Here is a 114433-nt window from a genome sequence, read left to right as displayed (position 1 = left end):
CGTCGCCGCGCAACTGGCCGCCGAGGGGAACTCCGAGGAGCTGAGGGCGCTGGTGGAGGGGCTCGCCGCGCAGCACAGCGGGTTCTTCGCGGCGGCCTGGCGGGTGGATCATCCGGCCGCGGCGGATGTGCTGGAGGCGATGGGGCGGCTGCATCCGGACAAGAAGGTGGCGAAGGAAGCGCGGAAGGCTGCCTTTAAGGCGCGGTCGCAGCAGGGGGGTTGATGTCTGTTGGCGGTGCGGGTTGAGTGTGGCTGGTCGCGCCCACGCGGCGGAGCCGCAGATGGGCAGAGTCCCGCGCCGCTTAGGGAGCTGTTCAACCGGCGTTCAGGCGTGCGCGGGACTGTTGCGCCGTCTCGAAGTCCGCCACCCTCCACGGCACGCCCTCTGTCACAGGAGACACAATGTCGCTCACCCGCAGGGACTTCGCCAGAACATCCGCGGTCACCGGTGTGGCACTGGCAGGCAGCGCCGGCGTCCTCGCCACCGCACCGAACGCGCTCGCGTCCACCGAGTCCGATGTCGCGAGCGAGGGCTCCGCGGACGCCCACGGTGGCGGTGTCGGCTACGGACCGCTCCTCCCGGACCCCAAGGGGCTCCTCGCGCTGCCCGCCGGATTCAAGTACCGCGTCATCACCTACAGCGGCCGGACCAAGCTGGAGTCGGGCGAGTTCACCCCCTCCAACCACGACGGCACCGCCGCCTTCGACGGCCCGCGCGGCACCACCCTGCTCGTCAACAACCACGAGCTCGGCGGCCCCCGCGCCCAGTGGCCGCACCCGGTCCCGCTGACCGAGGGCCTCGTCTACGACCCGGCCGCCTCCGGCGGCTGCACCGTCGTCGAGGTGCGCCCCGACGGCCGGGTCGCCGAATGGGTCGGCATCGCCGGCACCGCCACCAACTGCGCGGGCGGCAGCACCCCTTGGGACACCTGGCTCACCTGCGAGGAGACCGAGGACAAGGCCGGCGCCAACGGCATGACCAAGGACCACGGCTACGTCTTCGAGGTCGACCCCGCCGACCACCGGGCCAACAAGAACCCCCAGCCCATCAAGGCGTTCGGCCGCTACGCCCACGAGGCCGTCGTCATCGACCCCAAGCGCGGACACGCCTACCTCACCGAGGACGCCTCCAACCCCAACGGCCTGCTCTACCGCTGGACCCCGCCCGAGCACTTCCACCTCGGCCGCGGCAAGCTGCGCACCCTCGCCGACGACGCGGGCAAGCTGCACGCCTTCAAGTGCTTCGACTCCGGCGGCAAGTTCGTCGACGACCTCTCCCGCGCCACCAAGATCGGCACGGTGTACGGCGTCGACTGGATCGAGGTGCCCGACCGCGACGCGAAGACGACGTCCGTGCGCAAGCAGTTCGCCGCCGGCCAGGTCACCCGCGCCCGCAAGCTCGAAGGCATGTGGTGGGGTGACGGCGGCACGTACATCGTCTCCTCCTTCGCCCGCGCGGAGAGTCCCGGCCAGCCGCACGACGGCTCGGTCTGGTTCTACGACCCCAAGCGCCGCACCCTCACCCTGAAGGTCCTGATCGGCGTCAACGCCGACCCGTCCAAGGACGGCGCCTTCGACGGCCCCGACAACATCACCGTCTCCCCGTACGGCGGCCTCGTCATCGCCGAGGACGGCGAGGGCATCCAGCACCTGTTCGGCGCCACCGACAGCGGCCGCACCTACCCCATCGCCCGCAACGAGCTGAACATCGGCACCGCGGAGGAGCCGGAATACAGCGAGTTCACCGGCGTCACCTTCTCCTGCGACGGCCGGACCCTCTACGCCAACATCCAGACGCCCGGCATCATGCTCGCCATCACCGGGCCCTGGAAGCGGCAGCGGCGGTAATACGCCGACACCGGCCATTAATTCGTTCGCTTGGCCGGAGCTGCGCCTCCTACAGTGAGATCACAACGTCACGCACCTCCCGGTGCGATGGCAGCGGCTACTTCTTTGCAAGAGAATCCCGTGCCGCAGCCGACTTGATCTCGGGAGGCGCAGCTCATGGTGGGTGCCCGGTGCGCAGGCAACGGTTACTTCATTGGATCTGGCGGTTGCGGGTTCGAATCCCGTCATCGACTTCGGGTCGGTGTAGCTCAATTCGGTAGAGCACCAGGCTAAAGTCCGTCGCCGACTCCTGATCTCGGGCACCCATCTTTTGCTGCGCCTTCCTCCGAAACACGAATGAATTCGGGGGAATTCACCATGGCGCGATTCAACACGCGTGCCGCCAGGGCGCGTCCGACCTCGCGGGTCACCTCGACGGGGCGGGTGCTGCGCACCTACGAGGGCGGCCGCGGCCGTGAGCGCGACGCGCGCTCCGAGCTCTTCCTGCTGTCGGTCTCCAACTTCGTCTCGCAGCAGACCTTCTACGAGACCGGTCCCGACCGCGACGACCGGTTCGCACGGCTCGTGCGCGAGCTCGCAGTCACCGACCCCGAGTGGACGGCCGGCCTGCTCGGCTGGCTGCGCGGCGAGGGCAACCTCCGTACGGCCTCGATCGTGGGCGCCGCCGAGTACGTGCGGGCACGCCTGGCGGCCCAGGCCACCGACGGCCCGTCGAACCGGCAGGTCATCGCCTCCGTGCTCCAGCGGCCGGACGAGCCCGGCGAGCTGCTCGCGTACTGGACGGCGCTGTACGGCCGTAACGTCCCGAAGCCCGTCAAGCGCGGAGTCGCCGACGCCGTACGGCGTCTGTACAACGGCAAGTCGCTGCTGAAGTACGACACCGCGTCCAAGGGCTACCGCTTCGGCGACATCCTCAACCTGGTGCACGCGGCCCCGGACCCGGACAAGCCGTGGCAGGGCGAGCTGTTCCGGTACGCCCTCGACCGCCGGCACAACCCGGACACCGCACTGCCGCCCGCCTCGAACCGCACCCTGGCCGCACACCGCGAGCTGATGGCGCTGCCCGTCGGGGAGCGGCGTGCGGTGGTCACGTCGGACGGCGGTGCCGAGCGGCTCGCCGCGGCCGGGATGACCTGGGAGGCGCTGGCGGGCTGGCTCCAGGGGCCGATGGACAAGGAGGCCTGGGAGGCTGTGATTCCGTCGATGGGCGCCATGGCGCTCGTACGGAATCTGCGGAACTTCGACGAGGCCGGTGTCTGCGACGAGGTGGCGGCCCGGGTCGCCGCGCGGATCAGCGACCCGGCACAGGTCGTACGGTCGCGGCAGTTCCCCTTCCGGTACCTCGCCGCGTACCAGCACGCGCCCTCGCTGCGCTGGGCGTACCCGCTGGAGCAGGCGCTCGGCCACTCGCTGGCCAATGTGCCGAGGCTGCCGGGCCGCACGCTGGTGCTCGTCGACCGCTCGGGCTCGATGTTCTGGTCGCGGCTGTCCGACCGCTCGGAGCTCAACCGGGCCGACGCGGCGGCGATCTTCGGCACGGCGCTCGCGCTGCGGGCGGCGGACGCGGATCTCGTCCAGTTCGGCAGCGACAGCAACGCGATCGCCTTCCGCAAGGGCGAGTCGGTGCTGAAGGTGCTGGAGCGCTTCGGCGACCTCGGCGGCACGAACACCACCGAGGCGGTGCGCCGGCACTACCGGAAGCACGACCGGGTGCTGATCGTCACCGACGAGCAGTACGCGCCCAGCCGTCACGGCGACCCGACCGAGCAGGTTCCGGCCGATGTGCCGGTCTACACCTGGAACCTCGCCGGGTACCGGGCGGGCCACGGCCCGTCGGGCACGGGCCACCGGCACACCTTCGGCGGCCTGTCCGACGCGGCTTTCCGGATGGTGCCGCTGCTGGAGGGCGCGCGGGACGCCGACTGGCCCTGGGCTGCCTGAGGCGGAATCCGCCTCGGACGAGAGTGGCCCGCACCGCGTGGGGAGTGCGGGCCACTCTCTTGTCCGTTGCTGGACTGACATCTAACATTTCAGTTCATGGAGGCGATACGACCCGTGGGCCGGACCCTGCTCAGGGACCAGGCCTACACAGCGATCCGGGACGCCATCGTGGCCGGGGAGATAGAGCCCGGCGCGGTGGTACGCGACGCCGATCTCGCCGAGCGCCTGGGGCTGTCCCGGGCGCCGGTGCGTGAGGCGTTCTCGCGGCTCGTGGACGAGGGGCTGCTGGAGAGCAAGCCGCAGAGCTATACGCGGGTGACCCCGGTCGTGGCCGCCGACGTACGGGACGCGGCCGCCGTGGTCGGCGCCATGCACGAGCTGGTGACACGGGTCGCCGTGCCCCGGCTGACGGCCGCGGACCTGGAGATCATGTGCGCCGCCAACGAGCGCTTCGCGCGTGCCGTCGCCGCCGGCCAGGTCGACCTCGCCCTGCGGGCCGACGACGAACTGCACGACGTCCTGGTCAGGATGAGCGGCAATCGCGCGGCCGCCGCCACCGTCGCCCGCTACACCCCGCTCATCCGCCGCCTGGAGCGCCGGCGCTTCGGCGAGGGCGGGACCTGCCGTTCGGCCGGGCTGCACGAGCGGTTGATCGAGACGTGTGCCGCCGGGGACGTGGACGCGGCGGTCCGCGTCACGGCGGAGATCTGGCGCACGCTCGCCGACCTGGCCGACTCCGACCCCGACTGAGGCCGGTCGACCCCGAAAGCCCTGCTCTGGAGGCGCCCCATGTCCCTTCCCTCGCCCCTCTCCTCGTACGAGCGCTACCCCCTCCTCTTCGGCCCGTCACCGGTCCACCCCCTGGAACGCCTGACCGCCCACCTCGGCGGCGCCTCCCTGTGGGCCAAGCGCGAGGACTGCAACTCCGGTGTCGCCTACGGCGGCAACAAGACCCGCAAACTGGAGTACCTGGTCGCCGACGCGCTCGCGAAGGGCTGCGACACGCTCGTCTCGATCGGCGGTGTGCAGTCCAACCACACCCGCCAGGTCGCGGCGGTGGCCGCCCGGGCCGGTCTCAAGTGCGTGCTGATCCAGGAGAGTTGGGTGGACTGGCCCGACTCCGTCTACGACAAGGTCGGCAACATCCTCCTCAGCCGCCTCGCCGGAGCCGATGTGCGCCTGGTGCGGGCCGGGTTCGGGATCGGCTTCAAGGAGAGCTGGGAGCAGGCGCTGCGGGACGTGGAGGAGTCGGGCGGCAAGCCGTACGCCATCCCGGCCGGCGCCTCAGACCATCCGCTCGGCGGACTCGGCTTCGCCCGTTGGGCGTACGAAGTCGCCGAGCAGGAGCGCAAGTCGGGGGTCTTCTTCGACACCGTGATCGTCTGCTCGGTGACCGGCTCCACCCAGGCGGGCATGGTCGCCGGCTTCGCCGCCCTGGAGGAGACGGGCGCGGGCCCCCGCCGCGTCCTCGGCATCGACGCCTCGGCCGAGCCCGCCCGCACCCGTGAGCAGGTCGCCCGCATCGCCCACCGCACCGGCCAACTCATCGGCGTCAAACGCGAATTGACCGAGTCCGACATCGAGCTCGACGAGCGCTACCACGCGGGCACGTACGGCATCCCGGGCGAGACGACCCTGGACGCGATGCGGCTGGCCGCACGGACCGAGGGGATGGTCACCGATCCGGTGTACGAGGGCAAGTCGATGGCCGGGATGATCGACCTGGTCCGGCGTGGGGAGATCGGGCGCGAGTCGACCGTGCTCTATGCCCACCTCGGCGGACAGCCGGCGCTGAACGCCTACAGCGCGCTGTTCTAGGAGGTCGGACGGCGCCTGCACCGGTGGGCCCGGGGCCCTTCGCGTTCCGGGCCCTGCCCTGCCGTCCATCTGGCCGGATACAGTGCTCAGCGTGTTGGCGGACGAAGAGCAGCGGGAGCCGAGTCTCGGCCGTACCGACGGCCCCCGCCGCCGGGCCACGATCCACGACGTGGCCAAACTGGCCGGAGTGTCGCGTCAGACGGTCTCCCGTGCGGTGAACGACAAAGGTGAGATCGACCCGGGCACCAAGGAGCGTGTCCTGGAGGCGGCCCGCCTGCTGGACTACCGGCCCAGCCGGTTCGCGCGCGGGCTCGTGCGGAAGGGGACCGTCACGACTGGGCTGGTGATCCCGGACCTGATGAACCCCTTCTTCCCCGAGGTGGCCGCCGGGGTGCTGGAGGCCGCCGAGCAGCGCGGCTGGCAGGTGGTCGTATGGGACTCGCGGACCGACGAGGCGCGTGAGCGGGAGGCGCTCGACGTGCTCTCCCACCAGGCGGACGCGGTCGTGGGCTACTTCAAGAACCCGGACGACGTGCTCGCCCGGCACCTCGGTGGCGTGCCGCTGGTCCTGCTGGAACGCGGCCCGGAGCGGACGCGGTTCGCGGCCGTGGGCATCGACGCCGCGGCCGGCATCGAACGGGGCATGGCGCACCTGGTCCGTGCCGGGCACCGCCGTATCGGCATGCTGGACGGCGTGCACGGTCCCGCCCCCAGGAGGCACGCCTTCCTGGCGCAGGCCCGGCGGCACGGTCTGCCCGTCGACGAGGGCTGGGTCGCCATGTGTCCCGAGCACAGTGTGGCGGGCGGCGAGAAGGGCATGGAGCGGCTGCTGGACGGGCGGCCCGAGATCACCGCGGTGTTCGGCTTCAACGACCTGATCGCGGTCGGCGCGATGCGCGCGGCCGGGCGCCGTGGCCGGACGGTGCCGGGCGATCTGGCCGTACTGGGCTTCGACGGGCTGTCCCTGGGGGAGTTGGTCCAGCCGGCCCTCACCACCCTGCACATCGACAAGCGGAAACTGGGGCGGCTGGCCGTGGAGCAGGTGGCGCGGTTGCGGGCGGGCGAGGAGCCGATCGGCGGCGCCGACGCCTGGGTGGTGCCCGAGCTGGTGGTGCGGGGCTCCGCCTGACGTGCCGCGGCCGTCGTGGCGGTCACCGCGAGCGGTCAACACAAGCGGTCAACACAGGGGAAGCGCACGCCCCTTGACACTGGTTTTCGGCTGCCTCGATACTCGTCGGCAACGTTCACGTGAACGCTCACGGACCTCGAATCTCCCCTACTGGCCGGTGGTGATGGCCTCCGGCACCACCGAGGACATCTACAGCTACCCGCCCATACTCGTGCCGGGCCCGCATCTGCTGGACAACATGGCGAAGGTGCTCGACACCGTCGACTTCTTCGGCTCGCTGTGGAACACCATCGTCGTCGCCGTGGCCGGTACCACGCTGGTGCTGTTCTTCGACTCGCTGGCGGTATTCGCCTTCGCCAAATACGAGTTCCCGGGGAAGAAGTTCCTCTTCGGCATGCTCCTGGTGACGTACATGATCCCCGCGCAGCTGTCGCTGGTGCCGCAGTTCGTCACCATGGCCGAGTTCGGGTGGGCCGGTTCGCTGAAGGCATTGATCATTCCCAGTGCGGCCAACGCCTTCGGGATCTTCTGGATGCGTCAGTACGCCCAGAACTCACTGCCGGACGAGCTGCTGGACGCGGGGCGCATCGACGGCGCCGGGTTCTTCCGGCTGTACTGGACGGTCGCCCTGCCCCTGTTCCGCCCGGCCCTCGCCTTCCTCGGCATCTTCACCTTCATCGGCCTCTGGAACGACTACATCTGGCCGCTGGTCGTCATGATCAACCCGGACAAGGTCACCCTCCAGGTCGCCCTGGCGAACCTCAACGTCCTGTACAACGCGGACTACGCGCTCGTGATGGCCGGGGCGTTGATGAGCGTCGTGCCGCTGATCATCGTGTTCCTGCTCGGGGCGCGGCACTTTCTGCGGGATCTGGCGGCGGGGGCGACGAAGATGTGACCGAAACCCACGCCCACGGAAGGTGCCGGGTCGGTGCGGTGGTCAGGCCGTCCAGAGTCTGGGTGTGATCAGGGCGCGGACTTCGTCGGCTTCCGCCCTCCCTGTCTCCTCGAAGAGGCTGAGAGCGTCACGCCAGCAAGCCGTGGCCCGGTCCACCTGCCCCAACTCGCTGAGCGCCTTCCCGAGGACCGTCAGCACGTTGCCCCGCATGGGGTCGCCGCCGATGCAGCCCAGGGCGAGGGCCTGTTCGGCGTGCTGGGCGGCCTGCGCCGGGCGGTGGGCGGCCAGATGGGTTTCGGCGATCCGGAAGTGTGTCGTTCCCTCCCAGAGCCGCTGTCGGTGGTCGACGAAGATGGACAGGGCCTCGACGAACTGCTCCAGGGCCTCGCCATACCGCTCGGCCTTGGTGAGGGCGATGCCCACGACATAGTGGCTGGTGGCGAGACGTACCGTGCGGCCGAATTCGGCCTGCGCCGCGAGGCTGCGGCCGGCGATCTCGACCGCGTTGGCGATGTCGTCCATGCCCAGATGGGCTTGCGAGAGGTTGCCCAGGACGGCTGCTTCGAAGGGACGGTTGCCGAGTGCGCGGAACCCCTCGATCGCCTGGATGAAGAACGCCTTGGCGTCCGCGTGCCGGCCCTGGCGCAGACGGATGAGGCCCCGGTTGTTGGCCACCCAGCTGACGGCCGTGGCGTCCTGCCCCAAGCTGACGAGTACGGCGGCGAGTCGTGCCTGTTCCTCCGCCCGCTCGATGTGGCCGGCATCGAGCAGGACATCGGCCAGGATCGTGCGTGCCCTGCCTTCGGCCCTGACATCACCGGCAGCGCCGGCAGCCTCGCATATCGCCCTCGCGGTCCTTTCGAACTGATGGGAGTTGGCCCCGGACTCACTGAGGTCTTTCGCCGCCCACAGCAGGTCGACCGCGGGCCGTATCCGGTCCGTGCCGACCGCCTGTTGTACGCAGGTCAGCAGGCAGTCGGCCTCGGAGTACAACCAGTCCAGGGCCGCGGACTCGGTGGCGAACCTCAACCCCGGGCGCGCGGTGGGCCCCAGGTCGTTCACCAGCCGGTCTCCGGGCCGCTCGATCGCGTAGACCTCCGCTGCGGTGGCCAGATAGAAGTCGAGCAGCCGGGACAGGGCGGCATCCCGAGCGCTCGGCGGCTGCTCGTCCCGCTCGGCACAGGCGCGGGCGTAGAGCCGTGTGAGGTCGTGAAAGCGGTAGCGGCCGGGCGCCGCGGACTCGAGCAGGGAGGTGTCGGCGAGGTCTTCCAGCAGGTCCTCGGTGTCCTCCGCGGGCAGGTCCAGCATTGCCGCTGCGGCCGCCAGCGAGATGTCGGGGCCGTCGGCCAGACCCAGCAGGCGAAAGGCACGGGCGTGCGAGGTGGCCAACGCCCCGTATCCGAGTTCGAACGTCGCCTTCACCGCGAGATCGCCGGCCTGGAGTTCGTCCAGGCGACGGCGTCCGTCCGCGAGCTTGGCCGCCAGCACCGACACCGTCCAGGTGCGGCGGGCCGCCAGCCGGGACGCCGCGATGCGGATCGCCAGAGGCAGGAAGCCGCACGCCGCGACCACGTCCAGCGCGGCCTCCCGCTCGGGTGCCACTCGCCCCTCGCCCACGATCCTTGCGAACAGGGACAGTGCCTCGTCCGGGGACATCACGTCCAGGTCCACGAGATGAGCACCTGCCAGGTCGACCATGCGCGCCCGGGACGTCACCAGCGCCGCACAGCCGTCCGTGCCCGGCAGCAGCGGGCGTACCTGGGTGGCGTCCTTGGCGTTGTCCAGCAGGACCAGGACCCGGCGGCCGTCCAGGATCGAACGGTAGAGCGCCGCCCGCTCCTGAAGCGAGTCGGGGATCGCCGAGTCCGCCGTCCCGAGAGCGCGCAGGAACGAGCCGAGGACCGTCTCCGGATCGGCCGCCCTCGCGCCCGAGCCTTGCAGGTCGACGTACAGTTGCCCGTCCGGGAAGGCGGCCCTCGTCCGGTGTGCAACGTGCACCGCGAGCGTCGTCTTGCCTACCCCGCCGATGCCGGCCAGCGCCGACACGGCCATCACCCGGCCCTGGGTGCCGGAGGTGGACTCCAGCAACTCGCTCAGCTCGCGCACAAAGGCCGAACGTCCCGTGAAGTCAGGTACGTCGGCCGGAAGTTGGGCCGGGCGCACCGGAACGGCCGCTGCCTCGGCCGCCGGCGCCGATGGTTCGGCGAGGCCGGGGTCCGCCTGCAGGATCCGCTGTTGCAGCTCCCGCAGATCCGGGCGCGGGTCCACGCCCAGCTCCTCGTACAGCATCCGCCTGGTGTCGGCGTACACAGCCAGTGCCTCCGCCTGGCGGCCGCTGCGGTACAGCGCCAGCATCAGGAGCTCGCGCAGCCGCTCACGCAGCGGGTGTGCCGCCGTCAGCGCGGTCAGCTCCGAGACCGCCTCCGCGTGACAGCCCTGCTCCAGGTCCATGTCCAGGCGGAATTCCAGGAGTTGCAGGCGCCACTCCTCCAATCGCGTCCGCTGTGTCTCCGCGTAGGGGCCCGATACGCCCGCCAGCGCCTCTCCTTCCCACAGGGCCAGAGCCGTGTTCAGCGCCTGCCGTGCGTGGACCAGATCCCCGGTCGCCGCAGCCCGCTCCGCCTGCGTCGCCAGGTCCTGCGCCACCGCCAGGTCCAACGCGCCCTCGGCCAGGCCCTGTACCGCGTAGCCGCCCGACTCGCTGACCAGGACCTCGGTGCCCAGCACCTTGCGCAGCCGGGAGGCATACGTCCGTACTGCCGCCAGCGCCTGCGAGGGCGGATCCTCGCCCCACAGGGCGTCGATCAGCTCCGCCGCGGTGGCGGTGCGGCCCTCGCGCAGCAACAGGGCCGCGAGCAAGGCGCGTTGCTGGGGGGAACCGGTGGCCAGCTGTGTCTCGCCGCGCCAGGCACGCATTGGACCGAGCACCCCGAAGCGCAAGGACGCGGACTGCGCCTCGTCCCGCCTCCCTACCGCTGATTCGCGGCCCCGAGCTTCCGGCACCCTCGGGCTCGAATCCAGGGCCGATCGGCCCGGTGCCACTGCCGGGGGAGCCGGGGGAGGCTGTGGTGCGCGATTCCGCGCGGTGTCCTGCCGTCCGCTCTCGCCACGTCGGGCCGCGGCGACGACCATGGCCCGTGCTCCGTCGAGACGGTGCTCATCGCCCAGGGCTCGCGCCGCCTCGAACTCCGTCGTGGCGAGACTCACCAGAGAGGACCGCGACAGGGGGTGGCGGGGCCCGAGAGTGGCGGACGCCTTCTGGGCGGCGACCGCGAGCACGTCGGTGGCACGTTCCCATCGTTCACGGTCCTCGGCGGCCAGGGCCGAACCGAACTCGGCCCGGGCCAGGGTCACCAGCGCGGAGAGGGACTGCGGATGGTCACTGCCGAGCAGCCGCACCAGTTGCCGGACCACGTGCGCGAGGGCGTGGACCTGGTGGTCGGCTTCGGTGTGGCGGTCCTGCCTGCGGGCCGTCTCCGCCAGCACGGACCCGGCAAGCAACTGGATCTCCAGTTGCTCCCGGACGGAGCCGTCACCGGTACTGAGACGCAGCGCTTCCTCCGCGGCCTTCGCAGCGCCGGGCAGATCGCCCAGACGGAGCTTGATCGCCGCCAGGTTCGCCAGGCTTCGGGTGGCGGGCCCGCCTTGGTGGTTCTCCGTCTGGAAGGCGATGGCCGGGGACAGGACAGCGACCGCGGCGGGGAGGAGATCGCGGTCCGCGAGGACGACCGCCAACTCGTTGCGGATGTCCTGCGGCATGGTCAGGGAGCGGGGGTCCCGGTGCAGGCGCGAGACCACATGCTCCAGCAGCGCGCGTGCAGCGTCGTCCAGACCGAGTCCTTCGAGCAAGGACGTCAGGTAGGCAAGGTCCTTGCCGAGACCGGGGCGTCGGAACGGATCAGGGTCCTCGCGCAGTGCCGCTACGGCTGCCGGTGTGCTCACGAGGGCAGGTTCGTCACCGCGGAGAGCGCGTTCGGCGCCGGTGATGGCCCGCTGCCAGAGGTCGGTCATGTTTCATCACCACGCAGTTCGCGCTCCATGACCGTCTTGATCGCCGTGAAATTGAGTTCGGCGACCTGTGACGGATCGAGGATCCCTCGCTGTGCCCACTCCTGGATGCGACCCAACCAGGACTCCACCGAGCCGACGGACGAGTCGTCGTTCGACCCGGCACCGTGCTCAGGCTGTGGGGACGGCGAACTCGCCGGGTGGAGGACATCCAGAAGATGCTCCACGTCGAACTGGTCGAAGCGGCGCACGGCCTCGCCGATGGTGGCGGCGAAGAGGACGTTCGCGGCGCGGTCGGCGGTCGCACGATCTGGAGCCTGTTCCAGAAGGATGCCCACGATCTCGGGCTCGTGTTTCTCCGGAACGCCTTTGACCACCGGTCCGCCGGAATAGCCCGAGTAGTCCCCGAGGAGTTGGTGCGCCGTCAGCTGCAGGGCCTCTATGACCGCGCCGCCCTCGCACAGATAGTTCGCCATGCCGTTGTCCACCCGTCCTCTGAGGTGTACTTCGGACTTTTGAGGGCGGTACGGCGCGTGCCAGTCGTCCCCGCCGTGCGCCACACCGGCCCGGGGGATCGGCAGGCGCACCTCGTACGCCGCGGAGATCGTGATCAAGGCCAGGTCGGCGTCCTTGTCGCGACGGCAGACCTGCCCCTTGAGTCTGCTGCCGTCCGTCAGGACGACGTCCACGGACTCGTCCAGCCCGGTGACGCCCCGTAGACAGTGGAGTGCGGTCATCACATATCTACGTGTCAGGAGGAAGCCGCCTCCGAGGCGCTGCCCGGAGTGGAAGAGCTCCACCCAGTAGTCCGCGTTCGTCACGGTGTCTCCGGGACCCGCTCCACGGTGAGAGTGACCTCGAACGACGCTTCGGCCGACGCCTTGGACAGGATCACTCCTGCCTCTGCCGCCAGTGTCAGTCCGAAGGTGACCTCCATGCTCGCCACCTGCCAGCCGTCGCGGCGCGGCACCTGTGTCAGGGACTGCTGAGCGATTGCGGAAGCCTGCACGATGGCCTCTTCCAGCTCCGCGGCACGGTCGCCGAGGGCGGAAGTGGACCGCGAACGGCTGGAGATCTGGCGACTGCCCGCCGCGTCCAGAGCCACGGTCTCGACCCGAACTTCCGCCATGCGTCCCCCTGTTGGTGAGGATCGGGCCGTACTCACTCCCGACTGCCATGGGAAGCGTAGCCAGCGGTACGCCTGAACCGCGACCGGTTCGACGGGCAAGATCCGTGGGCGTGGGGTGGCCGGCGAAGTCGAGCCGAAGTCGATGGGTGCCGGTGCCCGTCCCGGGGATGGGTCGGACACCGGCACCCTCCGGTGGAGCGATCGGTCAGATACCGAACGGTGCCGCGTAGCGGATGGTGCCGCTGGGCAGCCGGTGGTCGGGGTCGAGGGAGAGGGCCATAAGAGCCTCGTCCGGGACATCGAAGGTGACGCCGATGCCGTGGGCGCAGGCGCGAGTGAAGCCGAACCGCGGGTAGTAGGCAGAGTGCCCGAGGACGGTGACGAAGCGTTCGCCCCGCACCCTGGCGGCCCCCAGCGCGGCATGGATGGCCGCAGAACCGGCGCCGGTCCTCTGGTACGCCGGAAGCACCGCGACGGGGCCAAGGCACAGGGCCGGAGTGTCATCGATATGACAGCGGGTCAGCAACGCGTGCCCGACGAGTCGACCCTCCTGGTCGGCGGTGACGATGGACAGGCCGTCGATCCAGGCGGCGTCTTTACGCAGGGCGTCGACGAGGTCGGCTTCCAGCGGGGTCTCGAAGGCTGCCAGCTCGATCTCGCGGACAGCGGGCAGGTCGGCTCCGGTCTCGGCGCGCGTGATCCAGTCGGTGTGCATGGTCATGGCGGGATAGGGATCCGTTCCATGGTGGTGTTCGTGTGGATGTTGTCGCCTCGCGAGCTCACGCCCCGCACGAGATGCGTCCGGGTGAGGTCAGCCCGTCGCCCGCGACGTGAGGATGATCCGGGCGCTGCACAGGGCAGTGGCCTTGAGCGCGGTCATCGACTCACCTCTTCGCAGTTCTCGACTCCGGTTGACACGAACACCGGAAATCTACCAGCCGAGCAGCGGCCACGGATCGGTTCGCCCGCCCGATCCGCCCCGTCCGCCTCATCGAGCAGCTCCGTGGCCACTGCCCGGCTGTATGCCTGCCTACAGCGCCTGCGCCGCCGGCTTCACCATCCCCCTCACCGTGCGGGACTTCACGAAGTCGCCCATGGCCGTCATCTCCCACTCGCCGGAGAACTGCTTGATCATCTTCGCCATCATCACGCCCGTCTGCGCCTCGGCGTTGGTCAGGTCGAAGCGGACGAGTTCCTCGCCGGTGGCCGCGTCGAGGAGGCGGCAGTAGGCCTTGGCGACCTCGGTGAACTTCTGGCCGGAGAAGGAGTTGACCGTGAAGACCAGGCCGGTGACCTCCTGGGGCAGCCGGCCGAGGTCGACGGTGATGACCTCGTCGTCGCCCCCGCCCTCACCGGTGAGGTTGTCGCCGGAGTGGCGGATGGCGCCCTGCACGATCTGGAGCTTGCCGAAGTAGCAGCTGTCGATGTGGTTGCGCTGCGGGCCGTAGGCGATGACCGAGGCGTCCAGGTCGATGTCCTTGCCGCGGTACGCCGGCTCCCAGCCGAGGCCCATCTTGACCTGCGAGAGCAGCGGGCGGCCGCCCTTCACCAGGGAGACGGTCTGGTTCTTCTGGAGGCTGACGCGGCCCTTGTCCAGGTTGATCTTTCCGGCGCCGGGGGCGGGGGCGGGAGGCGCGGGCGGGGCCGGGGGAGCGGCGGGGGTCTGGGGCGCGGGGGGCGTGGACAGGGGCGGGGCCGGCGGGGTGGCCGGGGGCTGCATGGTGGGCTGCGGCGGGGTCACGGGGGCGGCCGCGGCGGGTTCCTCGACCGTGACTCCGAAGTCGGTGGCGATACCGGCCAGGCCGTTGGAGTAGCCCTGGCCCACCGCGCGGGCCTTCCAGGCGCCGTTGCGCAGGTAGACCTCGACGATCACCAGTGCGGTCTCGGTGCCGAGCTGCGGGGGCGTGAAGGTGGCCAGGACGCTGTTGTCGTCGGCGTTGCGAATGGTGGCCGTCGGTTCGATGCCCTGGAAGCTCTGGCCGGCGGCGTCCGGGCTGGCGGTGACGACGATCTTCTCGATGCCGGGGGGCACGGCCGCGGTGTCGACCACGATCGCGTCGGGGGAGGTGCCGCCGCCCGAGCGGTACGTCACGCCCGGCCCTGTCGGCTGGTTGTAGAAGATGAAGTCGTCGTCCGAGCGCACCTTGCCGTCGGCGGTGAGCAGCAGGCCCGATACGTCGAGCCGCACCGGGGCGGCGACGTCCACCGTCACGCGCGCGGCGGAGAGAGGGATGTTCGAGCCGGGGGTCATAGCTGTCATGACCCGTGAACGAGCGAGGCCGTTTTACCGTTCCCTTACCCGGGGCCATTCGGCGGGAGATTGGATTTCGCCCCCCGCCGCAGACGCCGGACGGGCCGAAGACCCGGCCCCTCCGGCGGCGGGAGCGAGGATCTCTACGGCACGACCACGATCTTGCGGCCCACCCCGGACGCGAACTGCTCCAGCGCCTGCGGATACCGCTCCAGCGGGATCCGGTCGCTGATGAAGATCTCGGGGTCCAGGACACCGTTCGCGAACAGTTCCGCCGCGCGTTCGAAGCTGTGCAGGACGGCCATGGAGCCGGTGATCGTGATCTCCTGGTTGTAGATGCGGTACGGATCGATCGTCACCCGGGTCGCGTAGTCCGCCACCCCGAACTGCAGGAAGGTGCCCGCCTTGGCCACCCGGTCCAGGCCGTCCTGGATCGCCGCAGCGTTCCCCGTGGCGTCCACCACGAGGTCCCAGCCCTGCGGTCGGTCCAGCTCGTCCGGGTTCGCGGCGGAGGCCGAGACGCCGAGGTTGCGTGCGGTCTCCAGACGGGCCGGGTTCACGTCCACCACGTCCACACTGGCCGCGCCGGTCCGCTTCGCCAGCTCCAGCATCATCAGGCCCATCGTGCCGGAGCCGTAGATCAGGACATGGGCGCCTAGGCGGGACTGCAGGACGTCGTAGCCGCGCACCGCGCAGGACAGGGGCTCGACCAGTGCCGCGTCCTGGGTGCGGACGTGCTCGGGGAGCTTCACGCAGTTCGCCACGGGGGCCACCGCGTACTGCGCCGCGCCGCCGGCCGTGGTCACGCCGATCGCCGCCCAGCGTTCGCAGAGGTTGTTGTGGCCGGTGCGGCAGTAGCGGCACTCGTGGCAGTAGAGGGACGGGTCGACCGCGACCCGGTCGCCCACCGACACCTCGGTGACCTGGGTGCCGACCCCGACCACCGCGCCGGCGAACTCGTGCCCGGGCACGATCGGCAGCTTCGGCGCGAACTCGCCCTGGAGGATGTGCAGATCGGTGCCGCACAGCCCGCAGGCCGCCACTTCGACGACGACCTCGCGCGGCCCTGGCGTCGGGTCCGGGACCTCGGCGACGATGGCCTTGCCCACGGACTCGATGACGGCGGCCTTCATTTCACGGCTCCCAACGACAGGCCCTGGACCAGCTTGTCCTGGGCGGCGAACCCCGCGGCGAGCACCGGCAGGGAGATGACGAGCGACGCGGCGCACACCTTCGCCAGGAACAGGCCCTGGCTGGTGATGAAGCCGGTCAGGAAGACGGGGGCGGTCTCGGCGACCACCCCGGTCAGCACTCGGGCGAACAGCAGCTCGTTCCAGCTGAAGATGAAGCAGATCAGGGAGGTCGCTGCGATGCCGGGGAGCGCGATGGGGGCCACCACGCGGGTGAGGATCGTCGGCAGTTTCGCGCCGTCCACCCGTGCCGCCTCGATGATCGCGACCGGGATCTCGGCGAGGAAGGAGTGCATCATCCACACCGCGATCGGCAGGTTCATGGAGGTGTAGAGGATGACCAGCAGCCAGATGTTGTCGAGCATGTCCGTGTTCTTCGCGAACAGGTACAGCGGCAGCAGGCCCGCCACGACCGGCAGCATCTTCGTCGACAGGAAGAAGAACAGGACGTCGGTCCACTTCTTCACCGGCCGGATCGACAGGGCGTATGCCGCCGGGAGGGCGAGGACCAGGACGAACAGCGTCGAAGCCACCGACGCCACCGTCGAGTTGATCAGCGCCGGCCAGGGGCTCGCGCCGCCGGCCGCGCCGAAGAACTCGCGGTAGCCGTCCAGGGTCAGCGACGCCGCGAAGGACGGCGGGTTGGTCGCCGCGTCCGCCTCGGAGTGGAAGGACGTCAGGGCCATCCAGGCGATCGGCAGGAAGAACGCGATCCCGAGCAGCCAGGCCACCAGGCCCAGGCCCGCTCCCTTGCGTCGGCTGCGAAGTCGTACGGCCACGGCGCTCATGCGCGCGACACCTCCTCGCGGAACAGGGACGACACCACGCGCAGCGCGAAGGTCGCGATGATGATCGAGCCGATGACCACCAGGACGCCCGCGGCCGAGGCGAGGCCGTTCTCATGGGCCTGGTAGAAGCTCTGGTAGACGGTGTAGGGGAGGTTGGCCGTGCCCAGTCCGCCGGACGTGATCGTGAAGACCGCGTCGAAGTTCTGGACGATGTAGATCGAGCCCAGCAGGGCGCCGAGTTCGAGGTAGCGGCGCAGGTGCGGGAGCGTGAGGTGGCGGAAGATCTGCCAGTCGCTCGCGCCGTCGACGCGGGCCGCCTCGATCTGCTCGTGGTCGCGGCTCTGGAGTCCGGCCAGCAGGATCAGCATCATGAACGGCGTCCACTGCCACACGAGGGAGGCCTCCACCGCGAGCAGCGGTGTGTTGGAGATCCAGTCGGGCTGTGGGCCGCCCACATAGTGCAACAACCCATTGAGCAGGCCGTATTCAGGGTTGTAGAGCACATGTTTCCAGAGCAGTGCCGCTGCCACGGGCACCACGAGGAACGGGGCGATCAGGAGGGTGCGGACCACACCCCGGCCGCGGAACTTGCGGTCCAGGAGGAGGGCGAGCACCAGGCCGAGGACCAGGCTGGCCAGCACCACCGCGACCGTCAGCAGCACCGTCGTCCACACCGAGTGGCGCAGATCGGCGTCGGTGAGGACTTCTCGGTAGTTGTCGATGCCTGCGAACTGGCGGGCGTCCGGGTACAGGGCGTTCCAGTCGAAGAACGAGATCACCAGCGTCGCCACGAACGGCAGCTGAGTCACCACGATCATGAAGATCAGAGCGGGCAGCAGAGGGGCCCGGGTCGCCCAGGCGCGCAGCCGGGCGGAGGGTTGGCGTGTCGTACGCACGGGAGTCGTGGCCGCGGGGGCCGTGGTGGTCGCTGTCATCGCCCCTCGTACTCCTCGGAGATCTTCTCGGCGAGCTGCTGGGACTTGTTCAGGGCCGAGTCGACGGACTGGCGTCCGGCGATGGCCGCGCTGATCTCCTGGGAGACCTTGGTGCCGAGGTCGGTGAACTCGGGGATGCCGACGAACTGGATGCCGGGCGCGGGGCGCGGCTGTACGCCGGGGTCGTTCGGGCGGGCGCCCTCGATGGCCTCCTTCGTCATCTCCTGGAAGGCCGCCGCCTCCTCGCGGTACGCGGGGTTGGCATAGGTGGAGGCCCGCTTGCCGGCCGGGACGTTGGACCAGCCGATCTCGTCGCCGACCAGCTGCTCGTACTGCTTGCTCGACGCCCAGGAGACGAACTGCCAGGCCTTGTCGGGGTTGCGGGAGGCCTGCTGGATGCCCCAGGCCCAGGTGTAGAGCCAGCCGGAGGACTCCGTCTTGTCGACGGGCGCGGGGGCGTAGCCGATCTTGCCCTTGACCGGGCTGTTCGCCGCCTCCAGGGAACCGGCCGCGGAGGTGGCGTCGTACCACATGGCGACCTTGCCCTGGGTCATGTTGTTCAGGCACTCGGCGAAGCCGGACTGGGCCGCACCCGACTCACCGTGGTCGCGCACCAGGTCGACATAGAACTTCGTCGCCTTCTCCCACTCGGGGGAGTTCAGCCGTGCCTTCCAGTTCTTGTCGAACCAGGTGCCGCCGAAGGTGTTCACCACCGTGGTGAGCGGGGCCATCACCTCGCCCCAGCCCGGCAGGCCGCGCAGACAGATGCCCTTCATGCCCGACTCGGCGCCGTCCGCCTTCGCCGCGAGGTCCGCCACCTGCTGCCAGGTGGGGTGCTCGGGCATCGTCAGGCCGGCCTTCTCGAACACGTCCTTGCGGTACATCAGGAAGGACGACTCGCCGTAGAAGGGCTGGCCGTAGAGCTTGCCGTCGTCGCCGGTCAGGGACTGGCGCATCGGCCCCAGGACGTCCTGCTCGTCGTACGCCGGGTCCTTGGCGACGTAGGAGTTCATCTCCTTGAGCCAGCCGTTGCGGGCGTAGATCGGTATCTCGTAGTTGGAGAGGGTGGCGACGTCGTACTGGCCGGCCTGGTTGGCGAAGTCCTGGCTGATCTTGTCGCGGACGTCGTTCTCGGGCAGAACGGTGAAGTTGACCTTGATGCCGGTCTCTTCGGTGAAGCGGGGGGCGAGCTTCTGGAGTTCGGTCATCTGGGGGTTGTTGACCATGAGGACGTTGATCGAGTTTCCGCCCGACCCCGCCCCGCCGGCGCCGACCCAGCAGCCGGAGAGCAGCGGGGCGAGCAGCGTCCCTGCGGCGGCCATGGCGAGCGTGGCTCGCGGTGGCCGTCGTCGGCTCTGGGTTCGCATGGATCGCTCCTGGACGTTTGGGGAGATATGGGGCATGCGGAGGCTGACGCGTGCCCCAGGGGGAGTGGATTCGGTTGTCAGACGCGGATGACCTGTGGTCCCAGCAGCGAGTACCGGTGCGCCTCGGCGGCCGGAAGCAGCGTGCTGGTAACGATCGTCTCCAGTGCGCCGATGTCGGCGAACCGGCAGAAGCTGACCGCGCCGAACTTGGTGTGCACACCCGCGAACACCGTGCGGCGCGCGGCCCGGATGGCCTGCGCCTTGACCTCGCTGACGGCCGGGTCGGGGGTGGTCAGGCCGTGTTCGCGGGAGATGCCGTTGGCGCCGATGAACGCCAGGTCGATGACGAAGCCGGCCAGCATCTTCGTCGTCCAGTGGTCGACGGTGGCGAGGGTGCCGGGCCGTACCCGGCCGCCGAGCAGCAGCACGGAGACGTGCTCCGTCTCGGCGAGCGCGCCCGCGACCGGCAGGGACGCGGTGACCACGGTCAGCGGCCGGTCGGTGGGCAGGGCCTCGGCGATGAGCTGGGGGGTGAAGCCCTCGTCGACGAAGACCGTCTCGGCGTCCCCGAGCAACTCGGCCGCGGCACCCGCGATCCGGCGCTTCTCGGGGACGTGGCTGGTGGCGCGGAAGGCGAGCGTCGTCTCGAAGCCGGCGCTCTCCACCGGGTAGGCGCCGCCATGGGTACGGCGGAGCAGGCCATGGTCCTCCAGGAGGCGCAGATCCCGCCGTACGGTCTCCTTGGCCACGCCCAGCGCGGCGGCGAGCTCCGTGACGTCGACCGAGCCGTCACGCCGTGCGGCCAGCACGATCTCGCGTTGGCGTTCTTCCGCCGTGTTCGTGCTCATGACCGACACCTGCCCTTCCGCTTCGCTGCCCGTTCGGGCCCGGTGAGGCCCATGGGGGAAGTTCTACAGGGGGTGTCTGGCACTGACCAGCTCTGTTGCAGGTCCGATGCTGCCCGTGTGTGCCCGTTCACTGTGCGGGGTGCCCGTCTCGGACCTGCGTGGTTGTGGTGGGGCAGGTGAGATCGGGCGCGTGTGGTGCCCGAATGCGCGGGCGGCGGGCCCGTTCGATGCCCGCCCGCCTCCCGCGACGGCTCGTTTCAGTCAGCGCGCGGTATCAGTACGGCCAGATCGGCGGGTCGCTCACGAAGTGGCCGCCCAGGTAGGCGTGCGCGATGTTCTCCGGGTCGAGCTCGCCCTGCTCGGCGATGAGCTTCTCCGCGAACGGCTCGGAGTCGTCCTGGGGCTCGTAGCCGAGCGCGCGGGCGGTGCCGAGGTCCCACCACAGGCGGGTGTTCGCGGACGAGCCGTGGACGACGGTGTGCTCCACGTCCTCGGCGGTGAGGGCCGCGTGGAAGAGCCGGGCGCCGTCGGCGGGGCTCATCCACACCGAGAGCATGCGGACGCTGGTGGGCTCGGGGAAGCAGGAGCCGATGCGCACGGACACGGTCTCCATGCCGTGCTTGTCCCAGTAGAACTGCGCCAGGTCCTCGCCGAAGGACTTGGACAGACCGTAGAAGGTGTCCGGGCGGCGCGGGGTGCCGATGGGGATGAGGGGATCGTCGCCCTGGGGGCGGGGTGTGAAGCCGACCGCGTGGTTGGACGAGGCGAAGACGATCCGTTCGACGCCCTGCTCGCGAGCGGCCTCGTACAGGTGGTAGGTGCCCTCGATGTTCGCCTTGAGGATCTTCTCGAACGGGGCTTCCAGGGAGATGCCCGCGAGATGGATGATCGCGTCGACGCCCCGCACGGCCTCGCGCAGCGCCGCCCGGTCGGCGAGGTCGGCGACGATCGCGTCCGGCTCGCCCTCGATGGGGCGCAGATCGAGCAGCCGCAGCTCATAGCCGTAGGCCGGGAGCAGGTCCCGCATCAGGGTGCCGAGGCCGCCGGCGGCGCCGGTGAGCAGAACGGTGCGGGGTGCGGGCATCCTCGGGGCTCCTTGGCTCGGCTTGGATCGGCGCGACTCAGCGACTGTATTCGTGGACGATATTCATATGCATGGACAAGCTAAGGATCGTCCGCCGATCACGTCAAGTGTGCAGCGGAGTCGGTGAATCCGCTGCCGTGTTGCCCGTTCGCCCGCTTGACCGGCCTTAATGCGGCTCCATAGGGTGGCATTGTTCAAGAATATGGACGTGGATCAGAAACGTGAGCGCCTGTTCTAGGGAGAGCCCGTGACGCCAGCCCCTCTCGCCGCACGCCTGAGCATCCCCGGCGGGCCGCTGTTCTTCCCCGTCACCGCCTACGGCCCCGACGGCTCGGTCGACCTGGACACCTACCGCACCCATGTGCGCCGGGGCGTCGAGGCCGGGGCGGCCGCCGTGTTCGCCTGCTGCGGCACCGGGGAGTTCCACGCGCTCACACCCGAGGAGTACCAGGCGTGCGTGCGGGCGGCCGTCGAGGCGGCGGACGGACGTGTACCGGTCGTCGCGGGCGCCGGGTACGGCACCGCCCTCGCCGTGCGCTACGCGAGGCTCGCCGAGGCGGCCGGCGCGGACGGGCTGCTCGCCATGCCGCCGTATCTCGTCGTCGCCGGGCAGGAGGGGCTGCTGCGGCACTACAAGGAGATCGCGGCGGCGACCGCGTTGCCCGTCATCGTCTACCAGCGCGACAACGCCGTGTTCACCCCGGCCACCGTCGTCGAACTGGCCCGCACGGACGGCGTCATCGGTCTCAAGGACGGCCTCGGCGACCTGGACCTCATGCAGCGGATCGTCAGCGCCGTACGCACCGAGTACCCCGGTGAATTCCTGTACTTCAACGGCCTGCCGACCGCCGAACAGACCCAGCTCGCCTACCGCGCCATCGGCGTCACGCTCTACTCCTCCGCCGTCTTCTGCTTCGCCCCCGAGATCGCCCTCGCCTTCTACGGGGCGCTGGAGGCCGGTGACGAGGCGAGGGCCACCCGCCTCCTGGACGGCTTCTACCGCCCGTTCGTCGAACTGCGAGCCCAGGGCCGCGGATACGCCGTCGCCCTCGTCAAGGCCGGCGTACGGCTGCGCGGGCTGGACGTGGGGGAGGTGCGGCCGCCGCTGCACGAGCCCAGCGAGGACCATGTCAAGCAGCTCGCCCAGGTGATCGAGCGCGGCTACGCGCTGCTGGAGAAGGATCCGGAGGAGGCCAAGTGAAGGCGTCGGCATTCGTCTACCCCTGGGACGTCAACGGAGACCCGGAGGCACCCGGGAGGATCGCCGCCCTCGGCGTGCGCCAGGTGACACTCGCCGCCGCCTACCACTCCACCCGCGCCCTCACCCCGCGCCACCCGCGCCACCGCATCGTCACCGCCGAGCACGCGGCCGTGCTCTACCCGTCGGACGACCGCTGGAAGGGCCGGGAGCTGCGCCCGTACCCGGCCGGCGACTGGGCGCCCGGCGACGCCTTCGGCGAGGCGGCCGCCGCGCTCGCGGACGCCGGCCTGGAGGTGCACACCTGGGTCGTCCTCGCGCACAACTCCCGCCTGGGCGCAGAGCATCCGGCCACCTCGGTCGTCAACGCCTACGGCGACCGCTATCCCTGGGCCCCGTGCATCGCCCAGCCCGCCACGCGTGCGTACCTCGTCGACCTGGCCGCCGAGGCCGCCGTACGCCCAGGAGCACGCGGCACCGAACTGGAGTCCCTCGGCTGGTACGGCCTTCAGCACCTGCACGCCCACGACAAGACGGCCGGGGTCCCCCTCGGGGACGCCGGGCACTATCTCATGGCGCTCTGCTTCTGCCCGACCTGCACGGAGGGCTACGGCGCCCAGGGCCTGGATGCCGAGGAGCTGGCGGCCGCCGTACGTGCCGCCCTGGAGCCGCTGTGGCAGGGGGCGCCGGACGACGGGGGCTGGGCCGGCGTCGAGAAGCTGCTCGGCTCCCGGACGGCGAAGGCCACACGCGCGTGGCGCGACGAAACCGCCCGCACCCTCCAGGAGACGGCGGTCCGGGCGGTCCGCGCCGCCGCCCCCGACGGCTTCCAGATCCTGCTGCACGCCGACCCCGTGACCCACCACGTCGGCGCCAACCCGGGCGTCGACCCCGAGCACATCCTCTCCGTCGCGGACGGAGTCGTCGTGCCCTGCGCGGGCGGGCCCGGTCTGCTCACGCCCTTCGCCGAGCCGGGCCGCGACGGCGCGGTCGTCGCCGCCAACCTGGGTGTGGTCTCCGGGATGGGCGGCAGCCCCGGCACGCTGGCGTCGGACGCGGCACGCGCGCGTGCGTTCGGGGCCACGGAGATCCGGCTCTATCACGCGGGGTTGGCGTCGGACGGGGACCTGGCCGCGGTACGCGAGGGGCTCGCCGCGCTCTGAAGCAGCGGTACGGCGGTCAGCAGCCATACCGGGCCCAGTACGGCCAACAGCAGCCGTACGTCGAGCAGTTCGACCAGGGCTGCGCCCACCGCCAGCCCGATGACGTTCGGCGTGAAGACGAGCGTGTTGGCCGTGGCGGCCGTACGGCCGAGCAGCGCGTCCGGCGTCTCGCGCTGCACGGCCGTGAGCGCGGCGATCAGGACACAGGGCAGCCCCACGCCGCTCGCCGCGCTGCACACCAGGGCCACCGGGTCGGACGGGATCGCCCGCAGACCCGCGGCGACGGCCGTCAGGGCGATGCCGTACCCGGCGAAACGGCGTTCGCCGAGGCGGCGCAGTGCCGGGCCGGACAGCAGCCCGATCACCACCGAACCGGCGCCCTGGACGGCGTACAGCACACCGGCGTACGCGGGAGCGTGTCCGAGGCCGTCGATGACGGCGTAGATCATCGCGCCGCCGAACCCGGCGAACAGCATGGTGCTGCCGCCCGCCAGGACGAGCGGGCGCAGCCGGGGGTGCGCCCACAGATGGCGGGCGCCCTCGACGGTCTGCGCCCGCCAGCCCCCGGTCGGCGGCTCGGGCCTGCTCTCACGCACCCGCAGGCACGCGTACAGGCCGGTCGCGAGCACGAAGGTGACGGCGTCGAGCAGCGCGACGCTCGCGCCGCCGTACGTCGCGTAGACACCCGCGCCGGCCAGCGGGGCGAGGAGCTTCATGCCCTCGTTGGCCGTCATCCGCAGTCCGTTGAAGTCGCCGAGCAGGGAGGTGGGGACGGCGCTCGCGACCAGGGCGGACTCGGCGGCGTCATGGACGACGCCCGCGGCGCCATAGCCGAACAGCACGGCGAACACGAGCCACACCCGATCCGGTGAGTCGACCAGGAACAGGGCCGGCAGCAGCGCGGCCAGGAGCAGGTTCGTGCCGATCAGCAGGGGCTTGCGGCGGTTGCGGTCGGCGAGCGTGCCGAGAAGCGGGCCGGCCAGGGTGGGCGCCCACATGGCGAGCATGCAGAGCGCGGCCAGGCCGTCGGAGCCCGTGAGGTCCTTGACCCATACGCCGGACACCAGCCACAGCGCCGAGGTACCGAAGCCGGAGACCACTACTCCGGCGAGATAGAGACCGGCGTTGCGATCTCGCAGGACGCGGGGGAGGGCTCGGGGGGTGGTGGTCGTCATGCCTGGTCACTGTGCGGCTAAGGCGGGGGTGTGGGGATCGGGCAGTTGCCCTAGCCGGGGGCACCACCGGAGACCATTCGGCACCACCGGACATGGTGATCCTCCGAGAGGTCGGCGGGAATCCGTTGGAAGCTGTCGATTCGGCCACTGGGGTGGATGAGGCCCCGGTCCTAGCGTGGTGAGCGGTCCAAGTCACCGGTCGGAAAAGGCACTTCCCATGCAATACGTCGCGCCCATCGGCGTCGGTCTCCTCTACGCCCTTTTGATGTCCCTCATCCGGGAACCGCATCGTCGCCGCTTCAACGCGGTCATGGTCGCCGGAGCGGGCGCCGCCTATCTGAGCGGCGGCGGTCTGGGCGGCTGGGAATTCGCGTTCACCGCGGTGGCCACCTACGTCGCCTGTCGCGGCCTGGAGTCATGGACTTTCATCGGCGTCGCCTGGCTGCTGCACACCGCATGGGACATCGTCCACCACATCAAGGGCAACCCGATCATCCCGTTCGCCCACACCTCCTCACTGGGCTGCGCGATCTGCGACCCGGTGATCGCGCTGTGGTGCTTCGCGGGCGGGAGGACGCCGAGGGAGCTGGTGGAGTGGGTTCGGAGGGCCAGGGGGCGGAAGGAGAGCGTGGCGGCGGGGGAGAGGGCCCGAGTGGGGGAGGTGGAAGCCGGGGGGACCGTGGCGTAGGGCGCTTCACCGATGAGTTTCGTCCCCGCCGCCGGTCCACCTCTCAGGAACAGATCTGTGAGGAGCCAGCCCATGACCGACACGACCCTCGACCTCGGACCGCAGACCCGCGTCGTCGCCCGTCTCGCGGACGCCGTCACCGACGAGCAGCTCTCGGCGCCGACGCCGTGCCCTGACATGGCGGTGCGCAACATGCTGGGCCATCTGCTCGGCCTGACCGTCGCCTTTCGTGACGCCGGCCGCAAGGACCTGGGCCCCACGACCGACACCGATCCGGGATCCGCCCTCCCGGACATCGGCCCTGGTTGGCGCGAGGAGCTGCCCAAGGTGCTCGACGAGCTGGCCGACGTGTGGCGCGCCCCGGACGCCTGGACCGGCATGACCCGCGCGGGCGGCGTGGATCTGCCCGGTGCCGTGGCCGGCGCGGTGGCCGTGGACGAGCTGGTGATCCACGCCTGGGATCTGGCGGTGGCCACGGGGCAGCCGTACGCACCTGACCCGGCCGCCCTCCAGATGTCCCACGACTTCCTGCGCGCCGCGGCCGACGCCGGCGACCGCGGAGGCGGCATCTTCGGCCCGGTCGTCCCGGTACCGGACGAGGCGCCGCTGTTGCACCGGGCGGTGGGGTTGAGCGGGCGGGATCCGGGCTGGCGCCGGTGAACCAAGGGCAGTGAACCAGGGCCAATGAATCAGGTGGTCTCAGCCGGATCGTCCCGGCGTCCCGGGCTTCCTAGCCGATCTGGACCTCGACCCGATGGCGCAGATACTCGTCGGAGTGGCCCCGCGCGATGCGGACCGCCTCGGCCACCAGGTCGTGCAGGTCCGCCCGATGGCGCCGGGGGTCGAGCCAGAGTCCCGGCAGGAGACAGCGTCGTACGTCGAGCTCCTCGTTGGCCACGAACTCGCGCAGCGCGGCCTCCTGCCACTCGGCGTCCAGTTCGGCCGTCGCCTCCCACTCGGCCCGGCTTTCGGGGGTCGGCTCCGATGAGCCGGCGCGATACTGCGGCGGCACCTGCGTCCAGTACCAGGCTCGGGCGGCTCCGGCGCGCTCTTCGTTGCTTCCCGTGCGCAAAGACGAGATCAGTGCCGTTCGCACCCGGCGGCGGCCGAACGCCGTCACGGCGGGCTCGACGAACTGGCGGTTGAAACTGGGGTTCGGATCATGCACGGCCGCGCGGAGCAGTGGTGCGAAGAGCCGCTCCGGCAGCTCGCCCAGCCCGCTCAGCGCCTGCCGCGTCCGCTTGCGTGCGTGCCGTTCCCATTCGCGACCGTCCAGCCGCCCCTCGGCCGGGAGATCGGCGCCGGCCAGTCGGGCGAGTTCCGCCAGGTGCCGGTGGAACACGAGCCGTCGGTCCCGCGACGGGTCGGGGAGTGGTGCGAACAACTTCGGCCCGTCCTGGCCCTGTTCCGCATCCGCCATCGGTCGTCTCCCCCCTGAGGTGCCGTCGGCCCAGCCTATGCGGTGTGACACCAACTTCCTTTGTCAGAAGCGTTGACGAATCCTGCGCCCCCTCCTACCTTCATCGCGTCGTACTTCGTACGTCATATATGAGACGCGATACGTGAGATCCCATACGCGAGAGCCAATCCCGCGAAGATCCGAGAGGCGCGCATGACCTCTGTGCCCACGCCGATCCCCTCCCGCACGCAGTTCGTGCTGGAGGCGATCAAACGCCGCATCCTCACCGGGCAGTTGACGCCAGGTCAGGCCCTGGTCGAGACCGAGCTCGCCGCGCAGTTCGGGGTGTCGAAGACCCCGGTGCGCGAGGCGCTCAAGACGCTGGCCGGGACCGGGCTGGTCGTGATGAACCAGTACAAGGGCGTCACGGTGCGCATGGTGGACGCGGACATGGCGCGCGAGGTCTACGACGTGCGGCTACTCCTCGAACCCGAGGCGCTCAAGCGGGCCGTGCGGCGCGGCGCCTCCCTCGACGTCGCCCGAGACGCCCTGACCCGCGCCGACGCGGCCACCGACACGGCCGAACGGTCGCTCGCCAACCGGGAGTTCCACCGCGCCCTGTACCTGCCGTGCGGCAACCCGCTGCTCGGCCGGATGCTCGATGAAGTGCGGGATCAGGCGGCCCTCGTCTCGGCCGTCGCCTGGGCCGCCTCGCCCTCCTGGGAGCGGGAGGCCGGCGAGCACCGGGAGATTCTGCGGCTGGCGATCGAAGGGGACGGAGACGGCGCCGCGCGTGCCCTGCACGCCCACATCGCGTCGTTCGTGCGACGGGCCTTCCCGGACGCGGGAGTCGAGGCCCAGGGAGAGGACGGACCGGCATGACGACGACGTTCGAGCCCCAGCGGACGGCCCTGGCCGACGTGGTGGCGATCCCGGTGACCCCGTTCGCCGAGGACGGCAGCGTCGACCAGGATGCCCACCGGGCCCTGCTGCGTCGTCTGCTCGACGGCGGTGTCACCACCCTCACCCCCAACGGCAACACCGGCGAGTTCTACACCCTCACCCCCGAAGAACGCCGCCTCGTCACCGAGTTGACCATCGACGAGGCCGGCGGCCGCGCCGCGATCCTCGTCGGCGTCGGCCATGACGTGCCCACCGCCGTCGCCTCCGCCCGGTACGCCCGCGACCTCGACGCGCAGATGGTGATGGTCCATCAGCCGGTGCACCCGTATGTCTCGCAGAGCGGTTGGGTCGACTATCACCGCGCCATCGCCGCCGCCGTCCCCGACCTCGGCGTCGTGCCGTACATCCGCAACGCCCAGCTCAGTGGCGCGCGCCTCGCCGAACTCGCCGACGACTGCCCGAACGTCATCGGTGTGAAGTACGCCGTCCCGGACGCCGCCAAGTTCGCCGCGTTCGCCCGTGACGCCGGCCTGGAGCGCTTCGTGTGGGTCGCCGGGCTCGCCGAACCGTACGCCCCCTCGTACTTCTCGGCGGGTGCCACCGGCTTCACCTCCGGGCTGGTGAACGTCGCCCCGGCCGTCTCCATGAATATGATCGAAGCGCTTCGAGCCGGCGACTACCCCGCCGCGATGAAGGTCTGGGAGCAGATCCGCCGCTTCGAGGAACTGCGCGCCGCCAACGGCTCCGCCAACAACGTCACCGTCGTCAAGGAGGCCCTCGCCGCCCTCGGCCTGTGCCGCCGCGACGTCCGGCCGCCCAGCCGGGAACTGCCCGAGGACGAGCGCGCCGAGGTCGCCGCCATCGCCGCCGGGTGGTCGATATGACCGGCAGGAAGCGCCCCGAGGAACTCAGAAGCCATCAGTGGTACGGCACCGAGGGCCAGCTGCGCACCTGGTCGCACAACGCCCGCATGCGCCAGCTGGGATACGAGGCGGAGGAGTACCGGGGCCGTCCGGTGATCGCCGTCCTCAACACCTGGTCCGACATCAACCCCTGCCACGTCCATCTGCGCGAGCGGGCCGAGGCGGTCAAGCGGGGGGTGTGGCAGGCCGGGGGCTTCCCGCTCGAGTTCCCGGTCGCCACGCTCTCGGAGACGTATCAGAAGCCGACCCCGATGCTCTACCGCAACCTGCTCGCGATGGAGACCGAGGAGCTGCTGCGGTCGTATCCGATCGACGCGGCGGTGCTGCTCGGCGGCTGCGACAAGTCGACACCGGCGCTGCTCATGGGCGCTGCCTCGGCCGACGTACCGTCGATCTTCGTGCCCGCGGGGCCCATGCTGCCGGGGCACTGGCGGGGTGAGACCCTCGGGTCCGGCACCGACATGTGGAAGTACTGGGACGAGCACCGCGCGGGCAACCTCACGGACTGTGAACTGCGGGAGCTCCAGGGCGGTTTGGCGCGGTCGCCCGGTCACTGCATGACCATGGGGACCGCGTCCACGATGACCGCGGCCGCCGAAGCACTCGGCATGACGCTGCCGGGCGCCTCCTCGATTCCGGCCGTCGACTCCGGGCACGAGCGGATGGCCGCCGCCTCCGGGCGCCGCGCCGTGGAGCTCGCCTGGACCGGGCTCAAGCCGTCCGGGATCCTCACCCGCGAGGCCTTCGAGGACGCCGTCACCACGGTGCTCGGGCTCGGCGGCTCCACCAACGCGGTCATCCATCTGATCGCGATGGCCGGCCGCTGCCAAGTGCCCCTCACCCTCGATGACTTCGACCGCATCGCGCGTACCGTGCCGGTGCTCGCCAACGTACGTCCCGGCGGACGGACGTATCTGATGGAGGACTTCTACTTCGCCGGCGGCCTGCCCGCCTTCCTCTCCCGGATCACCGACCTGCTGCACCTGGACCGGCTGACGGTCAGCGGCACTCTGCGGGAGCAGCTCCAGGGCGCCGTCGTCCACAACGACGACGTCATCCGCACCCGCGAGAACCCGGTCGCCGGCGAGGGCGGCGTCGCCGTGCTGCGTGGAAACCTGTGCCCGGACGGCGCCGTCATCAAGCACATCTCGGCCGAGCGCCACCTGCTCAAGCACACCGGCTCCGCCGTCGTCTTCGACGACTACAAGACGATGCAGCGGACCATCAACGACCCGTCGCTGAACATCACCGCCGACAGCGTGCTGGTGCTGCGCAACGCCGGGCCCAAGGGCGGGCCGGGGATGCCCGAGTACGGCATGCTGCCGATCCCCGACCACCTGCTGAAGCAGGGCGTACGGGACATGGTGCGGATCTCCGACGCCCGGATGAGCGGGACGAGTTACGGCGCGTGCGTGCTGCACGTGGCGCCCGAGTCGTACATCGGCGGACCGCTCGCCCTCGTGCGCACAGGGGACGGCATCACCCTCGACGTCGAGAGCCGTCTCCTCCAACTCAACGTGGACGACGAGGAGTTGCAGCGCCGAAGGGCTGGGTGGACACCGCCGCCCGCCCGATACGAGCGTGGCTACGGCGCGCTCTACAACGAACAGATCACCCAGGCCGACACCGGCTGCGACTTCGAGTTCCTGGCGCGGGCCGGCAAGGTGCAGGACCCGTACGCGGGCTGAACCGCCCTCGACCCACTGTCTCGTTTGGTCGAGATCCCGAACGATGATCGGAAAGCGCTTCCCGAGAACGACTTCACCGAGAACGGCTTCACCGAGAAACGGCTTCACCGAGAACGGAGAACTGTCATGGCCCAAGCCGCAGCCGTGGCGAAACCGCCCGCGCCACCCCGGCGGCGCCGTACCTCCGCCACGCCGCGCAGGCTCCCGTATCTGCTGATCGCCCCGGCGGCCCTGCTCATGCTGGGCTTCATCGCCTACCCGGTCATCAGCGTCTTCTACTACAGCCTGCAGGAGTACAACCCGACCAAGCCATGGCGGAACGGCTTCACCGGCCTCGACAACTTCGTCCACGCCTTCACCGACGACCCGCTGTTCTGGGACACGCTGGTCTTCAGCGCCAAGTGGGTGGTCGTCGAGGTCGGGCTGCAGCTGCTGTTCGGGCTCGCGCTCGCGCTGATCGTCAACCAGACCTTCGCGGGCCGGGCGCTGGGCCGGGCGCTCGTCTTCTCGCCGTGGGCCGTCTCCGGCGTGCTGACCTCGGCGATCTGGGTGCTGCTCTACAACTCCCAGACGGGCATCACCCGTTACCTGGCGGACGTCGGCGTCGGTTCCTACGGCACCAGCTGGCTGTCGGACACCTCCACCGTGTTCCCGGCGGCGATCGTCGCCGATCTGTGGCGCGGTGTGCCGTTCTTCGCGATCCTCATCCTCGCCGACCTCCAGTCCGTCTCGAAGGACCTGTACGAGGCCGCCGAGGTCGACGGGGCCGGCCGGATCAAGCAGTTCCTGCACATCACGCTGCCCCATCTGAAGGACGCGATCGTGCTGTCCACGCTGCTGCGCGCGGTGTGGGAGTTCAACAACGTCGACCTGCTCTACACGCTGACCGGCGGCGGCCCGGCGGGAGTGACCACGACCCTGCCGCTCTACATCGCCAACACCAGCGTCGACGCGCACAACTTCGGCTACGCGTCCGCCCTGACCACGGTCGCGTTCGTGATCCTGCTCTTCTGCTCGATGGTCTATCTGCGGCTGAGCAAGTTCGGAGGTGAGGACAAATGAGCGTGAAGGAAGCCACCAAGGCCGCGCCCGCGCCCCTGCGCGCCGCACCCGAGCCGCCGCGTCCGACGAAGCGGAACCGTTCCTGGGACGAGGTCCCGCGCTGGCAGATCTACCTCCCGCTGTCGGTCTACCTGGTCTTCACCCTGATCCCCTTCTACTGGATCCTGCTGTTCTCCCTGCGCCCGGCCGGTTCGACCTCGCTCGTGCCCTGGCCGATGACCTTCGACCACTTCGAGAAGGTCTGGACGGAGCGGAGCTTCGGCACCTACTTCCAGAACAGCGTGCTCGTCGGCGTCGTCACCCTGCTGATGACGACCCTCGTCGCCCTGGCCGGCGGCTACGCGCTCGCGCGCTTCAACTTCAGGGTCAAGCGTGCCTTCATGCTCGCCCTGCTCTGCTCCCAGTTCGTGCCGGGCGCGCTGCTTCTGGTGCCGCTGTTCGAGATCTTCGCCGAGCTCCAGATGATCAACTCACTGGGCAGCGTCATCATCGCGGAGACGGTGTTCCAACTGCCGCTGTCGATGATCCTGATCAGCAACTTCATCAAGAACGTGCCGTACTCCCTGGAGGAGGCGGCCTGGGTCGACGGCTGCAACCGGATGACGGCGTTCAGGATCGTCGTCCTGCCGCTGCTGCGGCCCGGTCTGATCGCCGTCGGCTCCTTCGCCTTCGTGCACTCCTGGAACCACTTCCTGTTCGCCCTGATGTTCCTCAACAACCAGGAGAAACAGACCATCCCGGTCGGCCTCAACACCCTGATGGGCGCGGACAGTGTGGACCTGGGTGCGTTGGCCGCCGGCGGCATCATTGCGGCGGTGCCGGTGGTGATTGTGTTCGCCTTCATTCAGAAGTGGCTGATCACGGGCTTCAGTGCCGGGGCGGTGAAGGGATGAGGGCCCGTCACATGATTGTGGTGACAGCGCTGTTGGGGCTCCTCTGCGTCCCTGCTCACGCCGGCGCCGCTGGAAGTGCCGCGATCGGTGGTCGAGCGTCTGCTTCGCCGTCGTGGCTGGTCGCGCAGTTCCCCGCGCCCCTTGAGGGCGTTGCCCCTCTCGGCGATATCAGCCGCGAGACTCTTCCCCTCAACGACGGCTGGGCCGCGGCCGGCGGTGGTACCACGGGGGGTTCCACCGCCGACGACGCCCACGTCTTCACCGTACGCAACCGCGGTGAGCTCGTCCGTGCCCTCGATGGCGGCAGCTCCACCCCGAAGATCATCAGGATCGCCGGCACCATCGACGCCAACACCGACGACGACGGTGACCACCTGGACTGCGCCGACTACGCCACCGACGGCTACGGCACGGCCAAGTACCTGGCCGCCTACGACCCGCGCACCTGGGGCTCCGCCAAGCCCAGCGGCCCGCAGGAGGAGGCCCGGCAGGCCTCGGCGGCCAAGCAGGCCGAGCGGATCGAGCTGACCGTCGGTTCCCACACCACCATCGTCGGACTCGGCGACGACGCCGTTCTCGAGGGCGCGAGCCTCCAGGTCAAGGACGCGAGCAACGTCATCGTCCGCAACCTCGAACTGCGCGACGCCTACGACTGCTTCCCCGTGTGGCAGCCCAACACAGGCGGCCTCGGCGACTGGAAGACGGCGTACGACAACATATGGCTGCGCGGCGCCACCCATGTGTGGATCGACCATGTGACCCTCAGCGACAAGGGTCACCCGGACGAGCGGGAGCCCACGTACTTCGGCCGCAACTACCTCCGCCACGACGGGCTGCTGGACATCACCAACGCCTCCGACCTGGTCACCGTCTCCTGGAGCCGGTTCGCCGACCATGACAAGGCGATCCTCATCGGCAACGGCGACACGGCCACCGGCGACCGCGGCAGGCTCCGTGTCACCCTGCACCACAACGCGTTCGAGTCCGTCGTCCAGCGAGCGCCCCGCGTCCGCTTCGGGCAGGTGCACCTCTACAACAACCGGTACGTCGTCCCGGCCGACGCCCACGACTACCGCTACTCCGTCGGAGTGTCGACCGAGTCGGCGATCCACGCCGAGAACAACGCCTTCCACACGCCCGGCCACATCGAGGTCGCCGACCTGGTCAAGAGCTGGAACGGCAGTGCCCTCCACCAGTCCGGCACCCTCTTCAACGGCTACCCGGTCGACCTGCTCGCCATCTACAACGCCTACAACTCGGGCAGCGAGCGAGACCTCACGGCCGACCTCGGCTGGAAACCTACGCTGCACACAAAGATCGACAGCGCCGCGGCGGCCGACCGAGCGGTGGCACGCGGCGCGGGCGCAGGGAGGTTCCCATGAGCACCGCCGTATCCATCGTCCTCGCGGGCGCGCGCGGCCACGGCCGCTGGCACCTCGACAACATCCGCCGGCTCCAGGACAAGGGCATCGTGCGGCTGGCGGGGATCTGCGAACTGACCCCGCTGACGGCCGAAGAGATCCCTGAGGGCCTCGGGACGCCGGAACAGTCCGCGGACTTCGGCGCCCTCCTCGACGCCACCGGCGCCAGGATCGCGGTGATCTGCACACCGATCCCGACCCACACCGACCTGGCGCTGACGGCCGCGCGCAGGGGCGTGCACATCCTGCTGGAGAAGCCGCCCGCCCCGTCCTACGCCGAGTTCCGGCGCATGGCGGACGGGGTCGCCGAGGCCGGGGTCGTGTGTCAGATCGGCTTCCAGTCGCTGGGCTCGGGTGCCGTGCCCGCGATCCGGACGCTGCTGGCCGAGGGGGCGATCGGCGAGATCGCCGGCATCGGCGGTGCGGGTGCCTGGGCGCGTCCCGAGGCGTACTACCGGCGGGCGCCCTGGGCGGGCAAGCGCCGGCTGAACGGCGTCGACGTGATCGACGGGGTGCTCACCAACCCGCTCGCGCACGCGGTCGCCACCGCGCTCGCCCTGGGCGGCACCGTGCGCGCCGACGACGTCACCGCCATCGAGACCGAGCTGCTGCGGGCCAACGCCATCGAGTCCGACGACACCTCCTGCGTCCGCGTCACCACGACCGGCCCCCAGATCGTCGTCGCCGCCACCCTGTGCGCCGAGGACCCCGACGAGCCCTATGTCGTCGTCCACGGCGATCAAGGCCGGATCACCTTCTGGTACAAGCAGGACCGCGTCCTGCTCCAGCGCGCGAACCGTGGACCGGAGGAGTTCCGGTACGGCCGCACCGACCTGCTGGAAAACCTCGCCCGGCACCTGACCGACGGCACCGACCCGCTGGTCACACCCGACGCGACCGGCGCTTTCATGAGGGTCGTTGAAGCGATTCGACTGGCCCCCGACCCGACCCCGCTGCCCGCCGACGCCTGGCGTCTGCTCTCCGACGAGCACCGCCGGGTCGTGCCCGGCATCGACGGTCTGGTCGCGGCCGCCGCCGACTCCCTCGCCCTCTACTCCGAGCTGGGCGCTTCCTGGGCGCTCCCGGCACGAACGAAAGTGGTGAGCACCTGATGAACCCCCACGACACCCCGGGCTTGCGCGTCGCGGGCCGACCGGTCGGCCGCTACGTCACCCGGCCGGAACTCCCGCCCCGGCTCTCCCCGCGGCCGTATCTGCACCCCGTCACCACCCTGGCCGGCACGGCCGTCACCGAGCTGAGTCCAGCCGACCACACACACCACCTCGGCGTCGGTGTCGCCGTCCCCGACGTCGAGGGGGCCAACTTCTGGGGCGGGCGCACCTATGTCCGCGACCAGGGCCCGAGCGAACTCGACAACCACGGCGCCCAGCGGCACTCCTCCTTCCAGCTGCGCGACCCGGACGGCTTCGTCGAGGAACTGCGCTGGGTGGCGGCCGGCGCCGAGCTGCTGCGCGAGCGCCGCACGGTCGCGGCCACCGAACTGACCTCGACGGCCTGGGCGCTGGACTTCACCTTCTCCCTCACCAACGTCACCGCGCGCCCGCTGTCGATCGGCAGCCCGGCGACCAACGGACGGCCCGGCGCGGCCTACGGCGGCTTCTTCTGGCGGGCCCGCAAGGAGCAGCGGCCCCCGGAGGTCTTCACCGTCGACCGCGAGGGCGAGGCGGCCGTGCACGGCACCCGCGCCGACTGGGTCGCCCTCGCGGGGTGGGGGTCCGCAGCCCGCGAGGGCGAGGGCGAGGCCGAGAGCGGGGGAAGCTGGACGCTCGTCTTCGCCGGGGCCACCGAACGGACCCGGCAGGACCCGTGGTTCGTGCGCGCCGAGGAGTACCCGGGCGTCGGGTCCTCGCTGGCGTCCGAGGAGCGGCTGGCCGTCGCGCCGGGGGAGACCGCCGTCCGGCGGATCGTCACCGTCGTCGCCGACGGACGCCTTCCCCGGCTCGAGGCGGCGGCCCTGGTCCGCAAGGCGGTGAGCCAGTGACGTACACGAACCCCGTCCTGAACGCGGACTTCTCCGACCCGGACGTCGTCCGTGTCGGCGACGACTTCTACCTCACCGCCTCCAGCTTCGGCCGTGCCCCGGGCCTGCCCCTGCTGCATTCCCGGGACCTCGTCAACTGGACGCTGGTCGGCCACGCGCTGGAACGCCTGGAGCCGGAGGGGGAGTTCACCGCCCCGCGCCACGACTGCGGGGTCTGGGCCCCCTCCCTGCGGCACCACGACGACCGCTTCTGGATCTTCTGGGGCGACCCCGACCAGGGCATCCTCCAGGTCAACGCCCCCGAGATCCGCGGCCCCTGGACCCGCCCGCACCTGGTGAAGGCCGGCAAGGGCCTGATCGACCCCTGCCCCCTGTGGGACGACGACACCGGCGAGGCCTACCTCGTGCACGCCTGGGCCAAGTCCCGGTCGGGTGTGAAGAACCGCCTCACCGGCCACCGCATGCACCCCCACGGCACCGAACTCCTCGACGAGGGCAAGGTGATCGTCGACGGCGACCGGATCCCCGGCTGGTTCACCCTCGAAGGACCGAAGCTCCACCGGCACGACGGCTGGTTCTGGATCCTCGCGCCCGCCGGGGGAGTGGAGACCGGCTGGCAGGGCGCCTTCCGCTCGCGCGCCTTCTTCGGACCGTACGAGGAGCGGATCGTCCTCGAACAGAAGGACACCGACGTCAACGGACCGCACCAGGGCGGCTGGGTGCGCACCCCGACCGGTGAGGACTGGTTCCTGCACTTCCAGCAGCGCGGCGCGTACGGCAGGGTCGTCCACCTCCAGCCAATGCGCTGGGGCACGGACGGCTGGCCGGTGCTCGGGGCCGACGGCGCCCCCGTCGCCGTCCACCGGAAACCCGGGCTGCCCCCGCAGCCGCCGGCCGCGCCCGCCACCGACGACGACTTCCCCGGCGGACGCTTCGGACGGCAGTGGTCATGGACGGCCAACCCCCAGGACGGCTGGGCCACCCAGCACTCCGGCGACGGTCTGAGGCTGGCCTGCGTCCGCTCGGCCGACGCCCACGACCTGCGCAGACTGCCGCACGTCCTCACGCAGCGGCTGCCCGGCACGCCCTGCGCGGCGGAGGTCGAGCTGCGGCTGGACAGCGAGGAGCCGGGGGCACGGGCGGGGCTCGCGGTGCTCGGGGACGCGTTCGGCTGGATCGGGCTCCAGCGCGGCGCCGACGGCGAGGTGAGGGTCGTTCACCGGTTCGCGGAGGCCGTTGCCGAGAGGGAACGGGACGCCGATCACGCGCGGCTCGCACCCAAGGGCCGGGTACGGCTGCGGATCGAGGTCGGGGCCGGGGCGCGATGCCGGTTCTTCTACGACGTCGGGGACGGCCCGCGTGCCTCGGGGCCGGTGTTCGCCGCCACGCCCTGGCGCTGGGTCGGCGCCCTGCTTGGCCTGTTCGCTCTCGCCCCCGCCGGAACCGGACACGCCGGCGCGGCAACCTTCTCGAACTTCAGGATCGACCCTCTGTAACGCACCTGACCCGTAAGCCTGTTGGGAGCCGCAATGACGCAGCACCTAGATTGCAAGCGCTTGCCCAGACCGGGGCACGGCAAGGTCCTGGCCGCCGTGCTCGGCCTTGTCGCCGCGCTGTGCCTCGGCGCAACAGGGGAGGCGAAGGCCGCGAGTCCTACGGCGACCCCGGCTTCCGCCGATCGCTGGAGCGAGCGGCCGCACGGCTTCGCCTCCCTTGCCGGGGGCACCACCGGCGGGGCGGGCGGCAAGGTCGTGACGGTCACGGACCAGGCCTCGCTCGCCAAGTACGCGGCGGCCGAGGAGCCGTACATCATCCGTGTGTCGGGGGCGATCGACGTCGAGCCCTTCGGCTCCGACATCGTGGTGGGGTCGAACAAGACCCTCGTCGGCGTCGGCGACACCGGCGAGATCGTGCACGGCGAGCTGCACCTCGACCCCGGCACGAGCAACGTCATCATCTGCAATCTGACGATCCGCGACTCGTATGTCGAGGGCGACTGGGACGGCAAGACGACCGACTTCGACGCGATCCAGATGGACACCGTCGACCACGTCTGGATCGACCACAACCGCTTCACGCACATGGGCGACGGGCTGCTCGACATCCGCAAGGACAGCCAGTACATCACTGTCTCCTACAACCGGTTCACCCACCACAACAAGGCGTTCGGGATCGGCTGGACCACCAATGTCCAGACGCAGATCACCATCGACCACAACTGGTTCACGGGCACCAAGCAGCGCAATCCGTCCGCCGACAACTGCGCCTACGCGCACCTGTACAACAACTACCTCTCGGCCCAGGTGGCCGACGGCGACCCGACGTGGACGTACGGGAACTGGTCGCGCGGCAGGACGCGGATGGTCATCGAGAACAGTTACTACGACGGTGTCCAGCATCCCTATCAGGCCGATGCGACGGCCGAGTTGGTCGAGCGCGGCTCGATCCTGAAGAACGTCGGCGGGCGCCAGGACGAGTGGGGTGGCGCCTTCGATCCACGGGACTTCTACGACTACCGGCTGGACCCGGCGGCTGCCGTGCCGGCGCTGGTGATGCGGTTCTCCGGGCCGCAGAAGTGGATCGGGGCCGGCCTCGGATGAGTGAGGAGACGGCCGTACGCGCACCCACTGACCCCCCACAACTTCATATCTCCGTCTGATCCAGAAGAGAGAGCCGACCAATGAAGATCAGCAATCGCAGGAGCAGCACAGGCGGGCGCCGCACGTCGGCCGCCGTCGCCCTGAGTGCCGTGCTCGCCCTGACCGCCACCGCCTGCGGTGACGACGGGAGCAGTGCGGGCGGGGACAAGGGCGCCGAGGGCAGCGGCAAGGGGAAGATCGTCTTCTGGGACAACAACGGCGGTGTCCGCACCGACATCTGGAAGGAGATCATCGCCGACTTCGAGAAGGCGAACCCCGACATCAAGGTCGAGTACGTCGGGATCCCGTCCACCGACTACCAGTCCAAGGTGGACACCGCTCTCCAGGGCGGCGGCCTGCCGGACGTCGGCGGTGTCGGCGCGGCGATGCTCGCCGGGTTCGCCGCGCAGAACGCGCTGGAGCCGCTGGACGACCGGCTCGCCAAGTCCTCGCTCAACGGCAAGCTCAACGAGGACATGGTCACCTCGCTGAAGGCCGCCGGCGGCGGTGACGGCAAGCTGTACTCGGTGCCGACCTCCGCGAACAACGGTGTGCTGTACTACCGCACCGACCTGTTCAAGAAGGCGGGGCTGGACGAGCCGGCCACATGGGACAAGTTCTACGCCGCCGCCGAGAAGCTGACCGACTCCGGCAAGAACGAGTTCGGTTACACCATTCGTGGTGGGGCGGGCTCGATCGCGCAGGCGCTCGACGCCATGTACGGCCAGTCCGGCATCACTTCCTTCTGGGACGCCGGCGGAGAGAAGACGACCGTCAACGACCCGAAGAACGTGGCCGCGCTGGAGAAGTACGCCGCGCTGTTCAAGAAGGTCACGCCGGCCGCCGACCTCAACAACGACTTCACCAAGATGGTCGCCCAGTGGGATTCCGGCACGATCGGGATGCTGAACCATAATCTCGGGTCGTACCAGGACCATGTGAAGGCGCTGGGGACGGAGAAGTTCCGGGGGATTCCGCAGCCGGTCGGCTCCGCCGGCAAAAGGGTTCAGGTGTCCAACCCCGTTGACGGGATGGGGCTGTTCAAGAGCTCCAAGAACAAGGACGCCGCCTGGAAGTTCATCGAGTTCGCCACCTCGCACGCGGAGAACTCGAAGTTCAACAAGGCCGCGGGGCAGGTGCCGTCCAACAACGATGCCGCCAAGGACGCGTGGATTTCTGAGGCCGAGCCTACGAAGTTGGCTGCGGCCGCGTTGACCGACGGATCCACGACGATCGTGCAGCTGCCGTACTACCTGCCTGACTGGAACACGATCTCCAAGGCCGACAACGAGCCGAACTTCCAGAAGGTGCTCAACGGGGACATGAGCGCGAAGGAGTTTCTGGACACCATGGCCGGTCAGCTGAATGAGGCTCAGGCCGAGTGGAAGTCGCGTAACGGCTGAGAGTTCGGGGGTTCTGTGCGCGGCCGGCTGCGGGTTGTCTTGTGGCTGGTCGCGCAGTTCCCCGCGCCCCTGGGTAGGGAAAGCCATCCCCTGTTGAAAGGCACCCCTGTGTCGCTCACCCGTAGACAGGTCACCGTGGCGGCTGCCGCCGCCGTTCCCCTCGCCCTCTCGGGCATCGGTACCGCCGAAGCGAGTCAGAGCCACCGCACCCTCTTCATCGCCGGTGATTCCACCGCCGCCCAGAAATTTGCCGACGCCGCCCCCGAGACCGGGTGGGGAATGGCGCTCCCCTTCTTTCTGCACAAGCGGCTGTCCGTTTCCAATCACGCCGTGAACGGGCGCAGTTCGAAGAGCTTCGTCGACGAAGGGCGGCTGGATGTCGTTCTCGCGGCCATCCGCCCCGGTGACCTCCTGCTGATCCAGTTCGCGCACAACGACGAGAAGGACACCGACCCGACCCGGTACACCGAGCCCTGGTCGACGTATCAGGACCATCTGCGGCTGTACGTCGACGGCGCCCGTGCGCGCGGCGCTCGGCCCGTGTTCGCCACCGCCGTGGAGCGGCGGAGGTTCGACGCGGGCGGCAACGCCCTGCCGACCCACGGCGACTATCCGGCGGCGATGCGCGCGCTGGCCCGCGAGGAGCGCGTCGCGCTGCTCGACCTCCAGGCGCTGTCGCTCGCGCTGTGGCAGGAGCTCGGCGCCGAGGGCACGAAGACGTACTTCAACTGGACCGCCACCGAGCAGGACAACACGCATTTCAATCCGCCGGGCGCGATCGCCGTGGCGCGTCTTGCGGCCCGGGAGCTGCTGCGGACGCGGGTGCTGAACGCGCGGGACGTGTGCCGGCTGAACGAAGAGATCCCGGAGTCCTGGATCACCTGGCCGCAGGCCACCGCCACCGCATAACCCCCCGACCTCGGAAGAGAGAGCCGCACAATGAACGCACCGATATGGCATGGGCATGCCACAAACAGAGTCGCCGTTCTGGTCGGCTGCACCGCGCTGGTGCTCGGCCTCACCGGGACCGGGGCGGCGCGGGCCGGCGGCCGGGACCTCGGGCGTGAGGTCCTCGCCGCGGGTGACGGATGGGCCTCGGAGGGTGCGGGCACGACCGGCGGGACGGCCGCCGATGCCGCGCACGTCAACACCGTCACCACCTGGGCACAGTTCCGGCAGGCGCTCGCCGACGGCGGTGACGCGCCCAGGATCATCAAGGTCAAGGGCATGATCGACGCCGTCTCGGAGGGGTGTGACGCCTTCGCCGCCGAGGGCTACGACTTCCAGCGGTACCTCGCCGACTACGACCCCGCGGTGTGGGGGCACGACAACCCCGTCAGCGGTGCGCAGGAGGAACTGCGGGCGGCGTCCGCCGCCGACCAGGACAAGGCCATCAAGGCGAACGTCCCCGCCGACACCACCATCGTCGGGGTCGGCAAGGGCTCCGGCATCCTCGGCGGCAGCCTCCAGATCAAGGGCGTCGACAACGTCATCCTGCGCAACCTCACCATCGAGGCCCCGATCGACTGCTTCCCCCAGTGGGACCCGACCGACGACAACAAGACCGGCGCCTGGAACTCCGAGTACGACGGAGTGGTGGTGTACGGCTCCACCCATGTGTGGATCGACCACAACACACTCACCGACGGCCGCTACCCCGACAGCTCCCTGCCGTCGTACTTCGGCAAGGTCTACCAGCAGCACGACGGGCTCCTCGACGTGGTGCGCGGCGCCGACCGTGTGACGGTGTCCTGGAACGCGTTCTCCGATCACGACAAGACCATGCTGATCGGCAACAGCGACAGCGCGGGTTCGACCGACACCGGCAAGCTCAAGGTCACCCTGCACCACAACCGCTTCGAGGGGATCGTCGAGCGGGCGCCGCGCGTGCGGTTCGGGCAGGTCGACGCGTACAACAACCACTTCGTCGTCACCAAGGGCCAGAACTTCGCGTACGTCTTCGGCATCGGCGCCTCCTCCCGGCTGTATGCCACGCACAACGCCCTCTCGCTGGCCTCCGGGGTCGGCGTCGGCAAGGCGCTGAAGAAGTGGAACGAGGCACCGCTCACCGCCGAGAACAACTACGTCAACGGCAGGCTGACGGACCTCATCGCCGTCCACAACGCCGAGATCTCCGGCGAGAGGCTCCAGTCGGGGGCCGGGTGGACGCCGACCCTGCGGACGAAGGTCGACAACCCCAAGGCGGTGCCCGGGATCGTCGATCACCGCGCGGGCGCCGGCCGCTTGCGCTGACCGACCCCATGGGGGAGGGGCGCGCACAGTCGTCCCTTCCCGGCAGCCATCCCCGGACGAACCGTCCCGCGAAGGAGCACCCGCATGCCCTCGCCTCACCACCGCCAACTGCCCCTGTCCAGAAGGGGGTTCCTCGCCGCGAGCGCCGCAGCCGGAGCCCTCGCGCTCACGTCGGCCCCCGCCCGAGCCGCATCCGCCCGGCCCCGCCCCTTCGGCCGCCACGGCTCTCCCGGCGCCCGCCTGACCCCGAAGACCCTCTACGTCCACCCCTCCGGCGACGGCGACTTCACCTCCGTCCAGGCCGCCGTGATCGCAGGGAACGGCAGCGGGTGGACCCTGGTGATCGCGCCGGGGACATACCGCGAGACGGTCGCCGTCGACGTCACCCGCACCGAGATGACCTGGCTCGGCGCCGGCGACGACCCGCGTGACGTGGTCATCGTCCATGACAACGCCGCCGGCACCCCGAAGCCCGGCGGCGGCACCCACGGCACCACCGGCTCCGCCACGACCCTCGTCCAGGCCGACGGCTTCACCGCCCGTGGCATCACCTTCGCCAACGACTGGCTGCGCGCCGACCACCCCGGCGTCAGCGGCACCCAGGCCGTCGCCATCAAGGTGCAGGGCGATCGGTCCGCCTTCCACCACTGCCGGTTCCTCGGGCACCAGGACACCCTGTACGCCGACTCCATGGCCCTCGGCGTCTTCGCCCGTCAGTACTTCGCGCACTGCTATGCCGAGGGCGACGTCGATTTCGTCTTCGGACGGGCCACGGCCGTGTACGAGCACTGCCACTTCCGGACCCTGACCCGGACCGACCTGTCGTCGGCCCCCTACGGCTTCGTCTTCGCGCCCTCGACCGCGGGCGCCAACCCGCGCGGCCACCTGGTGACCCGGAGCCGTGTCAGCAGCGAGGCGCCGGACGCCCACTACAAGCTGGCCCGCCCCTGGGTACCCAGCTCCGACCCGACCGCCCGCCCGTCGCTCACCGTCCGCGACTCCCACCTCGGCCCCGGCATAGACGCCCTCGCGCCCTACACCAACATGTCGGACAACTTTCCGTGGCAGGACCAGCGCTTCGCCGAGTACCGCAACACCGGCCCAGGCGCGGTCGTCATCGTCCCCGCCAACCGGCCCCAACTCACCGCCGAGCAGGCCGGGTCGGCGACCCGCGAGGCGTACCTGGGGGACTGGACGCCGTGGAAGGAGTGCCGCTGACATGCGCAGACGCACTCTCCTCGCCGCCGGGATCGCCGGCGGACCGACCGTCGCAGGCACCACCCCTGTCCTCGCCGCCCGCGCTCGCCGGATGCTGCACGTCCGGCCCGGCGACTCCGTGCAGGCGGCCGTGGACGCGGTGGACGGCCCCGGCCGGACGATCGTCGTGCACCCGGGGACGTATCGCGAGGTGGTGAAAGTCCCGCAGGACAAGGCGGAGTTGACCCTGCGCGGCGCGACCGGGAACCCGTGGGACGCCGTCATCGTCTACGACAACGCAAACGGCACCCAGAAGCCCGACGGCTCGGGCACCCACGGCACCGCAGGCTCCGCCACCTTCACCTCGGCCGCGCCCGGACTGACCGTCCGCGATCTCACCCTCGCCAACGACTGGTTGCGCGCCGACCACCCCGACATCACCGGGACGCAGGCGGTGGCCGCGTACCTCACCGGCGACCGGTCGTCCTTCGAGAACGTCCGCCTCCTCGCCCACCAGGACACCCTCTTCGTCGACACGAGCGCGCTTGACGCCTTCGACCGCCAGTACTTCCACCGCTGTCACATCGAGGGCGACGTCGACTTCGTCTTCGGACGGGCCACGGCCGTCTTCGAGGACTGCCACTTCCGCACGCTCCGGCGGGACGTGGACTTCGTCCCCAAAGGCATGGTCTTCGCCCCGTCCACGGCCCGCGCCAACCCCCACGGCATCCTGGCCGTCCGCTCCCGCATCACCTCCGGTGCCGAGGACGGGGCGTACAAGCTGGCCCGGCCCTGGGTGCCGTCGTACGAGACGACGGCCTGGCCCTCGCTCGTCGTGCGGGACTCGTGGATCGGCCCGGGGATCGACCCGATCGCGCCGTACACCAACATGCGCGACGCCTATCCCTGGCAGACCATGCGCTTTGGGGAATACGCCAACTCCGGTCCAGGAGCCGTCATTTCGGTCCCGGAGAACCGGCCGCAACTGACGTCGGCGGAGGCCGGCGCGCACACCACGCGGGCCTACCTGGGCGACTGGCGGCCGTATGAACGCCCCTGACCAACCCCTTGCGAATTCCCGCACCCCACGACGAAAGGACCCGCATTCCATGTCTCGTCGTACTGCCCTCGCCGCCCTGGCGGCCCTGACCCTGGGCACCGGCCTGGCCGTGCTCCCCACCCAGGCCCAGGCCGCGACCGTGGTCGTCAGCAACTCGACCGACCTGTCCAACGCCCTCAAGAACGCCACCGCCGGCACCGTCATCCAGGTCCGCGGCGGCACCTACTACCCGACCGCCACCCTGCAGTCCACGGCCAACGGCACCTCGTCCTCGCCGGTCACGCTCACCGCGTACGGCTCGGAGACCGTGAAGATCGACGGCTCGAACCTCCCCGACGGCGACTGGATCTTCAAGCTGACCGCCGACTACTGGAACGTCTCGGGCCTCACCTTCCAGAATTCCCCGGACAGCGCGGTCGTCTGCCAGTCCTGCACCGGCACCAACTGGAACAACATCAAGACCATCAACGGCGGAGACTCCGGGTTCACGCTCACCGGCGACGGCACCGTCAACAACACGGTCCGCAACATCGACTCCTACGGCCACTACGACCCGGCCAACCACGGCGAGAACGCCGACGGCATCGCCGTGAAGTTCGGCTCCGGCACCGGAAATGTGATCACCGGGGCCCGCCTGTACAACAACTCCGACGACGGTCTGGACTTCTGGTCCTTCTCCTCGCCCGTCACCGTCGAACACACCTGGGCCTTCGGCAACGGCAGGAACCGCTGGTCCGACTCCGCGTTCGCGGGCGACGGCAACGGCTACAAGCTGGGCGGTGACGGCGAGGTCGTCGCGCATGTCGTCAACAACTCGGCCGCCTGGGACAACGCCGGCAACGGTTTCACCGAGAACTCCAACACCGGCGCCATCGTCATCAACCGCACGACGGCGTACGCGAATGGCAAGTGGGGCTACTACTTCGCCACGAGTTCGGCCCGGCTCGGCAAGAACCTGGCCGTGAGCAATGGCTCCGGCCAGGTCAGCAAGGGCTCCTCGGCCGTCTCGGCCGGCAACAACTGGGACTCCGGGATCTCGACGCCCGCCTTCCGGTCCACCGACGCCTCGACCACCTACAACGCCCGCCAGTCGGGCGGCTCGCTGCCCGTGACCACGTTCCTGACCACGGGCAGCACCACCATCGGGGCGACGATGGACTGATCCAGATCTAGCGCCGCACGGGCTCGATGCCCTCCAGCGTCGGCACCACCGGCTCGATCGTGCCGTCGGCAGCGAACTCCAGGCGGTCGATCGTCGTCTCCCGGTGCATGCCGTCACCGCCCGGCCGCCCGGGGCCGTTGAGGGCGAACCGGTGGTAGACGACGTACCAGTCGTCGGTGCCGGGGGTGTTCACCACCGAGTGGTGGCCCGTGCCGAGGATCCCGTACTCGGGGCGCTTGTGCAGGATCGTGCCCCGCTCGGTCCACGGGCCGAGCGGGGACGGTCCCGTGGCGTAGGCGACGTGGTAGTTCTCGCTGCGGGTGTCGTCCTCGGACCACATGAAGTAGTACGTGCCCTTCCGCTTGATCACGAAGGAGCCCTCACGGAAGTTGTCCGGGGTGATGTCCCGTACCTTCGACGCGTCGAACGACACCATGTCGTCGTTCAGCGGGACGGCATAACCGTGCCCGTTGCCCCAGTACAGATACGCCTGGCCGTCGTCGTCCGTGAAGACCGCTGGGTCGATCATCTGGCCGCTGAAGGCCCCGCCCTTCGCCACCAGCGGCTTGCCCAGGGCGTCCTTGAACGGGCCGGCGGGGGAGTCGGCCACCGCCACGCCGATCTGCTGCTCGGCACAGAAGTAGAGGTAGTACCTGCCGTCGCGCTCGGCTGCCGCCGGCGCCCACGCGTACTGGTCGGCCCAGCTCACGTCCCCACCGAGGTCCAGGACGACCCCGTGGTCCTGCCAGTGGACCAGGTCCTTGGACGAGTACGCCCTGAACCGGGTCCCGCTCCAGCCCTGGAAGCCGTCCGTCGTCGGGTAGATCCAGTAATCGCCGCCCAGGTGGTGCACATCCGGGTCGGCGTTGAGGCCGGGAAGGATCGGGCTGCGGGTGCGGACGGCCTCGACGGTCCAGGCGCGCTCGCTGCCGTCCGCCGCCGTCACCGTGTACGTCCGCGGCTTGCGGAAGTCGCGCCGGGTGCCGGAGCGCGGGCTGACGGTCGCGCCCTCACCGGCCCACAGCCTCGGGGCCAGGCGCGCGAGATCGGCGTCCGGCCGCATCGGCAGTACGACCTTGGCGGCGGAGTCGGTGACGACGGCGTACCCCTTCTGGTCCTCGGCCGTCGCGTCCACGATCGAGGCCGGGCTCTCGGGATACGCGGCCAGCAGCCGGTCGTACTCCTGGCGCGTCACAGGAAGGACCGTGCCGTGCCGGGGACTGGCGGGCAGTTGGTGGTCGGTCGACGGGGTCCACCTGCCGGAGTCGAGATCGGTCGTCTCGAAGGGGACGTAACCCCCGCCGCCGTACTCGTCGATGAACAGGTACCACTTCGTCTCGGTGTTGGACCTGAAGACGGTCGGCCCCTCCCCGCGTTCCATCGCGCCGCTGCCGACGCAGTCCGCGACGAAGTCGTACGACGTGTCGGTCAGGCTCGTCGACTTCTCCGCGGTGATGAACTTCGAGCAGGGGCCGGCGGAGCTCGGGTCCCGCTCGTCCTTGGTGTAGCGGTAGTAGGTGTCCTGGTGCTTCACGACCGTCGAGTCGATGACCGAGTGGCCGGGGTCGTCCCAGACCTTCGGCTCGCTGAAGGTGCGGAAGTCCTTCGTGGTCGCGTACAGCATCTTGTTGTACGTCGATCCGGTGTGGTCGGGATCGTCGGCGGCGTACAGCTTCGACGCCCAGAAGACGACGTACGCATCGAGCGAGTCGTCCCAGTGGGCCTCCGGCGCCCAGGTGTTGCCGGCGTTGTCGGGAGCGACCTTCACCAGCCGACGGTCCGTCCAGTGGACCAGGTCGGTGGACTCCCAGATCATGATCGACTTGCTGCCGTGCCGCTGCACCTCGTCCCAACTGCCGCTGCTTTCGCGGTACATGCGCAGATCGGTGGCGATCAGATGGAACCGGTCGCCCCTGGGGGAGCGGATCACGAACGGGTCGCGCAGCCCCTTCTCGCCGATGGTGGAGGTGAGCACGGGCCTGCCCTGGTTCAGCTCCCGCCAGTGCAGCGGGTCGTTGCCCCGGCTGAGGGCGTAGCGGATCTGCTCTCCGTCGGCGGTGCCCTCGCCGGTGAAGTAGGCGAAGAGATAGCCGGCGTACTGGGGCTGCTTCACGGGTCGTGCTCCTGGGTGGGCGGAACCTGAGTTTCTGGCGGGGCGGTGCGCGCCTTCGGAGTGTCACCAGCGGGAAACAGCACGTCAATCGGTGAGTGGGGGATGAGGGACAGCGAAAGTTTCGCTCGCTTTCGTTGAGGCACGGCAACCTCGTCCGGCCCTGGCGACGACAGCAGTGCGACCCGTCCCCAAGGAAAGGAACGCCCCGTGCGTCACAGCACCGGACGCCATCGCCGGACCCGCACCCTCTCCCTCGCCGCCGCGATCGCCGTGGCCGCGGGAGCGGGCGGCGTCCACCTCGGCCTGTCCGAAGACGGCGCCCAAGCCGCGTCGACGACGGTCACCGTGTCCAGCGCCGGGCAACTGGAGTCGGCCGTGGCAGGCGCCACCGCCGGTACGACCATCCAGGTCCGCGGCGGCACGTACACCCCGTCGGCCACCCTCAAGTCCACGGCGAACGGCACCGGTTCGGCCCGGATCACGCTCCAGGCCTACGGCGGTGAGAAGGTGCGGATCGACGGGTCCAAGCTGCCCGACGGCTCCTGGCTGGCCGGGATCTACGGCGACTACTGGACCGTCCGGAACATCGCCTTCGTCAACTCCCCCGCTCAGGGCTTCGTCGCCACGTCGTCCATGGGCGGCGTCTTCGAGAACCTCGTCACCGCGAACAACGGCGACTCCGGCTTCACGCTCCGCGGCGACGGTACGACGGACAACCTCGTGCAGAACCTGGACAGTTACGGCAACTACGATCCCGCCGGACACGGGCAGAACGCCGACGGGATCGCCGTGAAGTTCGGCTCCGGGACGGGGAACCGGATCACCGGGGCACGCCTCTACAACAACTCGGACGACGGCCTCGACCTCTGGCAGTTCTCCTCTCCGGTCACCATCGAGCACACCTGGGCCTTCGGCAACGGCAAGAACCGCTGGAGCGACCCGTCCTTCGAGGGCAACGGGAACGGGTTCAAGCTGGGCGGCGGGGGTGCCTCGGTGGCCCATGTGGTCAACAACAACGCGGCCTGGGACAACACGTTGCACGGCTTTACGGAGAACTCCAACACCGGGGCGATCACCCTCGACCGCAACACCGCGTACACCAACGCCGAGACCGGGTTCTACTTCGCCACCGGAACGGCGCGGCCGGCCCGCAATCTCGCCGTGAGCAACGGGAAGGGGCCGGCGAGGCTGGGCGCTTCGAGCGTCTCGGCGGCGAACAACTGGGACAACGGGGTGGTCACCCCGCCCTTCAGGTCGACCGACGCGACGTCGGCGTACGGCCCCCGGAAGGCGGACGGAGCGCTGCCCACGACGACCTTCCTGACGACGGACTCCACGAGCATCGGCTCGACGATGAACTAGGGCGAACGCCCCGTCGGCCGTCACCGGCGGGGCGTCCCGTTCTGCCGGCCGAAGGGGGGCTCAGGCCGGCAGGCCCGCTACCAGTGTGTTCACTGGTACGTGATGTCAGATGAGGAGAACCTGCAGGAGGTTCCGTCCGCACCGGTACCGAGTTCCTTCGGTTCCTTGCCGCTGCTGTTGCCCTCGAAGCGGGTGCAGGTCTTGATCTTCTTGCCGCTGTCGCCGTGGATGCGGATCTTGCGCAGCGCGGCCGTGTCACCGTAGTTGGAGTTGACGCCGACGATCGACTTGCCGGGCGCGGTGACGTCCACATCGTTGATGATGATCGTGCGCTTGTACTGGGTGGAACAGTTGCCGCAACTGCGCACCAGCTTGCCGAAGTTCTGCACCTGGAACTTGGTCACGACCAGTTTGCCCGCGCCGTTGAACTGCAGGACCTTGTCGTCGGCGTTCTTCGCGCCGCCGCCGTACACCGTGTACACGGCCGACGACGACTTGCCCTTGAAGGTGGCCGCGTCCTCGCCGACGTCCAGCCACCACACGTTCTGCAGCGTGCAGGAGCCCTTGCAGTGGACGCCGTCCGCGGCCGGGGTGCCGATGATGACGTTCTTGAGGACCGCGCCGTCGGCCAGCTCGAAGATCGGGTCCTGGCCCTCCTCCTGGCCGCTGCCGCCCAGGTCGCCGGTGCCGTAGAACCTCGTCAGCCCGCCGTCGTAGGTGCCCGACACCGGGATCGTCTTCGACACCGGCTTGCTGCCGTTCTCCGTCGGCCAGGATGCCGCCGCGCCGGCGGTGGTCAGGAGCGACGTGGTGGTGACGATGGCCGCGCCGGTGATGCCCAGGGCGGAGACGCCGGCGATCACGGCCCGCCGCCCGGTGGGCCTGCGGCGGTGCCGGACGCGCTGTTCAGCCTGTGCTGTCATGAACCGGTTTCCTTGCGTGGAGGGGATCCTTGCGTCTCCTGGTCGCCACGCGGGAGGAATGGGTTGCCGGTCCCGTCGGATTCGTTTCTACGAATCCCCGTCGGCCGCCGCGCCGTTGTCGTCGTGCGGTGCGAAGTCGCCCGCCACGGACAGCTGTTCGCCGTCCGCCGTCGCCGTCATCGCATAGCTGTCGCCCTGTGCGTCCCGGCCGCCGCGCTCATGGTCGTACTGCCCCGCGAACACCCACTCGCCCGCACGGACCGGACGGCCCTCCTTCAGCACCCAGGTGTAGACGAGGAAGCCGTCCTGCTCCTCGACCGTCAGCGTGAAGTCGTCCTCCGGCAGCGAGCGCCAGGCGCCGGTCGAGGTGACCCCGCCGGTCTGCGCGATCTTCAACCGCACGGTGAGCGCGGTGAGTCGCCCGCTCGTCCTCAGGGTCAGATTGCTCTGCGCCCAGAAGTCGTTGCTGTGCGGGTCCACCGAGCCGTCCGACCACAGCGGGCCGTCCTCCTCGCCGCTGGCCGCGGGCGGCGCGGGAGTGGCGCTCGGCGTCGAAGGCGGCGGCTCGCTCGTCCCGCGGGACTCCGGCGTCCGCTTCGGCGTCGGGTCCGCCGACGGGGCGGGCGGGACCGGGGCGCGGCTCGTCGAGTCCGGGGACGGGGTGGGCGTCGGCGACGTGGCCACCGACTGCTGCGGGCGGTCGTCCTTCACGGCGGACGCCACCGCGTAGCCACCGACCGCGAGAACACCGGCGACCGCGGCCGTGGCGGTCACCACCCGGAACCAGCCGTACACCGGCGGACGGGTGGCCCGGTGGTCGGGGCGGGTCTGCTCCGCCATGCCGCGCTCGACGCGGGCCAGGATCCGCTCGCGGTCGGGCTCGTGCGCCTCGGCCGCATGGTGCAGCCGGGCGCGCAGTTCGTCGTGCACGTCCCGCCGCGTCATCGGTTCCCTCCTCCGGCGCCCCCGGTGCGGGCGACCATCGCCGCCGCATGCACCTTGAGCGGAGCGCCCTGCGTACCGAGCGACCGTTGCAGCTCGGCCATCCCCTTGGAGGTCTGGCTCTTCACCGTACCGACCGATATGCCCAGGGCGAGCGCCGTGTCCTTCTCGGACAGGTCGAACGCGTGCCGCAGCACCACACAGGCGCGTTTGCGGAACGGAAGTCTACGCAACGCCTCCTGGACGTCGACCACTCCCGCGACGTCCGGGTTCTCCGTCTTCTCCTCGCGCTGCGACCAGAACAGGGCGACCCGCCTCCGCTCCCGTACCGCGCTGCGGATCCTGGTGCGGGCCAGGTTGGCGACGACCCCGCGCGCGTACGCCACCGGATGGTCGGCCGCGCGCACCCGGTCCCAGCGATGCCACAGTGCCAGCAGCGCGTCGGCGGCCAGATCGTCGGCGGCGTCCGCCTCACCGGTCAACAGATGGGCCAGCCGGGAGAGTTCGGCGTAGTGGCGCTCGAAGAAGGCATGGAACTCCACGGAGGCGGCGTCGTCGACGACCGTGCCCACGGGCGACCCCTCCTGCCTGCGCTGTGGCTGTGAATGACATGTGGTGGTCCGGCGATCATTTCGCGATCACCCGGCGCGGTCCGGAAGCGTAGCAGTGATCGAATGCCTGATTCGTACGAGGTCTCGAACATGGTGTGATACCTCGCACGTGAGCAGCGTCGATTCCGTAACACGGAGAAAACCTGAAACGCGTTCAACGTGGGAACAATCCAGCCAGCATCCGCACATCGATCCATCAGGCAACAAGGAGCTACCGCCATGTCCGAATCCCAGAAGGTGGCCGACCGGTCAAGTGCCCCGCCGCCGGGCGTGAACAGCGTCGACCGGTACTTCAAGATCTCGGATCGGGGATCCACCTTCGCCCGTGAGATACGGGGCGGCTTCGCCACGTTCTTCACGATGGCGTACATCCTTGTCCTGAACCCCATCATCCTCGGCAGCGCGAAGGACAAGTTCGGCCACCAGCTGGACGCCGTCCAACTCACCACCGCCACCGCCCTGGTGGCCGCCGTCATGACGATCATCATGGGCGTCGGCGGCAACCTCCCGCTCGCGCTCGCCGCCGGTCTCGGCCTGAACGCCGTCGTCGCCTTCCAGATCGCCCCGCTCATGGCATGGGACGACGCGATGGGCCTGGTCGTCCTCGAAGGCTCGCTGATCTGCGTGCTGGTGGTCACCGGGCTGCGCGAGGCCGTCATGCACGCCATCCCGCAGCCGCTCAAGCAGGCGATCAGCGTCGGCATCGGCCTGTTCATCGCCTTCATCGGCTTTGTGGACGCCGGGTTCGTCAGCCGCATCCCGGACGCCGCGAACACCACCGTGCCGGTTCAGCTGGGCGGCGCCGGTCAGCTCGCCGGGTGGCCGATCCTGGTGTTCTGCCTCGGAGTTCTGCTGACGATCGCCCTGCTCGCCCGCAGGATGAAGGGCGCCATCCTCATCAGCATCGTGACCATGACGGTGGTGGCGATGGTCATCAACTCGATCGCCGACATCAAGGTCTGGGGCCTGACCACACCCGCGTGGCCCGACAAGCTGGTCGACACCCCCGACTTCGGACTCCTCGGCGACTTCAGTCTGTTCGGCGCGTTCGGCGAGACCACGGCCATCACCGTCGTCCTGCTGATCTTCACGCTGGTCCTGTCCGACTTCTTCGACACCATGGGCACGGTCGTCGGCATAAGCGCCGAGGCCGGTCTCCTCGACGAGCAGGGCAGGGTGCCGAACCTCGGCCGGGTGCTGCTGATCGACGGTGCGGCGGCCGCCGCGGGCGGTGCGGCCTCGTCGTCCTCCGCGACCTCCTACATCGAATCGGCGGCGGGCGTCGGCGAGGGCGCGCGCACCGGCTTCTCCAACCTCATCACCGGCGGCCTCTTCGCCCTGGCCCTCTTCCTGACCCCGCTGCTCACCATCGTCCCGCTCCAGGCGGCCGCCCCCGCCCTGGTCGCCGTGGGCTTCCTGATGATGACCCAGGTCAAGCACATCGACTGGGACACGTACGAGATCGCCATTCCGGCGTTCCTGACCATCGCCGTCATGCCGTTCACGTACTCGATAACCAATGGCATCGGCGCCGGCTTCGTCGCCTTCGTGCTGATCAAGACGGTGCTCGGGAAGGCGAAGGAGGTCCACTGGCTGATGTGGGGGACCGCGGCGCTGTTCCTGGTGTACTTCGCGATCAATCCGATCGAGCAGGTGCTGGGCGTGAAGTAGCAGCGCGGCGGGGAGCCGCGCTCACTTCTTGAGCGCGGCTTCCATCACGGCCTTGGCGACCGGCGCGGCCAGTCCGTTGCCGCTGACCTCCGACCGCGCCGCGTTCGACTGCTCCACGACGACCGCCACGGCGACCTCCTTGCCGTCGGTCTTCCCGTAGGACGTGAACCAGGCGTACGGCGTCTTGCTGTTGTTCTCGCCGTGCTGGGCCGTGCCCGTCTTGCCGCCCACCGTCGCCCCCGAGATCTGCGCGTTCGTGCCCGTGCCCTCCTCGACGACCGTCTGCATCGCCGACTGGAGCTGCTCTGCCGTGTCGGAACTGACGGTCTCCTGCGTGTCGGCCTGGTCGTCGTAGTTCCCCAACACATCCCCGCCGCCGTCGGTGATCTGCGACACCATGTGGGGCGAGACCAGCTTGCCGCCGTTGGCTATGGCAGCGGACACCATGGCCATCTGCAGCGGGGTCGCGGTGACGTCGAACTGGCCGATGCCGGACAGGGCGGTCTGCGGCCGGTCCATGTCGGAGGGGTAGACACTCTCGTACGCCCGCACCGGCACGTCCTGCGCGTCGTCGTTGAAGCCGAACTTCTCGGCCATCTCCCGGACCTTGTCCTGGCCGAGGTCGACGGCCATCTTCCCGAAGACGTTGTTGCAGGAGTACTGCAGCGCGACCCTGATCGAGGCGTCCTCGCAGGGGGCGGACGGGTTCTCGTTGCCCAGCTCGTCGCTCGAGTCCGGCAGCGGGTACGGGTCCGGGCTGTCCGTCTTGTCGTCCACCGACGAGTACAGCCCGTCCTCCAGCGCGGCGGCCGCCACGACCAGCTTGAACGTGGAACCCGGCGGCAGCGGCTGACGCAGCGCGCGGTTCGTCATCGGCTTCTCGGCGTCCTTGGTCAGCTGCTTCCAGGCGTCCGAGTCGCCCGTGGCGATCCGCGAGGGGTCGTACGACGGAGTCGAGACGACCGCCAGGATCTTCCCCGTCGTGGGGTCGATCGCTACGGCGGCGCCCTTCTTGTCGCCGAGCGCGTCGTACGCCGCCTTCTGCACGTCCGGATCGATCGTCGTGATCACATTGCCGGGGTCGGACCGCTTGTTGGTGATCGTGTCCAGCGGGCTCTTCAGACGGTTGTCGGTGCCGTCCAGCAGGTCCCGGTAGATGCCCTCCAGCTGGGTGGCTCCGAACGCCTGTGAGCTGTAGCCGGTCACGGCCGAGTACAGCGAGCCGTCCGTGTACGTCCGCTTGTACGCGAGGTCACCGCTCTTCGTGGGCGCCGAGCCGGTCACCGCGTCGCCGCCCACGACGATGTTGCCGAGCGGCTCGCTGTACAGCGCGATCGTGTTCCGCCGGTTGTCCTTGTCGTCCGCGAGGGCCTGGCCTTCGTAGAACTGCACCCAGGTCGCCCTGACCAGCAGAGCGAACACCAGAAGCAGCGTGAAGACGGACGCCCGCCTGATCGTCTTGTTCATCCCACCCGAGAGGACGATCGGGATGGCCGCAATCGTTCCCTTGCGCCCCGTTTTCTCATCGCGCGTTCATGAAGCCCGCCTCGTAAGCGGCGATGACCGCCTGGGTGCGGTCCCGGGTGCCCGTCTTCGCCAGGACCGCCGCCACGTGCGACTTCACGGTCGCCGGACCGACGTCCATCCGCCGTGCGATCTCCGCGTTGGTCAGGCCCCGCGCCATCAGCAGCAGCACATCGCGCTCCCGGGCTGTGAGCCGCGCCACCCAGGGCGGCGGCGTGGGGTACGCCCGCGCATGCTCGGCCGCGAGGGCGCGTACGGCCGAGGGGAAGAGCAGGGTGTCGGTGTGCGAGACCAGCCGTACGGCCTGGACGAGCGCGTCGGCCTCCGCCCGCTTCAGCAGGAACCCGGCGGCTCCGGCGCGCAGGGCGTCGTACACGTAGGAGTCGTTCTCGAAGGTCGTGACGACGACGATCCGGGGCGGTGCGTCGAGCGTGGCCAGGATCTGCTCGGTGGCCCGGATGCCGTCGATCTCCGGCATCCGTACGTCCATCAGGACCACGTCGGGCCGCAGCTCCCGCACCACGGCCACCGCCTCGGCCCCGGTCGCCGCCTCGCCGACCACCTCCAGGTCCGGCTCGGCGGAGAGAATGGCGCGCAGGGCGGTGCGCACCATGCGTTCGTCGTCGGCGAGGACGATCCGGAGGGGCGGGGTCGTCATGCGGGTCCCTTCATGGGCAGTCGTACGTGCAGGCGCCACGTCCCGTGCGCGGGGCCGGCCTCCGCGGTGCCGCCCAGCAGCCGCGCCCGGTCGGCGACACCGCGCAGGCCGTGGCCGCCGCCGGGACGGCAGGAGGGGGTGAGCGCCACGGGGTTGTCGACGGTGATCACCAGGTGCCCGTCGGCGGTCTCGATCCGCAGGGTCACCGCCGTCCGGTCACCGGCGTGCTTGAGCGCGTTGCTCAGCCCCTCCTGCACGATGCGGTAGGCCTCGCGGGAGAGGACCGGCGGCAGCGCGTCGGGGTCGACGCCGACCGTATCGGTCACCCGCAGACCGCACGCGCGCGTGCGGCGCAGCAGGCCGGGAAGGTCCGCGGCGAGGGTGGGCGCCGGGGCCGTACCGGGTGCGTCGCCGTCCCTCAGCACGCCGAGCACGGCGTCGAGTTCGCCGACCGTGCGCCGGGTCGTGTCCTCGATCGCGGCGAGCGCCTCGCGGACGAACTCCGGGTCGCTGTCGAGGACTCGGCGGGCCGCGCTCGCCTGGAGGGTGACGGCGCTCAGCGCGTGGCCCACGGAGTCGTGCAGCTCGCGCGCGAGCCGGTTGCGCACGGCGAGGTCGGCGGCCCGCGCCTCGGCCGCCGCGAGCCGGTCCTCCGGCGTCGGCCCGAGCAGCGCGGGCGCCCAGCGGGCGAGGAGCGAACCGGAGACGGCCGCGCAGCCGGCGAGCGCGAGCAGGGTCGCCACGCCCGCGACCGGCGCGAGCGCCAACACCCAGGTCTGCTCCAGGGGTTCGGGCAGTTCGACGGACTGCTTGCCGCCGAACAGGACGAGCAGCGGCAGCGCGGTGAGGAAAGCGGCGAACGGCGGCACCGCCAGCGACATCCCCGCGATGACCCCGCCGAACCCGAGATGCAGCGTGAACCAGGCCGCCGCCCGCCCCTTCGCGGCCCGCGACCGGGCCGGACCCCGGGCGAGCAGACCCGCGTCCACCCCGCACAGCGACCGCACCGCACCCGCCTCCAGGGACCGGGTCAGCGGGAACAGCGCGGCGGTGAGGGTGGCCAGGGGCAACCCCACGGCGAAGGAGAGGAGTTGGAGGGGCAGGTCGTTGAAGACGTACCGGGAGTCGGTGGCGGGGCCGACGACGAGCTGGCCGACGAAGACGTACGGCATGGCGAGCGCGCCGCCGAGGATCAGATGGATCCAGCGCCGGCGCGCCCGCCGCCCGAACAGGGAACGGACGAACTCGGTCACGCCGTACGAGACTTCCGGCTCGCGGAGCGCTCCGCGAGGAAGTGGACGCCGAGACAGGCGACGAGGATGCCGACGATCATCTGACCAGCGTAGGTGAGGTTCATGAGCGGTGCCGGGTCGTCGGCGACGTCGGTGAGCGGGGCCAGCGACAGCCAGCCCGCCCAGCAGACCGTGGCGGCGGAGCCGACCCAGACGAGGGCGAGCGGCACCATGACCGGCAGCGCCCGGCCGCGCCGGAACGCGAGGAGGAGGCCGCCGGTGACGGCCAGGGCGAGGAACACGGCGGACAGGGCCTCCATGACGTAGAAGCCACTGCTGCGGCCGGTGACATGACGCTCGTCGAGCCCGGCGGTGCCGCCGCACGCCCACAGGAGGTGGGTCAGCAGCGGCAGCAGCGCGCACACGGCCGCAGCGGCGGCGACGGCACGCTGGGCCGGCCCGATGAGGCCGACCGGAAGCTCCCAGACCCGCCCTTCCCACAACCCGCCCCAGCGGTCGCGTGCGTACAGCACGAACAAGGCGCCCAGGGTGAGTCCCTGCAAGATGAACCCGGTGTACACGACCCCGAAGACCCAGGCGTCGAGGAAGGGTTCGGCATCACCGCCGACGGAGGCCGCCGGGGATCCGCCCAGCAGGTCGACGAGGAGCTGGAGCGGAAACCCGGCCATGATCGGCGCGAGCAGCCCGGTGGCCACCCATGCGGGGAGCCCGAGCAGCCACGCGGGCGCCCGCAGCCCCCACGGCCGGGTCAGCACCAGCGCGAGCACGATCACCGCGCCGTCCAGGAGGACGGTGACGCCGTTGGCGACGGCCATGCTCCCGCGGTGCTCCAGCAGCGTGCTGCCCTGCGGTATCCCGAGGTGACTCCCGGCGATCCAGGCGGCCTTGAGCGCGAGGTACGGCACACAGGAGGCGATCGCGACGGCGCGCAGCAGCCGACGGGGCCGGTCGGCGCCGACGGCGGGGGCCACCTGCGGATGAGCGAGTGTCTGCGTCATGCCTCCACGCTCCCGCGGGACGACGGGGGGCACCTCCTGCGCGACGGTGATCCGCCTCCGCCGTGCGGGGGAGAGGGCCTCAGTCCTGCAACGCCAGGACCAGCTCGTCGATCTCCTCGCCCCGCGCGTTCGCGAAGCCCCGCGCCTGCGCGGTCACCCGGAACCCGCACTTGCGCAACACCCGCAGCGAGCCCTCGTTGTCCGCCGCCGCCCGTGCGTACAGCGGGCGTTCGGGCACCTCGGCGAGCAGTGCGCGCAGGGCCGCCGTGGCGATACCGCGGCCCCAGTAGGCGCGGTCGACCCAGTAGGTGACCTCCCGCTCGCTTGGCTCCCCGTACACGGCCGCGCTCCCCACCACGTCACCGTCGGCCAGGATCGTGCGCAGGACGTCCGGCGAGGACCTGATCCGCTTCCAGTGCTCGTCGAAGGCGTCCCGGTCGGCCGGGTCCTTGGGGGTGAAGGCCGCCATGCGCAGGGCCTCCGGGTCGTTCATCTGCCGGTAGAAGACGGGTAGATCGCTGTCGTGCACCGCGCGCAGTTCCACATCCATGGAGTCAGAGCCTACGAGTGGCCAGCGTCAGCCGGTCCCGCGCGTCGAACAGCGCGTCCTTCACCATCTGTTCGTGCGCGGGCGTCAGCCGGGCCACCGGGACCGAGCAGCTGATGGCGTCGCGGGCGGGCGTGCGGTACGGGATCGCGACGCCGAAGCAGCGCAGGCCGAGGGTGTTCTCCTCGCGGTCGACGGCGAAGCCCTGTTCGCGGACCTGGTGGAGCTCCTCGATGAGCTTCTCGCGGTCGGTGATGGTGTTCTCGGTGAGCGCCGGGAGCGTCTCCGGGAGCATCTTGCGGACCTGTTCGTCCGTGTACGTGCTCAGCAGCGCCTTGCCGAGGGAGGTGGAGTGGGCCGGGAGGCGGCGGCCGACCCGGGTGAAGGGGCGCAGGTAGTGCTGGGACTGGCGGGTGGCCAGGTAGACGACGTTCGTGCCGTCGAGCCGGGCCAGGTGGATCGTCTCCGTCGTGTCGTCCGACAGCCGGTCCAGCGTCGGACGCGCCGCCGCGACCACCTCGTCGCCGTCGATGTACGACGTGCCGACCAGCAGGGCCCGCACGCCGATGCCGTACCGCGTGCCCGTCGCGTCCGTCTCCACCCAGCCCAGCTCGACGAGCGTGCGCAGCAGCATGTAGAGGCTGGACTTGGGGTATCCGACGGCCTCCTGGACCGACGCGAGGGAGTGCATGCCGGGGCGCCCGGCGAAGTATTCGAGCAGTTCAACCGTCCGTACCGCGGACTTGACCTGCGCCCCGCCGCCCGTCTCGCCAGCCGACATCGCCCTTGACCCCTTCGTTGGACGGGAAATAGTCTCCGACAGCGTATTCATCATCAGAGACAGTGTTCAGTATATCGAACACTCCTGGTGGATGACCCAGTACTGCGGCAATACATGTGGAGGGACCCGCGGTGGCAGCAGCACCAGTCTGGAGTGTCGACCCCCGTACCGGGAAGCAGCGTGAACAGGTTGCGGTGGAGGCCACAGCCCAGGAGGTGGACACCGCCGTCCGCGCCGCGCACGAGGCGCGCGGCTCGCTCGCCGACCGGACGGTCCGCGCGGCCTTCCTGCGCACCGCCGCCGACAAGCTGGAGGCCGCCAGGGACCTGCTCGTCGAGGCCGCCGACGCCGAGACGGCGCTCGGCCCGGTCCGCCTCACCGGCGAACTCGCCCGCACCTGCTACCAGCTGAGGGCCTTCGCGGACATCGTCGACGAGGGCGCCTTCCTGGACGTCGTCATCAACCACCCCGACGCCACCGCCACCCCGCCGATCCCGGACCTGCGCCGCTACAAGGTGCCGCTCGGCGTCGTCGCCGTCTACTCGGCCTCCAACTTCCCGTTCGCCTTCTCCGTCGCCGGCGGCGACACCGCGAGCGCGCTGGCCGCGGGCTGCCCGGTCGTGGTCAAGGCCCACCCCGACCACCCGGCGCTGTCCGAGCTGGTCGCCAAGGTGCTGCGTACGGCCGCCATCCGGCACGGCATCCCCGAGGGCGTCGTGGGTCTGGTGCACGGCTTCGAGGCCGGCATCGAGCTGATCAGGCACCCGCAGGTCGCCGCGGCCGGCTTCACCGGTTCGGTACGGGGCGGTCGTGCCCTGTTCGACGCGGCCGCCGCCCGCCCGGTCCCGATCCCCTTCCACGGCGAGCTGGGCTCGCTGAACCCGGTCGTCGTCACGGAGGCCGCCGCGACCGAGCGCGGCGAGGCGATCGGCACCGGTCTCGCCGGGTCCATGACGCTGGGCGTCGGCCAGTTCTGTGTGAAGCCGGGCCTCGTCCTGGTGCCGTCCGGCGTGGGGGGCGACGGACTGGTCAAGTCCCTCACGGACGCCGTCAGCGACAGCGAGGCCGGCGTCCTGCTGGACCACCGGATGCGTGACAACTTCATCGCCGGGGTCGCCGAGCGCACCGAACTGCCGGACGTGGAGTCGCCGGTGACGCCGGGCGCGGGCGGTGAGCACACGGTCAGCGCCGGGTTCCTGTCGGTCGCGGCCGAGAAGCTGACCGCCGAGGGGGCCTACGACCTGCTCCTGGAGGAGTGCTTCGGCCCGGTGACGGTGGTGGTCCGCTACGACGACGACGCACAGGCGCAAGCCGTGCTGTCCCGGCTGCCCGGCAACCTCACCGCGACCGTTCACCTGTCGTCCGAGGAGGCGGCCGGCGAGGGACGCGGCGCGGAGATCCTGGCGGAGCTGACGCCGTTGGCCGGCCGGGTGCTGGTCAACGGGTGGCCGACGGGTGTCGCCGTCGCGCCGGCCCAGCATCACGGCGGTCCGTACCCGGCGACGACCTCGACCTCGACGTCGGTGGGCGGTACGGCCATCGAACGGTGGCTGCGGCCGGTGGCCTACCAGGGGGCGCCCGAGGCGCTGCTTCCCGCGGAGCTGCGGGACGACAATCCGCTGGGGCTGCCCCGGAGGTTCAACGGCGCGCTGCAAAGCTGAGTCCGGTCAGCCCCGGTGTGACTCCAGGCCCGCGTCCCGGGCCAGGAGTGCCGCCTGGACCCGGTTCTCGCAGTCGAGCTTGGTCAGGATGCGGCTGACGTACGTCTTCACCGTGGCCTCGCTCATGTGCAGACGGGCGCCCGCGTCCGCGTTGGACAGGCCCTCGCCCAGCAGGGCCAGCACCTCGCTTTCACGGGCGGTCAGGCCGGCCAGCCGCCGGCGCGCCTCCTCGCCGCGCGCGGTGGCGGCGGGGGAGGCCAGGGTGTCCACGACGTGCCGGGTGGCGGCCGGGGAGAGATAGGCGTTGCCGGCCGCCGCCGCGCGCACCGCATGGATCAGCTCCTGCGGCGCGGAGTCCTTCAGCAGGAAGCCCGCGCCGCCGTGACCCAGCGCCCGCAGGACGTTCTCGCGCTCGCCGAACGTGGTCAGGATCAGCACCCGCACATCCGGCGCGGCCCGGCCCAGCTCGGCCAGCGCGGTCAGCCCGTCCATCACCGGCATCTGGATGTCCAGCAGGGCCACGTCGACCGCGGTGCCCCGGGCGGTCTCCACCGCTTCCCGCCCGTCCGCCGCCTCGGCGACGACGTCGATGTCGTCGGCCGAGGTGAGGATCATCCTGATGCCGGCCCTGATGAGCGGCTCGTCGTCGGCGACGAGGACCCGGATCACGCGGCCTCCTGCACGGTATGGGTGTGATGAACGGATGGCAAAGCCCCGCCATCATGCCCGATCCGGTCACCTGTGCGACCTCGTCGCCGCCGTTCAGAGCTTGTCCTTGAAGGACTCCTTCGCGACCAGCTTTCCGTCCCGGAAGCAGAACCGGTAGACGAGGTCGTCGTCGATGTCCAGGTAGTGACGGCACGTCGCGCCCTCGGGCAGCGGCGGACCCTGCTTCTCCTGACCGTCGGTGAGCAGGGAACTGCCCTCCGGCAGCTTGGCCTTCACGTCCTTCTCGGCGTCGCCGACCTTCGCGGACTTGTACACGCTCGGCGATATGGTGCCGCTCTCCATCTCGTCGAACAGCGCCGTCAGCCCCCAGGCCCCGAGGGCGAGAACGCCCACGACGAGGACGACGGAGGTGACGACACAGCCGAGGGCGACCTTCTTCTTGCTGCTCATGATGGCGGCGAACTCCCCTTGCGGATCGGAACGGTCGATGACCGCTCCACCGTCGCCCGCCATGCCCCCGCCGATCTGCCCCCGAAAGTCGTCGTCGGCCGCGACGGAGGTCGCTCCGTCCGGGCCGGGCCGGGACTCCCCACCGCCGTAGGGCAGCACACCGGCGAGACGGAAACCGCCGTCGGGAGCGGGGCCGGTGTGCACCATGCCGCCGACCAGCCTGGCCCGCTCCCGCAGGCCCGCCAGGCCCTGGCCACCGCTCACGGCGGGCGGCGCCGCCGGTGCGTCGGCCGGCACGGGGCCGTTGGCCACCTCGACCACCAGGCTGTCCGGTTCGTAGCGCAGCGCCACGGAGATCGGGGCGCCCGGCGCGTGCTTGTGCGCGTTGGTCAGGCCCTCCTGGGCGATGCGGTACGCCGCGTGGTCGGCGGCGGGCGGAAGGGGCCGTACCGTGCCGGAGCGGTGCAGCTCCACGGCCGCGCCCGCGGCCCGCGACGACTCGACGAGGTCGTCGACGGTGGCCGCCCCGCGGGCCGTCGGGGGCTCGCCGTCGGCCGGGCCCGGCGGCTGTCCGGCGGGCGCCGCGACGCCGTCCCGCAGGATGCCCACCGCCTCGCGCAACTCCCGCATCGCGGACCTGGAGGCCTCCCGGAGGATGCCCACCCCTTCCCGCTGGCGGTCGCTCAGGTCCGGGTCCACCTCCAGCGCCCCGGCGTGCACGGAGATCAGGGCGAGCTGGTGACCGAGGCTGTCGTGCATGTCCTGGGCGATGCGCTGCCGCTCCAGCAGCCGGGCCTGCCCCGCCACCATCGCCTGCTCGCGCACCAGTTGGGCGTTGTGCCGCCGCAGGGCGTCGAGCAGGGCATGGCGCTGGGCGCGGTAGCGGGAGGCGAGGCCCGGCACGATCACCAGGGCCACGAACGATCCCGCCGCCAGCCCCGCCGTCAGGAGCAGCGACATCTCGATCTCCTCCTCGGCAGCCGCGTGGGCGCCGACGACGAGGTAGAGCACGAACGCGGCGGCGTACGAGGCCAGCGCGCGCCCGGGGCGCATGATCCGGCTGCCCGCCGACCAGCTCGCGTACATCAGCAGCAGCACCGAGCCGGCCACCACCCCGGCCATGGCCGAGGAGATGAGCAGCACCGGCACCGGCAACGAGCGTCGGGCCAGTGACAGTACGGCGACGGCAAGGGTCACGACGACGGACCACGCGCCGAATCCGGGATTGCCGTCGAAGATGCCCGCCGACCCGGCGAGCACGACGGTGAGCGCGCACTCCCCGATGATCCGCCTACGGGGCCACGGGGAGGCTGCGGCGAGCCGGGCGCGCAGCGGCCGGTCGGTGCGGGGTGTCTGTGCTGGGTCCACGCGCAGACGATAGACAGCCGCCCCGGGGCGCCCGCATCCGCCCTTAGGTGCGGCCCCGAACGACGAAAGTCGACACCCGCTCGCCACCGTCCCCGTCATCTTTGGTCGCTGCGGATGTCGACTTACGAAGACTGACCCGGACCGGGACGCGCGATGAGGATGGGCGGATCCGCCGGACGGAAGCCCGGCGGCAGGGATCACCGGCTCGGGAGCGGAACAGTGGACAGTGCGGCACGGCGGACGAACGAGCGTTTCACCATCCGGCAGAAGACGACCTTCATGATCAACCGGTATGTCGTGGCCGAGACGCTGCCGGACGGCTCCGACGGCAGGGTCGTCGCCTTCGCCGAGCAGAAGCGGATGACGCTCAAGGAGCAGATGACCTTCTACACCGACGAGTCCAAGGACCGGGTCCTGTTCACCGCCAAGGCCCGGCAGATCCTCGACGTCGGCGCCGTCTACGAGGTGCGGGACGCGAGGGACAACCCCGTCGGCACGTTCCGCAAGAAGTTCGCCGCCTCCCTGCTCCGCTCGACATGGGAGCTGGACCAGCCGGGCTCGGTCACGGCCGTCGGACAGGAGCGCAACCGGGTCGTGGCGGTGCTGCGCCGGGTCTGGGAGCTGCTGCCGCTCGACTTCATACCGTTCGCGTGGCCCTACCACTTCGACTTCGCCTCGGGCGACGCTCCGGTGATGAAGGTCGACAAGAAGATCGGGCTGCGCGACCGCTATCTGCTCGACGTGGCCTCGCCCGACCTGGACCTGCGCCTAGCCATCGCCCAGGCCGTGGCCCTGGACGCGCTCCAGTCGCGCTGACCCGGCCCTAGGGCACCCGGCGCGGGGGACGACCTGGAAGAATCCCGCCATGGACCTGAAAATCCCCGAACTGCCCTTCCCGCTGCGCACCTACGGCCCGGACGGCCACTGGTCCTACGAGGACGACGGCATCCTCTCCGGGTGGGCCGGCCCCCGGCAGGACCGTTTCGTGCCGCCCACCGGCGAGGCCCTGGACGCCGCCTCCGACGCGCCCCGGCTGCTCGGCTCGCCCGAGGGCGACTTCCAGCTGATCGCCCGCGTCACCGTCGGCTTCGCGGGCGCCTTCGACGCCGGGGTCCTGTACGTCCACGTCGGCGAGCGGGCCTGGGCCAAGCTGTGCCTGGAGTACTCCCCGGACGTGCCCACCGTCTGCACGGTCGTCACCCGGGGCCACTCGGACGACGCCAACTCCTTCTCGGTGGAGGGAAGCTCGGTGTGGCTGCGGGTGAGCCGCACCGGCCGCGCCTTCGCCTTCCACGCCTCCCGCGACGGCGAGCGGTGGACCTTCGTCCGGCTGTTCACCCTCGGCGACGAGAAGGAGACCGGCGCGGCCCTCGTCGGCTTCATGACGCAGTCGCCGCTGGGGGAGGGGTGCGTGGTGACGTACGACCACCTCGAGTTCAGGCCGAACTGGCCGAAGGACCTGCGAGACGGAAGCTGAGCAGGCCGGTCACCGTGAGCAGGGCCGCGCTGATGACCACGCTCAGCCGCATCCCCGCCACGAAACCGTCGGAGATCAGCGCCCCGAAGACGGCGATGCCCAACGCCCCCGCCATCTGCCGGGCCGCGTTGAGCACGCCCGCCGCCAGGCCCGCCCGCTCGGCCGGCACGGCGTCCATCATGGCCGCGGTCAGCGGCGGCACCGTCAGCGCGCAGCCCAGCGCCATCGGGACGAGGAGCAGGGCCACCAGGACCGGGGGAGTGCCGGCGTCGACGTACAGCGTCACGAGCAGTCCTGCGACGGCCAGGCCCTGCCCCAGCACCATGGGCAGCCGGGCGCCGTGGCGGCCCGCGAGCTTGCCCGCGACCACGTTCGTCACCGCGATCAGACCCGTCATCGGCAGGAACATCAGCCCGGCCTGGAGCGCGGAACGGCCCTGGACCTGCTGGAAGAAGAGCGAGAAGACGAACACCATGCTGTAGAAGGCGACGCTGACCGCCGCTCCGGCGGCCACCGTCACCGCGACGGTCCGGTTGCGGAACAGGCCGAGCGGGACGACCGGGTGCGGCCGGCGTGCCTCGATGCGAAGGAACAAGGCGATGGCGACGAGGGCTGCCGCGAGTGCCGCCCAGCCCGCCGTGCCGCCCTCGATCACCGCGAAGGTCAGCGCCGTGAGCGCCACCACCGCCGTCACCTGACCGGGCAGGTCCAGCGGCGCCGGACGTCGTCGCGAACGCGGAGCCCGGACCAGCAGCGCGAGGATCAGGACGCCCACCGGAAGATTGACGAAGAAGATCCCGCGCCAGTCCCACGCCGTGGTGAGCAGGCCGCCCACCACCGGGCCCAGCGCCACCGCCGCCGAACCACCAGCCGCCCACAGGGCCACCGCACGGGCCCGCCGCGCCGGATCGGCGTACGCCTGCCGCACCAGCGCCAGCGAGGCCGGCAGCACGACCGCCGCCGCGACGCCCTGCACGACCCGCGCGCCGATCAGCGCCGGCAGGTTCGGCGCCAGACCGCAGGCCGCCGAGGCGAGCGTGAAGACGGCGGCACCGAGCGCGTACGCCCGGCTCGCGCCGGCCCGGTCCGAGAACGCCCCGGTGGACAGCATCAGTGCGGCGAAGGCCAGCGTGTAGGCGTCGACGACCCACTGGAGGCCGGACATCCCGCCGCCGAGGGAAGAACCGATCGCGGGCAGGGCCACGTTCACGATCGAGGCGTCGAGGCAGACGAGCGCGAAGCCGAGGAGTCCGGCGGTGAGGGTGAGGGCGGCGGAGGGTGTCCTGGATTCCATGGGCTTCGGGGTCAACTCACCTTGAGAGTCCTGGAGTTGAGCGCGGTCGCGCGTCACGTTCATCGACATGCCCCCATGCTGCGCGGCTTTGCCGCCGTACAGTAGTGGCCGGAATGCCATGCACCCGGAGGTTCTGGCCATGTCCCCATCGCTCGCCCCGCACCGCATCGCCGTCGTCGCGCCCTCGCCCGTGTCGATGTTCAACCTCGCCATCCCGGAGATGCTGTTCGGCAAGGTCGAGGTGGCCGGGCGGCCCGGCTACGAGGTGGTCATCTGCGCGGCCGAGCCGGGACCGGTGCCCACCACCGGCGGACTCGACCTGTACGTACGGCACGGACTCGACGTCGTGCGGGAGGCGGACACGGTGCTCGTGGCCGGGACCGGGGAGCCCTTCGAGCCGGAGTCGCGGATCGTGAGCGCGGTCCGTGAGGCGGCCGCCGACGGCCGGCGGATCGCGTCCCTGTGCACCGGTGCCTTCCAACTCGCCGAGGCGGGCCTGCTGCACGGACGCAGGGCCACGACGTACTGGGCGCACGCCGAGGAGCTGCAGCGCCGGTACCCGCGTGTCGACCTGCGCGGAGACGTGCTGTACGTCCAGGACGGGCCGTATCTGACCTCGTCCGGCTACGCCGCCGGCATCGACCTGTGCCTGCACATCATCCGCACCGACTACGGCGCCGCCGTCGCCAACGAGGTGGCCCGGCGCGCCCTCGTCGCGCCCGTACGGCCCGGCGGCCAGACCCAGTTCACCCAGACTCCGCTGCCGCCCGAGCGCGGCGAGGCCTGCGCCGACACCCGCGGCTGGGCCATGCGCAACCTCGACAAGCCGCTCACCCTCACCGACCTGGCCCGGCACGGCGGCGTCAGCGTCCGCACCCTCACCCGCCGCTTCCACGCCGAGAGCGGGGTGAGTCCGCTGCAGTGGCTGCTGCACCAGCGCATCGAGCGCGCCAAGGAGCTGCTGGAGACCACCGCCCTGCCCATGGACCAGGTGGCCCGCGCCTGCGGCCTGGGCACCGCCGACTCGCTGCGCGGGCATCTGGTCCGCCGAACGGGGCTGACGCCCAGCGCCTACCGGGTGCAGTTCAGCCGGCTCGGAACCGGGGCGGCCGAGAGCACGTCCTCCGTTGCATGATCAGCCACAGAGTGACCGGAACCCGGGTGATCCGTACCGTCCTGCCCGCCGAGGCGGAGAGGGTCGCCGCCCTGCACGCGCGTGCCCGGGCGACCTACTACCCCGAAGGGCTGCCGCAGGACGGCACCGACTGGCTCGCCGCCTGGCAGGGCGCCATCGCGCGGCCGGATGGGCATGTGCTGGGCGTCGTCGAGGACGGCCGCCTCATCGGGCTCGCGTCCTTCCGCACCCCGCAGGGCGCCCCCGCCGACACGGTCAAGCTGTTCCAGTTCCATGTCGATCCCGAGCACTGGGGCCGCGGCGTCGGAAGGGCCCTGCACGCGGCCTGTGCGGAGGAGTGGCGGGCCGACGGCAAGCTCACGGCCGTGCTCGACGTGCACGCCGACAACCGGCGCGCCCAGGCCTTCTACGCCCGTCAGGGCTGGATCCCGGACCCGGACAACCCGCCCGCCGAGGGGGACCATCACCTGAATCTGCGCTTCTCCGTGCCCGGGGAATGAACGTGGGAATGAACGTGGGAATGAACGCCGCTGTTTGAACGTTCATGTTTTAGGCGGAGGGGGTCTCCGCATCCCGTACGACCTGGAGAGCCGAAGACATGCGCGTCGAGATCTGGAGCGACATCGCCTGCCCCTGGTGCTATGTGGGCAAGGCCCGCTTCGAGAAGGCGCTCGAGGCCTTCCCGCACCGGGAGCAGGTCGAGGTGGTGCACCGCTCGTTCGAACTGGACCCGGGGCGCGCCAAGGGCGACATCCAGCCCGTGATCACCATGCTCACGAAGAAGTACGGCATGAGCGCGGCGCAGGCACAGGCCGGTGAGGAGAACCTCGGCACTCAGGCCGCCGCGGAGGGCCTGGAGTACCGCACCGAGGGCCGCGACCACGGCAACACCTTCGACATGCACCGGCTGCTGCACCTCGCCAAGGAGCAGGGCCGGCAGGACGAGCTGATCCAGATCCTCTACCGGGCGAACTTCGCCGAGGAGCGGTCCGTCTTCGCCGAGGGCGAGGAGCGGCTCGTGGAGCTGGCCGTCGCCGCCGGGCTCGACGCCGACGACGCCCGCAAGGTTCTCGCCGACCCCGACGCCTACGCCGACGACGTCCGCGCCGACGAGCGCGAGGCCGCCCAGCTCGGCGCCACCGGTGTGCCGTTCTTCGTCCTCGACCGCAAGTACGGCGTCTCCGGCGCCCAGCCGGCCGAGGTCTTCGAGCGGGCGCTGACGCAGGCGTGGGGCGAGCGGCCGCCGCTGCAGCTCGTCGACCAGGGTGACGCGGACGTGTGCGGCCCCGACGGGTGCGCGGTACCGCAGCGCTGAGTCGCCGAGCGAAGCCGCAGGTCGGAGGCACAGGTCGAAGGCGCAGGTCGGAGGCCATCCATAAGCGTTCCTTGGCGAAACCACGCAAAGAATCGCAATGGACTGATAGGTGTTCAGGGCTCACAGTGGAGCTCATGGAGACCTTCGAGAGCCTCGTCCGCGCCGAGTTCGCCCCGAAGAACGTCTATCTCAACACCGCGAGCAACGGCCTGTTGCCGGCCCGCGCCGTCACCGCCCTGCAACGGGCCGTGCGGATGCGGGCCGAGGGCACGCCGCTCGGCCCGCTGTACGAGGACGTGGAGGCCGTCCGCGCCTCCTTCGCCCGGCTGGCGGGCGTGTCCGCCGGACGGGTCGCGATCGGCGCCTCGGTCGCCGAGTACGGCGGGCTGATCGCCGCGTCGCTGCCCGCCGGCGCCGAAGTCCTCACCGCCGAGGCCGACTTCTCGTCCCTCGTGAACCCCTTCCACATGCGTGCCGACCTCAAGGTGCGGGCCGTCCCGCTGGAGCGCCTCGCCGAGTCGGTCCGCCCGGACACCGCTCTCGTCGCGGTCAGCGCCGCGCAGTCCGCCGACGGCCGGATCGCCGACCTGTCCGCGGTGCGCGCCGCCGCCCTGGACCACGGGGCGCGCACCTACGTCGACGCCTCCCAGTCGGCCGGATGGCTGCCGCTGGAGGCCGGTGAGCACGACTTCGTCGCCGCCGTCGGCTTCAAGTGGCTCATGGGCCCGCACGGGGCCGCGTTCTGCGTCGTCCCGCAGGACTTCGGCGGGCTGACCCCGCTGCTCGCGGGCTGGGTCGCCGGGGAGCTGCCCTGGGACAGCTGCTACGGCCCCGTCGAGGACCTCGCCCACTCCGCCCGCCGCTTCGACATCAGCCCCAGCCTGTTCAGCCATGCCGCGCTGCGCGCCTCCCTGGAACTGATCGAGGAACTGGGCGTGGCCGCCATCCAGGCCCACGACCTGGCCCTCGCCGACCGCTTCCGCGAGGGACTGTCCGCTCTCGGCCACGAACCGGTGCCCTCACCCGGCTCGGCCATCGTCTCCGTGCCCGGCCTCGGCCGGTGCCAGCCCGAGCTGAGCGCGGCCGGAATCCAGGTCTCCGACCGGGCGGGCAACCTGCGCGCCGCCTTCCACCTCTACAACACCCAGGCGGATGTCGACCGGCTGCTCGACGCACTGTCTGCCTGAACCACTGGCGCGGGCCCGCCCGGGACGCTAGGAAAGGCACCAGGGGTGGTGGTGCCGGTGGAGTCCACGGGCGATACGTCCGTACAGCGGACCGCCGACGCGGAAGTGCACCGACGGCTGGTGTACGGCGACGAGTCCGCGCTGGCCGAGGTGTACGCGGCGTACGGCGGGCTGGTGCGGGGCGTCGCGGTGCGGGTGACCCGCTCTCCGGCCGCCGCCGAGGACGTGGCGCAGGAGGTCTTCGCCCACCTGTGGAGCCGGCTGTACACCTACGACGCGCGCCGCGGCTCGCTGCGCACCTGGCTGTCCGTGCTCGCCCACCGGCGGGCCGTGGACTGGGTCCGCAGCGAGGCCCGGCACCGCAAGGCCGCCGGAGCCGACGACTCCGCGCTCCAGGCCATCCCCGACGCCGGGCCCGGCCCCGACGAGACGGTCGTCGACCGGGAACGCTCCCTCCTGCTGCACTCCGCACTCGCCGAACTCCCGCAGCCGCAACGGGAGGTCGTGCACCTCGCCTACTTCGCCGGCCGCACCTACCGGCAGGCCGCCGTGGAGCTGGGGATTCCCGAGGGCACCGCCAAGACCCGGCTGCGCACCGCCCTGCGCGCCTTGGCGGAAACTTTGGCCGACCCGCCCGACCCGGCGCTCGAAAGGGGCGCATGATGGCGAGAAGGGGTACTCGCGGAGCAGCGGCACTGGGAGGAGGCGCGCGATGACCGACGATCACGCGGCGGTACGAGACCTGCTGGCCGCCTGGGCCTTCGGCGCCCTCGACCCGGCCGAGGAGGAGACGGTACGGCCCCACCTCGCCGAGTGCGAGAGCTGCGCGGCGCGGGCGGCACGGCTGCGGGAGACCGTACGACTGCTGGACGGGCCGGCGGCGGCTCCCGGGCCGCCGGCCGACGGGGCGCTCTCCCTCGCCCTGCGCATCCGACCGGCTGCCCCTCGTGTCGCCGGGCACGCCGCGCCCTACGCCGCCGCGGTCGCCGGGCTCAAGGCACTGCTGCCGGAGCTGGCGGGCCGCTGGGCCACGCCCGTCGTGCACGACTGGGACGCCCACGCCACCGTCGCCCACCTGCTCGCCGCCGACGAGCACCTGGCCGCCCGGCTCGGCATCGACGCGCGCGTGCCGCCCTCGCCGATCGCCCAGGACACGCCCTGGGAGGACGCCTGGAACCGCCGTACCGCCGATGTCATCGCCCATGAGCACGGCCGTACGCCCGAGGAGACCGTGGCCGACTGGGCCGCGCAGGCGGACCGGCTGCTCGCCGCGCCCGAGGCCCGCGATCCGGAACTCGCCGCACGGGCCGTGACGTTGATGGGACTGCGGCTGCCCGTGGCCGACCACTTCCTGGTGCGCGCCTTCGAGACGTGGATCCACACCGACGACATCGGCCGCGCCCTGGGCCTCTCCGTCGCCCCGCCGCCCCAGGAACACCTCTGGCAGCTGGTCCGCCTCGCCGTCCGCGTCCTCGGCCTGGCCCTGGGACCCAGTGCGCCCCCGGTGCTCTTCTCGGTCACCGGGGGCGAGGAATGGGTGCTGGGCTCCGAGGACGAGCCCGTACAGGCCGAACTCGCCCTGGAACCGGTCGACTTCTGCCTGCTGCTCGGCGGGCGGTACGCCCCGGAGACAGTGCCGAGAGGCGCCACCGGCGACGCGGCCGCCGTACGGAACGTACTGGAGCGGGCCGCGTCGCTGGCGTGGCTGTGAGGGTCACTTCACCGGGGTGAAGTCCCTCGCGCCGATGAACTCCGGCCGTCGTACCGGAGCCGCGAAGGGCTCCACGGCCGCGTTGTCCACGCTGTTGAACACGATGAACACATTGCTGCGCGGGAACGGCGTGATGTTGTCGCCGGAGCCGTGCATGCAGTTGCAGTCGAACCAGGTCGCCGAACCGGCCCTGCCCGTGAAGAGCTTGATGCCGTACTCGGAGGCCATCTTGGTCAGCGCCTCGTCCGAGGGCGTGCCCGCGTCCTGCATCTGGAGGGACTTCTTGTAGTTGTCCTTCGGCGTCGACCCCGAACACCCGAGGAAGGTCCGGTGCGAGCCGGGCATGATCATCAGCCCGCCGTTGGTGTCGTAGTTCTCGGTCAGCGCGATCGAGACGGACACCGTCCGCATGTTCGGCAGACCGTCCTCGGCGTGCCAGGTCTCGAAGTCGGAGTGCCAGTAGAAGCCACTCGCACCGAAGCCCGGCTTGACGTTGATCCGCGACTGGTGGACGTACACGTCCGAGCCGAGGATCTGTCGCGCCCGGCCGACGACCCGCTCGTCACGCACCAGACGCGCGAACACCTCGCTGATCCGGTGCACTTCGAAGACGGACCGGATCTCCTGGGACTTCGGCTCGATGATCGAGCGCTCGTCCGCACGGATCCCCGGGTCGGTGACCAGCCGCTCCAGCTCCTGCGCGTAGACCGCGACCTCGTCCTCGGTGATGAGCTGGTCGATGGCGAGGAAGCCGTCGCGCTCGAAGGACTGCAGGTCGCCGGCCGCGATCGGGCCCGGCGTGTCGGGGGAGCCCCACACGACAGGGTCCTGGCGCGGCGTCGACACCTCGGTGGCGCCGCGGCTGGGGTAGAGATCGGTGACGTTTCCGGTCATGGCGGTGGTCATGGGTTTCTCACACCTCCTCGGGCTCGGTGAGCAGCGGGTACACCCCGTTCTCGTCGTGGTCCTCCCGGCCGGTCACGGGCGGGTTGAAGACACAGATGCAGCGGAAGTCCTGCTTGATCCGCAGCGTGTGCCGCTCGTGCCCGTCCAGGAGGTACATGGTTCCGGGCGTGATCACGTGCGTCCGCCCGGTCTCGTGGTCGGTCAGCTCGGCCTCGCCCTCGACGCAGACGACGGCCTCGATGTGGTTCGCGTACCACATCGACGTCTCCGTACCCGCGTAGAGGACGGTCTCGTGCAGCGAGAAGCCGACCCTCTCCTTGGCGAGGACGATGCGCTTGCTCTCCCAGGTGCCGGACGCCGATTTCACATGGCGCTCGGTTCCTTCGATCTCCTTGAACGAACGGACGATCACGGTGCTGCCCTACCTCCTTGGTGGTGGTGTTCTCTGTGTTGAGGGTTGGTCAGGCGGTCTCGCGGACGGCGCGGGCGAGGACGCGCAGGCCCTCGTCGAGCTCCTCCGGGGTGATGGTGAGGGCGGGGAGCAGTTTGACGACCTCGCTCTCCGGGCCGGACGTCTCGATGAGCAGCCCGAGTTCGAAGGCGCGCCGCGCCACCCGGCCGGCCCGCTCCTTGTCGTGGAACTCCATGCCCCACACCAGCCCGCGGCCCCGGTACTCCTTCACCTCGGCGAGGTTCTCCTCGCAGATGGCGATCAGCCCCTGCTCGACCTGCTCGCCGCGCGCCCGGGTCTGCTTCTCCATGGCGCTGCCGTCGGCCCAGTACGACTCCAGGGCGGCGGTCGCCGTGACGAAGGCGGGGTTGTTGCCGCGGAAGGTGCCGTTGTGCTCGCCGGGCTCCCAGATGTCCAGCTCGGGCTTGAACAGGCACAGCGACATGGGCAGTCCGTAGCCGCTGATGGACTTGGACACGGTGACGATGTCGGGGGTGATGCCCGCCTCCTCGAACGAGAAGAAGGCCCCCGTGCGCCCGCAGCCCATCTGGATGTCGTCGACGATCAGCAGCATGTCCTGGCGCTCGCACAGCTCGGCGAGCGCGCGCAGCCACTCGGGACGCGCGACGTTGATGCCGCCCTCGCCCTGCACGGTCTCGACGATCACCGCGGCGGGCTTGTTGAGCCCGGAGCCCTGGTCCTCGAGCAGCCGCTCGAACCAGAGGAAGTCCTCGACCGTGCCATCGAAGTAGTTGTCGAACGGCATCGGCGTGCCGTGCACGAGCGGGACGCCCGCCCCGGCCCGCTTGAAGGCGTTACCGGTCACGGCGAGGGAGCCCAGGGACATCCCGTGGAAGGCGTTCGTGAAGGACACGATGGCCTCGCGGCCCTTCACCTTCCGCGCCAGCTTGAGCGCCGACTCCACGGCGTTGGTGCCCGTGGGGCCCGGGAACATGACCTTGTACGGCAGGTCACGCGGCCGCAGCACGATGTTCTGGAAGGACTCCAGGAAGGCCCGCTTGGCGCTCGTGGACATGTCGAGCCCGTGCGTGACGCCGTCCCGCTCCAGGTAGTCGATCAAGGCCCGTTTCAGGACCGGGTTGTTGTGGCCGTAGTTCAGCGAGCCTGCGCCGGCGAAGAAGTCCAGGTACTCGTGGCCGTCCTCGTCGTACATGCGGCTGCCGCGCGCGCGGTCGAAGACGGTGGGCCAGCCGCGGCAGTAGCTGCGCACCTCGGACTCGAGGGTCTCGAAGACGCTGAGGTCGGGCTGGGTGATGGTCACGACGAATCGCTCCTCGTTGCGTGGGGGGAAGATCAGAGGGAGAGGGGACCGATGCGGTACAGGACTTCTGGGTCGTGCGGTCCGTCCGGGAACAGGCTGGTGGGGAAGAGCACCTCGCGCTCCAGGGCGGCACCGTGACGCTCCGCGAAGGAACCGAACAGTCGCTCGGAGGCGGTGTTGCCGGGCGTGATGGTGGTCTCGATTCCGGTGACGCCGTACTCGGCGCCGACCCGCGCGACGAGGCCGTCGAGCAGCGAGGCGGCGAGGCCGCGTCCGCGGTACGCGTCGTCCACGGCCACCTGCCAGACGAGCAGGGTGTGCGGGCGCTCCGGCCGTACGTACCCGGTGACGAAGCCGACCGGCTCTCCGCGCTCGTCGCGGGCGACGGCCGAGGTGCCGGCGAAGTCACGGCACCACAGCAGATAGCTGTACGACGAGTTGAGGTCGAGGGCTTCGGAGTCTCTGGCAATACGCCACAGCGCGGCCCCGTCGGCCATCGCCGGACGGTCGATTCGGAGGTCTGCTTGTGCGGCAGTCATGCGAATTGAATTTACCGAGGGAAATTCGAAATTGCACGGCCGTGCGGGGTTACGTGCCGGGGCTGGATGTGTTATCACGCGGGCGTGAGTGGGGCTGCTCAAGGTGTGCGAAGTGCACCTTTTTGCCCCCTTAATACCAGGCAAAACGGGCGTGATGTGGAACGCGTCACAGCCATGTAACTCGCACGAGACCTGACCGAATTAGTCTGGTTGGTGTTCGCGAAACCTTAGCGTTTAGGTTCGGAAAAAGCGGGCAGAAGAAGACGGGAAGCTGTCCGTAAAAGAATTCCAGAATTACGCTGAATTTATGCTCCGGTAACGCCGTCGATGCGTTCTCGCAGAATATCGGCGTGGCCGTTGTGCCGGGCGTACTCCTCGATCATGTGAATGAGCACCCACCGCAGACCGACCTCGACCCCGGCCATCGGACCGTCCGTGATCAGCCCCACACTCTCCAGCGACCGCCCGGCACACACCTCCCGACCCCGAGCGATCTCCCGCCGCCACGCGTCGAGCGCCTCGCCGACCCCGCGTCCGGGCTCGAGCACGTAACCGCTCGGATTCTCCGCCCCGTAGACCGGCGGCACGTCGCGCCCGCCCATCACCCGCTGGAACCAGTTCCGCTCACACTCCGCGAGATGCTGCACCAGCCCGAGCAGCGTCAACTCCGACGGCTCGGCGGGGGTGAGCCGCAGCTGTGCGTCGTCCAGTCCGGCGCACTTGAGCTCCAGGGTGGCGCGATGGAAGTCGAGCCAGCTTTCGAGCATGGGGCGCTCGGGGCCGGTCAGGAGGGGGATGGGGCGGCCGTCGGGGAGCGTTCGGGGCGTGTGGGTGGTCATGCGGGGAGCGTGGCACGGGGGACCGGTCGTCGCGCTCCGTTCAGCGGCCGGCGAATCTCGTCGGAGTTGACCTCGTGGCCGCGGCTGCCGTCTCCGTAGGGCTTTCCGTGTTCGGCTTGTTGACGCGGTGTCTCGTTCGGTGGTTCAGTGGCTCAGTCACTGATCCACTGACTGACTGGGGGCCGGGATGGGCGCACTGCCGCGCGAGACCACCGTCGATGTTCTGGAGAAGCGGCTGCGCGAGGACATTCTCGCCGGGCGTCATCCGGCCGGGAGCTATCTGCCTCCCGAACGTGAACTCGCCGACGAGTTCGGAGTCAACCGCACCACACTGAAGCACGCCTTCGGCCGGCTGGTGCACGCCGGGCTGCTGGAGACGCGGCACGGGGTGGGTACCCGCGTCCGGGACTTCCTGCGGCTGGGCGGGGCGGATCTGCTGCCGATGCTCGTGCGGCACAGCCCCGACTGGATCGGCGAGATCTTCGAAGTGCGCCGCAGCATCGGCGCGTTGATCGCGGAACGTGCCGCCGCCGGCGCCACACCCGCCCAGGTCGCCGAACTGCGTTCACTCGCGGCGGCCGTCAGGGACGCGGACGACGGCGAGGACGTACAGCTCGCGGACGCCGAGGTGCACCGGTCGCTCGCCCGCGCCACCGGCAACCGGGTGTACGTCCTGCTGACCAACACCCTGTTCAACGCCTACCTGCCGGTGCGCGCGGCGCTGGTCGACCCCTTCCTCGACGCGAGGGCGGCCCATGACCGGCTGGCACCCGTCGTCGAGGCCGTGGCCGCCGGCGACCAGGAAGCGGCGCGCGTCGCCGCGGGCGCCTACCTGTCGGCGACGGAACGCATCATGCTGGAAGGGCTGGCACGCGCCGGCGAACGCCGGGACGGTGCCCGGTGACCGCGCGCGGGACGGTGTTCCAGGAGACGATGCTCGGCCGGGTGCGGATGGGCGACGAGGATCGCGACCGCCCCCTGCGTCTGGACCTCGTGGTCCGCGCCGACGCCGTGCTGCTGCCCCACCGCACCACAGAGGCCCGCCTGACGGGACGGGTGCGGATGGCGGGACGGGCGGACGACGCCGAAGCCCAGGGCGAGTTGGAGATCTCGCCCCTGGCCCGCCGCAGGATCCGCTACCGGATCACCTTCGCCATGGAAGGCCGGCGTCTGGTGCTGGACGGCTGGAAGTCCATCTCACCCGCACGTCCGGTGAGATCGATGACCGTGCTGCCGTACACCCTGTACGAGGACGGTGAACGCGTGGGCGAGGGCACCCTGCGCTTCCCCCTCACCACCGGCCTGTTGCCCTTCCTCGCGAGCTTCCGCTTCCCGCGCCCAGCCGTGTCCACCGCCGGGCAGGACATGGCGTCGCGCTGGGACGGAAAGCCGGGACGCACGGAGGTCTGGTACACGACCCTGACCGACCCGGCGACCGGCACCGGAGTCTGGCTGCACCACGAAGTCGTCGCGCCCACCGACGGTTCCGGCGCCTACGCCCACGGCTGGGTCGCCGTGTTCCCCAAGGACGGCCCCGCCGAGCACCACCGCTTCGGCCCCGTACCGTGGACGGAGCATCGGCAGGGCTACGCCGCCGAGGGCATCAGCGCGGAGCCCGGCCATCTCGCCGGCTCCGCGGGGCCGTTCACCTGGTCGCTCGCCGAGACACCCCAGGGCGGGCCGGTCCACACCTTCCCCCGCTGGTCCTGGCGCCGCCCCCTGCTGCCGGCCAGCCACATGCTGCCCGCCGCCCGCTGCCTCTACAGCGGCACCGTCCGGTACGGCGACAACGAACTGCGGCTGGACGGGGCCACCGGCGCGAGCGCCCGGATCTACGGCCACGGCAACGCCCGACGCTGGGCCTGGCTCCACGCGGACCTCGGCGGCGGTGACGTCCTGGAGATCGTCGCCGCGGTGTCCATGCGACGCGGACTCGACCGCCTGCCTCCCTTGGTGTTCCTGCGGCTGCTGCGCGACGGACGCCCCTGGCCCCGGCGTGCGGAGCGCACCGCCGTCGGCTGGGCGGGACTCGGCAGGTTCCGGGCGGACATCGACCTGCCCGAGTGGCGGGTGGCGGGCCGCGTGGGCCGGCGGCGTATCCGAGTGAAGGTGACCCAGCCGCCGCAGCGCACCCTGGCGCTCGACTACACCGACCCCGACGGCTCTCCCGCGGTCTGCCGCAACAGCGAGACAGCCGACGCCTTGGTCAGCGTGGAACGCTGGTGGGGCACCTGGCGGCAGGAGGCCACCTGGCGGCTTTCCGGCACCGCCCACGCGGAGGTCGGTGAGCGATGACCCCCTCAACCCCCTCCGGCCTCACGGCACTCACCGCGGCGCTGCTCGCGGACGACGGCACCGCCGAGTGGACCCGGGCCGTGCCGCGGCGCGTCGAGACACTGCTGGACGCCATGCCCGCCACCGCCCGCACGGCGATACGCGGCGCGACCACGGCGATCAACGTCTACGCCCTGGCCCGCACGGGCCGCCGGCTGCCCGCGCTCGGGGCCGCGGAACGGGAGCACGTCATGGCGTCGCTCGCCTCCCACCGCGCCCTGCTGCCCCTCCTGGACGCGGTCAAGGTGCCGGTGCTGCTGGCGGCCGGCACCGAACGGACGCTGCGCCACGGCCCCGCGTCCGCGGCGCCCGCCCCCGCCGATCCGCCGCTCGACTGCACCCCCTCCCGCGACTGGCCGACGCGCTCCACCGCCGACGCCGTCGTCGTCGGTTCCGGCGCGGGCGGCGCGATGGCCGCCCGGACCCTGGCCCGCGCGGGGATGAGCGTCGTCATCGTCGAGGAGGGCGACCACCACACCACCGCGTCCTTCGGGCGCAGAACCCCGCTCGACCGCTTCACCGACCTCTACCGGGACGGCGGCGCCACGATCGCCCTCGGCAACCCTCCGCTCGTCCTGCCCGTCGGCCGCGCGGTCGGCGGCACCACCGTCGTCAACTCCGGTACCTGCTACCGCACCCCGGACGTCGTCCTCGCACGCTGGCGGGGCCGCTACGGGTTCGCCGTCGCCGAAGGCTTCGACACCCACCTCGACGAGGTGGAACGCACCCTGCGGGTCGCCCGGCAGCCACTGGACGTCCTCGGCAACAACGGACTCCTCGCCCTGGCCGGCGCGAAGGAACTCGGCTGGGCCGCGGCGCCCCTGCGTCGCAACGCCCCCGGCTGCAAGGGCTCCTGTCAGTGTGTCGTCGGCTGCCCCACCGGTGCCAAACAGAGCGTCCAGCTCTCCGTGCTCCCCGAGGCCTGCGCGGCCGGCGCCGCGATCGTCACGGGCGCCCGCGTCCTGCGCATCCTCACCGACCGCGACCGGCCGGGCGGCCCACGCGCCGCCGGAGTGCTGGTCGGCCGCCCCGACGGCAGCGAACTGGAGATCCTCAGCCCCCTGGTCGTGGTCGCCGCCGGCGCCCTGCAGACCCCGCAACTGCTGCGCCGCTCCGGCCTCGGCGGACACCCCCGGATCGGCCGGAACCTCAGCGTGCACCCCGCGATCAGCGTCGCGGGCCGCTTCAGCACCCCGGTCACCGGCTGGGAGGGCGTCCTGCAGAGCGTCGGAGTGGAGGAACTGCACGCCGACGGCATTCTGATCGAAGCCACCTCGGCACCGCCGGGCATGAGTTCGTTCGTGCTGCCGGGGGTCGGACGCGAACTGCGCCGCGAGGTGGACGGAACGGAGCGACTGGCCACCCTCGGCGCCATGATCGCCGACCGGCCCTCCGGCCGCGTCCTCGGCCGGGACCGCACCCTGCTCCGCTACGACCTGGCCCCGCGCGACGCCCGCCGCCTGCTGCGCGCCCAACGCGCCATGGGCCGACTGCTGTTCGCGGCCGGCGCCGAGGAGGTCCTGACCGGCGTACCGCAGCACCCGCGTGCCCGCACGCCGGACCAACTGGACGCGCTGCTCGACAAGGTGACGGTACGTCAGCTGCACGTGTCCGCGTTCCATCCCACGGGTACGGCCGCCGCCGGAGCGGACGCCGAGCGTTCGCCTTGCGACCCGGAGGGACGGCTGCGCGGCGTGCGGGGCGTGCTGATCGCCGACGGGTCGGTGCTGCCGAGCTGTCCGGAGGTGAATCCGCAGCTGAGCATCATGGCGGCGGCGCTCGGTGTGGCCCGGCGCCGCACGGCGGATGCGTGAGGCCTCCCGGCCCGTGCGCCATGCCCCGCGACGCCGAGATGATCCAAACGACAGGGCCTAGGGCTGCCCCGCCGAGTCGGCCAGCTCGGCGATGACCTGCGCGTGGCACGCCTCGGGGACACACCAGCAGCCGAGCCTTCGGCCCCGGAGGGCGGGCAGCAGGGCGAGCAGGTCCGGACGGCCCAGCAGGTGGGCGCGGTACTTGTCGACCACCGCCTCCCGGGTGCCGTCCCGGCCCGGCCGGAAGGGACTTGCGAGCGCAGAGCCCTCCAGATGCCATCCGCCGCGGTGCATCGCGCGGCCGACGTAGACGACGTCCGCGTAGTCCGGGTCGTCGCGATGCCCCTTCATGTTGACGACCGTGGTCCGGGGTCCGCCGTTCACGGTCAGCCCGTCCCCGGCAGCGCGAAGACGGCGCAGGTGGCCGTCCCGTGCGCGTACAGCCTGTCGTCGGCCGCCCCGACGATCCGGGCCTCCGCGGTCGCCGTGGTCCGGCCGACATGGACCGCGACGCCCGTGCAGCGCAGGGTCGCGGTCGTGTGCAGCACCGGCCTGATGAGGTTCACACCGAGCTGAACGGTGGTGTACGCACGGCCCGCCGGCAGCGCGGTCAGTACCGCGGTGCCCAGGGCGGAGTCGAGAAGGGTGGCCATATAGCCGCCGTGGACCGTGCCCATGGGGTTGAGGAGGTGGTCCCCGGGCTCGCCCTCGAACACGGCCCGTCCCTCGCCGACCTCGACGAGCCGGAAGCCGAGGGTTCCGCAGATCGGGGCTTCGGGCAGGCGCCCGTCCAGGCTCATGCGGGCCAGCTCGATGCCCGGAATGCCGTCGACGGATGTGTCGCCGACCGTGCTGTGGTAGTGCGTGGCGGGGTGCGCCATGGTGTTCTTCCGTCCCTTGATGACCCCGCGTCGGGGCCTGTTGCCGATGTGGTCCGCCGGGGCGGCGGCGCGGCCTGCGCACCGCCGCCCCGGCGTCGTCCGCGTCAGGGAAGCTTGACCGCCAGGAGGTCGACGGGCCGGATGTCGGGTGCCTCGCTCAGCATCGTCTCGGCGGCCTCCATGAGCGTGGCGGCGATCCTGCCCTGCAGGTGGCCCTTGCGCCCGTCCTCGTCGGCGAAGGTGTCGAAGACCCCGAAGGTGGTCGCGCTCTGCCGGAACGCGAACCAGGTCACGGTGTGGTCCTCCTGCTCCGCGAGCCGCAGCGCGTCGCGCAGCAGAGCCTCCACCTTGTCGGCGTGCTCGGGCCTGGCCTCGATCCGGGCCAGCAGTCCGAGGTTGTTCATGGTGCACTCCCGTGGTGTCGACTTCGTGAGGGTGGGTGCCGGTACCGGGCACCGGATCTCGTCCGGACACCTCAGAATCTAGGCCGCTCCGGCCACTCGCCCCAGTGTCGGAAACGACGCTTTCGATATCGTTTCCGTCATGGACGTAGCTGTGCTCGCATACGACGGTGTCTTCGACTCCGGGCTCGCCGCCCTGCTCGATGTCCTCGAGGGGGCGAACAGCATGCGGGGTGAGCTCCCGCAGCCGCCGCCCGCCTGGAACGTCACCACGATCGGCTTCCGCCGACGGATCCGTACGGGCGCGGGGCACCTGGTCGAGGCCGCCCCCGTCGGCGCGGCCGAGGATGCGGATCTGCTGGTGGTGCCCGCGCTGGCCGAGCGGCGCCCCGACGCCCTGATCGCCCATGTCTCGGGTCCGGCCGCCGCCCCCGCACGGCGTCTGGTGGCCACCGCACGCGAACGCGGCACGCCCGTCGCCTCCGCCTGCACGGGCACCTTCCTGCTGGCCGAGTCGGGAGTCCTCGACGGGCTGGACGCCACGACGAGCTGGTGGCTCGCACCGTACTTCCGCAAGCGCTACCCGGCGGTGACGGTCGACCAGACCCGCATGGTCACCTCGTCGGGTGGTGTCACCACCGCGGGCGCCGCCTTCGGGCACGTCGACCTCGCGCTCGCGATCGTACGGATGACCAGCCCGGCCCTCGCCGAGCTGGTCGCCCGCTATCTGGTCGTCGACGAACGCCCTTCACAGGCGGCCTACGCGATCTCCTCGGCGCTCGCGCAGAGCGACCCGACGCTGGCCGCCTTCGAGCGCTGGGCCCGCGGCCACCTCGATCAGCCGATCTCGATCGCCGACGCGGCGCGGGCCATGGGCGTCAGCGAACGCACACTCCAGCGGGCCGTCCGCCGCACCCTGGGCACCTCACCCGTCGGCTTCGTCCAGGACCTGCGCGTCGAACGGGCCTCGCACCTCCTGCGGACCACGGACCTCCCCCTGGAGGTCATCGCCCGCAAGGTCGGCTACGAGCACGCCAACACCCTCAGAATCCTGCTCCGGGAACGCACGGGAGCAACGGCGAGCGCCCTGCGCGCGAGATGACGCGCCCGCGGTTCAGGGCCGGGGGTCCTCCACCGCACGCAACGCGGCCGCCACATCCACGCCGACCCCCCGCTCCGCCAGAGCGGCACCGAGCCCCGCCAGGCTCGCCCGCACAGCTCCCCGCGTCGCATCCACGCCGTAGTGATTGACCCGAATCATCTCCTTGGCCAGCGCGCCCCCGCCCGCGGCCAACGGCAACTCCGGCTCCGCCTCCAGCGCCCGCGCCACCACCTCCGACGCCACCACCCCGGCCGGTACCCGCAACGTCGTGGCCACCGGAGCCGCCTCCCGCACGTCGTACACGTACGGCTCCAACCCCCCGCCCATCGCCACAGCCCCCGCCCGGGCGGCCAGCGCGGCGGCCCGGTGCCGGCCCATCACCGTCTGAAGCCCGTCCGCCTCGATCCGCTCCACGCACGCCTCCAGCGCCAGCATCTCCAGCTGCGCCGGCGCGTGCAGCAGCGCCTTCCGGCCGCCGTCGACCCACCGCTCCTTCCAGTCCAGCAGCGACAGATACGACCGTCGCGGCGCCCCGGGATTCGCCGCCATCCGCGCCCACGCCCGCTCGCTCACCGACACCGCCGACACCCCGGCCGGCCCGCCCATCGCCTTCTGCGCCCCGATGACGCACAGGTCCACACCCCACGCGTCCGGCAGCACCGGCTCGGCCCCGATCGACGCCACCGCGTCCAGATAGAACAGCGCTCCGTGCGCCCGCACGACCTCGCCGATCCCGGCGACGGGATTGGTGTTGCCGGTCGCCGCCTCCGCATGCACCAGCGACACGAAGTCGATCTCCGGGTGCTCGGCGAAGGCCTCCCGGATCTGGTCCGCCGTGACCGCCGTATGGAACGGCACCGCCAGATCGATCACGGTCGCCCCGCAGTCACGCAGCCAGCCCCCGAAGGTCTCCCCGTACGGACCGGTGATCACGTTCAGCGCGGTCGTACCGGGCCCGGCCGTCCCGCGGATCGCCCCTTCCAGCGGCAGCAGCGCCTCGCCCTGCATGATCACGACGTCCTGCTCGGTCCCGAGCAACCGCGCCACACGGTCCTCGATCGCGGCGAATCGGGCGGCGCTCAGCGGGGCCAGGTCCAGGAAGGGATGGGTCACGGCGGGACTCTCTTCACTCAAAGGTCGACTCCACGAGCGTAACCGGGCGGTAACCGGGCGCTCCAACACCCCGTGAGGCACCCCGCCCAGTGCCCGACTTCTTAGGTCCAACGACCGTGGAACCATCGGTTTGGTTTGAGGGCCCCAAACCTCTCCTTATAATCGGAAGCCAAAGTTCCCTCACAGGAGGCTCCCCGTGAAGACGACCCTCGGGCGCCGGACCCGCATTCTGGCCGCCACCACCGCGACGGCCGGGCTGGTGCTCGTGGCCGGCTGCTCCTCCGACGACAACGGCGGCGGTGGTACGAAGACCGCGGCCGGCGGCGTCGAGCTCGTCAAGGCGGGCCAGCTCACCACCTGTACCCACCTGCCGTACCCGCCCTTCCAGTCGGAGATCGACGGCAAGGTGCAGGGCTTCGACGTCTCCCTCATCGACCTGGTCGCGGATGACCTGGGCGTGAAGCAGGCGATCGTCGACCAGCCCTTCGAGAACTTCAAGACCGGTGGGTCCCTCAACGCCGGCCAGTGCGACCTCGCCGCCGCCGGCATGACCATCACCGACGAGCGCAAGAAGAACGTCGACTTCTCGGACCCGTACTTCGAGGCCACCCAGGCCGTCCTGGTCGACAAGAAGAGCGGCATCTCCTCCTTCGCCGACCTCAAGGGCAAGAAGGTCGGCGCCCAGGCGCAGACCACCGGCGAGGACTACGCCAAGAGCAAGGGCCTGGACCCGGTCTCCTTCGAGTCCTCCGACGCGGTCATCAACGGTCTGCGCACCGGCCAGGTCGAGGCGGTCGTCATCGACTACCCGGTCGTCCAGGGCTGGCTGAAGGACAAGGCCAACGCGGACGCCTTCGAGGTCGCCGAGCAGGTCAACACCGGTGAGCAGTACGGCGTCACGGTGAAGAAGGGCAACGACAAGCTCCGCGAGGCCATCAACAAGGCGATCAAGGACGCAAAGGCCGACGGCACGTACAAGAAGCTGTACGAGCAGTGGATCGGCCCGTACGACGAGTCCGCCGCCTCTCCGTCGCCCGCCGCCTGACCCGATGGCCGACACAGACGTACCACTCGAGCCGAAGCAGCCCAGGAAGAAGGGCCTGACCCGGCGTCAGAAGCGCAGCCTGTCGCGTGGCATCCAGTACGTCGTCTTCGTCGCGGCCGTGATCGCCTTCGCGGTCGCGGCCGACTGGGACCGCCTGGCGAACCAGTTCGCGCAGGGGGACATCGCCCGGGAGATGTTCCCGGACGTCATCACGCTGGCGCTGAAGAACACCGTGCTGTACACCGTGTCCGGCTTCGTCGTCGGACTGGTGCTCGGCATGGTGATCGCGCTGATGCGGCTGTCGTCGGTGGGGCCCTACCGCTGGCTCGCCGGTGTCTACATCGAGATCTTCCGCGGTCTGCCCGCACTGCTGATCTTCATCTTCATCGGCGTCGCCGTGCCGCTGGCCTTCCCGGGCACGGAGATCCCGGGCGGGACGTACGGCAAGGTCGCGCTCGCGCTCGGCCTGGTCGCCGCCGCGTACATGGCGGAGACGATCCGCGCGGGCATCCAGGCAGTGCCCAAGGGGCAGATGGAGGCGGCGCGTTCGCTGGGCTTCTCGCCCGCCCGCGCCATGATCTCGATCATCATCCCGCAGGCGTTCCGGATCATCATCCCGCCGCTGACCAACGAACTGGTCCTGCTCTTCAAGGACTCCTCGCTGGTGCTGTTCCTCGGCGTGACGCTGGAGGAGCGCGAACTGTCCAAGTTCGGCCGTGATCTGGCCAGCCAGACCGCCAACTCCACGCCGATCCTGGTCGCCGGCCTGTGCTACCTCCTGGTGACCATCCCGCTCGGCTTCGTCGTACGCCGTATGGAGGCGAAGGCCCAGGAGGCCGTGAAATGACCCGACCGGAGATCGAAGTCCGCGGCCTGCACAAGTCCTTCGGTGACAACGAGGTCCTGCGCGGCATCGACCTGGAGATCGACCAGGGCGAGGTCGTCTGTGTGATCGGCCCGTCCGGATCGGGCAAGTCGACGCTGCTGCGGTGCGTGAACCTGCTCGAAGAGCCCACCAAGGGCCAGGTCTTCGTCGGCGGCACCGAGCTCACCGACCCCGACGTCGACATCGACGCCGTGCGCCGCCGTATCGGCATGGTCTTCCAGCAGTTCAACCTGTTTCCGCATGTCACGGTGACCGAGAACCTGACCCTGCCGCAGCGCCGGGTCCTGGGGCGGGACAAGGCCGCGGCCGCGAAGGTCGCCGCCGAGAACCTGGAGCGGGTCGGTCTGTCGGAGAAGGCGTCGGCCTACCCGGCCTCCCTCTCCGGCGGCCAGCAGCAGCGCGTCGCCATCGCCCGGGCGCTCGCCATGGGCCCCGCGGTGATGCTCTTCGACGAGCCGACGTCCGCGCTGGACCCCGAGCTGGTGGGGGACGTCCTCGCCGTCATGCGCATGCTCGCCAACGAGGGCATGACGATGATGGTCGTCACCCATGAGATGACCTTCGCGCGCGAGGTCGCCGACCGGGTCGTCTTCATGGACGGCGGGGTGATCGTCGAGGACGGCACCCCCGACCAGGTCATCGGCAACCCCCGGCACGAACGCACCCGCCACTTCCTCTCCCGCCTCCTCGACCCGGCGATGGCCGAGGTGGAGGAGGAGACCTCCGACCAGGTCGGCAAGGGCGACTAGTCGCTCACTAAGGTGCAGTCATGAGCGAACGCGCTGTGCTGCACGTGAAGGGCCGGGTCCTCGTCGGTGCGGACGACGTCCGGGACGAGCTGTGGGTCGTCGACGGGCGGATCTCCTACGACCGTCCCGTCGGCGCCCGGGACGTCCGGACCGTCGAGGGCTGGGCCCTGCCCGGTCTGGTCGACGCGCACTGCCATGTCGGCCTCGGTGCGCACGGCCCGGTCGACGACGACGTCGCGGAGAAGCAGGCGCTGACCGACCGTGACGCGGGCACCCTGTTGATCCGCGACGCCGGTTCGCCCTCCGACACCCGCTGGGTCGACGACCGCGACGACCTGCCGAAGATCATCAGGGCCGGCCGGCACATCGCCCGCACCCGCCGCTACATCCGCGGCTACGCGCACGAGATCGAACCGGAGGACCTGGTCGCCTACGTCGGCCAGGAGGCCCGGCGCGGCGACGGCTGGGTCAAGCTGGTCGGCGACTGGATCGACCGCGACCTCGGGGACCTCGCCCCCACCTGGCCGCGCGAGGCGGTCGAGGCGGGCATCGCGGAGGCACACCGCCTGGGCGCCCGGGTCACCGCACACTGCTTCGCACAGAGTTCGCTGCGCGACCTCGTCGAGTCCGGCATCGACTGCGTCGAGCACGCGACGGGCCTGACCGAGGACCTAATCCCGCTGTTCGCCGAGCGCGGGGTGGCCATCGTGCCCACCCTCGTGAACATCGCGACCTTCCCGAAGCTGGCCGACGGCGGCCAGTCCCGGTTCCCCCGCTGGTCGGACCACATGCGTCGGCTGTACGAACGCCGCTACGACACGGTCCGCTCCGCCTACGACGCCGGCATCCCGGTCTTCGTCGGCACCGACGCGGGCGGCACCCTGCCCCACGGCCTGGTGGCGGCCGAGGTCGCGGAACTGGTCACCGCGGGCATCCCCGTCACCGAGGCCCTCGCGGCGACGACCTGGGCCGCCCGGAACTGGCTCGGCCGCCCGGGCCTCGAGGAGGGCGCCGCGGCCGACCTCGTCGTCTACGAGTCCGACCCGCGGTCCGACGTACGCGTGCTGGCGGCGCCTCGTCGGGTGGTGCTGAACGGGCGCGTGGTCGGTTAGGCGGCGGCCGTCTCGGCGAAGACCTCGCGGGCGACCCGGTAGCCGTCGAAGGCGCGCGCGGCGCCGACGTAGGCCTCGATGTGGATGAACGCCTCCACGATCTCCTGTGGGGTGACCCCGTTGTTGGTTGACGCAGCGTGACGACGGGTAGTCCGGTGTCGACGCTCGCTCCCTCGCACGCGCCCACGGGTTCACGCGAGCGCTCGCACAGAAGGGGGTACGGGGGTGACTTCGAGGAACATCCGTGCCCAGGGATTCGAAAGCGTTCACGGGAGCGTCACGTAGGAGTGAAGTCCTGGCGGATTGCTGACTCTTCACTCTCAGTGCGCAATTCTTGCCGGGTCCCGAGCAAGTCTCCTCTGGGGGTCCCCACCTTGAACGGCAAGAACTTCCGCATGCCCGCACGCCGTCTCGCCACCGTCGCGACGGCCACCGCCCTGACCGCCGCTCCCGTGGCCCTGGGTGTCGCGAGCCCGGCGCACGCGACCGGTGACGAAGGGCGCGCGAGCGCCGTCGTGCTGCGCACCGGGCTCGATGTCTCCCTGCTCAACAAGACCGTGAACGTCCCGCTCGCGGTCTCCCTGAACGAGGTACAGGCGCCGCAGAGCGCCGAAAAGGCCACACTGACGGCGCAGTTGAACGGCGTCGACGGCGGTCAGCCCTTCAGCGTGCTGAACGCCGAGGTCGCGAAGTCGAAGGCGACCGTCGAGGACGGCAGGGCCGAGGGGTACACCAACCTCGCCCATGCCAAGATCCATGTCCCGGGCCTGCCCCTGCTGTCGCTCATCGAGGTCGGCCAGGTCACCTCCAGGGCTACCTGCGAGGCCGGCAAGGCGCCGACCGCCTCCGCCAACCTGCTCGGTGACGTCACCGTGCTCGGCAAGAAGGTCACGCTCACCGCGGGCGGCACCACGAACGTCGAGGTGCCGGGCGTGGGCGAGGTGCGGCTGGACTACTCCAAGACCGAGCTGACCTCGCGTACGGCCGCCGCCACCGCCCTCGAACTCAAGGTCTCCGTCAACCCGTTGAAGCTGAACGTCGCCGACGTCGAGGGCACCCTGACCCTGGCGAAGGCGACCTGCGAGACCCCGGCCGAGCCCGCGCAGCAGGCCGGCCCGAGCACCGAGCCGGCCGGCGACGTCAAGCCCCAGGGCGAGCCCGCCGACGAGGGCCTCGCCGAGACCGGCGGCAACTCCATGACGCCGTACATCGCGGGCGGCGCCGTCGTTCTGCTCCTCGCGGGCGGCGGAGCGGTCGCGCTGGCCCGGCGCGGCAGGAGCTGATCAGGGGCCGGCGGCGGCCGACTCCACGGCCCGCCGCAGCGCCCCCAGGAACCCGCCGACCGTCCCCCGGTCCCGCACCGCCAGCCGCAGCCACTCCTCGCCCAGCCCGGGGAAGGTGTCCCCGCGCCGCACCGCGAAACCGAGGTCGCGCAGATGCTGCCGTACGCCGGTGGCCCTCGGCAGTCGTACGAGGACGAAGGGGCCCTCGGCCGGCTCCACGACCCGGAGTCCGGCCGGGGCGAACTCGCCCAGCCCGGCGATGAGATGGGCCCGGTCGGCGGCGATGCGGTGGGCCGCGTGGGCCGCCTCCGCCAGGGCCCGCGGTGACACGCACGCCTCGGCGGCGGCCAGCGCGGGTGTGGAGACCGGCCACAGGGGCTGGGCGCGCTCCAGGTCGGCGATGGTCTCCGGGTCGGCCAGGACGTAGCCGATCCGCAGCCCGGCCAGACCCCAGGTCTTGGTCAGGCTGCGGAGCACCACCAGGCCGGGCACGTCCGTACGCCCCGCCAGGGCCTCCCGCTCACCGGGCACCGCGTCCATGAACGCCTCGTCCACCACCAACGTCCGCCCGGGACGGGCGAGTTCGGCGAGGGACGCGGCCGGGTGCAGTACCGAGGTCGGGTTCGTCGGGTTGCCGATCACCACCAGGTCGGCGTCCTCGGGGACGGCGGCCGCATCGAGGCGGAAGCCGTCCTCCTCGCGCAGCAGCACCCGGTCGACGGTGTGCCCGGCGTCCCGCAGTGCCGCCTCCGGCTCCGTGAACTGCGGGTGCACGACGACCGGTCGACGCACCTTCAGCGCGCGCGCCAGCAGCACGAACGCCTCCGCCGCGCCCGCCGTCAGCAGGACCCGCTCGACCGGCAGCCCGTGCCGTGCCGCCACCGCCGCCCGCGCGGCCCGCCCGTCCGGGTAGGCCGCGAGCGAGCCCAGCGACCCGGCGATGTGCTCGCGCAGCCACGCGGGAGGCGTGTCCGCGCGGACGTTCACGGCGAGGTCGACGAGCGCCGAGCCGTCGTCACGGACCTCGGCGTCGCCGTGGTGGCGCAGGTCGTGTCCCTCAGTGGGCATGGGAGTGGGCGCCGTGGTGATGGCCGTGGCCGTGGTGGTGGTCGTCGTCGTCGTCCGGGTGGAAGTGCGGCTGCTGCGGCATGCCGACCTTGTCCTCGAAGCCGGGCAGCGCGATGCGGTACACGCACGAGTCGCAGTTCATCCGCAGATCGCCCTTCACGGCCTCCTCGTAGCGCTCCATCACCAGATCGAGCAGCTCCGGCTCCGGTCCGATGACGTCCGCCGAGCGGACTTCGACCTCCGGGTGGGCCGCCGCCCAGCCCTCCGTCTGGTGCCGCACCCGGTCCGGCAGGATGCCCGTGAACAGGAAGTACGGGAGGACGACGATCTTCCGCGCCCCGAGCTTCACGCACCGGTCGAGCCCGCTCGGCACGTCCGGCGCCGCCAGCGACACGAACGCCGTCTCCACGCCCGCGTATCCGCGCCCCTCCCACAGCAGCCGGGCCGCCTTGAGCACCTCGGCGTTGGCGTCCGGGTCGGTCGAGCCGCGCCCCACCAGCAGCACGGTCACATCGGCCCGGTCCCCGGGCGTGCGCCTGCCCTCGGTGCCGAGCGCCTCGTCGAGCCGCCGCTCCAGCACGGACAGCAGCGACGGGTGCGGGCCCAGCGGGCGGCCGTAGGTGTACGAGATGCCGGGGTGCCGCTCCTTCTCGCGGGCCAGCGCCGCCGGGATGTCGCCCTTGGCGTGCCCGGCGGACACCAGCATCAGCGGCACCGCGGCGAACCGCCGCACGCCCCGCTCCACCAGCTCGGTGACGGCATCGCCCAGCGGCGGCGGGGACAGCTCGATGAAGCCGCCGGCGACGGGCAGTTCGGGGTGGCGGCGCCCCAACTCCCGGACGAAGTCGCGGAACGCCTCGGCTCCGGCATCGTCCCGGGTGCCATGACCGGCGATGAGCAGGGCGGGCGGCGGCGTGGTCACGATTTCTCCTCGGAGTGCGAAACGGGGTGGTACGGGTGATACGGGTGATACAGCAGGGCGTTGAGCGCGGCCGAGGCGACCGCCGACCCGCCCTTCTCGGACACGTTGCTCACAGCGGGCAGCCCGCTCTCGCGCAACGCGGCCTTGGACTCGACCGCGCCGACGAAGCCGACGGGCAGGCCGATGACGAGGGTGGGGGAGACATCGAGGGTGAGCAACTCCTCCAACGCGGTGGGCGCGTTGCCGATCACCCAGAGGGCACCCGGACCGACCTGCTCGTACGCGAGCCGGATGGCGTGCGCCGAACGGGTCAACCCGGGACCGGACTCGGCGTCCCTGAGCCGGCAGACGGTCTCCCGCCGCGTGATCCCGGCCGCCACCATCTCGACGTCCACGACCACGGGCGCCCCGGTGTGCAGCGCGGCATGCGCCTTTTCCAGCGAACCCTCGTCCATGACGAGATCGGTGGCGTAGTCCAGGTCGGCGGCGGAGTGGATGACCCGCTCCACCACCGCCCGGGTCAGCGGCGGGAAGTGCGAGGTGTCCAGCCGGGCGCGCAGCCTCCGGTAGGACTCCTCCTCGATGGGATGAACGACGCGGTTCACTCGGCGCCCTCCTGCGCTGCCTGCCAGCGGTAGCCGCGCGGCGTCACCATGCGCCCCGCGATGTCCCGGGTCGCCGTGTTGCCGACGGTCACGACCGTCATCATGTCGACCGTCGCCGGGTCCAGGGAGCCCAGTGTCGTGAGCCGACTGGACTCGTCCGACCGCGACGCGTTCCGTACGACACCGACCGGCGTCGAGGGCTCGCGGTGCTCGGCGAGGATCGCGAGGGCCTTGGGCAGCTGCCAGTCACGGCCCCGGGAACGGGGGTTGTAGAAGGTGACCACGATGTCCGCCTCGGCCGCCGCGCGCACCCGCCGCTCGATGACCTCCCACGGGGTGTGCAGGTCGGAGAGGCTGATCGACACATGGTCGTGGCCCAGCGGCGCACCGAGGATCGCGGCGGCGGCGAGCGCGGCCGTCACCCCGGGCACGCCGATCACGTCGATGTCGTCGGACGCCTCCGCGAGCGCGGGGGAGGCCATGGCGTACACGCCCGCGTCACCGCTGCCGATCAGCGCGACGGCATGCCCCTCGCGGGCCTGAGCCACGGCCGTCCGCGCCCGCTCCTCCTCGGCGCCGAGTCCGGACTCCAGGATCCGGGTGCCGGGGCGCAGCAGATCGCGGATCTGGTCGACGTACTGGTCGAGCCCGACCAGCACCGAAGCCCGCCGCAGCTCCTCCTTCGCACGCGGCGTCAGCAGATCACGCGCACCGGGCCCGAGCCCGACGACCGCGAGCCGCCCACGCCCCGGCCGCCGTACGACGGCACAGGTCGCCATCGCCGGCCGCCCGTCGGCGCGCTCGGACTTCCGCTTCGGTACGAGGAGTTCACCGCCGCGCACCAGAGCGGCGGCCTCGGCGACGGAAGGGGTGCCCACGGCGGCCAGCGGCGCGTCGGAAGGATGCGGCACCTCGACGCCGGCCAGCTCTTCGGCGGAGTGAGTGACGAGGGGGACGCCCAGACGGGCCGCCGCCTCCACGATGCCCGGTTCCGCGGCCTTGGCGTCGACGGTGGCGAGCTCGGCGAGGGACCCGGGGGAGAGGCCCGCGTCGCCGAGCGCGCTCCCGATCAGGCCGAGCACCTCGTCGACGGGCGCGCCCTTGGAGGCCCCGACGCCGACGACCAGCGACGGCGGACGCAGGACGACCTCGTGCTCGGCGGGCTCGACCAGCCGGTCCGTCAGCCGGATCGTGTACGCCCCCTCGGCGCCGGCCCGCAGCGGCGGCAGCGGCCAGCCGAACTCGGCCCGCAGCGCGACCGGCTCACCGTCCAGCAGCGCCCGCGAGACCCCGGCGACATCGCCCTCCACGGGAAAGCCGAGGGTGTCCAGACCGGGCACCCCCACGGCATCGGTCGCCGTCGTCACCACGGGCTCGGCGCCCAGCAACTCCCCGACCCGACGGGCGAGTTCATTGGCCCCGCCCCCGTGCCCGCCGACGAGCGGCACGGCGAACCGGCCGCCCTCGTCGACGCACACCACACCCGGGTCGGTCGCCTTGTCGCCGAGCAGCGGGGCGATCAGCCGTACGACCGCCCCCGTGGCCAGAAAGCACACGAGCTGCTCGCACTCCGCGAACGCCCGCCGTACGGCGTCCCCGACGGGTCCGTCGTACACGCGCACGCGGTCCGGCCATGCCACGGCCAGCCGGTCCCGCGCCGCCGCCCCCGCCGCGGTGGCGGAAATGAGGCCGATCACTGGGCAACTCCCTCTCGATCCAGGGGCTTTCTGACGCCCCACAACAGGAAAACCGGATTGGTCGCCGCCAGCCGGGTCACATCCCCCGGCAGCGGCGCGAGCCGGGACGACTGCAACAGCACCCCGTCGCAGTCGAACCCGGCGCCGGAGAGCGCCTCGCGCGTCGCCGGCACCCGGTCCAGCGCCGCCATGGCGACGACGACCGCACGCCGGGCGCGCCGCGCGCACGCGGTCACGATGGCGGGCAGCTCGCGACCCCCGCCGCCGATGAACACGGCGTCCGGCTCGTCGAGGTCGGACAGCACGGTGGGCGCCGCCCCGTGCACGACATGGACGTCGACGTCATGTGCGGCGGCGTTGGCGCGGATCCGCTCGACACCGTCCCGGGTCTTCTCGACCGCGGTGACGGCGGCACCGAGCCGCGCGCACTCCACGGCCACGGACCCGGAGCCCGCGCCGACGTCCCAGACCAGATCGCCGAGCCGCGGTCCGAGCCGGGCCAGCGCGAGCGCCCGTACCTCGAACTTGGTGATCATCGAGTCGCGGTGGGCGAACTCGCCCTCGTCCAGCGCCCATACGGCGGGCCCGGCGCCCGCCCCGGCGACCGTACGCACGCCACCCGGAGCCCGCGCCGGGTCCAGGCACAGCACGACGCTCACCGAGGAGCCCCAGTCCCGGGCCGCGGCCTCCGCCGGTGTCACCCGCTCCACCCGCTCCTCCTCGGAGCCCAGCGCGGAGGCGACCACGAGCACCCGCGCGTCGGCCTTGCGGGCGAGCGCGGCGCCCAGTTCGGCGGGCCCGGAACCCGGGCCGGTCAGCACCGCCACCTTCGGACGCGCCCGGCAGACGTTGACGGCCGTCCGCAGCTCCCTGCCGTGCGCGCTGACGACGACCGCGTCGTCCCAGGTCAGCCCGAACCGTGCGAAGGCGGCGGCGACGGAGGACACTCCCGGCCGCACCCGGAGCCGCTCCGATCCGAACCGCTCGGCCAACGCCCGCACGATCCCGAAGAACCCCGGGTCGCCGGAGGCCAGCACGACCACGCGCCGGTCCTTCTCGACGTACCCGGCGATGGTGTCGAGGGCGGGGGCCAGCGCCCCGAGCACGACCTGCTCCACGCCCCCGGCCGGCCCCACGGCGTCCAGATGCCGCCGTCCGCCGACGACCAGTTCGGCCCCGGCGAGGACGTCCACGGGAAGCGGCGACCCCGTCCCCGTACCGACGACGGTGATCACGTGGTGGCCCCTCGTTCCCGCAGGGCCTTGCGTGCCTGCGGGTCGGCCTTGCGGTACCCGTGGAAGTGACCGGGGTGGTACAGGTGCGAGCGCGTGCCGTGGGCCTCGAGGGCCGGCCCGACCAGGAACAGGGTGTGCTTCCAGAGTTTGTGCTCCTTGACGGTCTCCTCCAGGGTCCCGATGGTGCACCTCACCACGAGCTCCTCCGGCCAGGTCGCCTGGTAGGCGACGACGACCGGGGTGGACGTCGGATAGCCGCCCTCCAGCAGCTCCCGCACGAGCTGCCCGCTACGGGCCGCCGAAAGGAAGATCGCCATCGTGGTCCCGTGCTTGGCGAACTCCCGCACCTCCTCGCCGGGTGGCATCGGCGTCTTGCCGCCGCCGAGCCGGGTGAGCACGACGGACTGGGCGACCTCGGGAATGGTCAGCTCCCGCTGGGCCAGTGCGGCCACGGCGGAGAAGGCGGAGACCCCGGGCACCACCTCGGTGGCGATGCCCATGTCGCCACACCGGTCGAGCTGTTCCTGGGTTCCGCCCCAGAGGGCGGGGTCACCGGAGTGGATACGGGCGACGCGCAGGTCCTGTGTCCTGGCCCGCTCGTACACGGCGACGACGTCTTCGAGGGACATCGTCGCCGAGTCGAGGATCTCGGCGCCCTCGCGGGCGTGTTCGAGGACCTCCGCCTGGACCAGGCTGGCCGCCCAGATCACGACGTCGGCCTCGGCGATGGCTCGCGCGGCACGGAACGTCAGCAGATCGGCGGCGCCGGGGCCGGCACCGACGAAGGTCACTTTGCCGGTGGGGGCATCGGCCATGGGGATTCGGTCCTCTCCTACAGATACGGGGGGTTGGTGGGTGCGGGGGCCGGCGTCAGAGCTTGCCGCCCCGGCCGCCGTCACGCCGGGCCGGTGCGACGAGCGTCGACAGATAGGGGAGCGGGGTGTCGTCGAGCTCGGCGGCCGGCCGGATGGACTCCTCCGCCAGGCCCAGCGCCGACCCCCACACCGCGTCGCCGATCCGCCCGGTCTCCCGCAACGCCTCGGCGACCTCGGCCGCCTGCCGCCCGAACTTGTAGGCGACGACGGTGCCGGGCCCGGCGAGCGCGTCCTTGAGCACGGCCGATCCGGCGGTGACGGGCACCAGCGTGAGCGGCTCGGTCCCCTCGGTGAGCACCGCGCCGGAACGGGCGGCGAGGTCCTGCATGGCGGTGATGCCGGGCACGGTCTCGACGACGGTGCCGGGCGCCAGCTCGCCGATGGTCTGGGCGAGATAGGTGAAGGTGGAATAGACGTTGGGGTCACCGATGGTGGCGAAGGCGACGGCACCGTGCTCGGCGAGCAGCCGGGCGACCCGCTCACCCGCCGCGTCCCAGGCCGCCTCGCGACGGGCCCGGTCGGTCCGCTCATTGAGCGCGAACACGACCCGCACGACCTTCTCCTCGGGCACGTAGTGCAGCACGGTCGCCTCGGCCCGCCCACGCTCCCCCGTGTCCATCACCGGTACGACGACGACATCGGCGGCCCGCAGAGCGTTGACGCCCTTGACGGTCACCAGCTCCGGATCGCCGGGACCGACCCCGACTCCGATCAACCTGCTGCTGCTCATGACGTCCGGCACCTCTCCACGAACCGACGGGCGACACCGGGCTGCGCGGCCCAGTGCGTGTGCAGATAACTCGCGTGCACGCCCTGCTGTACGAAACCTTCGACCCGTCGCCGAGGGGACCTGACCCCCCAGGCGGGCGCCGCCCCCGAGCCGGGCTCGACGACGGTCCTGTGAAACTCGTGCGCCCGCATCCGCGTCCCGGCGACGGCGAGCGAGCTGTCGCCGACGGCCACGGCGTCCCGGTACCCGAGAGTGAGCCGCTCGCTCATCCGCGCGCTCGCGTCGAGCACCCCGCACATGGGCAGCCCGTCCAGCTCACGGCACAGATAGAGCAGCCCCGCGCATTCGGCGGCGACGGGAGCGCCGCTCTCCGCGAGCGCGGCGACGGCCTTGCGCAGGGGTTCGTTGGCGGACAGCTCGGACCCGTACACCTCGGGGAAACCGCCCCCGATGACCAACCCGGCCGTACCGTCCGGCAGTTGCTCGTCCCGAAGAGGATCGAAGGCAACGACGTCGGCACCGGCGGCGCTGAGCAACTCGGCATGCTCGGCATAGGAGAAGGTGAAGGCGGGGCCCCCGGCAACGGCGACTCTCACGCGCCGGTCCGCATCACCCAGCCCGTCTGGGGGCGCAGCCCCCAGGGTCGGGACGGGAAGGGGTGGGGGCGAGGAAGCCAGGACCTCAGCCGCGTCCCAAGCCGCACACGACAACGCACCCGCACTGCGAGCCAGCCCCAGCAACGCCTCAAGATCGCACCCGTCGGCGACCTGCGCCCCCATCGCCGCCACCGCCTCCACAGCGGCAGCGTGCCGCTCGGCGACCGGCACCAACCCCAGATGCCGCGACGGCGTGTCCACCTGGGCCGCCCGCCGCAGCACCCCCAGCACGGGCACCCCGGCAGAGTCCAGGGCCTCCCGCAGCAACTCCTCGTGCCGGTCCGACGCGACCTTGTTGAGGATCACGCCCCCGATCCGCACCTGCGGATCCCAGGACGCGAACCCGTGCACCAGCGCCGCCACCGACCGCGACTGCGACGAGGCGTCCACGACGAGCACGACGGGCGCCCGCAACAGCTTCGCCACCTGGGCCGTGGACGCCAGCTCACCCTCCCCGGCGGCCCCGTCGTACAGCCCCATCACCCCCTCGACGACGGCGATGTCACACCCACGCGCCCCGTGCAGGAACAACGGCCCGACCAACTCCGGCCCGCACAGATACGCGTCGAGATTCCGCCCCACCCGCCCGCTCGCGAGCGCGTGGTACCCGGGGTCGATGTAGTCGGGTCCCACCTTGTGCGGAGACACGGCAAGCCCCCGCGCGGCGAACGCGGCCATCAACCCCGTGGCAACGGTGGTCTTGCCGCTGCCGGAAGCCGGCGCGGCGATGACCAGCCGAGGGACGGAAGCGGTCACCACTCGATGCCTCTCTGGCCCTTCTGGCCCGCGTCCATCGGGTGCTTGACCTTCGACATGTCGGTCACGAGATCGGCGAGGTCGACCAGCTTCTCCGGCGCGTTGCGCCCGGTGATCACGACATGCTGGGTCCCGGGCCGGTTCCGCAGCACCTCGACGACCTCATCGGTGTCGATCCACCCCCAGTGCATCGGGTAAGCGAACTCGTCCAGCACGTACAGCTGGTACGTCTCCGCGGCCAGGTCCCGCTTGACCTGCTCCCAGCCCTCCCGGGCCTTCTCCTCGTTGTCCATCTGGGCGTCCCGCTGAACCCAGGACCACCCCTCGCCCATCTTGTGCCAGGCGACGGACCCGCCCTCACCGGAGTCCCCGAGCACCCGCAGCGCCCGCTCCTCACCGACCTTCCACTTGGCCGACTTGACGAACTGGAACACCCCGATGGGCCACCCCTGGTTCCACGCCCGCAGCGCAAGCCCGAAGGCGGCGGTGGACTTGCCCTTCCCGACGCCCGTGTGCACGACCACCAACGGCCGATTACGCCGCTGACGCGTCGTCAGACCATCCTCCGGCACCACACTCGGCTGCCCTTGAGGCATTACGCGGCCCTCCTCTTCGACCCACCCTGAACATCCCTGACCAGACCGGCGATCGAGTCCGCCCGCAACTCGTCCAGCGTCACCGCCGTAGCGCCCAGCTCACCCGCGAGCTGCCCCGCGAGCCCCAGCCGCACGGGCCCGGACTCGCAGTCCACGACCACGGAGGCGACCCCGTCGGCCGCGAACAACCGGGCCGCCCGCCCCGCGAGCGCGACCGGCTCCGGCCCGCCCGTGGCCCGCCCGTCGGTCACCAGGACGATCAGCGCCCGCCGGGCCGGATCCCGCAGCCGCTCGATCCGCAGCACCTCATGCGCCTTCAGCAACCCGGCCGCGAGCGGCGTACGCCCCCCGGTCGGCAGCGACTCCAGCCGGGCCGCGGCCGCGTCCACGGAAGAGGTGGGCGGCAGCGCCACGTCGGCGGCCGACCCCCGGAACGTCACCAGCCCCACCTTGTCCCGCCGCTGGTACGCGTCCAGCAGCAGCGACAGCACGGCGCCCTTCACGGCGCTCATCCGCTGCCGGGCCGCCATCGACCCGGACGCGTCCACGACGAACAGCACGAGATTCCCCTCGCGCCCTTCCCGGACGGCCTGCCGCAGGTCGTCCCGGCGCACCACGAGCCCGCGCCCCGACCGTCCCCGGGCCCGCTGATGCGGCGCCGCCGCCTGCACGGTGGCCGCCAGGTGCAGCTTGGTGAGCGCCCCTCGGGGCCGCCGGGCCCCGGTGGTCCGCCCGTGCTCGGTCCGCGCCCGGGAACGCCGCCCGGCGGCACCGCCCTCACCGACCCCCGGCACGCTCAGCGCCTTCGTCCGGAACGGCTCGGACGCCCGCACGGGAGTCTGCTCGCCGGCCCCGGAACCCTGCGGCTCCCCGTCCTCACCGGCCTCGGGGCGCGCGGCCGTGTCGCCGCCCTGCGGGCCGTCGTCGGACTGCGGCGGCTGCCCGCCGCCCCCGCCGGGACCGTCCGGGCCGGGATCCGGGTCCTCGTCCTCCGAGCCCCCGAACTCCTCCAGGGTCTCGTCGAGCTTGTCCTCGTCGAGCCCGGGTGCGTCGAAGGGATTGCGGCGCCTGCGGTGCGGCAGCGCCAGCAGCGCCGCCTGCCGGACGTCCTCGGCGAGCACATCGGTCCGCCCGGCCCACGCGGCCAGCGCGGTGGCCGTACGGGCCATCACGATGTCGGCCCGCATCCCGTCCACCTCGAAGGCGGCGCAGGTCGCCGCGATCTGCCGCAGCGCCCCGTCGCCCAGCCGCACCGACGGCAGCAACTCCCGTGCCGCGACGATGCGTTGACGTACCGCGGCCTCCTCGTCCGCCCACCGTGCGGCGAAGACGGCCGGATCGTCGTCGTACGCGAGCCGGCGCCGTACGACCTCCACCCGCTGGTCGGGTTCCCGCGAGGCCGCGACCTCGACGGTGAGACCGAACCGGTCGAGCAACTGCGGCCGCAGCTCGCCCTCCTCGGGGTTCATGGTCCCGACGAGGAGGAAGCGGGCGGCGTGCCTGACCGAGACACCCTCGCGCTCGACGTACGACGCGCCCATCGCCGCCGCGTCCAGCAGCAGGTCGACCAGGTGGTCGTGGAGCAGGTTGACCTCGTCGACGTACAGGATCCCGCGATGGGCGTCGGCGAGCAGCCCCGGCTCGAAGGCCTTGACGCCCTCGGCCAGCGCGCGCTCGATGTCCAGCGCGCCGACCAGCCGGTCCTCGGAGGCGCCGACGGGCAGCTCGACCATGCGGGCGGGCCGGTGCGTGCCCGTGCCGGCCTCCTCGTGCGGTCCGTCGGGGCAGGCGGGGTCGGGGGCGCCCGGGTCACAGGAGAAACGGCACCCGGGGACCACGGGCACCTGGGGCATCAGCGCCGAGAGCGCCCGTACGGCCGTCGACTTGGCCGTGCCCTTCTCGCCGCGCACCAGCACGCCGCCGACCGCCGGTGACACGGCGTTCAGCAGCAGCGCGAGCCGTAGGTCGTCCTGGCCGACAACGGCCGTAAAGGGGAAGGGGGTGGTCACTTCTCGTCGCCCTCCAAGTCGCCTTCCAGCTCCAGGTAGGTGGCGCGCAGCCGCTCCAGCGTGTCGGCGTCCGGCTCGGCCCACAGCCCGCGGTCCGCGGCCTCCAGGAGCCGCTCGGTGATGCCGCGCAGCGCCCACGGGTTGGACTTCTTCATGAAGTCCCGGTTCTCGGCGTCGAAGACGTATTCCGCGCTGAGCTTCTCGTACATCCAGTCGTCGACCACGCCCGCCGTGGCGTCGTACCCGAACAGATAGTCCACGGTCGCCGCCATCTCGAAGGCGCCCTTGTAGCCGTGCCGGCGCATGGCCGCCATCCAGCGCGGGTTGACCACCCGGGCACGGAAGACACGGTGCGTCTCCTCGCCCAGGGTGCGGGTCTTCACCTGGTCGGGTACGGCGGAGTCACCGACGTACGCCTCGGGGCTGGCGCCCGTCAGATGCCGCACCATGGCGACCATGCCGCCGTGGTACTGGAAGTAGTCGTCGGCGTCCACGAGGTCGTGCTCGCGGGTGTCGACGTTCTTCGCGGCGACGGCGATCCGCCTGAACGCGGTCTCCATGTCCCCGCGCGCCGCCCGCCCGTCGAGCCCGCGCCCGTAGGCGTAGCCGCCCCAGACCGCGTACACCTCGGCGAGGTCGGCGTCCGAGCGCCAGTTGCGGGCGTCGATCAGCGGCAGCAGGCCGGCGCCGTACGCGCCCGGCTTCGAGCCGAAGACCCGGGCCGTCGCGCGCCGCCGGTCGCCGTGCTCGGCGGTGTCCTCGTCGGCGTGGGCCTTCACGAAGTTCCGGTCGGCGGGCTCGTCCAGTTCGGCGACCTTGCGGACGGCGTCGTCGATCAGGCCGACGACGTGCGGGAACGCGTCACGGAAGAAGCCGGAGATGCGGACGGTGACGTCGATGCGCGGGCGGCCCAGCTCCTGAAGGCCGACGACCTCGAAGCCGGTGACCCGGCGGGAGGCGTCGTCCCACACCGGACGGCAGCCCAGCAGCGCGAGGATCTCCGCGATGTCGTCACCCTGGGTGCGCATCGCGGACGTGCCCCACACCGTGAGGCCGACGGACTTCGGGTACTCACCCGTGTCCTGCAGATACCGCTGCACCAGCGAGTCGGCGAGCGACTGCCCGACCTCCCAGCTCAGCCTGGACGGGATGGCCTTGGGGTCGACGGAGTAGAAGTTCCGGCCGGTCGGCAGGACGTTCACCAGTCCGCGCGTCGGCGACCCGGACGGGCCCGCCGGGACGTAACCGCCGTCGAGCGCCTTGAGGATGTGGCCGATCTCGTCGGTCGTGCGGGCGAGACGGGGCACGACCTCGTTGCAGGCGAACTCCAGCACGGCGACCGCGTCGGGGAGTTCGGTGCCGAGGACCTCACGGACGAGGACGGGGGCCTCGGACACGGTCCAGCCGTTGGATTCCATCCCCTCCGCCATCCGCCGGCACAGCTGCTCCAGCAGGTCGATGGCGTCGGCGGCCGAACGGGACGGGCCCTCGACGAGGTCGCTCAGCTCGACCGGAACCTTCACCGGTGCGCCCGGCTCGGCGAGCAACTCCTTCTCCACCAGGCCGAAGTGCTCGGCCAGCGACGCCCGCAGACCCGGCAGCGCGTTCGCCTGCCCGCCCCACACCTGCGAGGCGCGCAGCACGGCGAGCACCAGGTTCACCCGCGGTTCGCCGACCGGACCGCCGCCCAGGATGTGGAGCCCGTCGCGGATCTGCACGTCCTTGATCTCGCACAGATAGCCGTCGATGTGCATGACGAACTGGTCGAAGTCGTCGTCGTCCGGCTGGTCGTCGACATGCAGGTCGTGGTGCAGCTCGGCCGCCTTCACCAGCGTCCAGATCTGCGCGCGCACGGCCGGCGCCTTCGTCGGGTCCAGGTCCGAGACCAGCGCGTACTCGTCGAGCAGCTGCTCCAGCTTGGCCAGGTCGCCGTAGGTGTCGGCGCGGGCCATCGGCGGCACGAGATGGTCGACGACGGTGGCGTGGCCGCGGCGCTTGGCCTGGGTGCCCTCGCCGGGGTCGTTGACGATGAACGGGTAGATCAGCGGCAGGTCCCCGAGGACGGCGTCCGGGGCGCAACCGCCGCTGAGCCCCAGCCCCTTGCCCGGCAGCCACTCCATCGTGCCGTGCTTGCCCATGTGGACGATCGCGTCCGCACCGAAGCTGTTCTCCAGCCAGCGGTAGGCCGCCATGTAGTGGTGCGACGGCGGCATGTCCGGGTCGTGGTAGATCGCGATCGGGTTCTCGCCGAAGCCGCGCGGCGGCTGGATCATCACGACGACGTTCCCGAACTGGAGAGAGGCCAGCACGATGTCGTCCCCGTCGACGTACAGCGAGCCCGGCGGCTCGCCCCACGCCTCGGTCATCGCGTCCCTCAGCTCCGGGTCGAGCTTGTCGAACCACGCCTGGTAGTCGGCGAGCGGCACCCGCGCGGGCGCCGACGCCAGCTGGTCCTCGGTCAGCCACTCGACGTCGTGTCCGCCCGCCTCGATGAGCCGGTGGATCAACTCGTCGCCGTTGTCGGGGTACTCGCTCACGCCGTACCCGGCCTGCTTGAGCGCGTCCAGCACCCGCACCGCTGAGGCGGGCGTGTCCAGGCCGACCGCGTTGCCGACGCGCGAGTGCTTGGTCGGGTAGGCGGTGAAGACGAGCGCGAGCCTCTTCTCGGCGTTCGCCTTGTGCTTCAACCGGGCGTGCCGTACGGCGATCCCGGCCACGCGCCCGGCCCGCTCCGGGTCGGCCACGTACACGGGCACCTCGTCCGGGCCCTGCTCCTTGAAGGAGAACGGGACGGTGATCAGGCGGCCGTCGAACTCCGGGATGGCGACCTGCATCGCCGCGTCCATCGGGGAGAGCGCGGCATCGGACTCGTCCCAGGCGCTCTTGGACGACGTCAGGCACAGACCCTGCAGCACGGGCACATCGAGCTCGGCCAGCCTGCCGATGTCCCACGCCTCCTCGTCGCCGCCCGCCGAGGCCTGCGAGGCGTGTGTGCCGCCCGCCGCGAGGACCGTGGCGACCAGGGCGTCGGCCCTGCCGAGGATCTCGTACAGCTCCTGATCCGCACCGCGCAGCGAACCGCAGTACACGGGAAGGGCGTTGGCACCGTGCGCCTCGACGCCGTCGCACAGGGTGTCCACGAAGGCGGTGTTGCCGCTGAGCTCATGGGCCCGGTAGAAGAGCACGCCCACGGTGGGACGGCCTTCCCGGACCGTACGGTCGCCGTGGACGCCGTACTCCGGCATCTTCTGCGGCTCGTCGAACCCCTCGCCGGTCAGCAGCACGGTGTCGGAGAGGAACCGGGCGAGCTCGGTGAGGTTGGCGGGCCCGCCCTCCACGAGGTACTTCAGCGCCTCGGCCACCACGCCGGCCGGGACGGACGACTCGGCCATCAGCTCCGCGTCCGGCACGGCCTCGCCGCCCAGCAGCACGGTCGGCACACCAGAGGCCTTCAGCTTCGCGAGCCCGTCCTCCCAGGCCCGCTTGCCGCCCAGCAGTCGGACGACGGCGATGTCCGCGCCGTCGAGCAGCGCGGGCAGCTCGCTCTCGACGTCCACGCGGGTCGGGTTGCCGATCCGGTAGTCGGCACCGGAGGCGGCGCGGGCCGCCAGCAGATCCGTGTCGGCGGTCGACAACAACAACACTGTGCTCATGCGGGCGCTCCCGGTGGAATGAAAGGCAGTCCTTGCGGCGCGCCCGACTCGATGAGCCGCCAGAGCGCGTCCGTGTCCGCGTGCTGTTCGATCAGATCGCCGAGCCGGTCGAGCTGCTCCTCGCGCAGCGCGGCGAACGACGTGTCCGGCGCCGGCACGAACCGGCGGCCCGCGGCGGCCGCCACCTCGCGCAGGAACGCCCGTCGGAAACCGTCCGACTCCAGTGAGCCGTGCCAGTGCGTGCCCCAGGTCTGGCCGACCCGGCAGCCGTCCAAGAAGGCTTCGCCTCCGGTCACTTCGGCGACCCCGTGATGGATCTCGTAGCCCTCGACGCGCTCGCCGAGGGCCTGGCCCACCGGCCGGGTGAGGGTCTTCTCCCGGGCGAACCGCACCCGGACGGGCAGCACCCCGAGCCCCTCGACCTGCCCGCGCCGGCTCTCGACGTCATCCTCGATGTGCTCGCCGAGGACCTGGAAGCCGCCGCAGATGCCGAGGATCGGCCGCCCTTCGGCAGCCCTGCGGACCAGGGCTCGCGCGAGCCCGCGCTCCCGCAGCCACTCCAGGGCGCGGACGGTTCCCCGGGTGCCGGGGACCACCACCAGATCCGCGTCGGCCAGCTCCTCCGGCCGGTCCACGAACCGCACGACGACGCCCGGTTCGGCGGCCAGGGCGTCGACGTCGGTGAAGTTGGACATGAGCGGGATCGCACAGACGGCGACCCGCAGCACGTCCTCGCCGAGGGGCGGGGCGACATTGGATTCCCGGACGGTCCCGCGCAGGGACACCCGCAGCCCGTCCTCCTCGTCGATCCCGAGCCCGTGCCGGAAGGGCAGAACGCCGTACGTGTGCCGCCCGGTGAGTCCGTGCAGCATGTCGAGGCCGGGTTCGAGGAGCGTGACGTCGCCGCGGAACTTGTTGACGAGGAACCCCGCGATGAGCTCCTGGTCCTCCGGGGACAGCAGCGCGACGGTGCCGAAGAAGGAGGCGAAGACGCCGCCGCGGTCGATGTCGCCGACGACGAGGACCGGGAGCCCGGCGTTGCGGGCGATGCCCATGTTGACGATGTCGGTCCGGCGCAGATTGATCTCCGCCGGAGAGCCGGCCCCCTCACAGATCACCGCGTCATACGTGCCCCGCAACTCGGCGAGACAGTCCAGCACGGTCCCGAGCAGCTTCTGCTGCCGCCCGCCGTGATACCCGCGTGCGCTCAGCTCGCCCACCGGCTTGCCCAGCAGCACGACCTGACTGCTCTGCTCGCCACCGGGCTTGAGCAGCACGGGATTCATCAGCGCGGTCGGCTCGACGCGACAGGCCTGGGCCTGCATGGCCTGCGCCCGCCCGATCTCGGCACCCTCCTGGGTGACGAAGGAGTTGAGGGACATGTTCTGCGCCTTGAACGGCGCGACCTTCACCCCCTGCCGCACCAGCCAACGGCAGATCCCGGCGGTGACGACGCTCTTGCCCGCGTCGGAGGTGGTGCCGGCGACGAGGAGACCACCGCCCGTCATGATGCACGCCCTTTCCTCAGGAGCCGCGCGCCGGCGCACACACCGAGCGCGAGCCAGCTCACGCGCCGCGAGAGACGTACGGCACGCTCGATGTCCGTGGCCCGAACGGCCCGTCCGGCCTCGCCGTTGAGTACCGGCCGATGCTCGACCCGCCCGCCGTACGACAGGGTGCCGCCGAGCCGAACCCCGAGCGCCCCCGCGAACGAGGCCTCGACCGGCCCGGCGTTGGGGCTCGGGTGCTGGGCGGCGTCGGCGCGCCAGGCCCGTACCGCTCCACGAGGGTCGCCTCCCGCGACGGCGGCGAGTACGGCGGTCAGCCGTGCCCCCGGCCAGCCGGCCAGGTCGTCGAGCCGGGCCGAAGCCCACCCGTAGCGGCGGTACTTGGGCGACTTGTGTCCGACCATGGCGTCGAGCGTGTTCACGGCCCGGAACCCGAGCAGCCCGGGAACCCCGCCGACGGCGCCCCACACCAGAGCCCCCACCACGGCGTCGGAGGTGTTCTCGGCGACGGACTCCACGACCGCCCGCGCGATCCCGTCCGCGTCCAGCGCCTTGGGATCCCGTCCGCACAGATGCGGCAGCCGCGCACGCGCCCCGTCGACATCCCCCGCTTCCAGGGCGCGCCCGATGAACCGGGCCTCCCGGACCAGTGAAGTCCCCCCGACGACCGCCCAGGTGGCGGCGCCGGTCAGCGCGACGGAGGCGGCGGGAGAGGTACGTACGACACGCGCGGCGAGCGCTCCGGCGGCGACGGCGCCACCGGCGCACACGGCGGTGTGCACCGCACCCCACGCGCGGTCGTCGCGCCACAACAGGCTTTCCACGGCGGCGGCGGCCCGCCCGAACGCGGCGACCGGATGCCCCCGGCGAGGATCGCCGAGCAGCAGATCACCGAGAAGTCCGGCGGCGGCGCCGTACGCGAAGACGCGATCGGCTCGCATCGGGGTCAGCCGACCGTGGGGTCACACGTGGGTCTGATACTGCGTGTCGATCGGCAGGCGGGCATCGCGTCATGTCCTCACTCAGGGTGTCCACGCCCTGGTTCGACGAGACCGGCGGTGAGAGTTCCTGGCTCCCGGGGCTTTCTACCCCGGTGACAGTGGCGGGACCGCGCCGGAATCACACCGGCTTCCTCTTCTGCCGCCGTACTTGGCCCCGGCAGTCCACCACGGGGTTGGAAGGGGCGTCAACTTGCCGTTGACCTGCGACGGGAGAGTGTGCGAAGGCCCACACAGCGGAGAGGTGCGGGACGGTCGTCCGTCCCGCACCTCGGGTGTTTCAGGTGATGCTCGCGCTGTGCGTCAGGCCACGATCAGATAGATCCCGTACGCCACCGCCGCCGCGCACGCGGCGAAGCACGCGTAGGCACCGGTGACCGCGAGAGCGGCCGAGCCGCCCTGGGCCGAGGCCTTCTCCTGGCGGGACAGGCCGACGATGCCGAGGGTGAACAGGCCCACCAGGGCCACCGTGACCACGAGGCTGACGCCGAAGACGGAGCCGAGGGCCGCCCAGTCGATCTTCATGCTTCTTCTTTCTTGGGTAGCTGAGTAACTGGGTGGTCGTCAGACGGAGGCCTGCGAGGGCGCCGCCTCGGCGGACGGGGCCGGGATCGTGGCCGTCAGGTCCTCGGGCGCCGGGCCCGCCGGGGGCGGGGTCACGGCGGCGATGGCCGTGGTGACCACGCCGGGCGACTCGTCCGCCTCGTTGACGTTCGTGTGGTCGACGACCTCGCGGCGGGAGAGCTTCCAGATCGCGGCGCTGGAGGAGATCAGGAAGACGGCGACCACGGCCGTGCCCCAGGCGCCGAAGCCCGTGACGTACTCCGCGAGCGCGCCGACCAGGGCGGCGGCCGGGAGGGTCAGACCCCACGCGACGAACATCCGGGTGGCCGTCGACCAGCGGACGACACCGCCCTTGCGGCCGAGGCCGGCGCCCATCACCGAACCGGAGACGGAGTGCGTGGTGGACAGGGAGAAGCCGAGGTGGGAGGAGGCCAGGATGACCGTGGCCGCGCTGGTCTGGGCGGCGAAGCCCTGCTGCGGCTGAAGGTCGGTCAGGCCCTTGCCCATGGTGCGGATGATGCGCCAGCCGCCGAGGTACGTGCCGAGCGCGATGGCCAGACCCGCGGAGAGGATGACCCACAGGGGCGGGTCGGAGTCGGGGGCGACGGCGCCGCCGGCGACCAGGGCGAGGGTGATGATGCCCATGGTCTTCTGCGCGTCGTTGGTGCCGTGGGCGAGGGAGACCAGGCCGGCGGAGGCGATCTGCCCGGTGCGGTAGCCCTTGGCGGCGGCCTTGCCGTCGGCCTTCTTGCCGAGGGTGTAGGTCAGGCGGGTGGCCAGCAGCGCGGCGATGCCCGCGACCAGCGGGGCGGCGATCGCCGGGATCAGCACCTTGGTGACGAGCGCGTCACCGTGGACGGCGCCGACTCCGGCCGAGGCGATGGTGGCGCCGATCAGGCCGCCCATGAGGGCGTGGGAGGAGCTGGACGGCAGGCCCACGAGCCAGGTCAGCAGGTTCCAGAGGATCGCGCCGACCAGCGCGGCGAATATGACCTCGGGACGTATGCCGGTCTCGTCGACGAGACCTTTGGAGATCGTGTTGGCGACCTCCACGGAGAGGAAGGCGCCGACAAGGTTCAGCACGGCGGACATGGCCACCGCGACCTTGGGCTTGAGCGCACCGGTCGAGATGGTCGTGGCCATCGCGTTGGCGGTGTCGTGGAAACCGTTCGTGAAATCGAACGCGAGTGCGGTTACCACCACAATCGCGAGGATCAGCGAGAAGTTTTCCATTTACCCAGGCAATCGTTCGAGGTCATTGGCCGGACGAACGTAAGTAACCTGGATGAACGAAAGGTGAACTGGGGTGGGCCGCACGGTGTCCGGGAGCGCCGGAAGAGGAGACCTTCGGTCTGCCGGTCGCCGCACGGCCCAGGCGCCGCCGGGCTAGTAGCCGCGAGCGAACTTCCTCAGCTGGGTCATGGAGCCGTTGAAGAGATTTTGATCACCCGGCAGGCTGCCGCCGTTGTCGTACTGCCAGAAGGTCCAGAACTGCCATCCGGCCGGCATCGAGCCCGCGGTCGAGGAGTTGTAGCGCGCTATCCACAGGGCGTGGTTCGAGGCGAACGCGCGGCTGGCGCCGGTGCAGTTGTTCCACCAGTGGGTGGTCGTGTAGATCACCGGCCGGCGGCCGGTCAGCCGCTTCACCTCGTTGCTGAAGGACTGGATCCAGCCGACCATCTTGGTCTTGCTCAGTCCGTAGCACTTGTGCTTGCTGTACGGGTTGTACTCGATGTCGAGGGCGGGCGGCAGGGTCCAGCCGTCCGACCGCCAGCCGCCGCCGTTGCGCACGAAGAACGCGGCCTGGGTCCGGCCGGACGACTTGTCCGGCAGCGCGAAGTGGTAGGCGCCGCGGACCAGGCCCGCGTTGCGGGAGCCGGAGTACTGCTGGCCGAAGTAGGGGTTGCGGTAGGTGTGGGACTCGGTCGCCTTGACGTAGACGAACTTGGCGCCCTTGGCCTTGGAGCTCTGCCAGTTGACGTTCTTCTGGTGGGACGAGACGTCATGGCCCTTGGGCTTGCTCGCCGCGGCGGCCGGGATCTCGGCGAGGGCGGTTCCGCTGAGGGTCAGGGCCGCCACGGATATCGCTATGAGGCGGGAGCGGTGACGGGACGGTTTGCGATCACGGGCCATATTTCCCCCCGGAATGGCGACGTGCACGACAAATCAGGCAGACAGTACTGGAAGATCGTTGAATGCTGATCGATCTCCGGCCAAGCCTGGGGCGAGGGTTGTATGCCCCGTTATGCGACCTTCCCGAGTGGGGCCTTCCGCCCTAAAGTGCGCGGCCCGGCCGCGAGTTGACGCGGCGTGCGGGGCCCGGCTGGCAGGATCGCGGACATGGCTGAGGAGCGGCAGGACCGGCGGGGCGCGAGGGATGCGCGGGAGGGCTCACAGGAAGTGGGGGAGCCGTGGGGTAGGAGTGCGCGGCCCGAGGAGGCGGAGGCCTGGGAGGCCCTCGTGGCGACGGCTCGGCGCACGGTGACCGAGGGGCTGGTCGTCGGGACGTCCGGGAACGTCTCGGTGCGGGTCGGGGACACGGTGCTGGTCACGCCGTCGGGGGTGCCGTACGACCGGCTGACTCCGGATGACCTGACGGGCGTCGGCCTGGACGGTGAGCAGGTGCTGGGGACGCTCGTGCCGACCAGTGAGCTGCCCATGCATCTGGCGATCTACCGTGCCACGGACGCGGAGGCGGTCGTCCATACGCACGCGGTCCACGCGACGGCGGTCTCGGCCCTCGTCCCCGAGCTCCCGCTGATCCACTACATGGCCGCGGCCCTCGGCGGACCGGTCCGGGTTGCCCCATATGCGACCTACGGCACCCAGGAGTTGGCCGAGAACATGCTCCGTGCCCTCACCGACCGCACCGCCTGCCTCCTCCAGAACCACGGCACGATCGCCCACGGCACGACCCTGGACCAGGCCTATGACCGCACGGCCCAGCTGGAGTGGATGTGCCGCGTGTGGCTGACGGCGTCGTCGGTCCCGGGGCTTGCGCCTTCGTTGTTGTCGGAGGAGCAGGTGGCGGAGGTGGGGGAGCGGTTGCGGGGGTATGGACAGCGGGGGTGAGGGGGTGCTGTTTCAGCCTGTCCGGCGTTTGAGGACGAGGCCCGTTCAGGGCCGAAGCGGGGGTCCTGGGGCGGCAGCCCCCAGCAGGGCCCGCCCCGACGCCGCGCCCCCTCCTGGCGGCAGCCCCCAGCAGGGCCCGCGCCCCGACGCCGCGCCCCCTCCAGCCCACGGCAGTGAACCCGCAGTGAGCTTCACTCGAAGTCGCCCTCCCACTGGCCGCGACCCCCGTCCGCCCGGACACTGGAATGGTGCGCACTGTCAAAGCGACGGCCGCCGCCGTCACCGTGGCCCTGGCCGCCGGCGCCGCGAGCGTCGCCGCCGGGCGGTTCGCCAGTGGGGCCGCGCTGACGGCTCCCCCGGGCAGGCCCCTGCCCACCGAACCCCGGCTCACCGTGCACGCCACGGCCGCCGGCCAGATCGCGCTCACCCGCGCCCTCGCCTCCCTGCGCCCCGGCACCTACGGACTCTCCGGTGACGGCTCGCACGCGGTCGTCGGCCCCGTCCTGACCGCGGCGAATCACTCCGCCGACACCGTCGTACGCCGCCTGGAACGCGTCACCCACGGCACCCTCGAGCCCGGCGACAGCGTCTGGCTCACCCCGAACGTGTACGTCGGCAACCCCAGCGCGGCCCTCGGCCTCGACCACGCCGACATCGACATCCCCGGCGAACTCGGCTCCCTGCCCGCATGGTTCGTCCCCGGCGCACGCGAGACCTGGGTCATCGCGGTGCACGGCCTCGGCACCACCCGCGAGCACGCCATGAACGTCATGGGGTTCCTCAGCGGCCGTCACTTCCCGGTCCTCGCCCTCGCCTACCGCGGCGATCTCGGCGCACCCCGCTCGCCGGACGGCCTGAACCACCTCGGCGAGACCGAGTGGCGCGACCTGGACGCGGCGATGCGCTACGCCATGCGGTACGGCGCCAAGCAGCTCGTCCTGCTCGGCTGGTCCACCGGCGCGACGATGGCGCTGCGCGCCGCCGCGCACTCGGGGCTGCGCGACCGGGTCTCCGGCCTGGTCCTGGACTCCCCGGTCCTCAGCTGGGAGACCACCCTGCGCGCCCTCGCCACGGCCCGCCACACACCGAGCGCGCTCCTGCCGCTCGCCGTCCGCGCGGCACAGGGCCGCACCGGCCTGAACGCCGGCCGCACCCCGGACCCCGATGCCTTCGACCACCTCACGGTGCCGACCCTGATCTTCCACGGCCCCGGCGACAGGGTGGCCCCCTGGACCCTCTCCCGCCGCCTGGCCGACACCCGCCCCAACCTGGTGAACCTGCAGACGGTCGAACACGCCCCCCACGCGGCCATGTGGAACGCCGACCCCGAGGCGTACGAGGAATCCCTGCGCCGCTTCATGACCCCCCTCATGTGACCCACGGGCCCGTCGGGGCCCGCACCCCGTCCCGCACCGGTCCCGCAGATTCCGTTTAAGCCCGTACCACTGGCCAGTTATCGGCCCTCAGCCGCTCGCGGGACCCCGTGCGTTGGCCATCCCCGTCGCCCCTCGTGACATTCCGTTTGGGTTTTCGGACCGTCAACCGGAAGACTGCACCCGTGACGTCCCGTATCCCGCGCGACTCCAGGCTTCGACTCGTCCGCCCGCGACCCCTGGCCGCCGCCCCCAGAGCTGTGAACCAGCGGCGCCCACGCCGCCCCGCGCCCCGCCCCCCGGAGGGCACACCGGCCCGGTCCGAGCTGGCCAGAATGGCTCGCTCCGGTCTGGCCGCCGCGGCCCGCGTCGCCCACTGGGCCGACGCCTCGCTGGGCCCCGGTCGCGACGGCGCGCACGCCGACGGCAAGGGCACCCTCTCCGACGCGACCGCCGAACGGGCCGCCGGCGACCTGGGCCTGACCGTGGCTCAGGTGCGCGCCGACTGGGACACCGCGCGGCTCGCCGGTCTCGTCGAGGTGCACGGCGACAGCGCCCGGCCCGGCTGGCGGCTGCGCGCCTGGGACCGCGACGACAGCGCCGTACTGCGCGGCTGGGTCGCCCTCTTCGACGCCTGGTCGCTGGCCCACCCGGAACCCGAGCAGCACGGCCACGGCGCCGTGGCAGACGTCGTCTCGGCCCTGCCCCAGGTGCTCTCCTTCCTCCAGCTGTCCGCCGGGCCCGTCCCCGTCGAGCAGCTGCTCGACCTGCTGGAGCAGCGCGTCACCGAGCTGCGCACCGAGAGATGCGAGATCCCCTACGGGCCCCGGCCCGAGCCCGTCCCCGTCCCCGCGGCAGCCGAGGACCCCTCCCTCGCCCCGCTCCTCGACTGGGCCCTGCACGCCCTCACCTCCGTGGGCGCCCTCACCTACGGGGATGGACAGGCCACCCTCACCCCGCTCGGCAACTGGGCGGTGTGGGTCAAGCTGGAGCAGATCTGCGTCGCCGCGCAGAGCCCCGCCGGGAACATCGAGCGGGCGGCCGAGGACATGCTCCGCGGCTGCGCCCAGCTCCGCCCCAACGCCGCCCGCGACGAATACCGCGCCTGGCTCGCCGCCCGCCCCGTCGGCAGCGCCGTCACCGAACTCCTCATCGCCTCCCGCGGCGACGACGCCCTCCTGCGCGGCCTCGCCTTCGAGGCGCTGCGCGTCGTCGGCGCCCCCGCCGAGCCCGACGTACGCGCCGTCGTGGACGAGCCGACCCTGCGGCCGTACGCCCTGCTGTGGCTCGCCGAGCACGACGGCATCGACCCCGAGGACGCTCACGAGGTGCTCACCCGCGAAGAGGCCACCTGGCTGTGGGTCGACACCGCCGCCGCCGTCGCCGACCACGGCGAGGCCCCGATGCTCGTACGGCACCTGGAGTCCGCGCTCCAGCCCACCGTCCCCGCGCTTCTCGACGAGGTGCGCGCCGTCGGTCACCCCCGCACCGTGCAGGTCCTCGTCGCGCTCGCCGCCGCGCACCCCGACCCGGCCCTCGCCAAGGCCGTACGCCGGGCCGCCTTCCAGGTGCACACCGGGGGGAGCTGAGCCCGGCCGGTGCTCAGCCCTTGAACTCCGGCGCGTAGGTGCCGAAGCTCCACACATTGCCCTCCAGGTCCCGGGCCATGTAGTCCCGTGAGCCGTAGTCCTGGTCCGTCGGGGGCATCAGGATCTCCGCGCCGTGCTCCACGGCCCGTCGGTGGTGTGCGTCGACGTCGTCCACGACGACGTACACCCCGGTCGGGCCCTCTTTCTGCATCGCCTTGTCGAAGACGCTGCCGGTGCCTTTCGAGCCCAGCATCACCGCGCCGAGGCCCTGCGCCAGCTCGGCGTGGGCCACCGAGCCGTCCTCGCCCTCGTACACCGCCAGCTCGGTGAACCCGAAGGCCTCCGTGAGCTGCTTGATCGCCGCTTTCGCGTCCGCGTAGCGCAGCGTCGGGTAGATGCTGGGACGCCCACCGCTCGTGCCTGCCATGCCGATCACTCCTTTGTGATCCGTCGCTGCGGTCCGGGCCTGCCGACCGCCGGATTCCGACCCGCTGCCCAGTCTCGCAGCGAGCACTGACAACGGCCCGCGAACCAGGGCGGGGCGCCCGGCACGAGGCGGGTCGGGCACGTGCCGTACATCACGACGGGGTGCCGCTCAAGGCCCGGGCCTGGCACGGAGGACCACGAACTCCCGGTCGAACACCCGATCCCAGAAAAAGTGGTTGCACGGCCCCGTTAGACTGGCCTCATGGCCATTCTCCTCGCGCATTAGACGGCGGGAACGTCCTCAGCCGCCCGTCCCGCCTCCTATCCCTGCCCTGGAGCCTGTCCGTGATCTCCGCCTCCGGTATCGAGCTGCGCGCCGGTGCGCGCGTCCTCATCGAGTCCGCGACCTTCCGCGTCGCCAAGGGCGACCGCATCGGCCTGGTCGGCCGCAACGGCGCCGGCAAGACCACCCTCACCAAGTGCCTCGCAGGCGAGGGCATCCCCGCCGGCGGCAACATCACCCGCTCCGGCGAGGTCGGCTACCTCCCGCAGGACCCCCGCACCGGCGACCTCGACGTCCTCGCCCGCGACCGCGTCCTGTCCGCGCGCGGCCTCGACGTACTGATCAGCAAGATGCGCGACAACGAACAGCGCATCGCCAACGGCCAGGGCGCCACCCGGGAGAAGGCCCTCAGGCAGTACGAGCGCCAGGAGACGGAGTTCCTCACCAAGGGCGGGTACGCCGCCGAGGCCGAGGCCGCCACCATCGCCGCCGCGCTCAACCTGCCCGACCGGGTGCTCGGCCAGCCCCTGCACACGCTCTCCGGTGGTCAGCGCCGCCGTATCGAGCTCGCCCGCATCCTGTTCTCCGACGCGGACACCCTGCTCCTCGACGAGCCCACGAACCACCTCGACGCCGACTCCATCGTCTGGCTGCGCGACTACCTCAAGACCTACCGCGGCGGCTTCATCGTGATCTCCCACGACGTCGACCTGGTCGAGACGGTCGTGAACAAGGTGTTCTACCTGGATGCCAACCGCGCCCAGATCGACGTCTACAACATGGGCTGGAAGCTCTACCAGCAGCAGCGCGAGGCCGACGAGAAGCGCCGCAAGCGCGAGCGGCAGAACGCCGAGAAGAAGGCCGCCGCCCTGCACTCGCAGGCCGACAAGATGCGCGCCAAGGCCACCAAGACGGTCGCCGCGCAGAACATGGCCAAGCGCGCCGACCGGCTGCTCGCCGGGCTCGAAGCGGCACGGGTCTCCGACAAGGTCGCCAAGCTCCGCTTCCCGGAGCCCGCCCCCTGCGGCAAGACCCCGCTGACCGCCGAGGGCCTGTCGAAGTCGTACGGCTCCCTGGAGATCTTCACCGACGTCGACCTGGCCATCGACAAGGGGTCCCGGGTCGTCATCCTCGGCCTCAACGGCGCGGGCAAGACCACTCTGCTCCGGCTCCTCGCCGGTGCGGAGCAGCCGGACACCGGCGCTGTCATCCCCGGCCACGGCCTCAAGATCGGCTACTACGCCCAGGAGCACGAGACCCTCGACCCGGAGCGCTCGGTCCTGGAGAACATGCGCTCGTCCGCCCCCGACCTGGACCTCGTCGAGGTCCGCAAGGTGCTCGGTTCGTTCCTGTTCTCCGGCGACGACGTGGACAAGCCCGCCGGCGTGCTCTCCGGCGGCGAGAAGACCCGCCTCGCCCTCGCCACCCTGGTCGTCTCCTCGGCGAACGTCCTGCTGCTCGACGAGCCGACGAACAACCTCGACCCCGCCAGCCGTGAGGAGATCCTCGGCGCGCTGCGCACCTACAAGGGCGCCGTCGTCCTCGTCACCCACGACGAGGGCGCCGTCGAGGCGCTCCAGCCGGAGCGGATCATTCTGCTGCCGGACGGTGTCGAGGACCTGTGGGGCGCCGACTACGCGGATCTCGTCGCCCTCGCTTGATCGAATGCGTGATCAACGGGCTATGGATCATTCGGCCTATCCGTGATCCATCATCTGTGTGAGATCTCCTCGTACCGAGGTGTGTGCTACATCGAATTCGCGGCCGAGTCCTTTATCGACAAGGGCTCGGCCGTCGTGCTGCCCTGACCTGGGACTTCGTAAAAGAACCCGTTCGGTCGTACGGACGCCAGCTCCCGGAATTCGAGATTCCGCATGTGGGGATGTGCTCCTGTCGTCACAACCATGTCTCACGGACCTTGCCGAATGGGTGGCCATGAAGGCCCGGAGGGGTGATCATGAGGAGACC

Annotated in this window: 103 protein-coding genes, 1 pseudogene and 1 riboswitch (1 of these 105 only partly in view); of the genes and pseudogenes, 51 read left to right on the top strand and 53 right to left on the bottom strand. The window is 71.1% G+C overall.

Features of this window, described 5'->3' with window-relative positions; genetic code table 11:
* The 7 genes from ACFQ6S_RS29720 to ACFQ6S_RS29690 form a co-directional block, all read left to right on the top strand.
* Positions 1–223: the end of a hypothetical protein gene (locus tag ACFQ6S_RS29720; protein ID WP_383416307.1), read on the top strand. It extends 1214 nt beyond the left edge of the window; only the last 223 of its 1437 coding nucleotides appear in the window; its start codon lies beyond the left edge, outside the window; the stop codon is at positions 221–223.
* 179 nt (positions 224–402) lie between these two features.
* Positions 403–1848, top strand: coding sequence for an alkaline phosphatase PhoX (locus tag ACFQ6S_RS29715; RefSeq protein ID WP_383416305.1), 1446 nt, complete (start codon positions 403–405; stop codon positions 1846–1848).
* A 357-nt stretch (positions 1849–2205) separates the two neighbouring features.
* On the top strand, positions 2206–3789 hold the full coding sequence (locus ACFQ6S_RS29710; protein WP_383416303.1) for a TROVE domain-containing protein: 1584 nt from the start codon (positions 2206–2208) through the stop codon (positions 3787–3789).
* A 96-nt stretch (positions 3790–3885) separates the two neighbouring features.
* A complete protein-coding gene (locus tag ACFQ6S_RS29705; protein ID WP_383416301.1) occupies positions 3886–4539 on the top strand; it encodes a GntR family transcriptional regulator in 654 nt (217 codons plus the stop codon).
* A gap of 39 nt (positions 4540–4578) precedes the next feature.
* A complete protein-coding gene (locus tag ACFQ6S_RS29700) occupies positions 4579–5607 on the top strand; it encodes a 1-aminocyclopropane-1-carboxylate deaminase (RefSeq protein WP_383416299.1) in 1029 nt (342 codons plus the stop codon).
* Positions 5608–5689: 82 nt separating this feature from the next.
* Positions 5690–6736, top strand: coding sequence for a LacI family DNA-binding transcriptional regulator (locus ACFQ6S_RS29695; RefSeq protein WP_383416297.1), 1047 nt, complete (start codon positions 5690–5692; stop codon positions 6734–6736).
* Between the two features lies 1 nt (position 6737).
* Entirely contained in the window at positions 6738–7634 is an 897-nt protein-coding gene (locus tag ACFQ6S_RS29690; protein WP_383416294.1) for a carbohydrate ABC transporter permease, read from the top strand.
* Positions 7635–7676: 42 nt separating this feature from the next.
* On the opposite strand, the gene ACFQ6S_RS29685 is transcribed toward ACFQ6S_RS29690, so the two are convergent.
* The 11 genes from ACFQ6S_RS29685 to ACFQ6S_RS29635 all read right to left on the bottom strand — a co-directional run bounded on the left by ACFQ6S_RS29685 (position 7677) and on the right by ACFQ6S_RS29635 (position 21234).
* Positions 7677–10655, bottom strand: coding sequence for a BTAD domain-containing putative transcriptional regulator (locus ACFQ6S_RS29685; protein ID WP_383417230.1), 2979 nt, complete (start codon positions 10653–10655; stop codon positions 7677–7679).
* Between the two features lie 986 nt (positions 10656–11641).
* Positions 11642–12463, bottom strand: a complete 822-nt coding sequence (locus tag ACFQ6S_RS29680; RefSeq protein WP_383416292.1) for a serine protease — start codon at positions 12461–12463, stop codon at positions 11642–11644.
* Positions 12460–12771: a CU044_2847 family protein gene (locus tag ACFQ6S_RS29675; protein ID WP_383416289.1), complete on the bottom strand. Its 312-nt coding sequence runs from the start codon at positions 12769–12771 to the stop codon at positions 12460–12462. The genes ACFQ6S_RS29680 and ACFQ6S_RS29675 overlap by 4 nt, the downstream gene beginning before the upstream one ends.
* A gap of 205 nt (positions 12772–12976) precedes the next feature.
* Positions 12977–13486, bottom strand: coding sequence for a GNAT family N-acetyltransferase (locus tag ACFQ6S_RS29670; protein ID WP_383417227.1), 510 nt, complete (start codon positions 13484–13486; stop codon positions 12977–12979).
* 315 nt (positions 13487–13801) lie between these two features.
* Positions 13802–15022 carry a TerD family protein gene (locus ACFQ6S_RS29665; protein ID WP_383417224.1) on the bottom strand — a complete coding sequence of 407 codons (1221 nt, stop codon included), beginning with the start codon at positions 15020–15022 and terminating at the stop codon, positions 13802–13804.
* Between the two features lie 143 nt (positions 15023–15165).
* The gene (locus ACFQ6S_RS29660) at positions 15166–16155 is read right to left on the bottom strand and encodes a zinc-dependent alcohol dehydrogenase family protein (RefSeq protein WP_383416286.1); all 990 of its coding nucleotides are present in this window, start codon (positions 16153–16155) and stop codon (positions 15166–15168) included.
* Entirely contained in the window at positions 16152–17000 is an 849-nt protein-coding gene (locus ACFQ6S_RS29655; RefSeq protein WP_383416283.1) for a carbohydrate ABC transporter permease, read from the bottom strand. Before ACFQ6S_RS29655 ends, ACFQ6S_RS29660 begins: the two co-directional genes overlap by 4 nt.
* Positions 16997–17935, bottom strand: coding sequence for a carbohydrate ABC transporter permease (locus tag ACFQ6S_RS29650; RefSeq protein ID WP_383416280.1), 939 nt, complete (start codon positions 17933–17935; stop codon positions 16997–16999). The genes ACFQ6S_RS29655 and ACFQ6S_RS29650 overlap by 4 nt, the downstream gene beginning before the upstream one ends.
* A complete protein-coding gene (locus ACFQ6S_RS29645; protein WP_383416277.1) occupies positions 17932–19302 on the bottom strand; it encodes an ABC transporter substrate-binding protein in 1371 nt (456 codons plus the stop codon). Before ACFQ6S_RS29645 ends, ACFQ6S_RS29650 begins: the two co-directional genes overlap by 4 nt.
* Positions 19303–19379: 77 nt before the next feature.
* Positions 19380–20150: a DeoR/GlpR family DNA-binding transcription regulator gene (locus ACFQ6S_RS29640; RefSeq protein WP_383416274.1), complete on the bottom strand. Its 771-nt coding sequence runs from the start codon at positions 20148–20150 to the stop codon at positions 19380–19382.
* 274 nt (positions 20151–20424) lie between these two features.
* A complete protein-coding gene (locus ACFQ6S_RS29635) occupies positions 20425–21234 on the bottom strand; it encodes an NAD-dependent epimerase/dehydratase family protein (protein ID WP_383416271.1) in 810 nt (269 codons plus the stop codon).
* A gap of 247 nt (positions 21235–21481) precedes the next feature.
* Between ACFQ6S_RS29635 and ACFQ6S_RS29630 the strand changes: the two genes are divergently transcribed.
* Positions 21482–22435, top strand: a complete 954-nt coding sequence (locus tag ACFQ6S_RS29630) for a 5-dehydro-4-deoxyglucarate dehydratase (protein WP_383416269.1) — start codon at positions 21482–21484, stop codon at positions 22433–22435.
* Positions 22432–23595 carry a hypothetical protein gene (locus ACFQ6S_RS29625; protein ID WP_383416266.1) on the top strand — a complete coding sequence of 388 codons (1164 nt, stop codon included), beginning with the start codon at positions 22432–22434 and terminating at the stop codon, positions 23593–23595. The genes ACFQ6S_RS29630 and ACFQ6S_RS29625 overlap by 4 nt, the downstream gene beginning before the upstream one ends.
* On the opposite strand, the gene ACFQ6S_RS29620 is transcribed toward ACFQ6S_RS29625, so the two are convergent.
* Positions 23532–24770 (bottom strand): MFS transporter, encoded by a 1239-nt coding sequence (locus ACFQ6S_RS29620; protein WP_383416264.1) that lies wholly within the window; start codon positions 24768–24770, stop codon positions 23532–23534. The two genes, ACFQ6S_RS29625 and ACFQ6S_RS29620, sit on opposite strands and share 64 nt — an antisense overlap.
* 217 nt (positions 24771–24987) lie before the next feature.
* On the opposite strand from ACFQ6S_RS29620, the gene ACFQ6S_RS29615 reads away from it, so the two are divergent.
* Positions 24988–25458, top strand: coding sequence for a DUF6010 family protein (locus tag ACFQ6S_RS29615; RefSeq protein WP_383416262.1), 471 nt, complete (start codon positions 24988–24990; stop codon positions 25456–25458).
* Between the two features lie 72 nt (positions 25459–25530).
* Positions 25531–26118 carry a TIGR03086 family metal-binding protein gene (locus ACFQ6S_RS29610; RefSeq protein WP_383416259.1) on the top strand — a complete coding sequence of 196 codons (588 nt, stop codon included), beginning with the start codon at positions 25531–25533 and terminating at the stop codon, positions 26116–26118.
* Positions 26119–26188: 70 nt separating this feature from the next.
* Here the strand turns inward: ACFQ6S_RS29610 and ACFQ6S_RS29605 are convergent, their stop codons facing one another.
* The gene (locus ACFQ6S_RS29605) at positions 26189–26878 is read right to left on the bottom strand and encodes a hypothetical protein (RefSeq protein WP_383416256.1); all 690 of its coding nucleotides are present in this window, start codon (positions 26876–26878) and stop codon (positions 26189–26191) included.
* 192 nt (positions 26879–27070) lie between these two features.
* Here ACFQ6S_RS29605 and ACFQ6S_RS29600 point away from each other — a divergent pair, with 192 nt between their 5' ends.
* From ACFQ6S_RS29600 to ACFQ6S_RS29525, 16 genes and pseudogenes are all read left to right on the top strand, one after another.
* Positions 27071–27739 carry a GntR family transcriptional regulator gene (locus tag ACFQ6S_RS29600; RefSeq protein WP_383416253.1) on the top strand — a complete coding sequence of 223 codons (669 nt, stop codon included), beginning with the start codon at positions 27071–27073 and terminating at the stop codon, positions 27737–27739.
* Positions 27736–28644 (top strand): dihydrodipicolinate synthase family protein, encoded by a 909-nt coding sequence (locus ACFQ6S_RS29595; RefSeq protein WP_383416250.1) that lies wholly within the window; start codon positions 27736–27738, stop codon positions 28642–28644. The genes ACFQ6S_RS29600 and ACFQ6S_RS29595 overlap by 4 nt, the downstream gene beginning before the upstream one ends.
* Complete coding sequence (gene araD, locus ACFQ6S_RS29590) at positions 28641–30371, top strand: L-arabinonate dehydratase (RefSeq protein ID WP_383416247.1); 1731 nt, start codon at positions 28641–28643, stop codon at positions 30369–30371. The genes ACFQ6S_RS29595 and araD overlap by 4 nt, the downstream gene beginning before the upstream one ends.
* 126 nt (positions 30372–30497) lie before the next feature.
* On the top strand, positions 30498–31433 hold the full coding sequence (locus ACFQ6S_RS29585; RefSeq protein ID WP_383416244.1) for a carbohydrate ABC transporter permease: 936 nt from the start codon (positions 30498–30500) through the stop codon (positions 31431–31433).
* Positions 31430–32326 carry a carbohydrate ABC transporter permease gene (locus ACFQ6S_RS29580; RefSeq protein ID WP_383416241.1) on the top strand — a complete coding sequence of 299 codons (897 nt, stop codon included), beginning with the start codon at positions 31430–31432 and terminating at the stop codon, positions 32324–32326. The genes ACFQ6S_RS29585 and ACFQ6S_RS29580 overlap by 4 nt, the downstream gene beginning before the upstream one ends.
* An 11-nt stretch (positions 32327–32337) precedes the next feature.
* Positions 32338–33708 (top strand): polysaccharide lyase family 1 protein, encoded by a 1371-nt coding sequence (locus ACFQ6S_RS29575; RefSeq protein ID WP_383416238.1) that lies wholly within the window; start codon positions 32338–32340, stop codon positions 33706–33708.
* Positions 33705–34859: a Gfo/Idh/MocA family protein gene (locus ACFQ6S_RS29570; protein WP_383416235.1), complete on the top strand. Its 1155-nt coding sequence runs from the start codon at positions 33705–33707 to the stop codon at positions 34857–34859. Before ACFQ6S_RS29575 ends, ACFQ6S_RS29570 begins: the two co-directional genes overlap by 4 nt.
* Positions 34859–35749 carry a PmoA family protein gene (locus tag ACFQ6S_RS29565; RefSeq protein ID WP_383416232.1) on the top strand — a complete coding sequence of 297 codons (891 nt, stop codon included), beginning with the start codon at positions 34859–34861 and terminating at the stop codon, positions 35747–35749. Before ACFQ6S_RS29570 ends, ACFQ6S_RS29565 begins: the two co-directional genes overlap by 1 nt.
* Positions 35746–37245, top strand: a complete 1500-nt coding sequence (locus tag ACFQ6S_RS29560; RefSeq protein ID WP_383416229.1) for a family 43 glycosylhydrolase — start codon at positions 35746–35748, stop codon at positions 37243–37245. Before ACFQ6S_RS29565 ends, ACFQ6S_RS29560 begins: the two co-directional genes overlap by 4 nt.
* A gap of 33 nt (positions 37246–37278) precedes the next feature.
* Positions 37279–38334: pseudogene (locus ACFQ6S_RS29555) on the top strand (polysaccharide lyase family 1 protein); the annotation flags it as partial.
* Between the two features lie 95 nt (positions 38335–38429).
* Complete coding sequence (locus tag ACFQ6S_RS29550; RefSeq protein ID WP_383416226.1) at positions 38430–39791, top strand: ABC transporter substrate-binding protein; 1362 nt, start codon at positions 38430–38432, stop codon at positions 39789–39791.
* A 108-nt stretch (positions 39792–39899) separates the two neighbouring features.
* Positions 39900–40700, top strand: coding sequence for a rhamnogalacturonan acetylesterase (locus ACFQ6S_RS29545; RefSeq protein ID WP_383416224.1), 801 nt, complete (start codon positions 39900–39902; stop codon positions 40698–40700).
* Between the two features lie 30 nt (positions 40701–40730).
* Positions 40731–42044, top strand: a complete 1314-nt coding sequence (locus ACFQ6S_RS29540) for a polysaccharide lyase family 1 protein (protein WP_383416221.1) — start codon at positions 40731–40733, stop codon at positions 42042–42044.
* An 84-nt stretch (positions 42045–42128) separates the two neighbouring features.
* Positions 42129–43262: a pectinesterase family protein gene (locus ACFQ6S_RS29535; RefSeq protein ID WP_383416219.1), complete on the top strand. Its 1134-nt coding sequence runs from the start codon at positions 42129–42131 to the stop codon at positions 43260–43262.
* Between the two features lies 1 nt (position 43263).
* Positions 43264–44301 (top strand): pectinesterase family protein, encoded by a 1038-nt coding sequence (locus ACFQ6S_RS29530; RefSeq protein WP_383416217.1) that lies wholly within the window; start codon positions 43264–43266, stop codon positions 44299–44301.
* A gap of 49 nt (positions 44302–44350) precedes the next feature.
* On the top strand, positions 44351–45463 hold the full coding sequence (locus tag ACFQ6S_RS29525; protein ID WP_383416214.1) for a chondroitinase-B domain-containing protein: 1113 nt from the start codon (positions 44351–44353) through the stop codon (positions 45461–45463).
* Between the two features lie 7 nt (positions 45464–45470).
* Here the strand turns inward: ACFQ6S_RS29525 and ACFQ6S_RS29520 are convergent, their stop codons facing one another.
* Positions 45471–47576 (bottom strand): family 43 glycosylhydrolase, encoded by a 2106-nt coding sequence (locus ACFQ6S_RS29520; protein ID WP_383416212.1) that lies wholly within the window; start codon positions 47574–47576, stop codon positions 45471–45473.
* Positions 47577–47783: 207 nt separating this feature from the next.
* On the opposite strand from ACFQ6S_RS29520, the gene ACFQ6S_RS29515 reads away from it, so the two are divergent.
* Positions 47784–48938: a right-handed parallel beta-helix repeat-containing protein gene (locus ACFQ6S_RS29515; protein ID WP_383416209.1), complete on the top strand. Its 1155-nt coding sequence runs from the start codon at positions 47784–47786 to the stop codon at positions 48936–48938.
* Positions 48939–49027: 89 nt separating this feature from the next.
* Here ACFQ6S_RS29515 and ACFQ6S_RS29510 read toward each other — a convergent pair whose 3' ends face one another.
* From ACFQ6S_RS29510 to ACFQ6S_RS29500, 3 genes are all read right to left on the bottom strand, one after another.
* The gene (locus ACFQ6S_RS29510; protein WP_383416206.1) at positions 49028–49861 is read right to left on the bottom strand and encodes a pectate lyase; all 834 of its coding nucleotides are present in this window, start codon (positions 49859–49861) and stop codon (positions 49028–49030) included.
* A gap of 87 nt (positions 49862–49948) precedes the next feature.
* Positions 49949–50806, bottom strand: a complete 858-nt coding sequence (locus ACFQ6S_RS29505) for a hypothetical protein (RefSeq protein ID WP_383416204.1) — start codon at positions 50804–50806, stop codon at positions 49949–49951.
* Positions 50803–51375 (bottom strand): SigE family RNA polymerase sigma factor, encoded by a 573-nt coding sequence (locus ACFQ6S_RS29500; RefSeq protein WP_383416201.1) that lies wholly within the window; start codon positions 51373–51375, stop codon positions 50803–50805. Before ACFQ6S_RS29500 ends, ACFQ6S_RS29505 begins: the two co-directional genes overlap by 4 nt.
* 258 nt (positions 51376–51633) lie before the next feature.
* On the opposite strand from ACFQ6S_RS29500, the gene ACFQ6S_RS29495 reads away from it, so the two are divergent.
* Entirely contained in the window at positions 51634–53085 is a 1452-nt protein-coding gene (locus tag ACFQ6S_RS29495) for an NCS2 family permease (protein WP_383416198.1), read from the top strand.
* 21 nt (positions 53086–53106) lie between these two features.
* On the opposite strand, the gene ACFQ6S_RS29490 is transcribed toward ACFQ6S_RS29495, so the two are convergent.
* The 6 genes from ACFQ6S_RS29490 to ACFQ6S_RS29465 form a co-directional block, all read right to left on the bottom strand.
* Positions 53107–54552, bottom strand: a complete 1446-nt coding sequence (locus ACFQ6S_RS29490; protein WP_383416195.1) for a penicillin-binding transpeptidase domain-containing protein — start codon at positions 54550–54552, stop codon at positions 53107–53109.
* A 55-nt stretch (positions 54553–54607) separates the two neighbouring features.
* Entirely contained in the window at positions 54608–55267 is a 660-nt protein-coding gene (locus ACFQ6S_RS29485) for a response regulator (RefSeq protein WP_383416192.1), read from the bottom strand.
* A complete protein-coding gene (locus ACFQ6S_RS29480; RefSeq protein ID WP_383416190.1) occupies positions 55264–56520 on the bottom strand; it encodes a sensor histidine kinase in 1257 nt (418 codons plus the stop codon). Before ACFQ6S_RS29480 ends, ACFQ6S_RS29485 begins: the two co-directional genes overlap by 4 nt.
* On the bottom strand, positions 56517–57518 hold the full coding sequence (locus tag ACFQ6S_RS29475) for a hypothetical protein (RefSeq protein ID WP_383416187.1): 1002 nt from the start codon (positions 57516–57518) through the stop codon (positions 56517–56519). Before ACFQ6S_RS29475 ends, ACFQ6S_RS29480 begins: the two co-directional genes overlap by 4 nt.
* Before the next feature lie 79 nt (positions 57519–57597).
* Positions 57598–58068, bottom strand: coding sequence for a GNAT family N-acetyltransferase (locus tag ACFQ6S_RS29470; RefSeq protein WP_383416184.1), 471 nt, complete (start codon positions 58066–58068; stop codon positions 57598–57600).
* A 4-nt stretch (positions 58069–58072) separates the two neighbouring features.
* A complete protein-coding gene (locus ACFQ6S_RS29465; protein WP_004002235.1) occupies positions 58073–58846 on the bottom strand; it encodes an IclR family transcriptional regulator in 774 nt (257 codons plus the stop codon).
* Positions 58847–58977: 131 nt separating this feature from the next.
* On the opposite strand from ACFQ6S_RS29465, the gene ACFQ6S_RS29460 reads away from it, so the two are divergent.
* Positions 58978–60507 (top strand): aldehyde dehydrogenase (NADP(+)), encoded by a 1530-nt coding sequence (locus ACFQ6S_RS29460; RefSeq protein ID WP_383416180.1) that lies wholly within the window; start codon positions 58978–58980, stop codon positions 60505–60507.
* 6 nt (positions 60508–60513) lie between these two features.
* Here ACFQ6S_RS29460 and ACFQ6S_RS29455 read toward each other — a convergent pair whose 3' ends face one another.
* Positions 60514–61176, bottom strand: a complete 663-nt coding sequence (locus ACFQ6S_RS29455) for a response regulator (protein ID WP_383416177.1) — start codon at positions 61174–61176, stop codon at positions 60514–60516.
* Between the two features lie 93 nt (positions 61177–61269).
* Positions 61270–62994, bottom strand: a complete 1725-nt coding sequence (locus ACFQ6S_RS29450; protein WP_383416174.1) for a sensor histidine kinase — start codon at positions 62992–62994, stop codon at positions 61270–61272.
* Positions 62995–63213: 219 nt separating this feature from the next.
* Here ACFQ6S_RS29450 and ACFQ6S_RS29445 point away from each other — a divergent pair, with 219 nt between their 5' ends.
* Positions 63214–63810, top strand: a complete 597-nt coding sequence (locus ACFQ6S_RS29445) for a hypothetical protein (protein WP_383416171.1) — start codon at positions 63214–63216, stop codon at positions 63808–63810.
* 49 nt (positions 63811–63859) lie between these two features.
* Complete coding sequence (locus tag ACFQ6S_RS29440; RefSeq protein WP_383416168.1) at positions 63860–64471, top strand: DUF1349 domain-containing protein; 612 nt, start codon at positions 63860–63862, stop codon at positions 64469–64471.
* On the opposite strand, the gene ACFQ6S_RS29435 is transcribed toward ACFQ6S_RS29440, so the two are convergent.
* Positions 64431–65834 carry an MFS transporter gene (locus ACFQ6S_RS29435; protein ID WP_383416165.1) on the bottom strand — a complete coding sequence of 468 codons (1404 nt, stop codon included), beginning with the start codon at positions 65832–65834 and terminating at the stop codon, positions 64431–64433. The two genes, ACFQ6S_RS29440 and ACFQ6S_RS29435, sit on opposite strands and share 41 nt — an antisense overlap.
* 70 nt (positions 65835–65904) lie before the next feature.
* On the opposite strand from ACFQ6S_RS29435, the gene ACFQ6S_RS29430 reads away from it, so the two are divergent.
* The 6 genes from ACFQ6S_RS29430 to ACFQ6S_RS29405 all read left to right on the top strand — a co-directional run bounded on the left by ACFQ6S_RS29430 (position 65905) and on the right by ACFQ6S_RS29405 (position 71113).
* Complete coding sequence (locus ACFQ6S_RS29430) at positions 65905–66900, top strand: GlxA family transcriptional regulator (RefSeq protein ID WP_383416162.1); 996 nt, start codon at positions 65905–65907, stop codon at positions 66898–66900.
* Complete coding sequence (locus ACFQ6S_RS29425) at positions 66897–67400, top strand: GNAT family N-acetyltransferase (RefSeq protein ID WP_383416159.1); 504 nt, start codon at positions 66897–66899, stop codon at positions 67398–67400. Before ACFQ6S_RS29430 ends, ACFQ6S_RS29425 begins: the two co-directional genes overlap by 4 nt.
* 98 nt (positions 67401–67498) lie before the next feature.
* Positions 67499–68215: a DsbA family oxidoreductase gene (locus tag ACFQ6S_RS29420; protein ID WP_383416156.1), complete on the top strand. Its 717-nt coding sequence runs from the start codon at positions 67499–67501 to the stop codon at positions 68213–68215.
* Positions 68216–68349: 134 nt separating this feature from the next.
* Complete coding sequence (locus ACFQ6S_RS29415; protein WP_383416154.1) at positions 68350–69402, top strand: aminotransferase class V-fold PLP-dependent enzyme; 1053 nt, start codon at positions 68350–68352, stop codon at positions 69400–69402.
* A gap of 45 nt (positions 69403–69447) precedes the next feature.
* The gene (locus tag ACFQ6S_RS29410) at positions 69448–70065 is read left to right on the top strand and encodes an RNA polymerase sigma factor (protein ID WP_383416151.1); all 618 of its coding nucleotides are present in this window, start codon (positions 69448–69450) and stop codon (positions 70063–70065) included.
* A 49-nt stretch (positions 70066–70114) separates the two neighbouring features.
* Positions 70115–71113, top strand: a complete 999-nt coding sequence (locus tag ACFQ6S_RS29405) for a maleylpyruvate isomerase family mycothiol-dependent enzyme (RefSeq protein WP_383416148.1) — start codon at positions 70115–70117, stop codon at positions 71111–71113.
* A gap of 3 nt (positions 71114–71116) precedes the next feature.
* On the opposite strand, the gene thpD is transcribed toward ACFQ6S_RS29405, so the two are convergent.
* The 5 genes from thpD to ACFQ6S_RS29380 all read right to left on the bottom strand — a co-directional run bounded on the left by thpD (position 71117) and on the right by ACFQ6S_RS29380 (position 75130).
* Positions 71117–72019: an ectoine hydroxylase gene (gene thpD / locus ACFQ6S_RS29400; RefSeq protein ID WP_383416145.1), complete on the bottom strand. Its 903-nt coding sequence runs from the start codon at positions 72017–72019 to the stop codon at positions 71117–71119.
* A 7-nt stretch (positions 72020–72026) separates the two neighbouring features.
* Positions 72027–72431 (bottom strand): ectoine synthase, encoded by a 405-nt coding sequence (locus tag ACFQ6S_RS29395; protein WP_383416142.1) that lies wholly within the window; start codon positions 72429–72431, stop codon positions 72027–72029.
* A 49-nt stretch (positions 72432–72480) separates the two neighbouring features.
* The gene (gene ectB, locus ACFQ6S_RS29390; RefSeq protein ID WP_383416139.1) at positions 72481–73752 is read right to left on the bottom strand and encodes a diaminobutyrate--2-oxoglutarate transaminase; all 1272 of its coding nucleotides are present in this window, start codon (positions 73750–73752) and stop codon (positions 72481–72483) included.
* A gap of 32 nt (positions 73753–73784) precedes the next feature.
* The gene (gene ectA, locus ACFQ6S_RS29385) at positions 73785–74291 is read right to left on the bottom strand and encodes a diaminobutyrate acetyltransferase (RefSeq protein ID WP_383416136.1); all 507 of its coding nucleotides are present in this window, start codon (positions 74289–74291) and stop codon (positions 73785–73787) included.
* A 305-nt stretch (positions 74292–74596) separates the two neighbouring features.
* Positions 74597–75130 carry a DinB family protein gene (locus tag ACFQ6S_RS29380; RefSeq protein ID WP_383416133.1) on the bottom strand — a complete coding sequence of 178 codons (534 nt, stop codon included), beginning with the start codon at positions 75128–75130 and terminating at the stop codon, positions 74597–74599.
* Positions 75131–75317: 187 nt separating this feature from the next.
* On the opposite strand from ACFQ6S_RS29380, the gene ACFQ6S_RS29375 reads away from it, so the two are divergent.
* The 3 genes from ACFQ6S_RS29375 to ACFQ6S_RS29365 are packed head-to-tail and all read left to right on the top strand — an operon-like array spanning position 75318 to position 79278.
* On the top strand, positions 75318–76034 hold the full coding sequence (locus tag ACFQ6S_RS29375; protein WP_383416130.1) for a FadR/GntR family transcriptional regulator: 717 nt from the start codon (positions 75318–75320) through the stop codon (positions 76032–76034).
* Entirely contained in the window at positions 76031–77425 is a 1395-nt protein-coding gene (locus tag ACFQ6S_RS29370) for a hypothetical protein (RefSeq protein WP_383416127.1), read from the top strand. Before ACFQ6S_RS29375 ends, ACFQ6S_RS29370 begins: the two co-directional genes overlap by 4 nt.
* Complete coding sequence (locus ACFQ6S_RS29365) at positions 77422–79278, top strand: GMC family oxidoreductase N-terminal domain-containing protein (RefSeq protein ID WP_383416124.1); 1857 nt, start codon at positions 77422–77424, stop codon at positions 79276–79278. Before ACFQ6S_RS29370 ends, ACFQ6S_RS29365 begins: the two co-directional genes overlap by 4 nt.
* Positions 79279–79335: 57 nt before the next feature.
* On the opposite strand, the gene ACFQ6S_RS29360 is transcribed toward ACFQ6S_RS29365, so the two are convergent.
* The 3 genes from ACFQ6S_RS29360 to ACFQ6S_RS29350 form a co-directional block, all read right to left on the bottom strand.
* Positions 79336–79629 (bottom strand): DUF4326 domain-containing protein, encoded by a 294-nt coding sequence (locus ACFQ6S_RS29360; RefSeq protein ID WP_383417221.1) that lies wholly within the window; start codon positions 79627–79629, stop codon positions 79336–79338.
* Positions 79630–79664: 35 nt separating this feature from the next.
* Positions 79665–80159, bottom strand: a complete 495-nt coding sequence (locus ACFQ6S_RS29355) for a PaaI family thioesterase (protein WP_383416121.1) — start codon at positions 80157–80159, stop codon at positions 79665–79667.
* Positions 80160–80263: 104 nt separating this feature from the next.
* Positions 80264–80563: a putative quinol monooxygenase gene (locus ACFQ6S_RS29350; RefSeq protein WP_383416118.1), complete on the bottom strand. Its 300-nt coding sequence runs from the start codon at positions 80561–80563 to the stop codon at positions 80264–80266.
* Between the two features lie 139 nt (positions 80564–80702).
* On the opposite strand from ACFQ6S_RS29350, the gene ACFQ6S_RS29345 reads away from it, so the two are divergent.
* Positions 80703–81662: a GlxA family transcriptional regulator gene (locus ACFQ6S_RS29345; protein ID WP_383416115.1), complete on the top strand. Its 960-nt coding sequence runs from the start codon at positions 80703–80705 to the stop codon at positions 81660–81662.
* A 12-nt stretch (positions 81663–81674) separates the two neighbouring features.
* On the opposite strand, the gene ACFQ6S_RS29340 is transcribed toward ACFQ6S_RS29345, so the two are convergent.
* Positions 81675–82775, bottom strand: coding sequence for a pyridoxal-phosphate-dependent aminotransferase family protein (locus tag ACFQ6S_RS29340; protein ID WP_383416112.1), 1101 nt, complete (start codon positions 82773–82775; stop codon positions 81675–81677).
* Between the two features lie 196 nt (positions 82776–82971).
* Between ACFQ6S_RS29340 and ACFQ6S_RS29335 the strand changes: the two genes are divergently transcribed.
* Genes ACFQ6S_RS29335 through ACFQ6S_RS29320 form a run of 4 tightly spaced genes read left to right on the top strand, consistent with a single transcriptional unit; the run spans position 82972 to position 86567 of the window.
* Positions 82972–83820, top strand: a complete 849-nt coding sequence (locus tag ACFQ6S_RS29335) for a transporter substrate-binding domain-containing protein (RefSeq protein ID WP_383416109.1) — start codon at positions 82972–82974, stop codon at positions 83818–83820.
* 4 nt (positions 83821–83824) lie between these two features.
* Entirely contained in the window at positions 83825–84667 is an 843-nt protein-coding gene (locus ACFQ6S_RS29330; protein WP_383416107.1) for an amino acid ABC transporter permease, read from the top strand.
* The gene (locus tag ACFQ6S_RS29325) at positions 84664–85455 is read left to right on the top strand and encodes an amino acid ABC transporter ATP-binding protein (protein WP_383416104.1); all 792 of its coding nucleotides are present in this window, start codon (positions 84664–84666) and stop codon (positions 85453–85455) included. Before ACFQ6S_RS29330 ends, ACFQ6S_RS29325 begins: the two co-directional genes overlap by 4 nt.
* A gap of 20 nt (positions 85456–85475) precedes the next feature.
* Positions 85476–86567 (top strand): amidohydrolase family protein, encoded by a 1092-nt coding sequence (locus ACFQ6S_RS29320; protein WP_383416101.1) that lies wholly within the window; start codon positions 85476–85478, stop codon positions 86565–86567.
* On the opposite strand, the gene ACFQ6S_RS29315 is transcribed toward ACFQ6S_RS29320, so the two are convergent.
* Positions 86564–86746: a carboxymuconolactone decarboxylase family protein gene (locus ACFQ6S_RS29315; RefSeq protein ID WP_383416098.1), complete on the bottom strand. Its 183-nt coding sequence runs from the start codon at positions 86744–86746 to the stop codon at positions 86564–86566. The two genes, ACFQ6S_RS29320 and ACFQ6S_RS29315, sit on opposite strands and share 4 nt — an antisense overlap.
* Before the next feature lie 195 nt (positions 86747–86941).
* On the opposite strand from ACFQ6S_RS29315, the gene ACFQ6S_RS29310 reads away from it, so the two are divergent.
* Positions 86942–87850 (top strand): SCO1860 family LAETG-anchored protein, encoded by a 909-nt coding sequence (locus ACFQ6S_RS29310; protein WP_383416096.1) that lies wholly within the window; start codon positions 86942–86944, stop codon positions 87848–87850.
* Here the strand turns inward: ACFQ6S_RS29310 and cobC are convergent, their stop codons facing one another.
* The 16 genes from cobC to ACFQ6S_RS29230 all read right to left on the bottom strand — a co-directional run bounded on the left by cobC (position 87851) and on the right by ACFQ6S_RS29230 (position 107855).
* The gene (gene cobC, locus ACFQ6S_RS29305) at positions 87851–88918 is read right to left on the bottom strand and encodes an Rv2231c family pyridoxal phosphate-dependent protein CobC (protein WP_383416093.1); all 1068 of its coding nucleotides are present in this window, start codon (positions 88916–88918) and stop codon (positions 87851–87853) included.
* A complete protein-coding gene (locus ACFQ6S_RS29300; protein WP_383416090.1) occupies positions 88908–89840 on the bottom strand; it encodes a sirohydrochlorin chelatase in 933 nt (310 codons plus the stop codon). Before ACFQ6S_RS29300 ends, cobC begins: the two co-directional genes overlap by 11 nt.
* Positions 89837–90445, bottom strand: a complete 609-nt coding sequence (locus ACFQ6S_RS29295; RefSeq protein WP_383416087.1) for a precorrin-8X methylmutase — start codon at positions 90443–90445, stop codon at positions 89837–89839. The genes ACFQ6S_RS29300 and ACFQ6S_RS29295 overlap by 4 nt, the downstream gene beginning before the upstream one ends.
* Positions 90442–92142, bottom strand: coding sequence for a precorrin-3B C(17)-methyltransferase (gene cobJ / locus ACFQ6S_RS29290; protein ID WP_383416085.1), 1701 nt, complete (start codon positions 92140–92142; stop codon positions 90442–90444). Before cobJ ends, ACFQ6S_RS29295 begins: the two co-directional genes overlap by 4 nt.
* Complete coding sequence (gene cbiE, locus ACFQ6S_RS29285; protein ID WP_383416082.1) at positions 92139–93377, bottom strand: precorrin-6y C5,15-methyltransferase (decarboxylating) subunit CbiE; 1239 nt, start codon at positions 93375–93377, stop codon at positions 92139–92141. Before cbiE ends, cobJ begins: the two co-directional genes overlap by 4 nt.
* Positions 93374–94192 carry a precorrin-4 C(11)-methyltransferase gene (cobM, locus tag ACFQ6S_RS29280; RefSeq protein ID WP_383416079.1) on the bottom strand — a complete coding sequence of 273 codons (819 nt, stop codon included), beginning with the start codon at positions 94190–94192 and terminating at the stop codon, positions 93374–93376. The genes cbiE and cobM overlap by 4 nt, the downstream gene beginning before the upstream one ends.
* 55 nt (positions 94193–94247) lie before the next feature.
* Entirely contained in the window at positions 94248–94994 is a 747-nt protein-coding gene (cobI, locus tag ACFQ6S_RS29275; protein WP_383416076.1) for a precorrin-2 C(20)-methyltransferase, read from the bottom strand.
* Positions 94979–96394 (bottom strand): cobyrinate a,c-diamide synthase, encoded by a 1416-nt coding sequence (locus tag ACFQ6S_RS29270; RefSeq protein WP_383416074.1) that lies wholly within the window; start codon positions 96392–96394, stop codon positions 94979–94981. Before ACFQ6S_RS29270 ends, cobI begins: the two co-directional genes overlap by 16 nt.
* On the bottom strand, positions 96391–96990 hold the full coding sequence (cobO, locus tag ACFQ6S_RS29265) for a cob(I)yrinic acid a,c-diamide adenosyltransferase (RefSeq protein ID WP_383416071.1): 600 nt from the start codon (positions 96988–96990) through the stop codon (positions 96391–96393). The genes ACFQ6S_RS29270 and cobO overlap by 4 nt, the downstream gene beginning before the upstream one ends.
* Positions 96990–98999, bottom strand: coding sequence for a putative cobaltochelatase (locus ACFQ6S_RS29260; protein ID WP_383416070.1), 2010 nt, complete (start codon positions 98997–98999; stop codon positions 96990–96992). The genes cobO and ACFQ6S_RS29260 overlap by 1 nt, the downstream gene beginning before the upstream one ends.
* Complete coding sequence (gene cobN, locus ACFQ6S_RS29255; protein WP_383416067.1) at positions 98996–102652, bottom strand: cobaltochelatase subunit CobN; 3657 nt, start codon at positions 102650–102652, stop codon at positions 98996–98998. Before cobN ends, ACFQ6S_RS29260 begins: the two co-directional genes overlap by 4 nt.
* Complete coding sequence (locus tag ACFQ6S_RS29250; RefSeq protein ID WP_383416065.1) at positions 102649–104160, bottom strand: cobyric acid synthase; 1512 nt, start codon at positions 104158–104160, stop codon at positions 102649–102651. The genes cobN and ACFQ6S_RS29250 overlap by 4 nt, the downstream gene beginning before the upstream one ends.
* Complete coding sequence (locus ACFQ6S_RS29245) at positions 104157–105101, bottom strand: cobalamin biosynthesis protein (protein ID WP_383416063.1); 945 nt, start codon at positions 105099–105101, stop codon at positions 104157–104159. The genes ACFQ6S_RS29250 and ACFQ6S_RS29245 overlap by 4 nt, the downstream gene beginning before the upstream one ends.
* Positions 105102–105201: 100 nt before the next feature.
* A riboswitch (cobalamin riboswitch) is annotated at positions 105202–105344 on the bottom strand.
* A 117-nt stretch (positions 105345–105461) separates the two neighbouring features.
* Entirely contained in the window at positions 105462–105683 is a 222-nt protein-coding gene (locus tag ACFQ6S_RS29240; protein ID WP_383416060.1) for a hypothetical protein, read from the bottom strand.
* Positions 105684–105722: 39 nt separating this feature from the next.
* The gene (locus tag ACFQ6S_RS29235; RefSeq protein WP_383416057.1) at positions 105723–106955 is read right to left on the bottom strand and encodes an anion permease; all 1233 of its coding nucleotides are present in this window, start codon (positions 106953–106955) and stop codon (positions 105723–105725) included.
* A gap of 153 nt (positions 106956–107108) precedes the next feature.
* The gene (locus ACFQ6S_RS29230) at positions 107109–107855 is read right to left on the bottom strand and encodes a lysozyme (protein WP_383416054.1); all 747 of its coding nucleotides are present in this window, start codon (positions 107853–107855) and stop codon (positions 107109–107111) included.
* 207 nt (positions 107856–108062) lie between these two features.
* On the opposite strand from ACFQ6S_RS29230, the gene ACFQ6S_RS29225 reads away from it, so the two are divergent.
* The 3 genes from ACFQ6S_RS29225 to ACFQ6S_RS29215 all read left to right on the top strand — a co-directional run bounded on the left by ACFQ6S_RS29225 (position 108063) and on the right by ACFQ6S_RS29215 (position 111756).
* Positions 108063–108794: a class II aldolase/adducin family protein gene (locus ACFQ6S_RS29225; RefSeq protein ID WP_383416051.1), complete on the top strand. Its 732-nt coding sequence runs from the start codon at positions 108063–108065 to the stop codon at positions 108792–108794.
* Between the two features lie 248 nt (positions 108795–109042).
* On the top strand, positions 109043–110170 hold the full coding sequence (locus ACFQ6S_RS29220; RefSeq protein ID WP_383416048.1) for an alpha/beta hydrolase: 1128 nt from the start codon (positions 109043–109045) through the stop codon (positions 110168–110170).
* A 332-nt stretch (positions 110171–110502) separates the two neighbouring features.
* Entirely contained in the window at positions 110503–111756 is a 1254-nt protein-coding gene (locus ACFQ6S_RS29215) for a hypothetical protein (RefSeq protein WP_383416046.1), read from the top strand.
* A gap of 13 nt (positions 111757–111769) precedes the next feature.
* Here ACFQ6S_RS29215 and ACFQ6S_RS29210 read toward each other — a convergent pair whose 3' ends face one another.
* A complete protein-coding gene (locus tag ACFQ6S_RS29210) occupies positions 111770–112183 on the bottom strand; it encodes a VOC family protein (RefSeq protein WP_383416043.1) in 414 nt (137 codons plus the stop codon).
* Between the two features lie 344 nt (positions 112184–112527).
* On the opposite strand from ACFQ6S_RS29210, the gene ACFQ6S_RS29205 reads away from it, so the two are divergent.
* Complete coding sequence (locus ACFQ6S_RS29205; RefSeq protein ID WP_383416041.1) at positions 112528–114126, top strand: ABC-F family ATP-binding cassette domain-containing protein; 1599 nt, start codon at positions 112528–112530, stop codon at positions 114124–114126.
* The last annotated feature ends 307 nt before the right edge of the window (positions 114127–114433 follow it).

The sequence above is a fragment of the Streptomyces sp. NPDC056479 genome (assembly GCF_042795335.1).
Lineage (GTDB): Bacteria > Actinomycetota > Actinomycetes > Streptomycetales > Streptomycetaceae > Streptomyces.
This window is presented reverse-complemented; position numbering and strand designations above follow the sequence as displayed.

Bases quoted from the DNA above. Each gene is read 5' to 3' on its own strand.
- ACFQ6S_RS29670 (WP_383417227.1), bottom strand. From the start codon at position 13,486: ATGCACACCGACTGGATCACGCGCGCCGAGACCGGAGCCGACCTGCCC.
- ACFQ6S_RS29600 (WP_383416253.1), top strand. From the start codon at position 27,071: ATGACCTCTGTGCCCACGCCGATCCCCTCCCGCACGCAGTTCGTGCTG.
- cobO (WP_383416071.1), bottom strand. From the start codon at position 96,990: ATGCCTCAAGGGCAGCCGAGTGTGGTGCCGGAGGATGGTCTGACGACG.
- ACFQ6S_RS29595 (WP_383416250.1), top strand. From the start codon at position 27,736: ATGACGACGACGTTCGAGCCCCAGCGGACGGCCCTGGCCGACGTGGTG.
- ACFQ6S_RS29215 (WP_383416046.1), top strand. From the start codon at position 110,503: ATGGCTCGCTCCGGTCTGGCCGCCGCGGCCCGCGTCGCCCACTGGGCC.
- cobN (WP_383416067.1), bottom strand. From the start codon at position 102,652: ATGAGCACAGTGTTGTTGTTGTCGACCGCCGACACGGATCTGCTGGCG.
- ACFQ6S_RS29495 (WP_383416198.1), top strand. From the start codon at position 51,634: ATGTCCGAATCCCAGAAGGTGGCCGACCGGTCAAGTGCCCCGCCGCCG.
- ACFQ6S_RS29570 (WP_383416235.1), top strand. From the start codon at position 33,705: ATGAGCACCGCCGTATCCATCGTCCTCGCGGGCGCGCGCGGCCACGGC.
- ACFQ6S_RS29230 (WP_383416054.1), bottom strand. From the start codon at position 107,855: ATGGCCCGTGATCGCAAACCGTCCCGTCACCGCTCCCGCCTCATAGCG.
- ACFQ6S_RS29705 (WP_383416301.1), top strand. From the start codon at position 3,886: ATGGAGGCGATACGACCCGTGGGCCGGACCCTGCTCAGGGACCAGGCC.
- ACFQ6S_RS29360 (WP_383417221.1), bottom strand. From the start codon at position 79,629: ATGAAGGGGCATCGCGACGACCCGGACTACGCGGACGTCGTCTACGTC.
- ACFQ6S_RS29565 (WP_383416232.1), top strand. From the start codon at position 34,859: ATGAACCCCCACGACACCCCGGGCTTGCGCGTCGCGGGCCGACCGGTC.
- ACFQ6S_RS29715 (WP_383416305.1), top strand. From the start codon at position 403: ATGTCGCTCACCCGCAGGGACTTCGCCAGAACATCCGCGGTCACCGGT.
- ACFQ6S_RS29655 (WP_383416283.1), bottom strand. From the start codon at position 17,000: ATGAGCGCCGTGGCCGTACGACTTCGCAGCCGACGCAAGGGAGCGGGC.
- ACFQ6S_RS29470 (WP_383416184.1), bottom strand. From the start codon at position 58,068: ATGGATGTGGAACTGCGCGCGGTGCACGACAGCGATCTACCCGTCTTC.
- ACFQ6S_RS29650 (WP_383416280.1), bottom strand. From the start codon at position 17,935: ATGACAGCGACCACCACGGCCCCCGCGGCCACGACTCCCGTGCGTACG.
- ACFQ6S_RS29530 (WP_383416217.1), top strand. From the start codon at position 43,264: ATGCGCAGACGCACTCTCCTCGCCGCCGGGATCGCCGGCGGACCGACC.
- cobC (WP_383416093.1), bottom strand. From the start codon at position 88,918: ATGCCCACTGAGGGACACGACCTGCGCCACCACGGCGACGCCGAGGTC.
- ACFQ6S_RS29505 (WP_383416204.1), bottom strand. From the start codon at position 50,806: ATGACGCGGCGGGACGTGCACGACGAACTGCGCGCCCGGCTGCACCAT.
- ACFQ6S_RS29575 (WP_383416238.1), top strand. From the start codon at position 32,338: ATGATTGTGGTGACAGCGCTGTTGGGGCTCCTCTGCGTCCCTGCTCAC.
- ACFQ6S_RS29550 (WP_383416226.1), top strand. From the start codon at position 38,430: ATGAAGATCAGCAATCGCAGGAGCAGCACAGGCGGGCGCCGCACGTCG.
- ACFQ6S_RS29435 (WP_383416165.1), bottom strand. From the start codon at position 65,834: ATGTCGATGAACGTGACGCGCGACCGCGCTCAACTCCAGGACTCTCAA.
- ACFQ6S_RS29540 (WP_383416221.1), top strand. From the start codon at position 40,731: ATGAACGCACCGATATGGCATGGGCATGCCACAAACAGAGTCGCCGTT.
- araD (WP_383416247.1), top strand. From the start codon at position 28,641: ATGACCGGCAGGAAGCGCCCCGAGGAACTCAGAAGCCATCAGTGGTAC.
- ACFQ6S_RS29525 (WP_383416214.1), top strand. From the start codon at position 44,351: ATGTCTCGTCGTACTGCCCTCGCCGCCCTGGCGGCCCTGACCCTGGGC.
- ACFQ6S_RS29635 (WP_383416271.1), bottom strand. From the start codon at position 21,234: ATGCCCGCACCCCGCACCGTTCTGCTCACCGGCGCCGCCGGCGGCCTC.
- ACFQ6S_RS29245 (WP_383416063.1), bottom strand. From the start codon at position 105,101: ATGCGAGCCGATCGCGTCTTCGCGTACGGCGCCGCCGCCGGACTTCTC.
- ACFQ6S_RS29580 (WP_383416241.1), top strand. From the start codon at position 31,430: ATGAGCGTGAAGGAAGCCACCAAGGCCGCGCCCGCGCCCCTGCGCGCC.
- ACFQ6S_RS29615 (WP_383416262.1), top strand. From the start codon at position 24,988: ATGCAATACGTCGCGCCCATCGGCGTCGGTCTCCTCTACGCCCTTTTG.
- ACFQ6S_RS29430 (WP_383416162.1), top strand. From the start codon at position 65,905: ATGTCCCCATCGCTCGCCCCGCACCGCATCGCCGTCGTCGCGCCCTCG.
- ACFQ6S_RS29535 (WP_383416219.1), top strand. From the start codon at position 42,129: ATGCCCTCGCCTCACCACCGCCAACTGCCCCTGTCCAGAAGGGGGTTC.
- ACFQ6S_RS29440 (WP_383416168.1), top strand. From the start codon at position 63,860: ATGGACCTGAAAATCCCCGAACTGCCCTTCCCGCTGCGCACCTACGGC.
- ACFQ6S_RS29235 (WP_383416057.1), bottom strand. From the start codon at position 106,955: ATGGAAAACTTCTCGCTGATCCTCGCGATTGTGGTGGTAACCGCACTC.
- ectA (WP_383416136.1), bottom strand. From the start codon at position 74,291: ATGACTGCCGCACAAGCAGACCTCCGAATCGACCGTCCGGCGATGGCC.
- ACFQ6S_RS29240 (WP_383416060.1), bottom strand. From the start codon at position 105,683: ATGAAGATCGACTGGGCGGCCCTCGGCTCCGTCTTCGGCGTCAGCCTC.
- ACFQ6S_RS29665 (WP_383417224.1), bottom strand. From the start codon at position 15,022: ATGACCCCCGGCTCGAACATCCCTCTCTCCGCCGCGCGCGTGACGGTG.
- ACFQ6S_RS29330 (WP_383416107.1), top strand. From the start codon at position 83,825: ATGGCCGACACAGACGTACCACTCGAGCCGAAGCAGCCCAGGAAGAAG.
- ACFQ6S_RS29640 (WP_383416274.1), bottom strand. From the start codon at position 20,150: ATGAGCACGAACACGGCGGAAGAACGCCAACGCGAGATCGTGCTGGCC.
- ACFQ6S_RS29250 (WP_383416065.1), bottom strand. From the start codon at position 104,160: ATGACGGGCGGTGGTCTCCTCGTCGCCGGCACCACCTCCGACGCGGGC.
- ACFQ6S_RS29485 (WP_383416192.1), bottom strand. From the start codon at position 55,267: ATGACGACCCCGCCCCTCCGGATCGTCCTCGCCGACGACGAACGCATG.
- ACFQ6S_RS29425 (WP_383416159.1), top strand. From the start codon at position 66,897: ATGATCAGCCACAGAGTGACCGGAACCCGGGTGATCCGTACCGTCCTG.
- ACFQ6S_RS29605 (WP_383416256.1), bottom strand. From the start codon at position 26,878: ATGGCGGATGCGGAACAGGGCCAGGACGGGCCGAAGTTGTTCGCACCA.
- ACFQ6S_RS29645 (WP_383416277.1), bottom strand. From the start codon at position 19,302: ATGCGAACCCAGAGCCGACGACGGCCACCGCGAGCCACGCTCGCCATG.
- ACFQ6S_RS29490 (WP_383416195.1), bottom strand. From the start codon at position 54,552: ATGAACAAGACGATCAGGCGGGCGTCCGTCTTCACGCTGCTTCTGGTG.
- ACFQ6S_RS29350 (WP_383416118.1), bottom strand. From the start codon at position 80,563: ATGAACAACCTCGGACTGCTGGCCCGGATCGAGGCCAGGCCCGAGCAC.
- ACFQ6S_RS29225 (WP_383416051.1), top strand. From the start codon at position 108,063: ATGGCTGAGGAGCGGCAGGACCGGCGGGGCGCGAGGGATGCGCGGGAG.
- ACFQ6S_RS29415 (WP_383416154.1), top strand. From the start codon at position 68,350: ATGGAGACCTTCGAGAGCCTCGTCCGCGCCGAGTTCGCCCCGAAGAAC.
- ACFQ6S_RS29355 (WP_383416121.1), bottom strand. From the start codon at position 80,159: ATGGCGCACCCCGCCACGCACTACCACAGCACGGTCGGCGACACATCC.
- ACFQ6S_RS29325 (WP_383416104.1), top strand. From the start codon at position 84,664: ATGACCCGACCGGAGATCGAAGTCCGCGGCCTGCACAAGTCCTTCGGT.
- ACFQ6S_RS29365 (WP_383416124.1), top strand. From the start codon at position 77,422: ATGACCCCCTCAACCCCCTCCGGCCTCACGGCACTCACCGCGGCGCTG.
- ACFQ6S_RS29465 (WP_004002235.1), bottom strand. From the start codon at position 58,846: ATGTCGGCTGGCGAGACGGGCGGCGGGGCGCAGGTCAAGTCCGCGGTA.
- cobM (WP_383416079.1), bottom strand. From the start codon at position 94,192: ATGGCCGATGCCCCCACCGGCAAAGTGACCTTCGTCGGTGCCGGCCCC.
- ACFQ6S_RS29610 (WP_383416259.1), top strand. From the start codon at position 25,531: ATGACCGACACGACCCTCGACCTCGGACCGCAGACCCGCGTCGTCGCC.
- ACFQ6S_RS29345 (WP_383416115.1), top strand. From the start codon at position 80,703: ATGGACGTAGCTGTGCTCGCATACGACGGTGTCTTCGACTCCGGGCTC.
- ACFQ6S_RS29380 (WP_383416133.1), bottom strand. From the start codon at position 75,130: ATGACCACCCACACGCCCCGAACGCTCCCCGACGGCCGCCCCATCCCC.
- ACFQ6S_RS29700 (WP_383416299.1), top strand. From the start codon at position 4,579: ATGTCCCTTCCCTCGCCCCTCTCCTCGTACGAGCGCTACCCCCTCCTC.
- ACFQ6S_RS29660 (WP_383416286.1), bottom strand. From the start codon at position 16,155: ATGAAGGCCGCCGTCATCGAGTCCGTGGGCAAGGCCATCGTCGCCGAG.
- ACFQ6S_RS29210 (WP_383416043.1), bottom strand. From the start codon at position 112,183: ATGGCAGGCACGAGCGGTGGGCGTCCCAGCATCTACCCGACGCTGCGC.
- ACFQ6S_RS29320 (WP_383416101.1), top strand. From the start codon at position 85,476: ATGAGCGAACGCGCTGTGCTGCACGTGAAGGGCCGGGTCCTCGTCGGT.
- ACFQ6S_RS29510 (WP_383416206.1), bottom strand. From the start codon at position 49,861: ATGACAGCACAGGCTGAACAGCGCGTCCGGCACCGCCGCAGGCCCACC.
- ACFQ6S_RS29675 (WP_383416289.1), bottom strand. From the start codon at position 12,771: ATGGCGGAAGTTCGGGTCGAGACCGTGGCTCTGGACGCGGCGGGCAGT.
- ACFQ6S_RS29585 (WP_383416244.1), top strand. From the start codon at position 30,498: ATGGCCCAAGCCGCAGCCGTGGCGAAACCGCCCGCGCCACCCCGGCGG.
- ACFQ6S_RS29620 (WP_383416264.1), bottom strand. From the start codon at position 24,770: ATGACGACCACCACCCCCCGAGCCCTCCCCCGCGTCCTGCGAGATCGC.
- ACFQ6S_RS29405 (WP_383416148.1), top strand. From the start codon at position 70,115: ATGACCGACGATCACGCGGCGGTACGAGACCTGCTGGCCGCCTGGGCC.
- ACFQ6S_RS29420 (WP_383416156.1), top strand. From the start codon at position 67,499: ATGCGCGTCGAGATCTGGAGCGACATCGCCTGCCCCTGGTGCTATGTG.
- thpD (WP_383416145.1), bottom strand. From the start codon at position 72,019: ATGACCACCGCCATGACCGGAAACGTCACCGATCTCTACCCCAGCCGC.
- ACFQ6S_RS29710 (WP_383416303.1), top strand. From the start codon at position 2,206: ATGGCGCGATTCAACACGCGTGCCGCCAGGGCGCGTCCGACCTCGCGG.
- ACFQ6S_RS29375 (WP_383416130.1), top strand. From the start codon at position 75,318: ATGGGCGCACTGCCGCGCGAGACCACCGTCGATGTTCTGGAGAAGCGG.
- ACFQ6S_RS29475 (WP_383416187.1), bottom strand. From the start codon at position 57,518: ATGACGCAGACACTCGCTCATCCGCAGGTGGCCCCCGCCGTCGGCGCC.